This is a genomic window from Neisseria sp. CCUG17229 (assembly GCF_047839235.1).
GTDB classification, from domain to species: Bacteria; Pseudomonadota; Gammaproteobacteria; order Burkholderiales; family Neisseriaceae; genus Neisseria; species Neisseria brasiliensis.
Genome location: NZ_CP181247.1, coordinates 916807 through 1031018 on the forward strand (window position 1 = coordinate 916807; position 114212 = coordinate 1031018).

General features: G+C 48.3%; 111 protein-coding genes, 1 other RNA gene and 1 pseudogene (2 of these 113 only partly in view). 67 read left to right on the plus strand and 46 right to left on the minus strand.

The window, feature by feature from the left end:
* The 8 genes from ptsN to cls form a co-directional block, all read left to right on the plus strand.
* Positions 1-203: the final stretch of a PTS IIA-like nitrogen regulatory protein PtsN gene (ptsN, locus tag ACM67B_RS04335; RefSeq protein ID WP_416190299.1), read on the plus strand. Its footprint begins 247 nt before the window's first position; 203 of the gene's 450 nt are visible here — the last part of the coding sequence; its start codon lies off the left edge, out of view; the stop codon is at positions 201-203.
* Positions 204-205: 2 nt separating this feature from the next.
* Positions 206-1168, plus strand: a complete 963-nt coding sequence (gene hprK, locus ACM67B_RS04340; RefSeq protein WP_416190300.1) for an HPr(Ser) kinase/phosphatase — start codon at positions 206-208, stop codon at positions 1166-1168.
* Positions 1149-2003: an RNase adapter RapZ gene (rapZ, locus tag ACM67B_RS04345; protein ID WP_416190301.1), complete on the plus strand. Its 855-nt coding sequence runs from the start codon at positions 1149-1151 to the stop codon at positions 2001-2003. The genes hprK and rapZ overlap by 20 nt, the downstream gene beginning before the upstream one ends.
* A gap of 33 nt (positions 2004-2036) precedes the next feature.
* Positions 2037-2273: a protocatechuate 3,4-dioxygenase gene (locus ACM67B_RS04350; RefSeq protein WP_229436868.1), complete on the plus strand. Its 237-nt coding sequence runs from the start codon at positions 2037-2039 to the stop codon at positions 2271-2273.
* A 107-nt stretch (positions 2274-2380) separates the two neighbouring features.
* The gene (gene ylqF, locus ACM67B_RS04355) at positions 2381-3328 is read left to right on the plus strand and encodes a ribosome biogenesis GTPase YlqF (protein WP_416190302.1); all 948 of its coding nucleotides are present in this window, start codon (positions 2381-2383) and stop codon (positions 3326-3328) included.
* An 89-nt stretch (positions 3329-3417) separates the two neighbouring features.
* Positions 3418-3765, plus strand: a complete 348-nt coding sequence (locus tag ACM67B_RS04360; RefSeq protein WP_416190303.1) for a hypothetical protein — start codon at positions 3418-3420, stop codon at positions 3763-3765.
* A gap of 34 nt (positions 3766-3799) precedes the next feature.
* Complete coding sequence (scpB, locus tag ACM67B_RS04365) at positions 3800-4414, plus strand: SMC-Scp complex subunit ScpB (protein WP_416190304.1); 615 nt, start codon at positions 3800-3802, stop codon at positions 4412-4414.
* A 126-nt stretch (positions 4415-4540) separates the two neighbouring features.
* On the plus strand, positions 4541-6034 hold the full coding sequence (cls, locus tag ACM67B_RS04370) for a cardiolipin synthase (protein ID WP_416190305.1): 1494 nt from the start codon (positions 4541-4543) through the stop codon (positions 6032-6034).
* Positions 6035-6101: 67 nt separating this feature from the next.
* On the opposite strand, the gene ACM67B_RS04375 is transcribed toward cls, so the two are convergent.
* The 5 genes from ACM67B_RS04375 to ACM67B_RS04395 form a co-directional block, all read right to left on the minus strand.
* On the minus strand, positions 6102-7076 hold the full coding sequence (locus tag ACM67B_RS04375; RefSeq protein ID WP_416190306.1) for a class 1 fructose-bisphosphatase: 975 nt from the start codon (positions 7074-7076) through the stop codon (positions 6102-6104).
* Positions 7077-7137: 61 nt separating this feature from the next.
* Entirely contained in the window at positions 7138-7527 is a 390-nt protein-coding gene (locus ACM67B_RS04380; protein ID WP_095503383.1) for a hypothetical protein, read from the minus strand.
* Positions 7528-7658: 131 nt separating this feature from the next.
* Entirely contained in the window at positions 7659-8504 is an 846-nt protein-coding gene (locus tag ACM67B_RS04385) for a 23S rRNA (adenine(2030)-N(6))-methyltransferase RlmJ (protein WP_416190307.1), read from the minus strand.
* Positions 8505-8743: 239 nt separating this feature from the next.
* The gene (locus ACM67B_RS04390; RefSeq protein ID WP_416190308.1) at positions 8744-9577 is read right to left on the minus strand and encodes a neutral zinc metallopeptidase; all 834 of its coding nucleotides are present in this window, start codon (positions 9575-9577) and stop codon (positions 8744-8746) included.
* Positions 9578-9754: 177 nt separating this feature from the next.
* The gene (locus ACM67B_RS04395; protein ID WP_416190309.1) at positions 9755-10264 is read right to left on the minus strand and encodes a peptidylprolyl isomerase; all 510 of its coding nucleotides are present in this window, start codon (positions 10262-10264) and stop codon (positions 9755-9757) included.
* 136 nt (positions 10265-10400) lie between these two features.
* Here ACM67B_RS04395 and ACM67B_RS04400 point away from each other — a divergent pair, with 136 nt between their 5' ends.
* Together ACM67B_RS04400 and ACM67B_RS04405 are read left to right on the plus strand one after the other, a co-directional pair.
* Entirely contained in the window at positions 10401-10757 is a 357-nt protein-coding gene (locus ACM67B_RS04400; RefSeq protein ID WP_416190310.1) for a helix-turn-helix domain-containing protein, read from the plus strand.
* Between the two features lie 23 nt (positions 10758-10780).
* Entirely contained in the window at positions 10781-11542 is a 762-nt protein-coding gene (locus ACM67B_RS04405; protein ID WP_416190311.1) for an IS3 family transposase, read from the plus strand.
* Positions 11543-11624: 82 nt separating this feature from the next.
* Here the strand turns inward: ACM67B_RS04405 and ACM67B_RS04410 are convergent, their stop codons facing one another.
* From ACM67B_RS04410 to ACM67B_RS04435, 6 genes are all read right to left on the minus strand, one after another.
* A complete protein-coding gene (locus ACM67B_RS04410; protein ID WP_416190312.1) occupies positions 11625-13040 on the minus strand; it encodes an SLC13 family permease in 1416 nt (471 codons plus the stop codon).
* A 458-nt stretch (positions 13041-13498) separates the two neighbouring features.
* Entirely contained in the window at positions 13499-15157 is a 1659-nt protein-coding gene (gene recN / locus ACM67B_RS04415; RefSeq protein WP_416190313.1) for a DNA repair protein RecN, read from the minus strand.
* Positions 15158-15384: 227 nt separating this feature from the next.
* On the minus strand, positions 15385-16770 hold the full coding sequence (locus ACM67B_RS04420) for a GntP family permease (protein ID WP_416190314.1): 1386 nt from the start codon (positions 16768-16770) through the stop codon (positions 15385-15387).
* Between the two features lie 131 nt (positions 16771-16901).
* Positions 16902-18230: a glucarate dehydratase gene (gene gudD, locus ACM67B_RS04425; protein WP_416190315.1), complete on the minus strand. Its 1329-nt coding sequence runs from the start codon at positions 18228-18230 to the stop codon at positions 16902-16904.
* 350 nt (positions 18231-18580) lie between these two features.
* Positions 18581-19918, minus strand: a complete 1338-nt coding sequence (locus ACM67B_RS04430) for an enolase C-terminal domain-like protein (RefSeq protein ID WP_416190316.1) — start codon at positions 19916-19918, stop codon at positions 18581-18583.
* Between the two features lie 74 nt (positions 19919-19992).
* Entirely contained in the window at positions 19993-21366 is a 1374-nt protein-coding gene (locus tag ACM67B_RS04435; protein ID WP_416190317.1) for an MFS transporter, read from the minus strand.
* Between the two features lie 344 nt (positions 21367-21710).
* Between ACM67B_RS04435 and garL the strand changes: the two genes are divergently transcribed.
* The 3 genes and pseudogenes from garL to ACM67B_RS04450 all read left to right on the plus strand — a co-directional run.
* Positions 21711-22481, plus strand: coding sequence for a 2-dehydro-3-deoxyglucarate aldolase (gene garL, locus ACM67B_RS04440; RefSeq protein ID WP_416190318.1), 771 nt, complete (start codon positions 21711-21713; stop codon positions 22479-22481).
* 96 nt (positions 22482-22577) lie between these two features.
* Positions 22578-23468, plus strand: a complete 891-nt coding sequence (gene garR / locus ACM67B_RS04445) for a 2-hydroxy-3-oxopropionate reductase (RefSeq protein WP_416190319.1) — start codon at positions 22578-22580, stop codon at positions 23466-23468.
* 349 nt (positions 23469-23817) lie between these two features.
* Positions 23818-24009, plus strand: a pseudogene (locus tag ACM67B_RS04450) (IS30 family transposase); the annotation flags it as partial.
* Positions 24010-24123: 114 nt separating this feature from the next.
* On the opposite strand, the gene ACM67B_RS04455 reads toward ACM67B_RS04450, so the two are convergent.
* The 3 genes from ACM67B_RS04455 to ACM67B_RS04465 are packed head-to-tail and all read right to left on the minus strand — an operon-like array spanning position 24124 to position 27119.
* Positions 24124-25002: an ABC transporter permease subunit gene (locus ACM67B_RS04455; protein ID WP_416190320.1), complete on the minus strand. Its 879-nt coding sequence runs from the start codon at positions 25000-25002 to the stop codon at positions 24124-24126.
* The gene (locus ACM67B_RS04460) at positions 25002-25979 is read right to left on the minus strand and encodes an ABC transporter permease subunit (RefSeq protein WP_416190321.1); all 978 of its coding nucleotides are present in this window, start codon (positions 25977-25979) and stop codon (positions 25002-25004) included. The genes ACM67B_RS04455 and ACM67B_RS04460 overlap by 1 nt, the downstream gene beginning before the upstream one ends.
* Before the next feature lie 15 nt (positions 25980-25994).
* Positions 25995-27119: an ABC transporter ATP-binding protein gene (locus ACM67B_RS04465; RefSeq protein ID WP_416190322.1), complete on the minus strand. Its 1125-nt coding sequence runs from the start codon at positions 27117-27119 to the stop codon at positions 25995-25997.
* Positions 27120-27609: 490 nt separating this feature from the next.
* Here ACM67B_RS04465 and radC point away from each other — a divergent pair, with 490 nt between their 5' ends.
* Positions 27610-28287 carry a RadC family protein gene (radC, locus tag ACM67B_RS04470; protein WP_416190323.1) on the plus strand — a complete coding sequence of 226 codons (678 nt, stop codon included), beginning with the start codon at positions 27610-27612 and terminating at the stop codon, positions 28285-28287.
* 55 nt (positions 28288-28342) lie between these two features.
* Here radC and ACM67B_RS04475 read toward each other — a convergent pair whose 3' ends face one another.
* Positions 28343-28846, minus strand: coding sequence for a DUF1841 family protein (locus tag ACM67B_RS04475; protein ID WP_416190324.1), 504 nt, complete (start codon positions 28844-28846; stop codon positions 28343-28345).
* 205 nt (positions 28847-29051) lie between these two features.
* Between ACM67B_RS04475 and ssrA the strand changes: the two genes are divergently transcribed.
* Both ssrA and ACM67B_RS04485 read left to right on the plus strand, forming a co-directional pair.
* Positions 29052-29415, plus strand: a transfer-messenger RNA (tmRNA) gene (gene ssrA, locus ACM67B_RS04480).
* Between the two features lie 430 nt (positions 29416-29845).
* Positions 29846-31558: a proline--tRNA ligase gene (locus tag ACM67B_RS04485; protein WP_416190325.1), complete on the plus strand. Its 1713-nt coding sequence runs from the start codon at positions 29846-29848 to the stop codon at positions 31556-31558.
* Positions 31559-31694: 136 nt separating this feature from the next.
* Here ACM67B_RS04485 and ACM67B_RS04490 read toward each other — a convergent pair whose 3' ends face one another.
* Positions 31695-33170, minus strand: coding sequence for a S41 family peptidase (locus ACM67B_RS04490; RefSeq protein WP_416190326.1), 1476 nt, complete (start codon positions 33168-33170; stop codon positions 31695-31697).
* A gap of 387 nt (positions 33171-33557) precedes the next feature.
* A complete protein-coding gene (locus ACM67B_RS04495) occupies positions 33558-35408 on the minus strand; it encodes a peptidoglycan DD-metalloendopeptidase family protein (RefSeq protein WP_416190327.1) in 1851 nt (616 codons plus the stop codon).
* Positions 35409-35566: 158 nt separating this feature from the next.
* Between ACM67B_RS04495 and ACM67B_RS04500 the strand changes: the two genes are divergently transcribed.
* From ACM67B_RS04500 to ACM67B_RS04515, 4 genes are all read left to right on the plus strand, one after another.
* A complete protein-coding gene (locus ACM67B_RS04500) occupies positions 35567-36127 on the plus strand; it encodes a CreA family protein (protein WP_416190328.1) in 561 nt (186 codons plus the stop codon).
* Between the two features lie 12 nt (positions 36128-36139).
* Complete coding sequence (locus ACM67B_RS04505) at positions 36140-36688, plus strand: YqgE/AlgH family protein (RefSeq protein ID WP_416190329.1); 549 nt, start codon at positions 36140-36142, stop codon at positions 36686-36688.
* On the plus strand, positions 36681-37148 hold the full coding sequence (gene ruvX / locus ACM67B_RS04510) for a Holliday junction resolvase RuvX (RefSeq protein WP_416190330.1): 468 nt from the start codon (positions 36681-36683) through the stop codon (positions 37146-37148). Before ACM67B_RS04505 ends, ruvX begins: the two co-directional genes overlap by 8 nt.
* A 158-nt stretch (positions 37149-37306) precedes the next feature.
* On the plus strand, positions 37307-37729 hold the full coding sequence (locus tag ACM67B_RS04515) for a YidB family protein (RefSeq protein WP_416190331.1): 423 nt from the start codon (positions 37307-37309) through the stop codon (positions 37727-37729).
* Positions 37730-37819: 90 nt separating this feature from the next.
* Here the strand turns inward: ACM67B_RS04515 and ACM67B_RS04520 are convergent, their stop codons facing one another.
* Positions 37820-38404 carry a YqaA family protein gene (locus ACM67B_RS04520; protein WP_095503148.1) on the minus strand — a complete coding sequence of 195 codons (585 nt, stop codon included), beginning with the start codon at positions 38402-38404 and terminating at the stop codon, positions 37820-37822.
* A 190-nt stretch (positions 38405-38594) separates the two neighbouring features.
* Between ACM67B_RS04520 and hda the strand changes: the two genes are divergently transcribed.
* From hda to kdsA, 5 genes are all read left to right on the plus strand, one after another.
* Positions 38595-39263, plus strand: coding sequence for a DnaA regulatory inactivator Hda (gene hda / locus ACM67B_RS04525; protein WP_095503147.1), 669 nt, complete (start codon positions 38595-38597; stop codon positions 39261-39263).
* Entirely contained in the window at positions 39260-39928 is a 669-nt protein-coding gene (locus tag ACM67B_RS04530; protein ID WP_416190332.1) for an HAD family hydrolase, read from the plus strand. The genes hda and ACM67B_RS04530 overlap by 4 nt, the downstream gene beginning before the upstream one ends.
* 12 nt (positions 39929-39940) lie before the next feature.
* Positions 39941-40264 carry a divalent-cation tolerance protein CutA gene (cutA, locus tag ACM67B_RS04535; protein WP_416190333.1) on the plus strand — a complete coding sequence of 108 codons (324 nt, stop codon included), beginning with the start codon at positions 39941-39943 and terminating at the stop codon, positions 40262-40264.
* 91 nt (positions 40265-40355) lie between these two features.
* Positions 40356-40739 (plus strand): aspartate 1-decarboxylase, encoded by a 384-nt coding sequence (gene panD / locus ACM67B_RS04540; RefSeq protein WP_416190334.1) that lies wholly within the window; start codon positions 40356-40358, stop codon positions 40737-40739.
* A gap of 112 nt (positions 40740-40851) precedes the next feature.
* Positions 40852-41694, plus strand: coding sequence for a 3-deoxy-8-phosphooctulonate synthase (gene kdsA, locus ACM67B_RS04545; protein ID WP_416190335.1), 843 nt, complete (start codon positions 40852-40854; stop codon positions 41692-41694).
* Between the two features lie 83 nt (positions 41695-41777).
* Here kdsA and ACM67B_RS04550 read toward each other — a convergent pair whose 3' ends face one another.
* The 3 genes from ACM67B_RS04550 to ACM67B_RS04560 all read right to left on the minus strand — a co-directional run bounded on the left by ACM67B_RS04550 (position 41778) and on the right by ACM67B_RS04560 (position 45370).
* Positions 41778-43235, minus strand: a complete 1458-nt coding sequence (locus ACM67B_RS04550; protein WP_416190336.1) for an alpha-amylase — start codon at positions 43233-43235, stop codon at positions 41778-41780.
* Between the two features lie 247 nt (positions 43236-43482).
* On the minus strand, positions 43483-45069 hold the full coding sequence (locus ACM67B_RS04555; protein ID WP_416190337.1) for a YdgA family protein: 1587 nt from the start codon (positions 45067-45069) through the stop codon (positions 43483-43485).
* Positions 45070-45169: 100 nt separating this feature from the next.
* Entirely contained in the window at positions 45170-45370 is a 201-nt protein-coding gene (locus ACM67B_RS04560; protein WP_416190338.1) for a protein MIGRI, read from the minus strand.
* 130 nt (positions 45371-45500) lie between these two features.
* Here ACM67B_RS04560 and metX point away from each other — a divergent pair, with 130 nt between their 5' ends.
* Both metX and metW read left to right on the plus strand, forming a co-directional pair.
* Entirely contained in the window at positions 45501-46640 is a 1140-nt protein-coding gene (gene metX / locus ACM67B_RS04565) for a homoserine O-succinyltransferase MetX (protein ID WP_416190339.1), read from the plus strand.
* Positions 46637-47218 carry a methionine biosynthesis protein MetW gene (metW, locus tag ACM67B_RS04570; RefSeq protein ID WP_123804861.1) on the plus strand — a complete coding sequence of 194 codons (582 nt, stop codon included), beginning with the start codon at positions 46637-46639 and terminating at the stop codon, positions 47216-47218. The genes metX and metW overlap by 4 nt, the downstream gene beginning before the upstream one ends.
* Before the next feature lie 957 nt (positions 47219-48175).
* Here metW and ACM67B_RS04575 read toward each other — a convergent pair.
* From ACM67B_RS04575 to typA, 3 genes are all read right to left on the minus strand, one after another.
* The gene (locus tag ACM67B_RS04575) at positions 48176-48655 is read right to left on the minus strand and encodes an acyl-CoA thioesterase (RefSeq protein WP_416190340.1); all 480 of its coding nucleotides are present in this window, start codon (positions 48653-48655) and stop codon (positions 48176-48178) included.
* A gap of 79 nt (positions 48656-48734) precedes the next feature.
* On the minus strand, positions 48735-49817 hold the full coding sequence (corA, locus tag ACM67B_RS04580; protein ID WP_416190341.1) for a magnesium/cobalt transporter CorA: 1083 nt from the start codon (positions 49815-49817) through the stop codon (positions 48735-48737).
* A gap of 76 nt (positions 49818-49893) precedes the next feature.
* A complete protein-coding gene (typA, locus tag ACM67B_RS04585) occupies positions 49894-51705 on the minus strand; it encodes a translational GTPase TypA (protein ID WP_416190342.1) in 1812 nt (603 codons plus the stop codon).
* 433 nt (positions 51706-52138) lie between these two features.
* Here typA and bfr (ACM67B_RS04590) point away from each other — a divergent pair, with 433 nt between their 5' ends.
* Complete coding sequence (bfr, locus tag ACM67B_RS04590) at positions 52139-52603, plus strand: bacterioferritin (RefSeq protein ID WP_100564371.1); 465 nt, start codon at positions 52139-52141, stop codon at positions 52601-52603.
* Positions 52604-52622: 19 nt separating this feature from the next.
* Positions 52623-53096 (plus strand): bacterioferritin, encoded by a 474-nt coding sequence (gene bfr, locus ACM67B_RS04595; protein WP_095503133.1) that lies wholly within the window; start codon positions 52623-52625, stop codon positions 53094-53096.
* 147 nt (positions 53097-53243) lie between these two features.
* Here bfr (ACM67B_RS04595) and ACM67B_RS04600 read toward each other — a convergent pair whose 3' ends face one another.
* Entirely contained in the window at positions 53244-54185 is a 942-nt protein-coding gene (locus ACM67B_RS04600) for a bile acid:sodium symporter family protein (protein WP_416190343.1), read from the minus strand.
* Between the two features lie 219 nt (positions 54186-54404).
* Positions 54405-55319 (minus strand): NAD(P)H-hydrate dehydratase, encoded by a 915-nt coding sequence (locus ACM67B_RS04605; RefSeq protein WP_416190344.1) that lies wholly within the window; start codon positions 55317-55319, stop codon positions 54405-54407.
* Positions 55320-55395: 76 nt separating this feature from the next.
* On the opposite strand from ACM67B_RS04605, the gene ACM67B_RS04610 reads away from it, so the two are divergent.
* The gene (locus ACM67B_RS04610) at positions 55396-56055 is read left to right on the plus strand and encodes a cytochrome b/b6 domain-containing protein (protein WP_416190345.1); all 660 of its coding nucleotides are present in this window, start codon (positions 55396-55398) and stop codon (positions 56053-56055) included.
* Between the two features lie 58 nt (positions 56056-56113).
* Here ACM67B_RS04610 and tadA read toward each other — a convergent pair whose 3' ends face one another.
* A complete protein-coding gene (tadA, locus tag ACM67B_RS04615) occupies positions 56114-56833 on the minus strand; it encodes a tRNA adenosine(34) deaminase TadA (protein ID WP_416190346.1) in 720 nt (239 codons plus the stop codon).
* A 10-nt stretch (positions 56834-56843) separates the two neighbouring features.
* Positions 56844-57785: a tRNA (adenosine(37)-N6)-dimethylallyltransferase MiaA gene (gene miaA, locus ACM67B_RS04620; RefSeq protein WP_416190347.1), complete on the minus strand. Its 942-nt coding sequence runs from the start codon at positions 57783-57785 to the stop codon at positions 56844-56846.
* Positions 57786-57902: 117 nt separating this feature from the next.
* On the opposite strand from miaA, the gene ACM67B_RS04625 reads away from it, so the two are divergent.
* Together ACM67B_RS04625 and ACM67B_RS04630 are read left to right on the plus strand one after the other, a co-directional pair.
* On the plus strand, positions 57903-58259 hold the full coding sequence (locus ACM67B_RS04625) for a helix-turn-helix domain-containing protein (protein ID WP_416189294.1): 357 nt from the start codon (positions 57903-57905) through the stop codon (positions 58257-58259).
* A 23-nt stretch (positions 58260-58282) separates the two neighbouring features.
* A complete protein-coding gene (locus ACM67B_RS04630; protein ID WP_416188878.1) occupies positions 58283-59056 on the plus strand; it encodes an IS3 family transposase in 774 nt (257 codons plus the stop codon).
* A gap of 137 nt (positions 59057-59193) precedes the next feature.
* On the opposite strand, the gene ACM67B_RS04635 is transcribed toward ACM67B_RS04630, so the two are convergent.
* From ACM67B_RS04635 to ACM67B_RS04645, 3 genes are all read right to left on the minus strand, one after another.
* Positions 59194-59529, minus strand: coding sequence for a hypothetical protein (locus ACM67B_RS04635; protein ID WP_416190348.1), 336 nt, complete (start codon positions 59527-59529; stop codon positions 59194-59196).
* A gap of 173 nt (positions 59530-59702) precedes the next feature.
* The gene (gene aroA / locus ACM67B_RS04640) at positions 59703-61001 is read right to left on the minus strand and encodes a 3-phosphoshikimate 1-carboxyvinyltransferase (RefSeq protein ID WP_416190349.1); all 1299 of its coding nucleotides are present in this window, start codon (positions 60999-61001) and stop codon (positions 59703-59705) included.
* A 277-nt stretch (positions 61002-61278) separates the two neighbouring features.
* On the minus strand, positions 61279-62409 hold the full coding sequence (locus ACM67B_RS04645; protein WP_416190350.1) for an aminotransferase class V-fold PLP-dependent enzyme: 1131 nt from the start codon (positions 62407-62409) through the stop codon (positions 61279-61281).
* A gap of 476 nt (positions 62410-62885) precedes the next feature.
* On the opposite strand from ACM67B_RS04645, the gene ACM67B_RS04650 reads away from it, so the two are divergent.
* Both ACM67B_RS04650 and ACM67B_RS04655 read left to right on the plus strand, forming a co-directional pair.
* Positions 62886-63242 carry a helix-turn-helix domain-containing protein gene (locus ACM67B_RS04650; protein WP_416188879.1) on the plus strand — a complete coding sequence of 119 codons (357 nt, stop codon included), beginning with the start codon at positions 62886-62888 and terminating at the stop codon, positions 63240-63242.
* A gap of 23 nt (positions 63243-63265) precedes the next feature.
* On the plus strand, positions 63266-64039 hold the full coding sequence (locus tag ACM67B_RS04655; RefSeq protein WP_416188878.1) for an IS3 family transposase: 774 nt from the start codon (positions 63266-63268) through the stop codon (positions 64037-64039).
* Between the two features lie 61 nt (positions 64040-64100).
* Here the strand turns inward: ACM67B_RS04655 and ACM67B_RS04660 are convergent, their stop codons facing one another.
* Positions 64101-64988 carry a LysR family transcriptional regulator gene (locus ACM67B_RS04660; RefSeq protein WP_095503212.1) on the minus strand — a complete coding sequence of 296 codons (888 nt, stop codon included), beginning with the start codon at positions 64986-64988 and terminating at the stop codon, positions 64101-64103.
* A 249-nt stretch (positions 64989-65237) separates the two neighbouring features.
* Here ACM67B_RS04660 and ACM67B_RS04665 point away from each other — a divergent pair, with 249 nt between their 5' ends.
* Positions 65238-66701: a DUF3360 family protein gene (locus ACM67B_RS04665; protein ID WP_416190351.1), complete on the plus strand. Its 1464-nt coding sequence runs from the start codon at positions 65238-65240 to the stop codon at positions 66699-66701.
* A 65-nt stretch (positions 66702-66766) separates the two neighbouring features.
* Here ACM67B_RS04665 and ACM67B_RS04670 read toward each other — a convergent pair whose 3' ends face one another.
* The 3 genes from ACM67B_RS04670 to purM all read right to left on the minus strand — a co-directional run bounded on the left by ACM67B_RS04670 (position 66767) and on the right by purM (position 69405).
* On the minus strand, positions 66767-67669 hold the full coding sequence (locus ACM67B_RS04670; RefSeq protein WP_416190352.1) for an alpha/beta hydrolase fold domain-containing protein: 903 nt from the start codon (positions 67667-67669) through the stop codon (positions 66767-66769).
* A 44-nt stretch (positions 67670-67713) separates the two neighbouring features.
* Entirely contained in the window at positions 67714-68304 is a 591-nt protein-coding gene (locus tag ACM67B_RS04675) for an HD domain-containing protein (RefSeq protein WP_416190353.1), read from the minus strand.
* A gap of 66 nt (positions 68305-68370) precedes the next feature.
* Positions 68371-69405: a phosphoribosylformylglycinamidine cyclo-ligase gene (purM, locus tag ACM67B_RS04680; RefSeq protein ID WP_416190354.1), complete on the minus strand. Its 1035-nt coding sequence runs from the start codon at positions 69403-69405 to the stop codon at positions 68371-68373.
* Between the two features lie 210 nt (positions 69406-69615).
* Here purM and ACM67B_RS04685 point away from each other — a divergent pair, with 210 nt between their 5' ends.
* The 5 genes from ACM67B_RS04685 to recR all read left to right on the plus strand — a co-directional run bounded on the left by ACM67B_RS04685 (position 69616) and on the right by recR (position 74513).
* Complete coding sequence (locus ACM67B_RS04685) at positions 69616-70686, plus strand: AI-2E family transporter (RefSeq protein ID WP_416190355.1); 1071 nt, start codon at positions 69616-69618, stop codon at positions 70684-70686.
* A 106-nt stretch (positions 70687-70792) separates the two neighbouring features.
* Positions 70793-71509 (plus strand): S-methyl-5'-thioinosine phosphorylase, encoded by a 717-nt coding sequence (locus tag ACM67B_RS04690; protein ID WP_416190356.1) that lies wholly within the window; start codon positions 70793-70795, stop codon positions 71507-71509.
* A 95-nt stretch (positions 71510-71604) separates the two neighbouring features.
* Positions 71605-72189, plus strand: coding sequence for a molybdopterin adenylyltransferase (gene mog, locus ACM67B_RS04695; RefSeq protein WP_100563357.1), 585 nt, complete (start codon positions 71605-71607; stop codon positions 72187-72189).
* 109 nt (positions 72190-72298) lie between these two features.
* On the plus strand, positions 72299-73828 hold the full coding sequence (locus ACM67B_RS04700; RefSeq protein WP_416190357.1) for a SurA N-terminal domain-containing protein: 1530 nt from the start codon (positions 72299-72301) through the stop codon (positions 73826-73828).
* 79 nt (positions 73829-73907) lie between these two features.
* Positions 73908-74513: a recombination mediator RecR gene (gene recR / locus ACM67B_RS04705; RefSeq protein WP_416190358.1), complete on the plus strand. Its 606-nt coding sequence runs from the start codon at positions 73908-73910 to the stop codon at positions 74511-74513.
* A gap of 69 nt (positions 74514-74582) precedes the next feature.
* On the opposite strand, the gene ACM67B_RS04710 is transcribed toward recR, so the two are convergent.
* Complete coding sequence (locus ACM67B_RS04710; protein ID WP_095503192.1) at positions 74583-74870, minus strand: hypothetical protein; 288 nt, start codon at positions 74868-74870, stop codon at positions 74583-74585.
* 217 nt (positions 74871-75087) lie between these two features.
* On the opposite strand from ACM67B_RS04710, the gene ACM67B_RS04715 reads away from it, so the two are divergent.
* From ACM67B_RS04715 to ACM67B_RS04730, 4 genes are all read left to right on the plus strand, one after another.
* Positions 75088-76338, plus strand: a complete 1251-nt coding sequence (locus ACM67B_RS04715; protein ID WP_416190359.1) for a lipoprotein-releasing ABC transporter permease subunit — start codon at positions 75088-75090, stop codon at positions 76336-76338.
* Positions 76331-77011, plus strand: a complete 681-nt coding sequence (lolD, locus tag ACM67B_RS04720; protein ID WP_416190360.1) for a lipoprotein-releasing ABC transporter ATP-binding protein LolD — start codon at positions 76331-76333, stop codon at positions 77009-77011. The genes ACM67B_RS04715 and lolD overlap by 8 nt, the downstream gene beginning before the upstream one ends.
* A 236-nt stretch (positions 77012-77247) precedes the next feature.
* Complete coding sequence (gene recD / locus ACM67B_RS04725) at positions 77248-78987, plus strand: exodeoxyribonuclease V subunit alpha (RefSeq protein ID WP_416190361.1); 1740 nt, start codon at positions 77248-77250, stop codon at positions 78985-78987.
* A gap of 384 nt (positions 78988-79371) precedes the next feature.
* Complete coding sequence (locus tag ACM67B_RS04730) at positions 79372-80508, plus strand: hypothetical protein (RefSeq protein ID WP_416190362.1); 1137 nt, start codon at positions 79372-79374, stop codon at positions 80506-80508.
* Between the two features lie 436 nt (positions 80509-80944).
* Here the strand turns inward: ACM67B_RS04730 and ACM67B_RS04735 are convergent, their stop codons facing one another.
* A complete protein-coding gene (locus ACM67B_RS04735; RefSeq protein ID WP_416190363.1) occupies positions 80945-81346 on the minus strand; it encodes an RNA-binding S4 domain-containing protein in 402 nt (133 codons plus the stop codon).
* A 220-nt stretch (positions 81347-81566) separates the two neighbouring features.
* On the opposite strand from ACM67B_RS04735, the gene ACM67B_RS04740 reads away from it, so the two are divergent.
* The 4 genes from ACM67B_RS04740 to ACM67B_RS04755 all read left to right on the plus strand — a co-directional run bounded on the left by ACM67B_RS04740 (position 81567) and on the right by ACM67B_RS04755 (position 85550).
* Positions 81567-82526: an acetyl-CoA carboxylase carboxyltransferase subunit alpha gene (locus tag ACM67B_RS04740; protein ID WP_095503186.1), complete on the plus strand. Its 960-nt coding sequence runs from the start codon at positions 81567-81569 to the stop codon at positions 82524-82526.
* An 89-nt stretch (positions 82527-82615) separates the two neighbouring features.
* Positions 82616-83947 carry a tRNA lysidine(34) synthetase TilS gene (gene tilS, locus ACM67B_RS04745; protein ID WP_416190364.1) on the plus strand — a complete coding sequence of 444 codons (1332 nt, stop codon included), beginning with the start codon at positions 82616-82618 and terminating at the stop codon, positions 83945-83947.
* 116 nt (positions 83948-84063) lie between these two features.
* Positions 84064-84849 (plus strand): TrmH family RNA methyltransferase, encoded by a 786-nt coding sequence (locus ACM67B_RS04750; RefSeq protein ID WP_416190365.1) that lies wholly within the window; start codon positions 84064-84066, stop codon positions 84847-84849.
* 38 nt (positions 84850-84887) lie between these two features.
* Positions 84888-85550 carry a UPF0149 family protein gene (locus ACM67B_RS04755; RefSeq protein WP_416190366.1) on the plus strand — a complete coding sequence of 221 codons (663 nt, stop codon included), beginning with the start codon at positions 84888-84890 and terminating at the stop codon, positions 85548-85550.
* Between the two features lie 104 nt (positions 85551-85654).
* Here ACM67B_RS04755 and ACM67B_RS04760 read toward each other — a convergent pair whose 3' ends face one another.
* Together ACM67B_RS04760 and ACM67B_RS04765 are read right to left on the minus strand one after the other, a co-directional pair.
* Positions 85655-85993, minus strand: a complete 339-nt coding sequence (locus ACM67B_RS04760) for a hypothetical protein (protein ID WP_416190367.1) — start codon at positions 85991-85993, stop codon at positions 85655-85657.
* A gap of 144 nt (positions 85994-86137) precedes the next feature.
* Positions 86138-87289, minus strand: coding sequence for an FAD-dependent monooxygenase (locus ACM67B_RS04765; RefSeq protein ID WP_416190368.1), 1152 nt, complete (start codon positions 87287-87289; stop codon positions 86138-86140).
* Positions 87290-87429: 140 nt separating this feature from the next.
* Between ACM67B_RS04765 and surE the strand changes: the two genes are divergently transcribed.
* The 13 genes from surE to yfaE all read left to right on the plus strand — a co-directional run bounded on the left by surE (position 87430) and on the right by yfaE (position 102906).
* Positions 87430-88197, plus strand: coding sequence for a 5'/3'-nucleotidase SurE (gene surE / locus ACM67B_RS04770; RefSeq protein WP_416190369.1), 768 nt, complete (start codon positions 87430-87432; stop codon positions 88195-88197).
* A 214-nt stretch (positions 88198-88411) separates the two neighbouring features.
* The gene (locus ACM67B_RS04775; RefSeq protein ID WP_416190370.1) at positions 88412-89329 is read left to right on the plus strand and encodes a peptidoglycan DD-metalloendopeptidase family protein; all 918 of its coding nucleotides are present in this window, start codon (positions 88412-88414) and stop codon (positions 89327-89329) included.
* Positions 89330-89495: 166 nt separating this feature from the next.
* On the plus strand, positions 89496-90110 hold the full coding sequence (locus ACM67B_RS04780; RefSeq protein ID WP_416190371.1) for a TetR/AcrR family transcriptional regulator: 615 nt from the start codon (positions 89496-89498) through the stop codon (positions 90108-90110).
* Between the two features lie 214 nt (positions 90111-90324).
* Positions 90325-90972: a TetR/AcrR family transcriptional regulator gene (locus ACM67B_RS04785; protein WP_416190372.1), complete on the plus strand. Its 648-nt coding sequence runs from the start codon at positions 90325-90327 to the stop codon at positions 90970-90972.
* Positions 90969-92021: an HlyD family secretion protein gene (locus ACM67B_RS04790; protein WP_416190373.1), complete on the plus strand. Its 1053-nt coding sequence runs from the start codon at positions 90969-90971 to the stop codon at positions 92019-92021. The genes ACM67B_RS04785 and ACM67B_RS04790 overlap by 4 nt, the downstream gene beginning before the upstream one ends.
* A gap of 66 nt (positions 92022-92087) precedes the next feature.
* Positions 92088-95189 carry an ATP-binding cassette domain-containing protein gene (locus ACM67B_RS04795; RefSeq protein ID WP_416190374.1) on the plus strand — a complete coding sequence of 1034 codons (3102 nt, stop codon included), beginning with the start codon at positions 92088-92090 and terminating at the stop codon, positions 95187-95189.
* Positions 95189-96301: an ABC transporter permease gene (locus tag ACM67B_RS04800; protein WP_416190519.1), complete on the plus strand. Its 1113-nt coding sequence runs from the start codon at positions 95189-95191 to the stop codon at positions 96299-96301. The genes ACM67B_RS04795 and ACM67B_RS04800 overlap by 1 nt, the downstream gene beginning before the upstream one ends.
* A 98-nt stretch (positions 96302-96399) precedes the next feature.
* On the plus strand, positions 96400-97869 hold the full coding sequence (locus ACM67B_RS04805; protein WP_416190375.1) for an efflux transporter outer membrane subunit: 1470 nt from the start codon (positions 96400-96402) through the stop codon (positions 97867-97869).
* A 445-nt stretch (positions 97870-98314) separates the two neighbouring features.
* Positions 98315-100594, plus strand: a complete 2280-nt coding sequence (nrdA, locus tag ACM67B_RS04810; RefSeq protein WP_416190376.1) for a class 1a ribonucleoside-diphosphate reductase subunit alpha — start codon at positions 98315-98317, stop codon at positions 100592-100594.
* Positions 100595-100666: 72 nt separating this feature from the next.
* Entirely contained in the window at positions 100667-101086 is a 420-nt protein-coding gene (locus ACM67B_RS04815; RefSeq protein WP_416190377.1) for a putative toxin-antitoxin system toxin component, PIN family, read from the plus strand.
* The gene (locus ACM67B_RS04820; protein ID WP_416190378.1) at positions 101083-101295 is read left to right on the plus strand and encodes a toxin-antitoxin system HicB family antitoxin; all 213 of its coding nucleotides are present in this window, start codon (positions 101083-101085) and stop codon (positions 101293-101295) included. The genes ACM67B_RS04815 and ACM67B_RS04820 overlap by 4 nt, the downstream gene beginning before the upstream one ends.
* Positions 101296-101404: 109 nt before the next feature.
* Positions 101405-102538 (plus strand): class Ia ribonucleoside-diphosphate reductase subunit beta, encoded by a 1134-nt coding sequence (gene nrdB, locus ACM67B_RS04825; protein ID WP_416190379.1) that lies wholly within the window; start codon positions 101405-101407, stop codon positions 102536-102538.
* Between the two features lie 62 nt (positions 102539-102600).
* Positions 102601-102906 carry a class I ribonucleotide reductase maintenance protein YfaE gene (gene yfaE / locus ACM67B_RS04830; protein WP_416190380.1) on the plus strand — a complete coding sequence of 102 codons (306 nt, stop codon included), beginning with the start codon at positions 102601-102603 and terminating at the stop codon, positions 102904-102906.
* A 45-nt stretch (positions 102907-102951) separates the two neighbouring features.
* Here yfaE and ACM67B_RS04835 read toward each other — a convergent pair whose 3' ends face one another.
* The 6 genes from ACM67B_RS04835 to dnaB all read right to left on the minus strand — a co-directional run bounded on the left by ACM67B_RS04835 (position 102952) and on the right by dnaB (position 107656).
* On the minus strand, positions 102952-103365 hold the full coding sequence (locus ACM67B_RS04835) for a type IV pilin protein (RefSeq protein WP_416190381.1): 414 nt from the start codon (positions 103363-103365) through the stop codon (positions 102952-102954).
* A gap of 1 nt (position 103366) precedes the next feature.
* Complete coding sequence (locus tag ACM67B_RS04840; protein ID WP_416190382.1) at positions 103367-103966, minus strand: PilX N-terminal domain-containing pilus assembly protein; 600 nt, start codon at positions 103964-103966, stop codon at positions 103367-103369.
* Complete coding sequence (locus tag ACM67B_RS04845; protein WP_416190383.1) at positions 103945-104853, minus strand: PilW family protein; 909 nt, start codon at positions 104851-104853, stop codon at positions 103945-103947. The genes ACM67B_RS04840 and ACM67B_RS04845 overlap by 22 nt, the downstream gene beginning before the upstream one ends.
* 1 nt (position 104854) lies before the next feature.
* Positions 104855-105487 (minus strand): type IV pilus modification protein PilV, encoded by a 633-nt coding sequence (gene pilV / locus ACM67B_RS04850; protein WP_416190384.1) that lies wholly within the window; start codon positions 105485-105487, stop codon positions 104855-104857.
* Between the two features lie 2 nt (positions 105488-105489).
* Complete coding sequence (locus ACM67B_RS04855) at positions 105490-106152, minus strand: GspH/FimT family pseudopilin (protein ID WP_416190385.1); 663 nt, start codon at positions 106150-106152, stop codon at positions 105490-105492.
* 97 nt (positions 106153-106249) lie between these two features.
* Positions 106250-107656: a replicative DNA helicase gene (dnaB, locus tag ACM67B_RS04860; protein ID WP_416190386.1), complete on the minus strand. Its 1407-nt coding sequence runs from the start codon at positions 107654-107656 to the stop codon at positions 106250-106252.
* Positions 107657-107825: 169 nt separating this feature from the next.
* Here dnaB and ACM67B_RS04865 point away from each other — a divergent pair, with 169 nt between their 5' ends.
* Entirely contained in the window at positions 107826-108407 is a 582-nt protein-coding gene (locus ACM67B_RS04865) for a superoxide dismutase (RefSeq protein ID WP_416190387.1), read from the plus strand.
* Between the two features lie 201 nt (positions 108408-108608).
* Here the strand turns inward: ACM67B_RS04865 and ACM67B_RS04870 are convergent, their stop codons facing one another.
* Positions 108609-109922, minus strand: a complete 1314-nt coding sequence (locus ACM67B_RS04870; RefSeq protein WP_416190388.1) for a replication-associated recombination protein A — start codon at positions 109920-109922, stop codon at positions 108609-108611.
* Positions 109923-110131: 209 nt separating this feature from the next.
* Between ACM67B_RS04870 and ACM67B_RS04875 the strand changes: the two genes are divergently transcribed.
* The 5 genes from ACM67B_RS04875 to ACM67B_RS04895 all read left to right on the plus strand — a co-directional run.
* Positions 110132-110509 carry a hypothetical protein gene (locus tag ACM67B_RS04875; protein ID WP_416190389.1) on the plus strand — a complete coding sequence of 126 codons (378 nt, stop codon included), beginning with the start codon at positions 110132-110134 and terminating at the stop codon, positions 110507-110509.
* Positions 110510-110582: 73 nt separating this feature from the next.
* Complete coding sequence (gene thrC / locus ACM67B_RS04880; protein WP_416190390.1) at positions 110583-111992, plus strand: threonine synthase; 1410 nt, start codon at positions 110583-110585, stop codon at positions 111990-111992.
* 118 nt (positions 111993-112110) lie between these two features.
* Positions 112111-112890, plus strand: a complete 780-nt coding sequence (locus ACM67B_RS04885; protein WP_100562965.1) for a ferredoxin--NADP reductase — start codon at positions 112111-112113, stop codon at positions 112888-112890.
* A gap of 83 nt (positions 112891-112973) precedes the next feature.
* The gene (aroD, locus tag ACM67B_RS04890; protein WP_416190391.1) at positions 112974-113723 is read left to right on the plus strand and encodes a type I 3-dehydroquinate dehydratase; all 750 of its coding nucleotides are present in this window, start codon (positions 112974-112976) and stop codon (positions 113721-113723) included.
* Positions 113724-113789: 66 nt separating this feature from the next.
* Positions 113790-114212, plus strand: the 5' portion of a protein-coding gene (locus ACM67B_RS04895) for a GNAT family N-acetyltransferase (RefSeq protein ID WP_416190392.1). It continues 18 nt past the right edge of the window; 423 of the gene's 441 nt are visible here — the first part of the coding sequence; it begins with the start codon at positions 113790-113792; its stop codon lies off the right edge, out of view.

A 114212-nucleotide genomic window follows, 5' to 3' on the forward strand; every position in this document is an offset into this window, starting at 1 on the left:
CCAAAGAGCCGATTTCTTTTGACGCGCCCGATGGCAAGCCGGTTTCGCTGGTGTTTGTTTTGCTGGTGCCGGAAAACGCTACCGGTGAGCATTTGGAAGTCTTGTCGAAACTGGCCGGCAAGTTTTCCCAAAAAGCCGTGCGTGAAGCCTTGATGACGGCTTCGAATGCCGAAGAAGTGCAAAAATTATTAACTGAAGAGTAACTATGCCGAGTATATCCGTCCGCCGTCTGTATTCCGATAATCAGCACAAGCTGCAATTGGCTTGGGCCGCAGGTAATTCAGGCGCGGATAACCGCATCGGTGTTGAGGCCGACAAGCCCGTTTTGGCGCTGGTCGGCCATTTGAATTTTATCCACCCCAATCAGATTCAAGTGGTCGGTGTGGCGGAAGCCGAATACCTGAGTCGCTTGGAATCAGGCGAACTCAATTACGATTTCGGCGAATTATTCGATATTCCGATGGCCTTGGTGATTGTGGCCAACGGCTTGCCCGTGTCGTCTAAACTGCGTGATTATTGCCACACCAACAGCATTCCGCTGCTGACATCCAAATTGGAAAGCCCGTATTTGATGGACGTGTTGCGGATTTATCTGCAACGCACGTTGGCCACATCGGTCACCAAACACGGCGTATTTTTGGATGTATTTGAAGTTGGCGTATTGATTACCGGCCATTCCGGCTTGGGCAAAAGTGAGTTGGCTTTGGAGCTGATTTCACGCGGCCACAGCTTGATTGCTGATGATGCTGTCGAATTATTCCGTACCGGGCCTGAAGTGTTGGAAGGCCGCTGCCCGCCGATGTTGCGTGATTTTTTAGAAGTACGCGGCTTGGGCGTGTTGAATATCCGTCATATTTTCGGTGAAACCTCAATTCGCCCGAAAAAAGTTCTGCAATTAATTATTAACCTTATTCCCGCTGACGACGAATACATGAAGCAGCTTGATCGCTTGAGTATCCGTACTGAAACCGAATCTATTCTCAACGTCAATGTCCGCTCGGTCATGCTGCCTGTAGCAGTTGGCCGCAACTTGTCGGTATTGGTTGAAGCTGCTGTGCGCAATTATATTTTGCAGTTGCGCGGAAAAGACAGCACGCGGGAATTTTTAGAACGCCATCAAACACTGCTGAAAGAGAACGAGCAAAGCCATGAAAATAGTATTAATTAGCGGCCTTTCCGGTTCGGGGAAATCTGTTGCCCTCAAACAGCTGGAAGACTTAGGTTATTACTGTGTTGACAATTTGCCTCTAGAGTTGCTGCCTTCATTGGTGTTGTATCATGTTACGCGTGATGAAGTAGACAGCTTGGGCGTGAGCGTTGATATCCGTTCCAAAATCGACATCGATCAAGCCGAAGAGAAAATCCAATATTTACGCGAACAAGGCCATCAGGTTGAAGTGTTGTTTATCGAGGCGGAGGAGAGTGTATTGGTGCGCCGCTTTTCCGAAACCCGCCGCGGTCACCCATTATCCGGCCACAATTTAACTTTGCTTGAAAGCCTGCGTGAAGAACGCGCATGGTTGTTTCCGTTGCGCCAGATGGCCTATTGCATTGATACATCGAAAATGAACGCCCAGCAATTGCGTTATGCGGTGCAACAATGGCTCAACATTGAGCGTCACGGTTTGTTGGTGATTTTGGAATCGTTCGGTTTCAAATATGGTGTGCCGAACAATGCTGATTTTATGTTCGATATGCGCAGTCTGCCCAATCCTTATTATGATCCGGAATTGCGCCCGTTTAATGGTATGGATAAAGAAATTCAAGAGTATCTTGACCAGCAGCCGCTGGCGCAAGAAATGGTCAACGACATCGATCAGTTCATTAACCGCTGGTTGCCGCGTATGCAGCAGGAAAGTCGCAGCTATGTGACGATTGGCATCGGCTGTACCGGTGGCCAACACCGTTCTGTGTATGTGGTGGAGAAACTGGCCGAGCGTCTGGCTGGAAAATACGAATTAATGGTGCGCCACCGCCAAGCGCAAAACCTTGCCGGCCATTGATTTTCAGACGGCCTCAATATAAAGGACACAATCATGACTGCAAAAATCATGTTCCCATTATGCGTTGCGTTAGTGTTGGCAGCCTGTAACACCACCGTCAGTCCATACCGTTGGCATCAAACCGGTATGAGCGAAAGCGATGTTGCCCGCCAACAGCGTATCTGTATTTCACAAGCCAATCATGATGCCAAGCAAGGCAAGCAACCGAAATCGTTGGAACAATGTATGGATGAAGCCGGCTATTACCGCTACATTACCGGTAATATGTAAGTATGAAACATACCAAAGGCCGTCTGAAAAGGTTAAAATCCTTTTTCAGACGGCCTTTCATGCTGAATCAGCCACCTTAAACAATACCTTATTATAGAAAGTACAACATGGCAATCCAATGGTTCCCCGGCCACATGAACAAGGCCAAAAAAGCCATCGGTGACCGCATCAAATCCGTCGATATGGTCATCGAAATGCTTGATGCGCGTTTGCCCGCTTCAAGTGAAAATCCTTTATTGGCGCAACTGTCGCGCGGTAAGCCCAAGCTTAAAATTTTAAATAAACAAGATCTTGCCGACCCGGGGCGCACACAAGTTTGGCTCAGTCACTACAACAGCCAAACCGACACCCAAGCCATCGCACTCGATTCATCTGAAAAAGGTGCGCATGCCAAAATTACCCAAGCCTGCCGCAAAATGATGCCCAACCGCGGTGGCCTCGACAAACCGTTGCGCGTATTGATTTGCGGCATTCCCAATGTCGGCAAGTCCACCTTAATCAACGGCATGATCGGCAAAAAATCAGCCAAAACCGGCAACGAACCCGGCATCACCAAAGCCGAACAGAGATTGTTTCTCGCCGATGATTTTTGGTTATACGATACCCCCGGTATGTTGTGGCCGAAAATCATCGTTGAAGAATCCGGCTACAACTTGGCCGCCAGTGGCGCCGTTGGCCGTAATGCCTTGGATGAAGAAGAAGTCGCGCTCGAATTGCTAGACTACCTCCGCCGCCACTATCTGCCGCTTTTGCAAGAACGCTACCAGGCCGATAAAGACCCAAGCAGCCATTGGGACGATGTGGCATGGTTTGAATGGATTGCTAAAAAACGCGGTTCCTTACTTGGCGGCGGCCGCATCAATTACCAAAAAGCGGCGGAAAATATCCTGACCGATTTCCGTGACGGCCAAATTGGCCGCATTACCTTGGAAACGCCAAACCAATGGGAAGCATGGCTGAAAAAAGCCCGCCAAAAAGAAGCTGAGCTCAAGGCGATGCGCGAAGCGAGAAAAGCAGAGCGCAAAGGGCATAAGCCGCAGGAAAATGGTGAATGAAATTCAGATGACCTTGAATTGATCAAGGTTGTCTGAAAGAAGTAGGATAGAGATGTAAAGCCACCGCTTGAATTAAATAAGGAATGTCCATGTATTTAAAATATCTGGCTTTTTTATGTACTCCGCTGCTTTTTTCCGCATGTGCTGTTTCAGACGTCCGGTCATCTCAGACGGAGCGCATCTTGGTATATAAATCTGATGGTTCGCGACAATGCGGCAGTGGCAGTGGCGTGAGCGTACAGGAAATGCTGCGAGAATTAGATGGCATCAAGGTTTATACGGCACGTGCAGATGTGTTGCATGGTGTGGTATTTCCGGCGGTTTGTGGCGGCGGTACACCAAATATCAATGTTTATATGATTGATGAGAAAAATCTGAATAAAGCGCAGCAGCGCGGATTTCATCTGTTGCAAAATAAAGGTTTTGGCGTATTTTGACGGTTGAGGCCGTCCGAAAAGATTGACGATTAACATGAACGAAAGAATTTCTCCCGATGCACTGATTGAAGCGGCTTTGCTCACACAAGTCGAGCCTTTAAGCGAAAAAGCGATGCGCGAATTGTGTGTGCCGCCGTTGTCGCAGGATAAGTTGATTGATGTGTTGTCGAATTTGAAAACACGCTGGCAAAACCGTGCGCTGCAATTGGTGCACACACATGAAGGCTGGCGCTTTCAGATTGCGCAGGCGGCGTTTGAGCGATTGGGCAGTTTGCAAGAGCAGCGTGCACCGCGCTATTCACGTGCGGTGATGGAAACGCTGGCGATTATTGCCTACCAGCAGCCGGTGACGCGTGGCGATATTGAAGGCATTCGCGGTGTGGCGGTATCGCAAAATGTGATGCAGACTTTGCAGGATAGGGGATGGATTGAAGTCATCGGGCATCGTGATTCAGTCGGCAAACCATCGCTTTGGGCCACTACAGTGCGTTTTTTAAGTGATTTAAATATAGGCAGCTTGGAGGATTTGCCGCCATTAACTGAATTAGGTGAGTTGATACTGCCGGATATAATGGATATACCGCCCATCGGTGATGAAGATGACAAGCAAACAGAATCTGTCGAAGAGGTAAGGCTGCTCTTGAACTAAGGTCTAGTAATTTAAGACAGATTGAATAATATCGTGACGTGCAGGTAACAGCAGTCAGCATTCTGCTGACTGTGGTCGTATAGGATTGGCGTATAATCCCTTATTCTGATTTTCCTGATTTGCAGCATGACTTTTTTAAAAGACATTACTTGGACGGAAATTTTTGTCGTCATCCACACTACCGCAGCTTTGGCTTGTATGCTGCGCGTGTTGTACAAACAGAAAAACATTGGCTCGACGTTTGCTTGGCTGATTATTTTGTTTCTGTTTCCCGTGTTCGGCACCATCGCCTACATCTTAATTGGCGAACCGCGCTTAGGCACAGCGCGCGCCAAACGTAGCGGCGAGATGAACCGCTTTTACGGCCAATTTGCCGACAAATACCTACATGACATCCATCTCGATATCAGCGGTAAAATGAAACCGCATCTGCACGGCATCAGCCAAGTAGCAGCGCACACCACCGGCTTGGGCGCAACGCAAAGCAATGCCATGACCTTGCTTTCCACCACCGACACCATCATCGACACCATGATTGCCGACATCGAACAAGCAGAAACATCGGTGATGATGGCGTTTTATATTATCGATGCGCAGGGGCGGATTGAGAAATTACTGGAAGCGTTGATGAAGGCGGCGCAGCGTGGCGTTGATTGCGCGATTTTAGCCGACGGCGTGGGCAGTCGTGATTTTTTAAACAGCTATTGGGTCGGGCGTTTACGTCAGGCCGGTGTGGAAATCGAATGTGCCTTGCCGGTGGGCTTGCTCAAAACCTTATTCACCCGCACCGATTTACGCAACCACCGTAAAATTTTAGTGGTTGACGGCAAAATCGGCTACACCGGCAGCTTTAATTTAGTTGACCCCAGCTATTTCAAACAAGATTCCGGTGTGGGCGAGTGGATTGATGTGATGATGCGCTGCACCGGACCGATGGTGTTGGAAATGGCGGCGGTGTTTTTTGCTGATTTGGCGGTGGAAGATGATGAAAATCTGCAAGGTATTCAGCAATACTTGAAGCAGCATGAAGACCGCATCCCGCAAATGCTGCCTGAAAAAATGAAGCAGGGTAATGTCATCGCGCAAGTGATTCCGTCTGCTCCGGAGCAAAGCAGCCATGTGATTTACGAAACCATTGTCAGCGCGATTTATGCTGCTACTTATCAAATCACCATCACCACGCCGTATTTTGTGCCCGACGAACCGCTGCTGCTGGCATTGACTTCTGCCGCCAAACGCGGTGTGGACGTGACGCTGATTGTACCCGCCAAGGTCGATTCGACCATGGTACATTATGCTTCACGCGCTTATTATCCGATGCTGCTCGAATCGGGCGTGAAACTGGCTTTGTTCGACGGCGGTTTGTTGCATGCCAAAACCATGACGATTGACGACGATTACGCGCTGTTTGGCACGGTCAACATGGATATGCGCAGTTTCTTCCTGAATCTGGAAATCAGCTTGGCGATTTACGACCACGGTATGACGCAGAAAATTTATGATTTGCAGCAAAGCTATCTGACCGACAGTCAATATATTTCTGCTGATGAATGGCAGCAACGCTCTAAATGGTGGATTTTGGTGGAAAACGTGGTGCGTTTGATGAGTCCATTGCTTTAATATTAAAGGCCGCCTGAAATTTCAGACGGCCTTTTTTCTAGTGATTTAAATAAAATCGGTTTAACTATCAAGCTTTATGCAATTCATTAACGCGTTCTACTTCTTCTCGGCTGCCCATGATGACTGACACACGTTGATGCAGGCCGGTTGGCTGGATGCTGAGAATGTCTTCCAATGCATTGCTGGCCATGCCGCCGCTTTGGGCGAAGACCAGGCTCAACGGGTTGGCTTCATACATTAGGCGCAGTTTGCCCGGTTTGCTCGGGTCGCGTTTGTCCTGCGGATACATAAACACGCCGCCGCGCATTAAGATGCGGTGGATTTCAGCGACCATGCTGGCAACCCAGCGCATATTGTAGTTTTTGCCGCGCGCACCGGTTTCACCGGCCAAAAGCTCGTCGATGTATTGTTGCATAGGTGCGAACCAGTGGCGTTGGTTCGACATATTGATGGCAAATTCTTTGGTGGCTGCCGGAATCTGCGGATTTTCTTGGGTCAACACAAATTCGTTTTGCTCATTCAGGGTGAACACGAATACGCCGTGTTTCAAGGTAAACACCAATTGCGTTTGCGGGCCGTATAACACATAGCCGCTGCCGACTTGGTCTTGGCCTTTTTGCAGGAAAGATTCGGTGTTCAACGTGCCTTCAGGTTTGGCCAAAATCGAGAAAATGGTACCAACGGAAATGTTCACATCGATATTGGACGAACCATCAAGCGGGTCGAACAAGATCAAATAGCCGCCGTTTTCGTTGCAAGCGACAAAGGTGTCTTCTTCTTCGCTCGCCAAACCGGCGACATTTGGGTTGCTTTTTAATACATCAATCAATACATCATTGGCAATGACATCGAGTTTTTTCTGGTCTTCGCCTTGCACGTTACCCGTTCCGGCCATGCCCAATACACCGGCCAATGCGCCCAAGCGGACTTTATCGCTGATGTCTTCACAGGCAGAAACAACGGATTGCAACACACTGCCCAATTCGGCAGGTACGTTGTTTTGTTGCAGGTGTTGTGGTAAAAATTGCGCTAAAGTAGTCATGTCACACTCTTTTCTTCAATAAAAGTCATGGAATTTTGATTTCAGACGGCCTACCCCAGTTTTATTGCGCTGGCGTAATTTCCGAAGCCACGGCTGATGCCGCTTCAGGTTGGCTGATGCTTTCTTCCGCACACGCCATGGCAGCGCTGCTGAGTTTGTCGGTGAGTTCGGGGCTGATTTTACCGGCGAGCATATCGGTTAAGTCTTGCGTGGAAACGCTGTCGAACATTTTACCGGCCGTGCAGTCGCAGATTTGGCGAACTTTTTCTGCCGATACGAATTGCTGGTCTTGCGGAACCCGGTTGACGCATTGCTCGGAAACCACGGTGATAAAGCCATTGCGCATTTGTTCGTTGACGGCTTGGGAAATGGGATCGTTTTCCGCGCCGCTGCATGAGCTTAACAAGAATGGGGTAAGGGATAACGCAAGCAAATAAAGGCGTGGGCGCATGATGTAAGGCCGTCTGAAAAGATGTAGTTAATTGTAATGGAAAACGCGGGTGTAGGCTATCTTTAACGATTAGTGGGACATATAAAAGCTAGGTCGTCTGAATCGTTCAGACGGCCTAAAGAGGATAGGATTTATTTAATTTGATAATCCAACACAAATTTTGCCCCTTGATCTTGCGCCAAAATATCGGTGAGCGCAGGCAGGTTGTTTTGCAGTTGTTCGGCCAAAAGATAGGGTGGGTTGATGATAAACATACCACTGCCGTGCATGCCGAAGCCGTCGGCGTGTGGGGTGTGGACGTGTAATTCGGCGTGCAGGTAATTTTGCGGCGACAGCTTTTGTAATTGCTCCGGCAATTTGCGGCTTTCTTCGCGGCTTAAGCATGGATACCACACCATGTAGCAGCCGGATTCAAAGCGTTTTTGTGCGTCTTTTAATGTTTGCACCACGCGCTGGTAATCCTGTTTTTCTTCATACGGCGGATCAATTAGCACCACGGCGCGGCGGGTAGGTGGTGGCAGCAGGGCAATCAAACCTTGGTAGCCGTCGCTTTGGCTGATGATGCCGCGGCGGCCTAAGCGAGCTTCACGCATATTGTTTTGCAGATGCTGAAAATCGCTCGGATGCAGTTCAAACAGACGCAGCTTGTCGCTTTCACGCGTGAGCGCTTGTGCCAGCCAAGGAGAACCGCAATAGAGGTTTGCTTGCGGTAGGATTTGTTTCAGACGGCCTGTGAATTCGGCCAACTCGCTGGGCAGGTTTTGTGCTTGGTTGAGCAGGGCAATGCCTTGTTTATATTCGCCGACTTTTTGTGCTTCACTGCTGCCCAAATCGTATAAACCCGCGCCGCTGTGGGTGTCGATATACCAATAGGGTTTGTCTTTGTGGTTGAAATATTCTAAGGCGAGAAACAGGGTGAAATGTTTGAGCATATCGGCATGGTTGCCGGCATGAAAGGCGTGGCGATAGCTGAGCATGATGGCCGTCTGAAAAATGAATAAGAGAAAAGATTATAGCAAACTTGGTGCGGCAGATTTCAATAAAACCGAGACCTTTGCAAAATGCCTATCTTTGGCAAATTTCTTCGTTGTGCGCTGCTCGAAAGCTTGCCTATCTTTATGATGCGCTGCTACAACTTTGAACTGCACTCAAATTTAGGGTTTTGCAAAAGTATCAAGCCATCTGAACAATTCAGACGGCTTTTTTAAACTCAAAATTAATTGGTGGCGAAGGTATTGCATTGGTTGATGTCGCCGCTGTCGATACCGCGTTTCAACCATGCCATGCGCTCGGCAGATGAGCCGTGGGTGAAGCTGTCGTGAACCACATAGCCTTGCGATTTTTTCTGCAGGCGGTCGTCGCCCACAGATTCGGCAGCCAGCATGGCTTCTTGCACGTCATTGGTGTCGAGCAGGTTTTGATTGATGGAATCGCGCGCCCAAATGCCGGCAAAGCAGTCGGCCTGTAATTCGAGTTTCACTGACAAGGCATTGGCTTGGGTTTTGCTTGCACCGCGTTGCGCTTGGGTTACTTGCGGCAAAATGCCCAACAGGTTTTGCACATGGTGGCCGACTTCGTGGGCAATCACGTAGGAAAAGGCAGCATCGCCGGACGCACCCAGTTTGGTGCGCATGTCTTCATAAAACGACAAATCCAAGTAAACGGTTTGGTCGCCCGGACAATAAAAAGGTCCCATGGCCGCCTGACCGGTGCCGCAAGCGGTGGATGTGCCGCCGGTGTAGAGCACCATTTTGGCCGGACGGTATTGCTGGCCATGTTGGGCAAAAATTTTGCTCCAAGTTTGTTCGGTATCGGCCAAAACTACGCGTGAGAGCTCGTTTAATTGGCTTTCCAATTTGCTGTCGAGCGTAGATTGCTGGCTCATGCCCGCGCTTGGCGTGCCAACTAGGCCGGATAAATCGATACCGTAATAAGCGCCGACCAGCAATACGATGATGCCGATGATGCCGGGCGTTTTACCACCGCCCCCTCCGCTCCTGCCCCGACGGTCTTCTACATTTGAGCTTTGTCTGCGTCCTTGCCATTTCATGTGTCGATTCCTTGTTGGGTCATGGTTCTTGCTGTTTATTATACGTGACAATAGAAAATTCTGTTAGCGTGAAAATGGTCAGATGATGATTTAAATTTTATGCGAAATCATATGCTTGTTATGCAGTCAATAAAAATGCCGTCTGAAAGGTTTCAGACGGCATAAATGAATTAACGATTAAACTGCTTCAGCTTTAGTGATGATGACCGCTTCTGTCGGCACATCGTCATGGTAGCCGTGGCGTTTGGTAGATACGCCTTCAATCGCGTCCACGACATCAAAGCCTTCAATCACTTTACCGAATACGGCATAGCCCCATTCTTGCACCACATTGCGGCCGTGCATTTCTTTTGAACGGTGGTTTAAGAATGCATTGTCGGCGGTGTTGATGAAGAATTGCGCGCTGGCAGAGTGTGGGTCAGAAGTACGCGCCATGGCGATGGTGTATTTGTCGTTAGACAAACCGTTGCCTGCTTCGTTTTGAATCGGCTCGCGGGTGTTTTTCTCGCTCATGTTTTCATCCATGCCACCGCCTTGAATCATAAAGCCTTTAATGACGCGGTGGAAAATCACGCCGTCGTAGAAGCCGTCTTTGACGTATTGTTCGAAGTTGGCCGCGGTTACAGGTGCTTTGTCAAAATCCAATTCGATTTTAATGTCGCCTTTGTTGGTGTGTAGAATAATCATGGGTTTCCTTTCGTTAAATATCTTTGAAAAAATGGAGTGTACCAGAGAAAATTCAAGGCCGTCTGAAAGAATTATGAACTGCACCCCAAAAGTTGGACACTTCCCCCCCCCAACTTTAGAAAGGTGCAGTTTTCTTATGTCCAAATATACACTAGACTTCAAATACCGAGCCGTACTCCATTACCATCAAGTGCACAGCCAACAGCGCACCGCAGAGCATTTCAACGTCTCCCGCACACACCTGCGCCGTTGGATTGCCGCCTACCGTCAAGGCGGTATAGCCGCACTTCAGCACCCACAGGCTACGCTTATGAAGACTACGCAGACCAAACGCAACAATCCCTTTATCGTCGACAAACCCGACCATGAAAAAACTCAGGCAGAGCTGATTGAAGAGTTACGCTACATGAGGGCGGAGATCGACTACCTAAAGCACATGAAAGCCCTCAACGAAAAGAACGCCACCAAAGTTGCGAAACCGTTCAAACGCTGAGGGCGAAGCACCTGCTGAAATACTTGTTGCACAGTGCCGGCATACCCAAAAGCAGTTTCTACTACCACATCGGTAAATCCGATCCCGATATAGAAGCCAAAGCGGCGGTGAGTGAAGTCTATCACCAACACAAAGGTCGCTACGGCCAACGGCGGATTGGCGCTGTATTGTCGTGGAATAAAAAGAAAGCGAGACTATTGGGGCTAAAAGCCAAAGTACGCAACAAAAAAGCCTATCGTCCGCAAGTTATAGGAGAAACGTCGAAAAACATCCTTAAGCGTGCATTCACTGCTGATAAAGCGGGAGATAAATGGTTGACCGATGTGACCGAGTTTAAATGTACCGACGGCAAACTGTACTTATCGCCGATATTGGATGTATTCAATCGTGAGATTGTGGCTTATGAGCTCAGTAGAAAGTCGGACAGCAAGATGGTGATGCAGATGCTGGATAAGGCATTCGGCCGTCTGAAAGGGCAGACCCCGCTGCTGCATTCTGACCAAGGTGTGCTTTACCGAACTCAGGCTTATCGGGAAAAGCTGGCGGAGAAAGGCATTGTGCAGAGCATGTCGCGCAAAGGGAATTGCTGGGACAATGCACCGATGGAGAGTTTCTTCGGGACATTAAAAGTGGAAAGCTTCTATCAGGAAGGTGTGTTATCGGTGGCAGAGTTGACCAAAGTGATAGATGATTACATACATTACTATAATCATGAACGTATTAGTTTGAATTTAAAAAAGCTGAGTCCTGTGGCTTACAGGACCCAGCTTGAACAGGCTGTTTGAGAAAGATTTTTAATTTGTCCAAGAATTGGGGGACAGTTCAATTATTTTCAAACGGCCTTGAATCAGAGAATCAAGCGATTGTTTACATCAATACGAAGTATGCCCAGAAAGCCACTAAGAATACACACATGATGTTGAGCAAGATGCCGACATTCATCATTTGTTTCTGACGAATCATGCCGGTACCGAACACAATCGCATTTGGCGGCGTGGCCACCGGCAGCATAAATGCACACGAAGCACCGATGCCGATGACGAATACCAATACTTGCTCCGGCAAGCCCATTTGTGCGGCGATGGTGGCAAAAATCGGTACCAATAGCGCGGCAGAGGCGGTGTTACTGGTAAATTCGGTCAGGAAGATGATGAATGCGGCCACCACCAAAATCACCAACAAGGGATGTGCACCCGAGAACGTAGTTGCCACTTGTTGGCCCAAAGCCAGTGAAGCGCCGGATTGTTGCAGCAATGCACTCAGGCTGATACCGCCACCGAAGAGCATCAAGACACCCCAGTCGGTATTACGGGCAACTTCTTTCCATTGCGCTACGCCAAATACCACCACAGCAATCGCAGCCATCAAGGCAATCACCGTATCCGGATTGGCGATCCCGAATGCAGCTTTGATTTTCGAACTGAAAATCCATGCACAGGCGGTTGCCAAGAAAATCAACAGGGCGATGACACGGTGCAAGGTCCACGGAATTACTTCGGCTTTGACTTCAACGCGATCATTTAAATTTGGTTTCAGAATGATAAACAAAGCCAGCAGCATCAGTGGCAAAATCAGCAGCATCATCGGCAGACCAAGCTTCATCCACTCAACAAAGTCTAAGTCCAATGCTTTAGCAGCAATCATGTTTGGCGGGGAACCAACTACGGTACCCAGGCCGCCGATACTGGCGCAATAGGCGATACCCAGCAGCACGAAGACGAAGGTTTTGCGGTCTTTTTCTTTATCTAAGTGATCCATCATACCCATTGCCAATGGCAGCATCATCGCGGCGGTGGCGGTGTTGCTGATCCACATAGATAAGAATGCGGTTACACCAAACATCATTAGGACGGCGGCTTTCATATTGCCGCGAGAGAGCATCAGCAGGCTGACGGCAATTTTTCGGTCAAGACGCTGCATGTGCATGGCGGTTGCCAAGGCAAAGCCACCGAAGAAAATATAAATGGTCGGGTCGGCAAAACCGGCCATGGCTTTTTTGATGTCCATTTCCGGGAATGCCAAAATCGCACCGGCCACTGGGACCATCAGCGCGGTAATGGTGATGTGTACCGCTTCGGTAAACCATAAAATCGCGACAAAAAGCAGTAAAGCCAAGCCTTTGTTGGCATTGGTTTCATAAGGCAGAATGTGGTAAATACCGTAGCAGAGGACTGCGGCTGCAAGCGTGATAATCAGGCCTTTAAAGTCGGTAATCGGCTTTTGCGCACTGAGCAGCTCAACGTTTTCCGCGTGTTCGGACTTGTCTTTTGCATGTAAATCCATACTGCGTTCCTTTGTGAGAGTGAATTGAAAAAGACAGGATTTTGGGAAGATTATTTTATTATCAATCACTTAATTTAATTTGTTCAGATCAAGATAATAGTAATAATTGAATAGAAGTATATTTGTAATTGAAGATAGTGTAAACATAATGTAAAAAAATTTTACTATTATTTTAATTAATTCTAAATTTTGTTTATAAAACAAATGGGTGATTGATACGAAAATTTTAGCTTTTCGAATCATACAGATTGCAGAAAAAGCAAGAAAAGGAAAGGCACAGCTGAATTTTGTGACGAAAAAACAGTTTTGTTAAAAAGGCAATGATGAAGATGGATTTTTATTTGAAACAATTATAATAATGCCCATTATGATGAGATGTCTCATCATAATGGGCATTATTGCGAATTCAATTAATAACTTTTAAGTATATTTGGAAAAATCAGTTTATTTGGAATTGGTTAAGCAACAAGGGTGAGTAGCTCGGCGGCATGGTGGCGTGTCGTATCGGTGATGATTTCACCGCCCAACATACGGGCCACTTCTTCCACGCGTTCTGGTTCGTTTAACACGCGGATTTCGCTGACGGTTTGTTCGCCTTCGCTGTGTTTGCGTACTTGCCAATGATGTTCACCACATGAGGCCACTTGGGGTAAATGGGTAACGGCCAAGACTTGATGTTGTTTGCCCAAAGCGCGCAAGGCTTTGCCCACTATTTCTGCCACGCCGCCGCCAATGCCGGTATCGACTTCGTCAAAAATCAAGGTCGGTACATGGGTGTATTGGCTGGATACGACTTGGATGGCCAAGCTGATACGCGCCAATTCGCCGCCCGAAGCAACTTTGTTTAATGGACGCGATACGCTGCCTTTGTTGGCAGCTACTTGGAATTGCACTTGCTCCAAGCCATGGGCAGTTGGTGATGATGGCAGCAAAACGATGTCGAAACGTGCGCCTTTCATTGCCAAGTGTTGCATATGCTCGGTGGTTTCGGCGCTCAATCGGCCGGCAGCTTGATGGCGCATGGCGGATAGTGTGTGCGCAGCTTCTTGGTATTCGGAAAATTGTTGCGCAACGGCTGCTTCTAAAGCTTCCAAATCGGCAGCAGCGTGTAAGCTTTCCAACTGGCTGGCGATTTCGGCTAATTTATCCGGTAGGGCTTCCGGCTCGATGCGGTATTTGCGCGCCATGCTCATGAGTTCGGCCATGCGGCGTTCTTGTTCGGCCAATTCATCAGGATCGATATCGGTGCGACCGGCTACATCGCGCATATTGGCACTGATTTCTCCTAATTCGGCTTCGATGCTGGCGAGCATATTCAGGCTTTCGGCAAAGCGCGGTTCGATGTTTTGCAGGTTGCCGAGCAATTTTTGGCATTGGTAGATTTGGCGCTGAATGCCGTTGTCGCCGTCGATGTTTTCGCCGATTTGTTCGGCTATTTGCAATAATTCGGCAGAGTGCGCCAAGCTGTCGTGGCTTTGACTAAGAGTTTCCCATTCGCCGGCTTGCAGGTTGAACTGGGTTAATTCGTTAAACTGCCATTCCAAACGTTCGCGCTCGATGGCGATATTTTCGGATTGCTCTTGCGCTTCTTGCAGCGATTTTTTGGCAGCAACCCAGCTTTGGTATTGTTGGCGCACACTTTCTGCCTGCTCCAATGCACCGGCGAAGGCATCCAAAAGCTGGCGCTGGGCGGATTCTTGGTTTAGGGAATGATGGGCATTTTGGCCGTGGATATCGATTAATTGCTCGCCGATGGTTTTGAGCTGCGCCAAAGTAGCAGCTTGGTTGTTGATGTAGCTGCGGCTTTTGCCTTTGGCGTCGATGATGCGGCGGATGTTGAGTTCTTCCGCATCATCTTCCAGCAAGCCTTGTTCGAGCAATTGGGCTTGCAATTGCGGCAGGCTGCCAATATCAAATAAGGCGGAAAGTTGCGCTTCTTTGGCACCGTTGCGCACTTGGCTGTAATCAGCTTTGTCGCCTAAAAGCAGGCCGAGCGCGTCGAGCGTGATGGATTTACCGGCACCGGTCTCGCCAGTCAGCACAGTAAAGCCGTTTTGGAAATCTAAGTTTAGGTTTTCAACAATCACGAAATCGCGTAAAGAGAGTGCCAGCAACATGATGGTATTCCTTAGTATGATAAAGGCTGTCTGAAAAGAATAATTTAAACGGTTTTCTTTAGATGGGTTTATTTTAACTAAGATTTTTCGTAATTGGAATAAGATTTTATATATTTTATTGCTGATTTTGTTGAATTTATTTTTAAAGTGTTGAATTTTATGGTTTTATTTGTTGTAAAAAAGGCCGTCTGAAATTCAGACGGCCTTTGATGTATAGAAGAACTAGATTAAGACATGAAAGCGTTGAATACCAAAACCAGCGCCAAACATGCACCTGAACCAATGAAGGAAATCATGGTTTTGGCCATAAATTGGTCTTTGACTTCTTTCAAACCATACAGGCCGTTAAATACCCAGAAACCACTGTCGTTAAAGTAGCTGAACGATACGGCACCAGCACAAGTGGACATGGCAACCAAAGTTGGGTTCAAGCCTAATTGTGGTACCAAAGGCGCGGTCAGGGTGGCGGCGGTAATCAGTGCCACAGTCGCGCTACCCAAAGAGATACGCATCAAAGCGGCAATCACGAATGGAATCAAAATACCCGGAATACCGACATTCAATACAGCTTCACCCAAGGCGTTACCGATACCGGCATCGCGTACAACATAACCCAAAGCACCACCCGCACCAGTAATAAACAGAATCATACCGGTAGATTTCACGCCATCTTCAATCGCTTTATTGATTTCTTGTTTGCTCAAGCTGCGCCCCAAGCCATACAAGGCAATCAGCAGACCGATAATCAGAGCCATAATCGGATGGCCGACGATTTTGAAGAATGAGGCAAAGGCGTTTTCCATTTTCAGGAAGCTGACGGTGGTGTTACCTAAAATCAGAATCAATGGAATGATAATCGGGGCAAATGACAGACCAGCACCCGGCAGGTTTTTGTCTTTGTAGATTTGCTCCATGTTTTCAATCGAGCGGATGTATTCTTCTTTAAATTCTTTGCGGTCGAATTCACCTTCATCGTTCGGAATCATGTAGATTTTTTTGCCGAGCCATTTACAGTATAAAGTCGATACGATCAGGGTTGGAATGGTGAGCAAAATACCCCACAGAATCATCACACCCATGTCGATTTCCAAAATACCGGCAACAGCCAGCGGACCCGGAGTAGGTGGAATGAAAACGTGTGCCAATTGCAAGCCGGTGGCCATGGCCAAGCCCAAACCGATCACACTCTTACCGGTCATGCGGGACAAAGATTTGGCCAACGGGGTCAGAATAATCAGGCCGGAGTCGGCGAATACCGGAATCGCCACCACATAACCGGTTAAGGCCAATGCCCATTCTTCCTTGGCTTTACCAATCAATTTAATGATGGAAAACGCCATTTGCTCAGCGGCACCGGAACGCTCCAACACGGCACCCACCATCACACCCAAACCGATGATGATACCGGTGCTGCCCAGCGTGCTGCCGAAGCCGCTGGTGATGGATTTAATCACATCGGCAAACGGCAGGCCGCCGATGATACCGGTGGTTAATGAAGCTAAAATCAAAGCGACAAAAACGTGAATACGCGTTTTCATGGCCAAGAACAACAGAAGGGCGATACCCACAGCCAAGCCCAAGAGCATTTGGCCGCTGCTTACAGTGGCTTCCATAGTTTTTCCTTTATGTATAAAAGTAGCAAATGTAGATGATTGCTTATTAATCTGTCGGACAAGCTTACTAAAGATGCAGACCGTTTTTCAGACGGTCTGCATCATCGACCCGTCAAACAGGTGTTGTTGTTTTAGCGTACCAAGCAAGGTTTCTTGTTGTCGAATTCCCAGCCCGGAATCAGGTATTGCATGGCCATTGCGTCGTTACGCGCGCCTAAACCCATGTTTTTGTACAATTCATGCGCTTTGGCCACTTGGTCCATATCCAACTCCACCCCCAAGCCCGGTTTTTTCGGCACTTCTACCAAACCGCCTTTGATTTGCAATGGCTCTTTGGTTAAGCGTTGGTTGCCTTCCTGCCAAATCCAGTGGGTATCGATGGCGGTGATGTCGCCCGGTGCTGCCGCAGCAACGTGGGTGAACATCGCCAAAGAAACATCAAAGTGGTTGTTAGAGTGTGAACCCCAAGTCAAGCCCCACTCGTGACACATTTGTGCGACGCGAACCGAACCTTGCATGGTCCAGAAGTGTGGGTCGGCCAACGGAATATCTACGGATTGCAGCGAGATGGTGTGACCCATTTGACGCCAGTCGGTGGCAATCATGTTGGTGGCAGTCGGCAAACCGGTTGCGCGGCGGAATTCAGCCATCACTTCACGGCCTGAGTAGCCTTGTTCGGCACCGCAAGGGTCTTCCGCATAAGCCAATACGCCTTTCAATTCTTTACCGATTTGGATGGCTTGTTCCAAAGACCACGCGCCGTTCGGGTCGAGGGTAACGCGTGCTTCAGGGAAACGTTTGGCCAAGGCTTTGATGGATTCAGCTTCTTCAAAACCATCCAATACACCGCCTTTCAGTTTGAAATCGTTGAAGCCGTATTTTTCATAAGCCGCTTCAGCCAAGCGCACCACAGAATCAGGGGTCATGGCCACTTCATGGCGCACACGGTACCAATCGCAAGGGTCGTTTTCTTGGTTTTGGTAGGGCAGGTCGGTTTTTTTGCGGTCGCCGATGAAGAACAAATAGCCCAGCATTTCGACTGCATCGCGTTGTTGGCCGTCGCCCAGTAAAGAAGCCACGGTAACATTCAGGAATTTGCCCAACAAATCCAACATGGCTGCTTCGATAGCGGTCACCACGTGGATGGTGGTGCGTAAGTCAAACGTTTGCAAACCACGGCCGCCAGCATCGCGGTCGGCAAAATTGTTGCGCACAGCATTCATCACATTTTTGTATTCGCCTAAGGTTTTACCAATGACCAAAGGTTTCGCATCTTCTAAAGTTTGACGGATTTTTTCACCGCCCGGCACTTCGCCGACACCGGTGTTGCCGCTGTTGTCTTTCAAAATCACGATATTACGGGTGAAATAAGGCGCGTGCGCACCGCTCAGGTTCAACAGCATGCTGTCGTGGCCGGCTACAGGAATCACGGTCATTTCGGTAATTACTGGGGTAGACATAGTACAACTCCTTAAACGAATGGGTTTAAAATCAGGGGTTTCAGACGGCCTTTCAGTGATTAGGCTGTCTGAAAGAAATGCTGTGTCATTCAATTTATCTATGGCTATTATAGGCAAATACATTGGGCGGGGAACTGGCCGAATTCATCAATCTAGTTTGATGTAGTCGGCAATTTTTTGTGCAAATCTACAAAATTTGACAAAAAGAAAAAGAAGTTCTTTACGAAACGTTAACGAACGGTCGTGAAGTGAGACAGAAGTTTCAGACGGCCTAAAATAGAGCAAGGCCTTCTGAAACTAAAGAAATGATTTAGAAAATAAACGGATGATTAAAAAGAATATTAAATCGTTTAGCGCACCATGGCCGGACGCTTGCGGTCGAATGTCCAGCCCGGATAGTAGAACTGCATCGGAATGCCGTCGTTGCGTGCGCCGCTTGGCAATTGTTGATGCAATTTGTGCGCGGCTTCGACTTTGGCCATATCCAATTCCACGCCCAAACCGGGTTTGCCGTTGAGCTTGATTTTACCGTTGACGATTTCCAATGGCTCTTTGGTCAACGTCATGTCGCCTTCCTGCCAAATCCAGTGGGTATCGAGTGCGGTCGGGTTGCCGGGTGCGGCTGCGCCGACGTGGGTGAACATGGCCAAAGAAATGTCAAAGTGGTTGTTGGAGTGGCAGCCCCAAGTCAAACCCCATTCGTTACACAATTGTGCTACGCGGCTGGCGCCGGTGAGCGTCCAGAAGTGCGGGTCAGCCAGCGGAATATCTACGGCTTGCAACATAATCGAATGCCCCATCTCGCGCCAGTTGGTTGCAATCATGTTGGTAGCGGTCGGAATACCGGTGGCGCGGCGGAATTCGGCCATCACTTCGCGGCCTGAATAGCCTTGTTCGGCGCCGCATGGATCTTCGGCGTAGGTGAGAATGTGATCCATGCCTTTACACAATTGAATGGCTTCTTCCAATGACCATGCGCCATTCGGATCAAGCGTAATGCGGGCATCGGGGAAATGCTTTTTCAATGAGGTCACGGTTTCGATTTCTGTGGCACCTTCAAACACGCCGCCTTTCATTTTGAAATCTTTGAAGCCGTAGCGGTCTTTGGCGGCTGCGGCCAATTCGACGACAGATTGCGTATCCATCGCTTTACGGCGGCGGATGTCATACCACTCATGAGCGCCGCTGCGTGGCTGTTGGTAAGGCAAATCGGTGATTTTGTCGTCGCCGATGTAAAACAGATAGCCCAATACCGTCACTTCATCACGCTGCTGGCCGCCTGCCAATAATTCAGCGACCGGCACATTCAAAAACTGCCCCATCAAATCGAGCAGTGCGGCTTCGAGTGCAGCCACGGCGTTGACGCGCAATTCAAAAGTCCATGCGCCTTTGCCAAAGGTTTCGTAATCGTCGTTAAGATAGCCGTTGTGCATGTCGTTGACGATGCGGTTCAGAATGGAAATCGGGCGGCCTTCAACATGCGGAATCGCTTCTTTAAGCGCATTTAAAATGGTTTCGCCTCCCGGTGCTTCACCCACACCGGTGTGTCCGGCGCTGTCGGTTAAAATCACCAGATTGCGGGTGAAGTAGGGTGAGTGTGCGCCGCCGACATTCATCAACATGCTGTCGTGGCCGGCCACCGGAATCACTTGCATACGGGTAATGCTGGGTACGGATTGGGTATTCATGTTTACATTCCTTATAGACTAAATAGAAAGATTTTTTTCAGACGGCCTATTGTTTGTTTGAGGCCGTCTGAACGTTATGCGGCTGCTTTTTCTTCTAGCGGTTTCAATTCCATGCGTTTGATTGGGCCCACGATAAATAAGAAGCTGAATGCCGCAAGGAAGGCGTGTAAGGCAACGAAGATGAGGGCATATTCAAAGCGGCCTGTGCTTTGCACGATGTAGCCGATGACGATTGGTGACACAATGCCCGACAAATTACCGCACATATTAAATAAGCCACCGGCCAAGCCCATGATTTCTTTTGGCGCAGTATCGGCGATCACTGCCCAACCCAGCGCCCCTACGCCTTTGCCAAAGAAGGCCATCGACATAAACAACACCACTAGGTAAATCGAATCGACATAATTGCAAAACACCATGCTCATAGAAAACAACATGCCGAGCACAATCGGGGTTTTACGGGCAAGCGCCAGATTGCCGGTTTTGTTCATCAATTTATCCGACATCACACCGCCGAGAATACCGCCGACAAAACCGCAGATGGCCGGAATCGCGGCAATAAAGCCCACTGATTTCAAATCCAAGCCGCGTTCAGTCGCCAAATACACCGGAAACCAAGTAATAAAAAAGAAGGTTAAGCAGTTGATGCAATATTGGCCAAGGTAGATGCCGATCATCATGCGGTTAGCGAGCAATTGCTTGATGTAGCCCAATTTCGGACTTTCCGATGCTTTTTTATTATTGGCATTGTGTTCATCCATGTGCACCAAACCGCCGCCTGCTTCGATATAGTCGATTTCGGCCTGATTGGCATGCGGGTGGTCTTTCGGTGCATAAATCACTTTTAGCCAAACAAAGCTGACGATAATGCCGATAACCCCCATGAAGATGAATACCGACTGCCAACCGATTTCTACCGTAAGCCAGCCCATAATCGGCGCAAAAATCACAGTGGCAAAATATTGGGCAGAGTTGTAAATCGAGACCGCCGTTGCGCGTTCTTTGGTTGGGAACCAAGCAGCAGCGATGCGGCTGTTGCCCGGGAAAGAAGGTGATTCGCCAATACCGACCAAAAAGCGCAATGAAAACAGAATAATCAGCGCCCACATGCCGCTAAACATGCCGACACCAGCTTGCAGCAAAGTAAAAAGCGACCAGAAGAAAATACTGTAGAAATAGACCTTTTTCGAGCCGAATTTATCCAACAGCCAGCCTCCGGGCAGTTGGCCTAAAACATACGCCCAAGAAAATGCTGAAAACACCCAGCCCATACCCGCCGCATCAATGCCCATGGCTTCGGCCATCGGTTTGCCGGCAATAGAAAGGGTAGCGCGGTCGCCATAGTTGATTGCGGTCACCAAAAACAGCAGAACCACAATGCCCCAGCGCACCCGAGTCGGCTTCATTTCTGCGCCGGAAGGGTTGCTGCTTGAATGAATGCCATTCATAAGCTTCTCCTTAATATTAATAGAAAGAATATAAAGATATATTTTTCAAATACTTAATTATTTTATCTGTCGTTATTTTGAAAATAATCGGGCAATTGCCTAAATTTTTTTTGCTGTATTGGCCGGTTTTTAGGCGGCAGTACGAAGTATTTACTCAGTCTTTATTTATAATAAGCTTGGCAAAGCCGCTTGCGAGAAAGGCGTATTCAGCATAATCAACAAAACCTGACCTGCCGATGCACATAATTTTGCCAAACCAGCTGCTGTTTTTTAGGCATTTGCACGATGATAAAACAGGCGAAAAATTTTAGACTGTTTCAAATCTCAAAATAAGGAGCCATAGCATGAATGAGAAATATTTTCCTAACCCATTACGCCAGCGTTTACTGAACCATGAAAAACTAATTGGTTGCTGGAGCGCTTTGGGCAGCCCGATTACCACTGAAGTATTGGGTTTGGCTGGATTCGATTGGATTTTGTTGGATGGTGAACACGCACCGAATGATGTGTTGTCGTTTGTGCCACAACTGATGGCTTTGAAAGACAGCAATAGCATGCCGGTGGTGCGTCCGCCGCAAAATGACCCTGTGGTGATTAAGCGCCTGCTGGACATCGGTTTCTACAATATTCTTGTGCCTTATGTTGAAACAGAAGAAGACGCGATTCAGGCAGTGGCTTCTACCCGTTATCCGCCGGTGGGTATCCGCGGCGTATCGGTCGGTCATCGTAATAACGGCTATGGCTCAGTTCCGGATTACTTCAATAAAATCAACGATAATATCGGCGTATTGGTGCAGGTGGAAAGCCGCTTGGGAGTGGAAAATGTGGACGCGATTGCTGCGGTGGAAGGTATCGATTGTATCTTTGTCGGCCCGGGCGATTTGTCAGCAGCTTTGGGTTATCTCGGCCAGCCTAACCATCCGGAAGTGCAAAAAGTGATTCAGGATATTTTTGCAGCAGCCAAACGTCATGGCAAAGCTTGCGGTATTTTGGCACCGGTTGAAGAAGATGCCCGCCGCTATATTGAATGGGGCGCCACTTTTGTCGGTGTCGGCAGCGATTTGGGTGTGTTCCGCGGTGCCAGCCAAGCCTTGGCAGACAAATTTTTAAAATAAGTTTCAGACGGCATTCAATCACGAATGTCTTGTTTCAGACGGCATTTATTAGGCCGTCTGAAAACCAATGAGTAAATGCGAACAGAAAGGAAGATTATGAAAATCGGTTTTATCGGCTTAGGTATTATGGGCAAACCCATGAGCAAAAATCTGTTGAAAGCAGGTTACGAACTGGTGGTATTGGATTTTAATCAAGAAGCCGTAGCTGAAGTGGTGGCTGCAGGTGCAAAAAGCGCAGCAACGCCGAAAGAAGTGGCAGAGCAAGTGGATGTGGTGGTGACCATGTTGCCAAACTCGCCACACGTGAAAACCGTGGTGTTGGGCGAAAAGGGCGTGATTGAAGCCGCACGCGAAGGTTTGGCCGTGATTGACATGAGCTCGATTGCACCTTTGGCCAGCCGCGAAATTGCCGAAGCCTTAGCAGAAAAAGGCGTACAAATGTTGGATGCCCCTGTGAGCGGTGGCGAACCTAAAGCCATCGATGGCACATTGTCTGTGATGGTTGGCGGCAGCAAAGACGTGTTCGACAAATACTACGACGTAATGAAAGCCATGGCAGGTTCAGTGGTGTACACCGGCGACATCGGCGCGGGTAACGTGACCAAATTGGCCAACCAAGTGATCGTAGCCTTGAACATCGCCGCCATGTCTGAAGCCTTGGTATTGGCAACCAAAGCGGGTGTGGATCCGGAATTGGTTTACCAAGCGATTCGTGGCGGTTTGGCCGGCAGCACCGTATTGGATGCTAAAGCGCCTATGGTACTCGACCGCAACTTCAAACCGGGCTTCCGCATTGATTTGCACATCAAAGACTTGGCCAATGCCTTGGATACTTCACACGGCGTCGGCGCCAGCCTGCCATTGACCGCTGCGGTGATGGAAATGATGCAAGTCTTGAAACAAGACGGTCACGGTCAGTCAGACCACAGTGCATTAGCGCGCTACTATGAAAAATTGACCAATACTGAAGTTAAACGCGGTGCTTGATTCATCGTTTAATCTGAACAGGGTTGCTGAAGCAGCCCTGTTTTTTATTGGTACATATATTTTTCAAGATTTAATTCTAGTCGTTTGAAAAATAAAAATAATACATCGTTGCCAGCTTTTTATGTACTATGTGTACACAATGGTCGCTGTTGCTGTATCTTGTTTATATTTTAAACGACTATAAATTGGAGCTTTGGGATTTTAGTAGATCTCAAAATTTTTAGATAGCTATAATCGATTCCCGTTATTCGAGAGAAAGTTCGGAAGGTCGATTCCTTTTTTTGTATAAATATATGAAAGTTGTTATCTTAGATTCCCCAATTTACTTAGGAATTTGAAAGCATAAATTTCTTGGGAAAAAGGCTTGGTGGAAAATACCAACGGGCTGATCAGGCAATACTTCCCAAAGGGGACGGATTTTAGGAAACTGGGTGCTAAAAGATTAGGGGCTTAGGAGGCCCTTAACCGCCAACCGAGAAAGACATTGGACTATGAGACACCGGGTGATCTGTTTTCAGCAGCCCTTGCCAATGGCATTTGAGCGTTGCACTTGAAATGCGAATGTAAGGGCCTCTGTTTGTTTGGGACATACCTAATACACCTAATAAAAAGAGCCACTGTAAAAGTGGCTCTTTGTTTGCATTATGCAGTTAATTTATTGAATCGCTGCTTTTTCTTGGCGGTAAGCTTCGGCAGCTTCACGATCACGCTTGGTGGCTTGGCGCATCATCCAATAGTTGCCGAGGATAACCAGCGTACCAATCACAGCGATAAAGATGGTTGCCAATACGTTCATCTGCGGATCTAAGCCCAGTTTGATTTTAGAGAAAATCACTTGTGGCAAGGTTGAAGAACCCGGACCCGACAAGAACGATGTAATCACCAAGTCATCCAGCGACAAGGTAATGCCCAGCAGGAAGCCGGAAGCAATCGCAGGCGCAATCAGCGGCAAGGTAATCACGAAGAAGATTTTCAGCGGGCGTGCACCTAAGTCCATGGCCGCTTCTTCCAGCGATTGATCCAATTCAATCAAACGCGAGCGAATCACCACGGTGATGTAGGCCATACATAAGGTGGTGTGACCTAAGAAAATGGTGAAGAAGCCACGGTCGAAGTAGAGCGCTTGCAGCCATTCGCTGTTTTGCAGGAACATCTGCACCTGAATAATCAGCAGCAACATCGACAAACCGGTAATCACATCCGGCATCACCATAGGCGCGGAAACCATGCCGGCAAACAAGGTGTTGCCGCGGAAACGCTTAATGCGCGCCATGGCATAGCCGGCCAGGGTGCCGAGTATCACTGCGGCCAATGATGAAACCACAGCAATACGCAGCGACAACCACGCAGCTTCCAAAATGGTGCTGTTTTGCATTAAGGCAGAGTACCATTTGGTGGAGAAGCCGCCCCAAACCGTTACCAGCTTGGATTCATTGAATGAGTAAATCACCAACACAAACAGTGGGATATACAAAAACGCCAATGAAATAAACAGCATCAGCTTTAAGAACCAAGATAATTTTTGTTTATGCATTATTTCGATCCTTCTTCAATTTGACGGTTGTCGTAGTGCTGATACAGCGCAATTGGAATCACCAGCAGAATCACCATCACCACGGCAACGGCAGAAGCCAGCGGCCAGTTGTTTTGGTCAAAGAATGCCTGCCACAATACTTTACCGATCATCAGGTTTTCCGAGCCACCAACTAATTCCGGAATCACAAATTCACCAACTGCCGGCACGAATACCAGCATAGAGCCTGCGATGATGCCGGTTTTCGACAACGGCAGGGTAATGGTGAAGAATGATTTAATCGGTCCGGCACCTAAATCGGAAGCGGCTTCGAGCAAGCGGCCGTCGAGTTTCACCAATTGCGTGTACAAAGGCAAAATCATAAACGGCAAATAGGCGTAAACCATCACCAGATTTAAGGAGAACGCGTTGTAGAACAAATCCAGCGGCTGGCTGATGATGCCGTTTTTCATCAAGAAGTTGTTGATGATGCCGTTGTGACCCAATAAGCCCATCCAAGCGTAAACACGCAGCAGGAATGATGTCCAAAACGGCAACATAATCGCCAGCAGCAAGCCGTTACGAATCGACGGATTGGCGCGAGAAATGGCATAGGCCGTCGGATAGCCGATAAGTAGACAAATGATGGTTGTCGTCAGCGCGGTTTTAATCGAAGACCAATAAGTCAGCAGGTAAATGTTTTCGTCGTTACTATTGCTGAACGGATTGAGCAATTGACCCAACGTCGCCCAGAAATTCTGGAAAATATCCGCATAGTTTTGGAAACTGAGCAGAATATTCAGACGGCGGAAATCTTCATCGTAAGTAGTGAGCGGTGTAAACGGCGGGATCGCAATTTCCTGCTCGGCGAAGCTGATTTTCAGCACGATCGCAAACGGAATCAGAAACAGCATCAGCAGCCACAAATACGGGATACCAATCACCATGCGCTGCCCCGGCTTGCGGAACAGCTTTTTCTTTAATTGGGTTAAATTCATCGCGGTATTCCTTGTTTATCGGAACAACGGAGTAGGTTGGTTTTCAGGCCAGCTTACGTAAACGGTTTCGTCCCAAGTCGGCGGGGTAATGTTGCGCACATACCAGTAAGGCGCCGGCACTTGGCTCTTAATCACGCGGCCGTTTGGCAATTGGATGTGGTAAATGGCAAAGCTGCCCAAGTAGGCAATTTCTTTAACCGTGCCTTGCGCCCAGTTGTAATTGCCCAAGTGCTCCGGTTTGTCTTTGTACACATCGATGTCTTCCGGACGAATGCTCACCCACAAATCTTGCTCGGCAGGGCCACCCAAACCGTGGTCAATACGCACATGATTTTCCAAACCTTCGCACTGGATAATCGCGTAATCGGCATGGTCTTCCACCACTACGCCTTCGAAAATATTGGTTTCGCCGATAAATTCAGCGGTAAAGCGGCTGTTTGGATAGTCGTACACGTCACTTGGGGTACCGACTTGCTGCAATTGGCCGTCAGACATAATCGCCACGCGCGTTGCCATAGTCATGGCTTCTTCTTGGTCGTGTGTCACCATGATGCAGGTAACACCCACTTGCTCAAGCGTGTTTACCAGCTCCAATTGGGTTTGTTGGCGCAGTTTTTTATCGAGCGCACCCAATGGTTCGTCAAGCAACAAAATTTTCGGGCGTTTGGCCAAGCTGCGTGCCAAGGCGATACGCTGCTGCTGACCACCTGAAAGCTGATGCGGTTTGCGTTTGGCGAATTTGGTCATCTGAACCAAGCGCAGCATTTCTTCTACGCGCGCATCAATTTCACCTTTCGGCATTTTGTCTTGCTTTAGACCGAAAGCGATGTTTTGCTCAACTGTCATGTGCGGGAACAGGGCATAGCTTTGGAACATCATATTAATCGGGCGGTCATACGGCGCCAGTTTGGTAATATCTTGGCCATCCAGAATAATTTTGCCCTGATTCGGGATTTCCATGCCCGCTAGCATACGCAGCAGCGTCGATTTACCACTGCCCGAGCTGCCCAAAAGGGCGAAGATTTCGTGTTGATAGATATCCAAGTCGATGTTATCGACAGCGTAATTGTCACCAAACTTTTTCACCAAACCTTGGATTTGCAAATAAGGTTTGGCAGAAGACGCAGTGGTTGCGGTCATAATGGCAATACTCCAAAAATTGAAACGAGTACCGGCAAAACGGATTTTCGATGGGTGATAAAAAGCTGTTTGATTGCTGGAAGACATTTTCAGAAGGCATAAAAAAAGGCCGTCTGAAAACGCTTGCAGAGCGCACGGGCAGCGGGAAAGGGGAACAACGTTCCCAAAATTAAATAAACTGGCTGGCAGACTATTTAATTTTGAAGACGTAGAAAGATTTTGAGTGAACTTAATATTATATTAGCCTAAGTGGGTTGGGGGCAATATTAAATTTTTATTAATGGTTGATTTAAGCAGATTTGCCATGATTCCGTGGTAAAAAAGGAATAGAATAATATGATTTTAGCGGTTTGTATTCAGACGGCATTGAGCATATTTGAAAATGGATTTGGATATTTTGATGTGCTGATGAATGTAATCAGGAAGTTGAGTATTGATTGGGTTTGCTATACTGTTAAATTGTAATCAAAGTCATAGCTTAAAGGTTGGTATGAGTATCAAACAATGGCCCGAAGGGGAACGGCCTCGTGAAAAACTATTGGCGCGGGGTGCAGCAGCATTGAGCGATGCTGAGTTGCTGGCGATTTTGCTCAGGGTCGGCACGCGCGGCATGAGTGCAGTGGATTTGGCGCGTTATCTGCTGCAACAATTCGGCAGCTTGGGTAAGCTGATGAATGCGGATGCGCGTGCATTGGCGGCACATAAAGGCATGGGCTTGGCCAGCTTCACCCAGTTTGCCGTGGTAAAGGAAATCGGAAGGCGAATTTTAAGCGAAGAGTTGCAGCAAAATATGACGCTTGATAATCCGCAAGCTGCCGGTGATTATTTGCGGCTCAACTTAGGGCATGAAAAAGTCGAAGTCAGCTTGGCTTTGTTGCTTAACCGTCAAAATCAACTAATTTCTGTGCGCGAATTGTCGCGTGGCACGGTGGCAGAAAACACGGTTTATATCCGAGAAATCGTCAAACTGGCGCTTGAAGAATACGCCGATAGCTTGATTATCGCCCACAATCACCCGGGCGGGCACGCAAGGCCGTCTGAAGCGGATATTCAGTTCACCAAAAGGTTGGCTCAGGCATTGAATTTGGTGGATATTTCGCTGCTGGATCATTTTGTGGTGACAGCGCGGGAAGCTTATTCTATGCGGCAGGCGGGGTTGATGGATTAACATGAAACAAGGCCGTCTGAAAGCCAATCAACTTTCAGACGGCCTCATCATTCTGTTACTCACGCTCACTGATTTTATCGGACAAACCCACGTCATGCGGATTCAACCGCGCGTGCTCTTCCTGCCCCAAGCCGACTAGTTTACGCAAACGTGTCATATAGGCATTCACATCCAAACCGCGACCATAGCGCTGCGCTTCCCACAAGGTTTCCGCCAGCGCGTCCATCATCTCATGCTCGGCGCGAACCCAGTCATCATGATAACGCGCGCACAATTGCGCATGTATCGCCCGAATGCCCGGCGGCTGATCGATGGCCGCTTGTTCCTGCAAAGACAAATGCAGCGACATATGTAAAAAAGGATTGCTTTCCCCATCTTCCGGCAGCCAGTTTTTATCTAAATAATTGTCGATGTCAGCCAAATAATGTTCATATTCCGGATGCGCTTCAATGATGCGCAAAGCCTTTTGCTGCAAGCCATCTAGTTGCAGCGGCGTGAAGCGGTGTTGCCAAACATGGGCAAAGAAACGACGCACATCGTGTGTGTTGACATCATACATAGTGGTTATCCTGTTCAGACGGCCTTGCGTTATTGCTATTTGAAACAAATATATCAATAGGCCGTCTGAAAATTAAGTAGGCGTTGCGAAATAATCGAGAGAGTGTAGCCCTTTTTTATCCGGCTTGCCACAAACAATCGTTTCAGACGGCCTGATAAAGATTGGCAAAACCGCATACACTGCGTATAATAAACCTTTCCTATCTGGGGGCGATCTTGGTTTCGACGGGGGTTGCGAAGCAGATGCGGGCATACCGGGGTCTCAGATTCCCGTAAAACACTGAATTTAAATAGTCGCAAACGACGAAACTTACGCTTTAGCCGCTTAAGGCTAGCCGTTGCAGCAGTTGGCCGATGGGCTGTGTAGGGTCAAACCTACGGCAACGTCATTTTACATTGGCTGGTTTTCCGTCGGGTTACTTGGCGGAAAATAAGATTTAAGGTAACTGGCTTCCCAAGAGCCTGTCTGTCGGCGCAAGGGGAGCAAGATTTTAAGTAGGCAAGACTAAGTATGTAGAACGCTTTGTAGAGGACTTTCGGACGGGGGTTCAATTCCCCCCGCCTCCACCAGATTCTCTAAACGCCATGTTGCTAAACATGGCGTTTTTTATTTTGTATTAGCTGAGAAAAAATCTTGACAAACGCATGTATATGATTGCAATTTGACAGTCATTCGAATGACAAAAGCTTATATTGCAGAAGCGTGAAAATCTATACACAAACTCTGTGGATAACCTTGTGGGTAAACTTTGAATAAACAAAAAAAACGTTTTAGCGACAATCATGCTGTTAAGTTGCTTAAAAATTAATCAATTTAAATTCAATAAAATCAATAAGTTATGTATTTTTTGATATTCTAGGTCGTCTGAAAATAAAATTTCTAAGTAAAACAAAGCGCTGCAAAGGTGTGTACAAATTTCCGTTGACAACTGAAAAATTATTAAATTTTTGTCAATCGCGTTACAATAGCCGTTTATTTTGAACACTCGAACCAGACATCATGAAAGCCAGTCAATTTTTTATCTCTACTTTAAAAGAAGCACCTGCGGAAGCTTCGCTTGCCAGCCATCAATTAATGCTGCGTGCCGGTTTGATTAAATCGGTGGCGTCGGGTTTGTATACTTGGATGCCGATGGGCTTACGCGTGTTGCGTAAGGTGGAAAACGTGGTGCGCGAGGAAATGAATCGTGCCGGCAGTGTGGAATTGCTGATGCCGGTGGTGCAGCCTGCTGAATTGTGGCAGGAATCTGGCCGCTGGGAGTTTTACGGTAAGGAATTGCTGCGCTTGAAAGACCGTAAAGATGCTGATTTCTGTATGGGGCCGACTTGTGAAGAAGTGATTACGGATATTGTGCGCAAGGAAATCAGCAGCTACAAGCAATTGCCGAAGAATTTTTACCATATCCAAACCAAATTCCGTGATGAAATCCGCCCGCGTTTCGGTGTGATGCGCGCGCGTGAGTTTGTGATGAAAGATGCGTATTCGTTCCATGCGGATTTTGAATCTTTACAGGCGACTTATCAGGATATGTATGATGCTTATTGCCGTGTATTCAACCGTTTAGGCTTGGATTTCCGGCCTGTTGCAGCGGATACGGGCAGCATCGGCGGTACCGGTTCGCATGAATTCCAAGTGCTGGCGGAAAGTGGTGAAGACGTGATTGCCTATAGCGATGCGTCTGATTACGCGGCGAATATTGAATTGGCGCCAACGCTGCCTTTGAGTGGTGAGCGTGCGGCAGCGCAAGCGACATTGGATAAGGTTCATACGCCGAATGTGAAAACCATTGCGGCCTTGGTGGAATTTTTAAATATTCCGATTGAGCAAACGCTGAAATCGATCGTGGTTGAAGGCGAAGAAGAAGGCGAAATCGTGTTGCTGCTGTTGCGCGGCGATCATGAGTTCAACGACATTAAAGCGGAAAAATTGACCGGTGTGAAATCTCCTTTGAGTATGGCGGCTCCGGAAGCGATTTTGGCGCAATTCGGTGCCAATGGCGGTTCTCTGGGGCCTGTTGGCTTCAAGGGCAAGATTTATGCCGATTTTGCCACTGAAAAAGGTGCGGATTGGGTGATTGGTGCCAATGAAGACGACTACCACTACACCGGCTTTAACTTCGGCCGCGATTCGGCAGAGCCTGAATTTGTCGATTTGCGTAATGTGGTGGAGGGCGATGCCAGCCCTGATGGACAAGGCCGTCTGAAACTGGCGCGGGGTATTGAAGTGGGGCATGTGTTCCAATTACGCGATAAATATTCTAAAGCCTTGAATGCCACTTTCTTGGACAACAATGGCAAATCGCAAATCATGGAAATGGGCTGCTACGGCATCGGCGTGACGCGTGTGGTGGCAGCGGCCATTGAGCAAAACCATGACGAACGCGGCATCATTTGGACGTCGGCTATGGCTCCATTTGAGGTGGTGATTGTGCCGATGAACTATAAAAAATCCGAAGCAGTGCGTGAAGCAGCTGACCGTATTTATGTCGAACTGCAAGCGCAGGGTGTGGATGTGTTGCTGGACGATCGCGATGAGCGCGCCGGTGTGTTGTTGAACGATTCTGAATTGTTGGGCATTCCGCACCGTATCGTGATTGGCGACCGTGGTTTGAAAGAAGGCAATGTAGAATATGCACAACGCCGTGATACCGAATCGCAAAGCATTGCGACTGGTGATGTGGTGGCTCAAGTTGTAGCTGCGCTGAAAGCTTAAGTATTTATTGTAATTTATATTAACAGGCCGTCTGAAGCGAATAGTTTCAGACGGCCTTTATTGGTTGATACGAAAGATAGCAAAAAACAGGGCAGAAAACATTCTGCCCTGTTTGATGTTAAATTCAGATTAAGGATTATTCCTTATCTTCTTTTTTATCATCTTTTTTCGGTGCCGGTTTTTTCGCTGCCAAACCTAAGGATTTTTGCCATTCGGTCGGGTTTTTCACCAAATCCAAAGCTTTGCGTAATTGGTCATCTTTGGCCGGATTCGGTGTGCGGCGGGCGATGATGTCTTCTTCTTTTTCCTTGTCGGTTTTCGGTTTGGCTTCTTGCTTCAGGGCTTCTTCAACCGTTTCAGGGATTTCGTTGCTGCTGTTGACGTCGGCGCCGCCCAAAGGATTACCGATATGGCCGATTAAGTCGGCTTCGCGGCTTTCATAGGCGCGGTCTTTGTCTTTCACTTCCACGTCCGGCACAATGCCTTGCGCTTGAATCGAGCGGTCGTTTGGCGTGTAGTACAAAGCAGTCGTCAATTTAACCGCGCTGCCATTGGACAACGGAATCACGGTTTGCACTGAACCTTTACCAAAACTTTGTGTGCCCACGACTACGGCGCGTTTGTGGTCTTGCAGCGCACCGGCCACAATTTCCGAAGCGGAAGCAGAGCCTGAGTTAATCAATACCGTCATCGGAATAGTTTTTAATTCGGCAGGTAAGCCATCAAGCGGGTCTTTGCCGCTGGATAAGATGTAATCTTCAGGCGTGGCTTTTAATACCATACCGGCTTTGCCGTCGCGGCCTTTGGTGCTGACCACATTCACATCATTCGGCAGGAAAGCAGCCGATACGCCAACTGCACCGTTAAGCAGGCCGCCGGGGTCGTCACGTAGGTCTAAAATCAAGCCTTTTAATGGCGCGCCGTTTTGCTTGGTTAAATCTTTTGCAGCATCGTTGACACCGGCAATGGTGCGCTCTTGGAACTGGGTCACGCGGATGTAACCGTAGCCCGGTTCGAGCAGGTGATGGCGTACGCTTTTCACTTTGATGATGGCGCGGGTCAGATTCACCACAATGGGTTTGTCGGCATTTTTACGCGACAGGGTCAGGGTGATTTTGGTGCCCGGTTTGCCGCGCATTTTTTTCACGGCTTCGCTCACGGTCAGACCGCGGGTTGACGTATTGTCGATTTTGACGATGAAGTCGCCACTTTTCACACCGGCACGCTCGGCCGGTGTATCTTCAATCGGGGCAACTACTTTGATGAAGCCGTCTTCTTGGCCGATTTCCATACCCAAGCCGCCAAATTCGCCGCTGGTGTTTTCTTTCAGGTCGGAATAGCCTTTTTTATCCATGTATTCAGAATGCGGGTCAAGATCGGCAACCATGCCTTTCATCGCGCCTTCGAATAATTCTTCATCGGATTTGTCTTGGTAATAATTGGCTTTGATTTGGCCGTAAACTTCAGCCATGGTGCGGATGGATTTCACCGGCAAAGATTCGTCTTTAGCGCTTTTTTCGGCGGCAATGCTTTGAACGCTGAGGCTGAGTGCCACGCCGCTGAATGCGCCCAAGGTGTAAAGTGCAACTTTTTTCAAAGTGGATTTCGACATTATTGTTAACTTTCTTTGTGTGCTTTGTGAGGCCGTCTGAAAAATTAGGCTATTTTCAGACGGCCTAAGTCATCGTTCGTGGAACTTTAGGCGATTTGGCCCGATGAAACAACCGTTTTAGGGTAAAAAAATGCTAGCAACTGTTTGTTTGACACGAAATCATGCTTTTTTATCATGCGATTCAATGTTCAGGCGGCCTGAGACCTTTGTAAAATCTTCAGATTTGAGTACAGTTCGAAGTTAGATCAGCACAGAAAGCGAAGATATATCAATTAGATAGGCAATCTTTCAAGCAGCGCATAACGAAGAAATGTGCCAAAGATGAAGATTTTGCAAAGGTCTCAGCCTTAATATGCTTTGAATCTGCATATTAAGGCCGTCTGAACATCAATTAATCCAAGAGAGTGGATTCATGTTTTGGCCGTTGTAGCGGATTTCCAAATACAGGCCTTCTTCGCCACTTGGCAGGGTGCCGCTGGTACCGATTTTATGGCCTTGGCCGACGCTGTATCCTTTCACCACGCCGATTTCGCTCAAGCCTGAATATACGCTGACGTATTTGTCGCCATGATCGACCACGACCACATTGCCGTAGCCTTCTAGTTCGCTGGCATATACCACATTACCGGCGGCAATGCTGTTCACCGCAGCAGGTGGCGTGGTGTAGAACACGCCTTTCCACATTTCGCCGCTTTCACGCTGATGGCCGAACAAGCCCGAGAGCATACCGTTGACCGGTTTTTTCAGACGGCCTTGCATACGGCTGAAGCTGTTTGGATTGCTGATGGTGACAAAGCTGCCTGATTTCGGTGCTTGCAGCTTCATGTCTTCATCGGTGAGATTCGACATAGCGGCACGTTCTTTCGCAGCTTGCTCTTCTTTGGCTTTGGCAGCTTGGCGGGCTTTTTCGGCAGCGGCCAAACGCGCTTCCGCTGCTTTTTTACGCGCTTCGGCTTCTTTTTTGCGCTGCTCGGCTTTTTGTTTGTCCAAATCTTTAATCAGATTGTTCAAACGCTGCTCGTTGTCTTTTTGGGTCACTGATTTTTTTGCGTCTTTGGCCATCGCGGCATTTTGGCGGCGGCTTTCGACTTGCTCAGGGGTATTTTTTGCGCCTTGTTTTTTCAACGCTGCTTGCGCATTGGCCTGCAGGCGTTTCAGACGGCTTAATTCATTGTTGATTTTGTTTTCTTGCGCGGCCAATTCTTTTTGTTGCTTGGCTAAGTCCGCCATCACTTTTTCATTAGATGCATTGATGTAGCGGGTATAACGCAGGAAACGCGTTTTCTGGCCTGGCTCGGCATTTTTTAAGAATAGGGCAACGGCATTCGGTTGGCTGTTTTTATAATTTCCGGAAACAAAACGCGAGATCTGAGCACGAGTGTTGCCCACTTCGGCTTTGAGGCGGGTTAAATCTTTATCCAATTGTTGCAATTTGTTCCATGCATCGCGCTGCTGGCGGTTGATGTTGGATAAGCTGTTGCGGGTTTGTTGCAGCTTTTTCAAATCAGCATTCACGCGCACCAAGAAATCGGCCGTGCGTTTGTTCAAAGCTTGCTTGGAGTTCAAATCATTAGTGGCGGCGCTGACGGTGGCGCGTAATTCGTCGCTGTCTTTGCTTGGTGCGGCAGCGGCTTTTTTATCATTGGCCGCATTGGCTTTAGCGACTGGTTTGGCTGTTTCTTTTTTATCAGCTGCTTTTTTTACCGGCTCTTTTTTAGCAGATTCTTTTTTAGCCGTTTCTTGCTTGGCAGGCTGCTTGGCCGCTTCTTTTTTATTGTCTTTTTTTGCTGCCGTTTCAGGTTTGGCGGCGGCTTTTTTGTTGGTTTGCTTGCTGTTGCTTTCTTTTTCTTTGGTTGATTCTTTAGTGTTTTTCGCGGCAGCTTTTTTCACTGGCTGTTCTTTGTTTTGGGCGGCTGCTTTTTTATTGTCTGCTGCTTTGGTGTTGCTTTTTTTGCTGTCGGCTTTATCGTCTTTTTTGGCAACGGCTTTGGCTTTTTCAGCCGGTTTGCTGTTTGCTTTTTCTTTGGTTTTAGTAGATGCAGTTTTGCCGCTGTCTTTTTTATCTTTGGCAGCGGTTTTTTTATCGGTGGCTTTGGCTGCTTCTTTTGGGGCGGTTGCTTTTTTGGTTTGGGTGTTTTTCTTCGTGGCAGCGGCTTTTTCTTTGGCCGAGTCGTTGGCTGAGAATGAAGGAGCGGCGAAACAGAGCAATAAGGCGAGTAAAAGAGGTTTGTAACGCATGATGTATTTTCTTAAAGTCATTAAAAGCAACAAGGCTCGATTATACTGAATTGTCAGTCTGTCTGAAAATCTTATTTAAACGCGTTTCACAAATGCTTGCAATCTTATTAAACGGTCTTATATAGTATCCGTAAATTTTATGGATAAAAAAAGCAGCGATGTTGAGAAAATTAGCGTTGGCCGCGATTGCAGCGGCATTGTTGGCCGCTTGCGGCGGCAGCGATTCGGATAAAATCGGTAAGGCCAGCACGGTATTTCATATGCTGGGCAAAAATGACCGCATTGAAGTAGAAGCGTTTGACGACCCTGATGTGCAGGGCGTGGCGTGTTACATTTCTTATGCCAAAAAAGGCGGTTTGAAAGAAACCGTCAATTTGGAAGAAGACGCTAGCGATGCTTCAGTGTCGTGTGTGCAGTCGGCCAATATCATTCGCTACAATGAAGCAGCAGTTACCAAGCCGAAGCAGGTGTTCAAACGCAGTGCCAGCGTGGCTTTCAAAAGCCAGCAGATTATCCGTTATTACGACCCGAAGCGTAAGGCTTTCGCCTATTTGGTGTACAGCGATAAAATTGTACAAGGTTCGCCGAAAAATTCTTTGAGCGCGATTTCATGCTTCGACGGGCAGCGCGTAGATGAAAAAGAAATCACCGGTTTGGCCAATAAAGAAGTATATGGTGCGTGTATTGTCGAAGTAGCGGCACCGGCACAACCTAAATAATCAAGAGAATATATGAATTTAGCAAACTATTTTTTGGTGGCCATGCCCAATATGGATGACCCGTTTTTCCAAGACAGCGTGATTTATCTTTGCGAGCATGACGAAGAAGGCGCATTGGGCATCATTATCAATAAGCCATCGCCGATTACGATGGACATGATTTTTGCCGTGAGCAACCGCAATATCCCGTTGCGCATGCAGCACGAAAGCGTGATGATGGGCGGGCCGGTGCAGGTTGACCGCGGCTATGTGGTGCATACGCCTTTGGGCAATTGGCAAAGCACGCTGGCGGTAACCGATAACGTGGCGCTGACCTCTTCGCGTGACATTATCGAAAATTTGTCCGAACCCGGTGCGGTAGATAAGGCTTTGGTGAGCATTGGTTATTCCAGCTGGGGCAAAGGGCAGTTGGAACGCGAATTGGCCGATAATGTGTGGCTGACCGTACCTGCCGATGAGCATATTTTGTTTGATGTGCCGTATGAACACCGCTATGCGGCTGTGTTTGAAAAGCTCGGCATTCAGCCTGACCGTTTGATTACAGGGGCAGGGCATGCATAAAGCACTCAAAGGTACGACGCTGGCGTTTGACTTTGGCGAAGCGCGCATAGGCGTAGCGCAGGGCGATGCCGAATTGGGCATGAGCCATCCGCTGGCAACTGTCACCGGCAACAGCAACGATGCCAAGTTTGAAGCCATCGCCAAGCTGGTGAAAGAATGGCAGCCGCGTCAATTGGTGGTCGGCCTGCCCACGCATACCGACGGCACAGAGCATGACTTAACACGCTTGAGCCGCAAGTTTGGCCGCCGTTTGCAGGGGCGGTTTAATCTACCGGTGTATTGGGTGGATGAACGCATGTCGTCGCTGTATGCCGAAAGTTTGCTGGCTGAAGCGCAGGTGTTTGGCCGCAAACAGAAATCGGTGTTGGACCAAGTGGCCGCGCAAGCCATTTTGCAGGGCTTTTTTGAAGGCGGTGCAGCGGAATATTTTAATGGTCGGGAAGCGGAAGACAGTAAATAAAAAGGCTTTTGATTGAGGCTGTCTGAAATAAACCGATTGTGCTGTGCAACATCTTTTCAGAAGGCCTGCGTATATTTGTGTTAAGAAAACAGGTAAACGCGCCAATGTTTGCTACACTCAAGTCGTTTCACAACAACACATCATTTAAAGGATACATCATGGCTTTAATGGATACTTTGTTGAACGTGGCAACCCAAGCCCTGAACAACAATAACAACGGCACCAGCCAAAACCCGCTGATCGATATGGCGATGGATTTGGTGCAACAGCAAGGTGGCGTGGGCAACTTGATTAACCAATTGCAACAAGGTGGCTTAGGCGAGGCATTGGGTAGCTGGGTTTCTACTTCTCAAGACAATGCGCCGGTTTCAGGCAACGAATTGCAAAGCGCCTTGGGCAGCGACGTGATTGGTCAAGTGGCACAAAAATTCGGTATGGACGGCCAGCAAGCCAGCGATTTGTTGGCGCAAGTGTTGCCAAATTTGGTCGACAGCGCCACGCCAAACGGTAATCCACAAGAAGCCGATGGTTTCGGTTTGGACGACATTGCGTCATTGGTGTTGAAAAACTTCATCAAATAAGCGCTAAAATGAAAAAACCTTGGATAAATCTTATCCAAGGTTTTTTAATCGATTAAAGGCAGTCTGAATATTCAGACTGCCTTTAATTACTTAATGGGTAAAGCTATACACCGCATAACCAATTACCGCCAAGGCTACCGTGCCCCAGCCCAGCATTTCGATGTAGTGGCGGATTTTATCCGCATATTTTTCACCGCCCCAAGCCGATAATCTGGCCACCAAGAAGAAGCGGGCAAAGCGGGAAATGGCGGCGGATAATACAAACGGCAAAAACGCCATGTTCATCACGCCGGCGCAAATGGTGAAGACTTTAAACGGAATTGGCGAGAAACCTGCCAAAAACACTACCACCACGCCCCACGTTTCAAACCAAAGCTGCGCCTGATCGAATTTGGCCTGCAAGCCCCAACTTTGAATATAGCCCGATACCCAATCAAAAGCGAAATAGCCGACGGCATAGCCAATCATGCCGCCCAAAACTGATGCCAGCGTGGTATATACTGCAAAGCGCAAGGCTTTTTTCGGCTCCGCCATCGACATCGGAATCAACATCACATCCGGCGGCACAGGGAAGAAAATGGCTTCGATAAAGCTGACAAAACTCAACCAAAACGGCGCAAAACGGTGTTTTGACCATTGCAGCGTTTTGTCGTAAACGGTTTCAAAAATTTTCATTAAAGGGCTTTCAAACAAGAAAAACGGCGGCCATGCACAAAGCCTCCGTCAAAATCAGCGAGCATTTTAAACCAAATGCAGGCTTAGACAAGAAAATTTTGCTTAAGTTTGCAGGCCGTCTGAAACCTTGATACAAGCCGCCAAAACAACGTAAAATAACTCCGATTCCCATACAGGCCAAAATATTTCCGTGAACCAGCTTATTTTCGATTTTGCCGCACACGATTACCCCAGCTTCGATAAATTTCTCGGCACCGAAAATGCCGAGCTGGTGTACGTTTTGCGGCATAAACATGGCCAGTTTATCTATGTTTGGGGTGAGCAGGGCGCAGGCAAAAGCCATTTGCTGCAAGCATGGATTGCCCAAGCCTTGGAAGCCGGTAAAAATGCCGTGTACATCGATGCTGCCGTTCACCCCTTAACTGAAAAAGCCTTTGATGCCGACTATTTGGCCATCGACCAAGTTGAGCGGCTGAATAATGAAGAACAAGCCCTGCTGTTTGCCATTTTCAACCGCTTTCGCAACAGCGGCAAAGGCTTTCTACTGCTTGGTTCCGAATACACCCCGCAACAATTGGTGATTCGTGAAGATTTACGTACCCGCATGGCTTATTGCTTGGTTTACGAAGTGAAACCCTTAACCGACCAAGAAAAAATCGATGCCCTAGCCAGCATGGCCGCCGCGCGACAAGTCACCATCGACACCGAAATCTTCGAATACCTCTTAAACCATTGGCGGCGTGACATGGACAGCCTCGTGCAAATGCTCGACACGCTCGACCATTACGCTGTGATGATGGGCAAACGCATCACCTTACCGCTTTTGCGCCAACTTTTAAAACAACAGGAAACAGAATGAAAAACCTCGCCATCTTCGACCTCGACAACACCTTAATCAACACCGATTCCGACCACACATGGCCGCAATACCTGATGAAAAAAGGCTTGGTCGATGTCGAATACACCGAAGCGCAAAACGAAAAATTCTACCAAGATTACCGCAATGGCTGCTTGAATATCGATGAATTTCTCAAATTCCATCTTGCTCCGTTGAAAGAATACAGCATGGAACAATTGGCTGAAATGCATCGCGAATTTATGGCCGAATTCATCACGCCGAACATCACGCCGATGCAGCGTATGCTGGTGGACAGCCACAAAAATGCCGACGACGAATTATTGGTGATTTCGTCCACCAACGAGTTCATCATTACCCCGGTTTGTCACGCATTCGGCATTGAAAACGTCATCGGCACCCAGCTTGAAATCGGTGCAGACGGCCGCTACACCGGCAATTACCACGGCACACCAAGCCTGAAAGAAGGCAAAATCACCCGCCTGAACGAATGGCTGGCCGAGCGTGGCGAAACCTTAGATAGCTACAACAAAGTGTATTTCTACAGCGATTCCAAAAACGACTTGCCGTTGCTGCGCCATGTGAACGAGCCGGTGGCAGTGAATCCTGATGCCGAATTGTTGGCCGAAGCGCAAGAAAAAGGCTGGCCGGTGTTGAATTTTAAATAAAGGCCGTCTGAAATGCCCACATTCAAGCCTGTTATCATTACCACCACGACTGCCACGCGAGAAGAAGCAGAGAAAATCGGCATGGCTTTATTGCAAAACCAAATTGCCGCGTGCGTGCAGTATGAAGCCATCCGCAGCCATTATGTGTGGCAGGGAGAAGTGTGTTGCGATGAAGAAATCCGCGTGGTGATTAAATCTTCGCGTTGTCATTATAAAGCGGTGGAAAAGCTGATTTTGGCGAACCATAGCTACGATTGCCCACAAATTGTGATGCAGACGGTATCGCGCGGTTTATCGGCATATTTGCGCTGGATGAAGACGCAAATGGGGTTATAATAGCGGTTTATTTTTCAGACGGCCTAAATTAATGCTTGAGGCCGTCTGAAATGCTGTAAACCCAAATTGATTGAGAAAGAAAAACAAACCCATGTTCCGTACCATACTCGGCGGCAAGATTCACCGCGCCACCGTAACCGAAGCCGATTTAAACTATGTCGGCAGCATCACCGTTGACCAAGATTTGCTGGATGCTGCCGGTATTTGTGTTAACGAAAAAGTCGCTATCGTCAACAACAACAATGGCGAACGCCTTGAAACCTATACCATTCCCGGCGAACGCGGCAGCGGCGTGGTGTGCTTAAATGGCGCAGCGGCGCGTTTGGTGCAAAAGGGCGACATCGTGATTATTATGTCGTATGTGATGTTGTCTGAACCGGAAGTCGCCAACCATGAGCCAAAAGTGGTGCTGGTGGACGAGCACAATAAAATCCGCGATGTGATTTCGTATGAGCCGCCGCATACGGTGTTGTAATGCAAAAGGCCGTCTGAACGGTTGAAACTTTCAGACGGCCTTTCAATATTCAGTAGTTTTTAAATAGTGACGAGCGCCGTGATGTTCAGACGGCCTAGTAAAGGATTCAGCCATGAATGTTCAAATCAATCAAATTCAAGTCGGCAACGATTTGCCGTTTACCCTGTTTGGCGGCATCAATGTGTTGGAAGACATGGATTCCACGCTCAAAGCCTGCGCGCATTACGTTAAAGTAACCGATAAATTGGGCATTCCGTATGTGTTTAAAGCATCGTTTGACAAGGCCAACCGCTCGTCGATTCATTCCTTCCGCGGCGTGGGCTTAGACGAAGGCTTGAAGATTTTTGAAGCGGTGAAGCGTGAATTTAATGTGCCGGTGATTACCGATGTGCATGAGCCTTACCAATGCGCGCCTGTAGCGGAAGTGTGCGATGTGATTCAGTTGCCGGCATTTTTGGCGCGCCAAACCGATTTGGTGGTGGCGATGGCAAAAACAGGCAATGTCATCAACATCAAAAAGCCGCAATTCTTAAGCCCGTCGCAGATGAAAAACATCATCGAAAAATTTAAAGAAGCCGGTAACGACCAATTGATTTTGTGTGAACGTGGCAGCAATTTCGGCTACGACAATCTGGTGGTCGATATGCTTGGTTTCGGCGTGATGAAGAAAACCTGTGAACAAACGCCGATTATTTTTGACGTAACCCACTCGCTGCAAACGCGTGACTCTGGTGCCGCCGCTTCCGGTGGCCGTCGTTCGCAAGTGGTTGATTTGGCTTTGGCTGGTATGGCAACCCGTTTGGCCGGTTTGTTTTTGGAATCACACGAAAATCCCGACCAAGCCCGTTGCGACGGCCCGAGTGCATTACCGTTGGCACAATTGGAAGATTTCTTGCTGCGCGTGAAAGCAGTTGATGAAACGGTGAAATCATTTCCGCCGCTGGTGATTGATTAAGATTTTATGTGATTAAGTGAAAGGCCGTCTGAAAGTTAATATTTCAGACGGCCTTTTGATTTAAAGCGAAGGCTGGCTAATCATCACATCTGTTTCACCGCCCATACCGATATGCTGCCGCTGCGCACAGGGAACACTGCCCAGCCTTCGTCATCAATCTCAATTTCCGCATCGTGATGGCCAAGGTAATCGACAAAGGTTTTACCGGCATTGAGCACGCCGACGTGCATTCTTTTTTCTGCTTCGGCGCTGTTGCTGATGATGGCGGCTAAGCCGTTAGGATATTCTTCATTGCCTAAGCGCGTCCAGCCGATGCAGTTGGGGTTGTCTAAATAATCGATTTGTTCGCCATAGGCGTGATCTGCGCGCAAATAAAGTAATTTGTCGATGACCTCGCGGAAAGAAGCTTGGCCAAATTCGCCATCAATGCCGTAATAATCGCCGTAAAACACGCAGGGCAGACCGCGCTCACGCAGCAAGATAATGCCGTAAGCCATGGGTTTGAACCAATCATCCACGGTGGATTGCAGCGATTGGCCGCGCTGGGTGTCGTGGTTATCGACAAAGGTAACAGTTGAAGTCGGAATATGTTCGACCAAGCTGCCTTGAAAAATCTGCGTTAAATCATAGTCTTCACCGGCTTGGGCGGCATTGAAGAAATTCATATGTAAGCCAACATCGACCAAATCAAAGGTAAAATCGGTGCCGTTGAGATATTCGTCTTTAGTGCCGAAATCGCCGTGCCAATATTCGCCAAACACGTAAAATTCATCGCCATAAAGTTCTTTGGCGTATTGAATCAGCTCGCGCATGAAGTTTTGATCGATGTGTTTGATGGCGTCTAAGCGCAAGCCGGTCACACCGGTGGTATCGACAAACCATTTCAGCCAGTCGCGCACGTGTGCGGACACATCAGGATGCTTGTAATCGATGTCGGTAAACATTAAATAGTCGTAATTGCCATACTCGGAATCGACCGATTCGTTATCCGCCCAGCCTTTGTTTTCACCTAAAATCATGAAAACGCCGGTTTCTTCATTCTTGGCATCGTAATCGGTGCCGCTGAAATGGTGCCAGTGCCATTGGAAATCGCTGTATTGATTGTTGCGGCCGGGAAAGGTGAAATGCGTCCAGCCTTCGATTTCGTAAGGTTCCGAAATCGGCTGTTGGCGGTCGTCGGGATTCATTTTCAATACGGCAAAGGTCTCTTTTTCGTCACCACCGGCTTTGTGGTTCAACACCACGTCGGCAATCGGGCGGATGCCTTTTTCTTTTAAAGCGGCGATGGCGTGAAGATATTCGTCTTTGGTGCCGTATTTGGTGCGGATAGCGCCTTTTTGGTCGAATTCGCCCAAGTCGTATAAATCATAAATGCCGTAGCCGACATCGTTGGTGCCGGTGGCTTTGCAGGCGGGCGGCAGCCAGACTTTGCTGATGCCGATGTCGGCCAAATGTTGGCTGTCTTCGGCCAAGCGTTGCCAGTGTTTGCCGTCATCGGGCAAATACCATTCGAAATATTGCATGATGGTTTGATTTTTCATGGGCGACCTCTGATTGAAAGTTTGTTTCGTTGTTATTTTGTTTTGAACAGTTTGAATGTAGCACCAATTTTGGTAAAGCGCCAAACTTATTTTTGAATAGTTCGTTAAATTTAATGATTAGGCATGTTGGGCATCGGTATTCATCACTAATGCTTTGATTTTTTATCATCAGTAAAAGATTAAGTGATGCAACAGGCCGTCTGAAAACGTGTGTTTCAGACGGCCTGTTTAGATGGTAATAAAAGACTTAAGGAGCAGCAGAGGCAGCCGATGCTGCTTCATTTTCAAATGCTTCATCGGGCAACATATCACTCTCATCGAACGCTGCTTCCGGCTCGGTTTCCAATACTTTGCCGTTGAGCTTCAGTTCGCTGTTTTGCAGATTGAGATGCGTTTTGACATGGTTATCCTGCAAGGTCAGGTATTGGTCGCGCGCCATGCTTTGGATGGTGCTGTCGACCATTAAACGCAAGGTTTCGTTGATGTCGTCAATGGTGGCGTGGCCGGCGGCCTCGTCTTCAGGATTGACGCTGAAAATGCTGCGCGCTTGGTTGATGGCCATTTGCTCCAGCAATTTTTGCGGCACTTGCAGGTTGAAATCAGCTTCGGTTTTTTTCAGCATATCGGTCAGATTATCCAAATCTTTTTGCACCAAATCTTTAAAGGCCAATGTGCCGGAAGCATCGACATTGCCTTGCGGCATGGTGAATTTAAACGTCTTCACGTTTAACACTGGATTTTGGGTAAACAAACCTGAGGCATCGGTCTTGGCCGTCTGAATCAATTCGTTTTGAATCTGCTCTTCACTCATTTCCTTATCGGCAATTTGTGCCAGTTTAGATTTAAGTGCCAACAAACCTTGTGCATCCAAATGCTCGGCGGCAACATTGATGTCGAGCGGGCCGTAGTGGTCTTTGCCGTAGGTCAGGGTATCGAATTGGAAACGGCCTTCGCTGTTGATGAATTTGTCCACTTCATTGGTTTGGGTTTCAAATTTCAACTTAGCCACTTCAATGGTAGAAGGTGCAATCGTGCCGGTCGGGTTGATAAACGCGCCGATTTGCAGATTGGTCACCAGATTTACCAATTCGTTTAATTTGACATTGTAATCAATGCCTTCTTTCCATTGCAGTAGGAATTTATCCAGCGTGATGCTGCTTTTGCCTAAGGAAAGTTTGTTGAGGCCGTCAGAAGTTTCCGATTTGAAATGTAGGTTTTCTAGGGAAATATCGCCTTTGTCGGCCAATTTCACTTGCAATGAAGGCGCGGCATAATCGTGCGCATAGCCGACAAAGTCGTTTTCATAATCGGTTTGACCGCTCAAGCCTTGCCAAATCAGCTTGATGCCGGACAATTCTTCATAGTCGAATTCCGGAATGCTGAGTTTCATCACGCCGTTGCCGTTGAAATAAACGGTGTTGGTCATGCTGACCGGTGTCTTGTCGCCGAAGAATCGCGCCAATACTTTAGCTGCTTCAGGATGGTATTGGAATTCGGTTTCTACTTTGGCACGCGTGCCAAAGCCGCCGGCAAAAGGGCCGTGGGTAACGTGGTTGACCACGGTAATCGGCTCTTTTAACACGGTTTTCAGATTGTCAGGCAGGTATTTTTGCGTGTTTTGCAGCAAGGTTGGCTTCAAGCGGATGACGGTGGTTTCGGTGGAAGTAAACCAGCCGCGGTCGTAGTCGTGTGATTCAACCGTGAGAAAGCCCGATTCTTGCAGTAATTTTTGCTGCGAAGTCAGGCTTTTTTCAGCTTGAATGCCCAGATAATAAGGTGTGCCGAGAGCCGCGGCGATAATCACAGCAGCGGTCGGGAGAAGAAACTTTTTCATTGCTTCAAACAATCAGTTCGACAGATTTAAAGCACAAAGCATAGCATTTTTTAGTGGATTTGTCTTGAGTAAAGGCTGTTCAGACGGCCTTTTACATCAATTAATAACTGTTCGGGATATGTTTGAAATACAGCATAATCAAATACCAAATCAGCGTCGCCACCGAAGCGCCTACCAATACCCACGCGCTGATTTGCGCCATTTCACGCATGGCACGTTTCTGCTTGCGGTTGAACAGGCGGTTGATAATCAGGGCAATGATGGCAAAAAGGAAAAAGATTCGCAGCAGGCGGCCGATCATAGGGTGGCTCTTTGGTGGTTTTTAAATAAGGCCGTCTGAAAGAAGGCAGTAAAGGAATTTTATGGTCAAGATATGTCAAAATGTTGGCTAAACGTTATAATACATTTTTTGCATGACCCTTGGAATAATCATGAATAAAAATGGATCGGTGGGCATTGTCACACCCCGAAAAATGGCATTTGAAACGCCCTTGGTGCTGGCAAACGGCCAGACTTTGCCGCGTTTTGATTTGATGATTGAGACCTATGGCGAATTGAATGCGGAAAAATCCAACGCGGTATTGATTTGCCATGCTTTATCGGGCAACCATCATGTTGCCGGCTACCATACGCCCGAAGACAAATATCCCGGTTGGTGGGACAGCATGGTCGGCCCCGGTAAGCCGATTGATACCGAGCGTTTTTTTGTGGTCGGGCTGAACAATTTGGGCGGCTGCCACGGCACGACAGGGCCGTTGTCGCAAAATCCGGCTACCGGGCAAGATTACGGTGCCGATTTTCCGGTGGTGACGGTGAAAGACTGGGTGAAATCGCAGGCAATGTTGGCGGATGCCTTGGGCATTGAGCAATGGGCAGCGGTTGTCGGCGGCAGTTTGGGTGGTATGCAGGCCTTGCAATGGACGATTGATTTTCCCGAACGCGTGCGCCATGCTTTGGTGATTGCTTCTGCGCCAAAACTTTCCACACAGAATATTGCGTTTAATGATGTCGCCCGCCAAGCGATTTTAACCGACCCTGATTTCAATGAAGGGCATTATGCACGCGAGCAAAAAATCCCGACCCGCGGCCTGCGCATCGCCCGCATGATGGGGCATATTACTTATTTGGCCGAAGAAGGTTTGGGCAAAAAGTTTGGTCGCGAGTTGCATTCAGACGGCTATCAATATGGCTACGGCGTGGAATTTGAAGTCGAATCGTATCTGCGTTATCAAGGCGATAAATTTGCCGGCCGCTTTGATGCCAACACTTATTTATTGATGACCAAAGCATTGGATTATTTCGATCCGGCGGCCGATTTTAATAACAATCTCAGTAAAGCGCTGCAAAATGTGCAGGCCAAATTTTTTGTGGCCAGCTTCAGCACCGACTGGCGTTTTGCGCCCGAGCGATCGAAAGAATTGGTTAAAGCGCTGATTGCCGCGCGTAAATCGGTGCAGTATATCGAAGTGCAGTCCAACCACGGCCACGATGCTTTTTTGATGGAAGACGATGCCTATATCCGCGCTGTTGCTGCTTATATGAACAATGTTGCCAAGGAGATTCAATCATGAATTTACGCGATGATTTACAATTGATTTATGATTGGATTCCAGAAGGCAGCCGCGTATTGGATTTGGGTTGCGGCGACGGTGAATTGCTGGCCGCTTTGGTGGCACATAAAAATTGCAGCGGCTACGGCATTGAAATCGACACCGACAGCATCATCGCCGCCATGGCGCGCGGTGTGAACGTGATTCAGGCTGATTTGGAGCGCGGCTTGGAAGAGTTCGGCGACAATTCGTTTGATGTGATTGTGTTGAGCCAAACCATTCAGGCTATGCAGAATACCGAATTGATTTTGCAAAGCTTGATGCGCGTATCCAAGCAGGCCATTGTCAGCTTTCCGAATTTCGGCTATTGGCGCAACCGCATCCAAATTGCGTTGGGTGGCCATATGCCGGTGTCGGAACGCATGCCGTATCATTGGTACAATACGCCGAATATCCATTGGTGTACGCTTAAAGATTTTGATTTGCTGTGTGCGAAAAACAAAATTCGCGTGCAGGAACGCGCAGTGATGGCCGGTAGCAAGCAGGTGAAATATTTGCCGAATTTGTTGGGCAGCTTGGCGTTTTACCGCGTGGGTTGAGATGAATATCAGGCCGTCTGAAAACATGGTTTTCAGACGGCCTGATGATTTCTATATTGAATTATCGGATTGAATTTAATCATAGTAATTGATACCCCGAGACTTTTGCAAAACTCACTTTAAACCAAGAAAACTATGCCCGTCATTCCCGCGCAGGCGGAGAATCTGGAATATTAAATTACTGAAATAGTTAAATATTCCTGAAACTGATAGGCCTGGATTTTCGCCTACGCGCACTGCTGTCCGGAATAAATTTTGACTTCCAGACGAAGGCGATTTTTGGAGAACCCAACAAAATAAGTGCCGTCATTATCGGGCTTGACCCGATAATCCAGACCTTCAAGAATCAGAATCTTATGCCGAATCACAAGAAGTTTTTCGCTCCCAAGCTGAAAAATCAAGCGCGTTATAGGAAAAATTACCCAATCTGAACAGTCTCAGACCTTTGCAAAACTGATGAATCATTAATAAAAACCAAAATGCCGTCATTCCCGCGCAGGCGGGAATCCATCTCAACGTTTAAGAACCCTATTTTATTCAATAGTTTGCTATGCTGAAAGATGGATTCCCGCCTGCGCGGGAATGACGTCGGTTTGATGTGTGCTGGCTTTTGAAGGAGTTTTGCAAAGTTCTCAACCTGGATTATCGGGTCAAGCCCGATAATGACGGACATAGGTTGTTTTAGAATAGGTTGTTTTAGAGATTTTGAGTTTTTCAAAGTTACAATCCGCTAAATACCTTGTGTCGCAAAACTTAGAATGAAGATAATAAATTTATTCCGGACAGCAGTGCGCCTGTACGGGAGTGACGGCTTAAAGATTACCAAGAATTTATGAGTTAGCAAAAGCCTCAATCTTTGAGTGATTTTGAATTTTGTAAAAAAGCTTGGTATTCTGAATCACGATAAAAAATGCCGTCTGAAAAGTTTCAGACGGCATTGTTAACTTGGTCTAAGCATTAAGATTCGCAAGAAATCTTGCTGCTTTGCAGGCTCATTTCTTTGCGTTTTTTGGCTTTTTCCCAGCGGCAGCGTTGCAATTCGGTTTTTACTTCCAATTGCGGAATTTCAACCGTTTTGCCGTTTTCCACTGCAACCATGGTGAAATAGCAGCTGTTGGTGTGGCGGATGGCACCGGTGCGGATGTTTTGTGCTTCGACGCAGATGCCGATTTCCATGGACGTGCGGCCGGTGTAGTTGACGCTGGCGTAGAATGTAACCAGTTCGCCGATGTGAATTGGCTCTTTAAACAACACGCGGTCGCAGGAAAGGGTGACGCAATAGTAGCCGCTGTAACGGCTGGCGCATGAATAGGCCACTTGGTCGAGCAAGCGCAGTAAGTCGCCGCCGTGGACGTTGCCGCTGAAGTTGGCGGTGTCGGGCATCATCAGCTCGGACATGATCAATTCGTGTGATGCTTGGCGTTGGGTATTTTCCATATGGATGACTTGTGTTTGTTATAGGTTTAATGATTATAGTAAATTAAAAGATATAATCCAATTTAATTTATAAATTTGGCTATAACCATTTTCTACGGAAGAAGAAAATCAGCAGGCCGGTGATGATGGTTGCCATTAAACCGAGCACGGCGTAATAGCCGTAATGCCAATGCAATTCCGGCATATTGTCGAAGTTCATGCCGTAAATGCCGGTGAGTACGGTTAAGGGCATAAACATGATGGTGATGACGGTTAATACGCGCATTTGCTGGTTCAGGCGGTTGGATTGGAATGACAAATACACGTCCATCATGCCGACTACCATATCGCGCGAGGCCTCCAGTGTTTCGATTAATTGCAGGTTGTGGTCGTACACGTCGCGCAGGTAAACGGTGGATTCGCCTTCGAAAATATCGTAGTCGCCACGCACGGCAAGCTGGTAAAACACGTCACGCATGGGCAGTAAAGTGCGGCGCAGGCGTACAGCATCGCGTTTGAGGCGATGGATGCGGCTTAACAGTGTGTCGTCGTTTTCATTTTTGAACAGGGCTTTGTCGATGGCTTCGACGCGGTTATCGTAATCTTCCAAGACGATGAAGTAGTCATCAACAATGCGGTCGAGCAGATAATAAGCCAAAAATGCGGCGTTTTTGTCCAAAACATGATGCGGGTTGTGTCGCATAATCTGACGGAATTGGCTGAACAAACCCAACGGCTTTTGTTGGAAAGACAGCACAAAATCCTTACCGATGACCAGATACACTTGGTCGGAATGCAGCTTGGTGGCGCCGTAATTGTATACTTGAGCGGCGATGAAGATATAGTGGCCGTAATCTTCGATTTTCGGGCGCTGCTTGCGGCTGAGAATGTCTTCAATCACCAATTCGTGAATGCCGTAAGGTTCGAGAGCGTGTTTGAGCAGCTCGATATTGTTGATACCGACAAAGTGCAGCCAATTGGTTTGTCCGGCTTCGGCTGGGGTGATTTTGGGCAGCTTTTTGCCTTTGGCCAAATAATCATGTTGCGCAAAGCTGTTGGCAGAATATAAGGTTTGGTGAATGGCGGCTCTGGGTGCGTTGCTGGTGTTGCTGCGTGGCGCGGTTTGTTCGACATTGGTGTCGATGTGTTCGCCATCGGCAGTTTGAGAGGAATGATTAATCATATTAGACAAATTAAAAAAGGCCGTCTGAAAAATGCATTATAGCTTTTCAGACGGCCTTTGTATGATTAAACCGAAATTAATCTGCTTTTTTGAAGTGACGGCGGCGCTCTTGTTCGCTCAAGTGGCGTTTACGCAAGCGGATGGATTGCGGCGTAATTTCAACCAATTCATCATCATCGATAAATTCTACCGCGCCTTCCAAAGTCAGCTTGATTGGCGTGGTCAAACGCACGGCTTCGTCGGTGCCGCTGGCGCGAACGTTGGTGAGTTTTTTACCTTTTAATGGGTTCACAACCAAATCGTTATCGCGGCTATGGATACCGATAATCATGCCTTCGTAGATTTTTTCGCCCGGAGACACAAACATACGGCCGCGGTCTTCCAAGTTCCACAAAGCATAAGCCACGGCTTCGCCTTGCTCTTGCGAAATCAACACGCCGTTATGACGACCCGGCATGTCGGCTTTCACCGGTGCGTAGTCATCAAAAACGTGGCTCATCAAGCCGGTGCCGCGGGTCATGGTCATGAATTCGCCTTGGAAACCGATCAAACCGCGCGCCGGAATGTGGTATTCCAAGCGGGTACGGCCGTTGCCGTCGCTTTCCATATTGGTCAGTTCACCACGGCGGCGACCCAGTTCTTCCATGACCGCGCCTTGGTTGTCGTCAGGTACGTCAACAGTCAGGTTTTCATACGGCTCGCATTTTTCACCGTTGATTTCACGGTACACCACACGCGGTTTGCCGACGGCCAATTCGTAGCCTTCGCGGCGCATGTTTTCCAACAAAATGGTCAAGTGCAATTCACCACGGCCTGAAACGCGGAAAATATCCGCATCATCGGTGTCTTCCACGCGCAGAGCCACGTTGGTCAGCAATTCTTTTTGCAAGCGGTCGCGGATTTGGCGCGAAGTCACGAATTTGCCTTCAGTGCCGGCCAATGGAGAAGTGTTCACCATAAAGTCCATGGTCAGGGTTGGTTCGTCAACGCTGAGCATAGGCAAGCCTTTAGGGTTGTCTTTTTCGGTAATGGTCACACCGATACCGATGTCTTCGATACCAGAAATAATCACGATGTCACCGGCTTCGCCTTCTTCCAACGGCACGCGTTCCAAGCCTTTAAAGCCGAGCAATTGGTTAATACGGCCTTGAGCGACTTGGGTGTCGTGGTTCATCACGGCAACGACTTGGCCCGGTTTGATGCGGCCGTTCAAAATGCGGCCAATGCCTAAGCGGCCGGTGTAGTTGTCGTAGTCGAGTTGAGAAATTTGCAATTGCAGCGTTTCATCGGCGCTGCCGTTTGGTGCCGGAGTGTGTTTCAAAATGGTTTCAAACAGCACGCGCATGTCGTTTTCGGTGCCATCTTCTTCCAAGCGGGCAAAGCCGCTTAAGCCGGAAGCGTACACAATCGGGAAGTCGAGTTGCTCGTCAGTCGCACCCAATGCATCGAAGAGTTCGAATGTTTGGTCGATTACCCAGCTTGGGCGCGCGCTTGGTTTGTCGATTTTGTTGATCACAACGATCGGTTTCAAACCCAAAGCCAAAGCTTTTTTGGTTACAAAGCGGGTTTGCGGCATAGGGCCTTCTTGCGCATCAACCAACAACACCACGCAATCAACCATGCCCAATACGCGTTCTACTTCACCGCCAAAGTCGGCGTGTCCCGGGGTATCGACGATGTTGATGTGGTAGCCTTCGTATTCGATGGCGGTATTTTTGGCCAAGATGGTGATGCCGCGTTCTTTTTCGATGTCGCCGCTGTCCATCACGCGCTCGTCAACCTGCTGGTTGTCGCGGAAGGTGCCTGATTGGCGTAATAATTGGTCAACTAATGTGGTTTTGCCGTGGTCGACGTGTGCGATGATGGCAATATTGCGAATTTGTTTCATGGCTTGAATCGTGCCTTAATAAGATTTTTAAGATAACTCGGCATTATAACACGATAAAATTAAAGCCGTCGGATTGAGGCGGATATTTTTCACGCTTGGGAGAGGAAGTGTTGTAGGAGATTGCCTAAAAGCAGTTGAGAATAATTCATAATTAAATTTGATGGGTTTTGTTGCTTTGTTTGCTTTTATTTATGGTTAAAGAATGTAAATATATGATTGCGTTGTAACAGATTCTTAATACCAATGGCAATAAAAAGCGATAAAAATCAGCCAATTGATTTTTTCAGACGGCCTTTTTACTTTAAGATATTTTTGATAATTGTTTGTATTTTAAATAGAAAAATTGTATTGGGCTGCAATCTTTACTACAATACACTCAATCCCAAAACCAACACATTTGCCCGAAGCGGCATTTCAAGAAAGAGGAAACACCATGCAAGGCAATCCACAAGTAATCGACTATATGAACGAATTGCTGGCCGGCGAATTGGCTGCCCGTGATCAATATTTTATCCACTCGCGTCTGTATTCAGAATGGGGCTACACCAAATTGTTCGAACGTCTGAATCACGAGATGGAAGAAGAAACCCAACACGCTGAAGACTTCATCCGCCGTATTTTGATGTTGGGCGGCACCCCGAAAATGGTTCCTGCCGCAATCAATATCGGTACCGACGTAAAAAGCTGCCTGCAAGCAGATTTGAACACCGAATACGAAGTACGCGATGCGTTGAAAAAAGGCATCAAATTGTGTGAAGAAGTTCAAGACTACGTGACCCGCGACTTGATGATTCAGCAATTGAAAGACACCGAAGAAGATCACGCCCACTGGCTGGAGCAACAATTGCGCCTGATCGAATTGATCGGTGAAGGCAATTATTATCAAAGCCAAATGTAATTGAACGAGGAGGCTATTTATGAAAGGCGACCGTTTAGTTATCCGTGAGCTGAATAAAAACTTAGGCTTGCTTTTGGTAACCATCAACCAATATTTCTTACATGCCCGCATTTTGAAAAACTGGGGCTTTGAGGATTTGGGCAAACATTTCTACAAACAATCCATCATCGAAATGAAAGCAGCCGATGATTTGATTGAGCGTATTTTGTTTTTGGAAGGTTTACCGAATCTGCAAGAATTGGGCAAATTGCTGATTGGCGAGAGCACCGAAGAAATCATCGCTTGTGATTTGACCAAAGAAAACGAAAAACACGAAGCCTTGGCCGCTGCCATTGCCTTGTGTGAAGAAAAACAAGATTACGTCAGCCGCGACTTGTTGGAAAAACAAAAAGACACCAACGAAGAGCAAATCGACTGGCTCGAAACCCAGCAGGAATTGATTGCCAAAATTGGTTTGGCAAACTACCTGCAAACCGGGGCGCAAGAGGACTAAAACACAAACCACTACCCTATATAGCGGTTCTCTTAACCCAATCAACGGCATATCTGAAAAGATATGCCGTTTTCTTTATGGTTTAGTAATCAAAAGGCCGTCTGAAAGCTTATTATTTCAGACGGCCTTGTTTTAACTTAGTAAGAATTAAGCGTTTTTATCCGCTTTACTGGCCCAATAAGAAGCCAGCAGCGAACCGGAAATATTGTGCCACACGCTAAACAGCGCGCTTGGCACAGCTACTACCGGCGCGGCAGCAAAGTGTGCCGCCGCCAAAGCCGCGCCCAAGCCGGAATTTTGCATGCCCACTTCGATGGATAAGGTTTTTTGTGCATCATAAGGCAGTTTGCAGAATTTGCCTGCCAAAAAGCCCAGCAGATAACCGATGCCGTTGTGCAACACCACTACACCGAAAATCAACAAGCCGCTTTCGACAATTTTGCCTTTGCTGGCGCCGACTACTGCACCAATAATCAGCGCAATCGCAATCACCGAAATCAACGGCAATACGCCGACGGCTTTTTCGGTTTGGGTTTTAAACAGCGTATGCGCAATCACACCCAACACAATCGGCAGCAATACCATTTTCAGAATCGATACAAACATCGCCGTGGCATTGATGTCGAGCAATTCGTTGGCCAGTAGCATAAAAATCATCGGTGTAAAAATCGGTGCCAGCAAAGTGGAAATCGAAGTCACCGCTACCGATAAGGCCACATTACCGCGTGCGAGATAAGTCATCACGTTAGACGATGTACCGCCCGGGCAGCAGCCGACCAAAATCACCCCCACGGCCACTTCAGGCGGCAGGCTAAATAATCGGGTGAGCAGATAAGCCACCAGAGGCATAATCACAAATTGCGCCACCACACCGATAATCACGGCTTTGGGGTGTTGGGTGATGATTTTGAAATCTGATGGGCTGAGCGTCAAACCCATGCCGAACATCACCACGCCGAGTAAAATTGGCACATATTGCAGCACCCATTTGAAGGTTTCAGGGGAAACAAACGCGATGATGGCGCACAAGGCTGCCCAAAAAGCAAAGGTTTTGCCGATAAAATGGCTGATTTGAGTAAGTTTATTCATGATTGTTGACAATAAAATAAAAATCGCAAGCATACACGCCTTGGCGGCAGAATGCAAAATAGGCCGAGACCTTTGCAAAATCCCTACCTTTGGCACATTCCTTCGTTGTGCGCTGCTACAACTTTGAACTGTACTCAAATCAAGGGTTTTACAAAGGTATCGGGCCGTCTGAAAACGAGTTTTCTATTTTCAGACGGCCTGTTATTCAACATTTAATCATTAGGCATGCCAAAGCTTGACCGGATTCATCGTTTGATTAGCGAGCCAATTGCGTAGCCAGCGCGCAGCCGGTGCAATCTCAGCGGCCAGCATACCGATTTCGCCGATTTGGCTGTCGCGCAATACATCCGCTGCGGCTCCGTGTAACCACACACCGGCTTGCACGGCTTCTTGTATCTCAATCCCTTGCGCCAACAAGCTGCCGATGATGCCGCTCAACACATCGCCGCTGCCAGCTGTGGCTAATCCGGCATTGCCGCTGAAGTTAGTGTAAACCTGCCCATCGGGTGTGGCGACCAAGGATTGATGGCCTTTCAATACGGTGACGGCATTGAATGTTTGGCTGATGGCTTTTGCAGATTCCATGCGGTTGGCTTGAATATCGGCGGTAGTGGCTTGCAATAATCGCGCGGCTTCGGCTGGGTGTGGTGTCAGCACCAATCGGCCGTGTTGTTTGGCTGATTCGTGATTGGTTGTCGAGCGGGCGAGTAAGGTGAGCGCGTCGGCATCGAGCAATAAAGGCTGGTTTTGGGTGTGTTGTAACGCCCATGTGATGATGTGTTCTGATTCTTTCTGCAAACCCAAACCGCAGCCAATTACCCATGCGCTGATGTCTATTCGTTGGCAGAGTTGCTCTGCCGTGGCCAGCATGATTTCAGGCCGCTCGGGAATCACGGCAAAGGGCAAACCGGTTTGGTTAAATCCTGCCCAAACCTTGCCGCAACCTTGATACATCGCCGCTGTGGCGGCCAATACAACGGCGCCGCTCATGCCTGTCGCGCCGCCGATAATGGCTAAAGTGCCGTAAGTGCCTTTGTGGGATTCGGCTTCACGCGGGCGGAATACCTGCGAAAATTGCGCGGCCGTCTGAAAAATTTGTTCCGGGTTAAGAATGTGATAAGGTGGATAAATCATGATGATACCGTCGGCAAATTTGGTTAAAATAGGGCAAACACAAACTTATTTCCATCTTATAAGAAAGAACACGACAATGAAACAGAAAATCAAAGTTTGGGATTTGCCTACGCGCATTTTTCACTGGACGCTGGTGCTGGCGATTGCCTTTATGTGGTACAGCGGCCAAACCGGCGGTAACTTACTGGCTTGGCATTTGCGCTGCGGCCTGTTGATTTTGGCTCTGGTGGTGTTTCGTGTGTGTTGGGGCTTGTGGGGCAGCGATACGGCCAAGTTCAGCCAGTTTGTGCGTGGGCCGAAACAGATTATCCGATACCTTAAAGGTGAAATCACTGAAAACGAGCAGCCCGGCCACAATCCATTGGGCGCATTGATGGTATTGGCTTTGTTGAGCGCGGTGTTGGTACAAGTGACAACTGGCTTGTTTTCACCCGACGATAACACCTTTATTTACAACGGCTATTTAAACAGCTTGGTGAGCAGCAGCACCGGCGCGACCATGCGCAAAATCCACTTTGGTTTTTTCAATCTGCTCCTGATTTTGGCGGCGGTGCACATCATCACCATTTTGGCGTATAAGTTTTTGAAAAAACACAATTTGATTACGCCGATGATTACCGGCTATAAGGAATTGGAAGGCAAGCTGCCGTTGCTGAAATTTGCCAGTTCCGGCAAATTCATCGCGGCTTTGGCGGTGGCGGTGATTGTGGTGGCAATTGTGGCGAATATCGGTTAAGTCGATGTTTCATTAATTAAAGGCCGTCTGAAAGATTTTCTTTCAGACGGCCTTTGGTTTAATTGCGTCTTTTCTGAAAAAAATCCTGCAACAGATTTCGGCATTCATCAGCCATCACGCCGCCTAAAACGGCGGTGTGCTTGTTGAGCAAGCTGTTCTCAAACAAATTCAACACGCTGCCCGCAGCGCCGGTTTTAGGTTCGGATGCGCCGAAAATCACCCGTTTCACCCGCGCTTGAATCAGGGCGGACGCGCACATGGCGCAGGGTTCAAGCGTGATGTAGACATCGCAGCCGTCAAGGCGGTAATTGCCCAATGCCGCGCCTGCTTGCGCCAACGCACGGATTTCGGCGTGGTGGCTGATGTTGTGGTCGTGCACGCAAGTGTTGTGGGCAGCGGCGATGATTTGGCCGTTGTGCACCACTACCGCGCCGACGGGAATCTCACCCATTTGGGCAGACTGCTCAGCTTGCTGCAACGCCGCCTGCATAAATTCTGCCATTTCAGACGGCGTGGGGAACACGGCCACGGTCGGGTGCTGCTTGATGCGTTCGCTTAATGCCACTTTTTGTGTGTCGCTCAAATCGGCAGCGGCAATGCCTAACAGCAGGGCTTCGAGTTGCCATAAAGTACTTTGGGTGACGGTGCCGCCGGCGGCTTTGAGCAGTAAAAACGCTTTGGCCGAACCAATTTCACGCAAATCGGCTAAGGTTTCGATGCCCAAGCAATTCAGCATGGCTAAGGTTTTTGGGGCGATGGGCGGAGTGCTTAACTTCATTTCAGACGGCCTATTGTTCAAAATGCTGGCGCACCAAATTCAAGGCCGTCTGAACATAATCGTCTTCGCCATAAGGATCAAGCGCGTGGGCAAACGGGATTTTGCGCAGCCAAGTGAGCTGGCGTTTGGCCAGTTGGCGCGTGGCGATGATGCCTTTTTCGACAAAAGTGTCGTAATCAGTCAGGCCGTCGAGATAATCCCATGCTTGGCGGTAGCCGACGCAGCGCATGGCGGTGGAATCGGGCGTTAATTCGGGATAGCGGCTTTTGAGCATCTGCATTTCGTCTAAAAAACCTTGTGCCAACATCTGTTCGAAGCGCTTACCGATTTGCGCGTGTAATAAAGCGCGGTTTTCGGGAATCAGGGCAATGGTGCACAAATCCAGCGGCGGCGTGTGGGCGGATTGTTCGGCAAAATGTCGGCTCAAGGGTTTGCCGGTGAGCATGAACACTTCCAATGCACGTTCGATGCGTTGGCTGTCGTTGGCTTTCAGACGGCTTGCGGTTTCGGGGTCAACTTCCTGCAAACGCTGATACAAATGCGTCAAACCATACTCAGCTTTATCGGCGTGAAGCTGGGCGCGGACAGCAGCATCGGCTTCGGGCAAATCGTTCAAACCTTCGGTCAGCGCGTGGAGATACATCATGGTGCCGCCGACAATCAAGGGCAGCTTGCCGCGCGCATGAATCTCGTTGACCAAGCGCACGCAATCGTCGACAAATTCTGCCGCGCTGTAGCTTTCCAGCGGCGAAATGATGTTGATCAGATGATGCGGTACGGCGGCGCGTTCTTCAGCGGTGGGCTTAGCGCTGCCGATGTCCATGTCGCGGTACACCAGCGCCGAATCCAAGCTGATGATTTCCACCGGCAGGCTTTCGGCGATTTTGAGCGCGAGGCCGGTTTTGCCGCTGGCTGTCGGGCCGAGAATGGCAAAGGCTTTGGGCGTGTTCATAAAAACGATTCAAATAATATAGAACGGTAAATTATAACAAAAAGGCCGCCTGAACGTTTTGAACTGCACCCCAAAAGTTGGACACTTCCCCCCAACTTAAAAAGGTGCAGTTTTCTTATGTCCAAATATACACTAGACTTCAAATACCGAGCCGTACTCCATTACCATCAAGTGCACAGCCAACAGCGTACCGCAGACCATTTCAACGTCTCACGCACCCACCTGCGCCGTTGGATTGCCGCCTACCGTCAAGGCGGTATAGCCGCACTTCAGCACCCACAGGCTACGCTTATGAAGACTACGCAGACCAAACGCAACAATCCCTTTATCGTCGACAAACCCGACCATGAAAAAACTCAGGCAGAGCTGATTGAAGAGTTATGCTACATGAGGGCGGAGATCGACTACCTAAAGCACATGAAAGCCCTCAACGAAAAGAACGCCACCAAAGTTGCGAAACCGTTCAAACGCTGAGGGCGAAGCACCCGCTGAAATACTTGTTGCACAGTGCCGGCATACCCAAAAGCAGTTTCTACTACCACATCGGTAAATCCGATCCCGATATGGAAGCCAAAGCGGCGGTGAGTGAAGTTTATCACCAACACAAAGGTCGCTACGGCCAACGGCGGATTGGAGCTGTATTATCGTGGAATAAAAAGAAAGTGCAGCGTATTATGGGATTATTGGGTTTGAAAGCCAAAGTGCGCAACAAAAAATCCTATCGTCCGCAAGTTATAGGAGAGACGTCGAAAAACATCCTTAAGCGTGCATTCACTGCTGATAAAGCGGGAGATAAATGGTTGACCGATGTGACCGAGTTTAAATGCACCGACGGCAAACTGTACTTATCGCCGATATTGGATGTATTCAATCGTGAGATTGTGGCTTATGAGCTCAGTAGAAAGCCGGACAGCAAGATGGTCATGCAGATGCTGGATAAGGCATTCGGCCGTCTGAAAGGGCAGACCCCGCTGCTGCATTCTGACCAAGGTGTGCTTTACCGAACTCAGGCTTATCGGGAAAAGCTGGCGGAGAAAGGCATTGTGCAGAGCATGTCGCGCAAAGGGAATTGCTGGGACAATGCACCGATGGAGAGTTTCTTCGGGACATTAAAAGTGGAAAGCTTCTATCAGGAAGGTGTGTTATCGGTGGCAGAGTTGACCAAAGTGATAGATGATTACATACGTTACTACAATTATGAACGTATTAGTTTGAATTTAAAAAAGCTGAGTCCTGTGGCTTACAGGACCCAGCTTGAACAGGCTGTTTGAGAAAGATTTTTAATTTGTCCAAGAATTGGGGGACAGTTCATTTTGAAGTTTCAGACGGCCTTGGAAGTGTGAAAGAGAGAAATTTTATTGTTTCTAATACATAAAAGACTACATATTTATGTAGTCTTTTTTATAGCTTATTTCATTTCATTCGCCGCCTGTTGAGCCTTAAGCTTTTGTTCATACTCCAAACGTGCTTGCTCACGCGCTTTCGCGCGAATTGCTTCAATTCGTGCTTGACGACCTTCGTTATAAGCCTGATTCAACGCTTTTTGACGACCTTCGTTATAAGCTTTTTCATAAGCTTTTTCATAAGCTTTGTCATAAGAATTTTGAATAATCGCTTGGTTTTTTGCTGCCAATTTTGCACCATGCGCACATGCATCAGCAAAAACGCCGCAATCATTGCTTGCAAAAGAGGTCGCTGAAACAAACAATGCGACCAGAGGCAACAGAATATGTTTGGTTTTCATACAACCTCCTTTATTTAAAAGTAAAATTAAAACATAAATTTCTCTGTACTTTATTTTACCATAAAATCAAGACAACAATATCAGAGCATATTTGTTCATTCTTTAATGTATGGTAAATAAGAAAAGGCCGTCTGAACGTTTTGAAGTTTCAGATGGCCTTGGCATATTAAACCTTACAACGCTTCGGTAATTTCACCGAACACATCAAAATAAGTCGGGAAGGTTTTATGCGTGCATTTCGGATCGTTGATGACAACAGGCACGCCCAGCAGCGACACCAGCGAGAAACACATGGCGACGCGGTGGTCGTCGTAGGTGTCGATGGCGGCATCGGCGTTTAATTGTGCCGGCGGTGTGATGTGGATGGCTTCCGGTTCTTCCACTACTTCCGCGCCGAGTTTGCGCAATTCGTTGGCCATTGCGGCAATGCGATCGGTTTCTTTAACACGCCATGAGCCGATGTTGCGTAGGGTGCAAGGCTTGCCGCTGGCTAAGGCTATCACGGCCAAGGTCATCGCCGCATCGGGGATGTGGTTGGCATCCAAATCAAAGGCTTCTACCGCCTGATTTTCCGCGCGTGAGATTTCGATAAAATTATCGCCCCACACTACATCGGCGCCGATTTTTTCCAGTTCGCGCGCAAAAGCCACGTCGCCCTGAATGCTGTTCAAGCCAATGCCGGTCACGCGAATCGGCGCGCCGGAAATCAGGCCTGCACCCAAGAAATAAGACGCGCTTGAGGCATCGCCTTCGACGTGCAGCACGTCCGGCGCATGGTAGCGGGCATTGGCGGGGATTTTGAATACACGGTAATCGTCGTTTTCAACGTGAACGCCAAATTGTGCCATCAGTTTCAAGGTGATGTCGATATAAGGCTTGGAAATCAGTTCGCCGACCATGTGGATTTCAAACGCTTCGCCGGTGAGCGGCAGCGCCATCAACAGCGCAGTCAAAAATTGGCTGGATACGTTGCCTTTAATCGGAATCACGCGCGTGCCATTGTCGGTGAAGGCGTTGATTTGCAGCGGCGGATAATGCTCGTTGCCCAAATATTGAATGTCGGCACCGGCAATGCGCAGCGCATCGACCAAATCGCCAATCGGGCGTTCGTGCATGCGCGGCACGCCGTGTAAATGGTAATTGCCGCCCAAAACGGCTAAAGCAGCGGTTAAGGGGCGGAATGCGGTGCCGGCATTACCCAAAAACAAATCGGCTTCGCGATTAGGGAACGCGCCGCCTGTGCCGTGTACTTTCAGACGGCCTGTTTCTAAGCATTCAATTTTTACGCCCAGTTTGTCTAAGGCTTCAAGCATGCGGTCGGTGTCGTCGGATTTCAGCAGTGAGCGGATTTCGCAGACATTGTCAGACAACGCGGCCAGCAGCAACGTGCGGTTGCTGATGCTTTTTGAGCCGGGCAGGGCAACAGTGGATGGTTTGAGGCGGGAAGCGGGTAAGCGGATGGATTCAGTCATGATGTTGAGAATGAAAATAGTGGGCTAACAGAATAAACGCATTATACACAGTTCGCCTTGATTACGGATAAGCAGTCTGCAAGGCTGATGTGGATTTGCGCTATTTTAATGAAGCTGAATCAATGTTCAGACGGCCTTGTGTTAGAAAATAGATCAATCGCGCATAAAAATGGCGCAACTTGGATAAATAAAAATATAAATGATTGGGTGTGGTCAGGATTGAAAAAGGCCGTCTGAAAGAAGTTGGCTTTCAGACGGCTTGCTATTAACAAGGCGTTTAACCTACTTTGGCTAAGGCATTGGCAAATGAGGCAACGGTGCGGTCGATGTTTTGCAGTTTGTCCAAGCCGAACAAGCCTAAGCGGAAGGTTTGGAAATCGCTGCGCTCGCCCACTTGCAGCGGCACACCAGAAGCGATTTGCAGGCCTTGTGCGATAAAGGCTTTGCCGTTTTGAATGTCGGGATTGTCGGTATAGGCCACCACCACGCCCGGTGCTTCAAAGCCTTCGGCAGCCACGCTCGGGTAGCCTCGTTCGGCCAATAAGCGGCGGACTTTGTTGCCCAATTCGGTTTGGCGGTCGCGTAGGGTTTCAAAACCGATGGCTTCGGCTTCGCGGATGACTTCGCTCAAGCGGAACAAGCCGTCGGTCGGCATGGTGGCGTGATAAGCATGGCCGCCGTTTTCAAAGGCTTCCATGATTTGCAGCCATTTTTTCAAATCGACGGCAAAGCTGTCGGATTGGGTTTCTTGTGCTTTTTGGTAGGCGGTTTCGTTCAGCATCACCAAACCGGCACACGGCGAGCCGCTCCAGCCTTTTTGTGGTGCGGAAATCAACACGTCGATGCCCAGCTTTTCCATATCCAGCCACATGCAGCCGGAAGCAATGCAGTCAATCACCAGCAAGCCGCCGACTTCATGCGTGGCTTCGGCTAAACGGGCGATGTAGTCGTCGGGCAGGATAATGCCGGATGCGGTTTCAACGTGCGGCGCGAACACCACAGCCGGACGGTATTCAGCGATTTCGGCGCACACTTCGTCAATCGGCGCAGGTGCAAAAGGCGCTTGGTATTCGTCGGCTTGGCGGGCGGTCAAGACTTTGGTGTCGTCGGTGATGCGGCCTTGCTCAATGATTTGCGTCCAGCGGTAGCTGAAAAAGCCGTTGCGCACAATCAGGCATTTTTGGTCGCGGGCAAACTGGCGTGCCACGGCTTCCATGCCGGTGGTGCCGCTGCCGGGAATCACGGCAACGTGCTGGGCGTGGTAAACAGATTTTAAGGTGGCGGAAATATAGCGTAAGGCCGTCTGAAATTTTTGCGACATGTGGTTTAAAGCGCGGTCGGTATAAACCACCGAATATTCCAGCAGGCCGTCTGAATCAATTTCTGGGCGAGGCAATGGGGCGGACATGGCGTTTCTCCTTGAGTTGTAGTTGGATGTTGTGCGGAAATCATATCATTTAAAAAAGGCAAATAAAAGGCTGACTTTAGGTTGTAAATTAAGTCAGGCCGTCTGAATTTGATTTTCAGGCGGCCTTTAAACAAAATAGTAAAGCGAAAGTGAATCAATTTGATTGGTTTTGAATGTTTTAAGATTTTGAAATTATTGTGCATTTAAACAAATTATCAGAAAAACTAATCGAAATTATCAAAAAAGAAAATTAGCCAAATAAAGCGCTTGCGTTTTTAATGGCGTCAACGACAGGCACTTGCCGATAGTGTCAGACGAGGTTTCGGGTTAACAACTTGCGTGTGTCGCAAACTTAAGCGGTATGGCTTTGAAGACGGTCATACCGCTCTTTTTTTGTTCATTATAGGCCGTCTGAATCTGAACTGCACCCCAAAAGTTGGACACTTCCCCCCAACTTAAAAAGGTGCAGTTTTCTTATGTCCAAATATACACTAGACTTCAAATACCGAGCCGTACTCCATTACCATCAAGTGCACAGCCAACAGCGTACCGCAGACCATTTCAACGTCTCACGCACCCACCTGCGCCGTTGGATTGCCGCCTACCGTCAAGGCGGTATAGCCGCACTTCAGCACCCACAGGCTACGCTTATGAAGACTACGCAGACCAAACGCAACAATCCCTTTATCGTCGACAAACCCGACCATGAAAAAACTCAGGCAGAGCTGATTGAAGAGTTACGCTACATGAGGGCGGAGATCGACTACCTAAAGCACATGAAAGCCCTCAACGAAAAGAACGCCACCAAAGTTGCGAAACCGTTCAAACGCTGAGGGCGAAGCACCTGCTGAAATACTTGTTGCACAGTGCCGGCATACCCAAAAGCAGTTTCTACTACCACATCGGTAAATCCGATCCCGATATGGAAGCCAAAGCGGCGGTGAGTGAAGTTTATCACCAACACAAAGGTCGCTACGGCCAACGGCGGATTGGAGCTGTATTATCGTGGAATAAAAAGAAAGTGCAGCGTATTATGGGATTATTGGGTTTGAAAGCCAAAGTGCGCAACAAAAAATCCTATCGTCCGCAAGTTATAGGAGAGACGTCGAAAAACATCCTTAAGCGTGCATTCACTGCTGATAAAGCGGGAGATAAATGGTTGACCGATGTGACCGAGTTTAAATGCACCGACGGCAAACTGTACTTATCGCCGATATTGGATGTATTCAATCGTGAGATTGTGGCTTATGAGCTCAGTAGAAAGCCGGACAGCAAGATGGTCATGCAGATGCTGGATAAGGCATTCGGCCGTCTGAAAGGGCAGACCCCGCTGCTGCATTCTGACCAAGGTGTGCTTTACCGAACTCAGGCTTATCGGGAAAAGCTGGCGGAGAAAGGCATTGTGCAGAGCATGTCGCGCAAAGGGAATTGCTGGGACAATGCACCGATGGAGAGTTTCTTCGGGACATTAAAAGTGGAAAGCTTCTATCAGGAAGGTGTGTTATCGGTGGCAGAGTTGACCAAAGTGATAGATGATTACATACGTTACTACAATTATGAACGTATTAGTTTGAATTTAAAAAAGCTGAGTCCTGTGGCTTACAGGACCCAGCTTGAACAGGCTGTTTGAGAAAGATTTTTAATTTGTCCAAGAATTGGGGGACAGTTCAATCCTTTCAGACGGCCTTGTTTTAATTCGGCTTAATCTGCCAAATTTCTTCTACGCTTTGCTTCAACAGCTGCAAATCGGGATTGTCTTCATATTCGCTGGCGTAAATAAAATGCATAGGCATGGTTTGGCGGTATTCTTCCAATACCGACAGCGGACGGCCGTCGCGAATGGCGGCATCGGCTTTGTTGCTCGGCACCATCGCCACGCCTATGCCGTTAATCACCAAATCCAAAATAGCTTGCGGATAATCGCATAAGATTTGGCGCTTGGGCGACAGGCGGTTGGCGCGCCAGAATTGTTGCAGATGCTTGCTGCTGCCGGATACGCCCGACATTTCGATCCAAGTGTAATTTTCCAAGCTTTTCGGATTGGCGCGAATGGCGGCTTCTTCGCCTTGCGGGCAAATCAGTGAGTAAGACAGGTTTTGCAGAAACAGGCTGCAAATGCCGCGCTGGTTGATGTTGCCCAAGAAAAATCCGCCGTGTAGGGTTTTATTTTGAATGCGTGAGAGAATTTCGCCGCTCATGCCGTATTGGATGTGCAGGCGGGTATTGGGCGCATTTTGGTTGATAAGGGCAGTCAGGTTGGCGAGTTTGGTGGAATCAATTGGGTGGATGATGCCGAGCTGGGTTTCTTCAGTGAAATCTTGCGCCAGCGTTTTGGCGAATTGCTCGAGCTTGTGTTTGTGTTGCAGCAGGGCTTCGGCTTCGGGTAGAAACACTTCGCCGGCGCGGGTGAGCGTCATGCCGTTGCTGGTGCGGTTGAACAGCGGGGTGCCTAAATCATTTTCAATGGCCTTGATTTGGGCGGAAACGGCAGGTTGCGAGAGAAAAAGACGTTCGGCCGCTTGGGTCAGGTTGCCTTGATGCGCGACGGTCACAAAGGATTTTAATTGATTAATGTCCATTTTTTCGGCTTGATTTTGTTTTCTTATAATCGATTTTTAACATAATTTTGCCTTTTCTGAAAGTCAAAACAGGCTATCAAATCAAGGCTTTCAGTAAACATCATCAATAAATCGGATAGCAGCTATCAGAAAATAAGATTTGTTTCCTTGTTCAGACGGCCTTTTAATAGGCAGCGGTTTGCTGTTGGAGGAGAATGAAATACGGCAAACCGTGACACACGAATTTATAAAAAAAATAGGAAGTAAATAATGGACACGCAAGAAAAAAGCTATGCCGAGCTGCATCAACCCAGCTCGGCCTTCGAATCGCGCGATGCGTATTTGAACCATGAATTGCAAATCATGCAGCCTAAGCGTTGGCGGCCGAATCTGCCGTTTCGCGATTACCGCTTTGAGTGGGAGGACATGATTCCGGCAATTGCGGCGACCATCGGTAAAGTGGTGATGGTGGGCGCAGTGGCGGCGGCTTTCGCAGGCCCTTTGGGTTTGCCGGAAGATTTCATTTTGGAAAACGTGCGCTATGAATTGCTGATTGCGGCGGCGTTTATTTTGATTTTGTCGGGCTTTTTGCTGCCCGGTGCCAACTTACCCGGCACGCACGGCCCTTTGATTCCACTGATTCCGATTGTGGTGGCGGCAGGCGGCCATCCGTTGGCTTTCGGTATTTCGATTGCAGTATTGGGCTTGCTGATGGCGATATTCAAAGGCGGCTCGCTGATGGCCAAGCTCACGAGTAATGGTGTGTGCGGCGGTTTGCTCTTGTATCTCGGGTTTATTGGTACCACGGGGCAGGTGAAAAAGCTCTTTGATTGGGCGGGCACCTTTGGCAAACCGCACATTGCCTTTATCGTGATTATGGGCACGATTTTGATGTATGCCTTGTTGGAGCATTGGAAAAAACGCTGGCTGGCAGTGCCGCTCGGTTGCGTGTTGGCTGGTTTTACAGCATTTATCTTGGGCGCGCCGTTTGCTTTTGAGACAGGGCCGGGTTTGCCGCCAATGAGCCCTGCGTATTGGTGGGGTGAAAACAGCGGCTGGATGCTGGGCTTGCCGGACATGAACAGCTTCTTGGTGGTGTTCCCGTTTGCTGTGTTGGCGGTGGCGATGTGGTCGCCAGACTTTTTGGGTCACCAAGTGTTCCAAAAATTGAGCTACCCTGAAAAAACCGAAAAAATGCACATGAACATCGACGACACGATGGTGAGTTGCTCGATGCGCCAAGCAGTCGGATCGGTATTGGGTGGTGCCAACTTCACTTCATCGTGGGGTACTTATATTGTGCCCGCTTCGATTGCCAAGCGTCCGATTCCGGCCGGCGCGATTTTGACCGCGTTTCTGTGTATCATCACCGCTTTGTGGGGCTATCCGATGGACTTGGCGATTTGGCAGCCGGTGTTGAGCGTGGCTTTGGTGGTGGGCGTGTATGTGCCGCTGCTGGAGGCGGGCATGGAAATGACGCGCAAGGGCAAGACCACGCAGTCTGCTGCGATTGTGGTGTTCTCTTCGGCGCTGGTGAATCCGGTGTTTGGCTGGTCGCTGACCATGCTGTTGGATAACTTGGGCTTAATCGGCGACAAGAAACGCAGTATCGAATTAGGCTTTGCCGGCCGTGTGCTGGTGCCGGTGATTGGTTTTACCGTGTTGTGTTTGGCAATGGGTGCTGTGGGCATGCTGCCGGGCATTCCAGCCTTCCTGCCACAGTTTAGAACGTAAAAACCATCCATAAAAAATGCCGTCTGAACATTCTTCAGACGGCATTTTTTATAGCTGAAACAACATCACAAATGCTGCTTGAGAAAATTCAAAACGCGGCGGTTGTTGGCATCGTTATGAAATTCCGGTGCCATGTGGCCTAAACCTTCAATCAATACCCATTCGCTTGGCACATTTACGCTTTGCAAGGCCAAATGCATTTTCAGCGACTGGGTGTGCGGCACGGCGCAATCGCTGTCGCCGTGGAACAACAGCGCCGGTGGCATATGGGCATGCACTTGATGAATCGGGCTGGCGGCATCGGCCGCGCGATTGAAAGCGGCGCTGTCAACCGCTTCACCGACCAATACGCCTTCACGCGTGTTTTCAGACGGCATGGCTTTGTTGTCGCTGCAATTTTTGGCCATGCGTTCCATTTTCACATTGCGCAAATCGGATACGCCGTAAAAGCTGACCAATGCGCGGATTTTATCACGGCCATGCGCAGCGGCGGTAAGCTGCGCCAAATGCGCGCCTGCGGAATCGCCCATTACTGCAATGCGCTTAGTGTTGAAGCCGTATTGTTTGGCGTGGCGGCTTAAATAATCTATGGCTTGATTGACATCTTGTGTTTGCGCAGGGAAACGTGCTTCACCGCTTAAACGGTAATTGACCGACGCCACGGCATAGCCTTCGTTGAGCAAGGCTTTAATCAAACGATGCACGCCGGTTTTGGCTTGGAAGGCGGCAAAATCTTTATCGCCTACTTTCCAGCCACCACCGTGAATATACACAATCAGCGGCGCATTTTTTGTGCGTTTGCTTGGCAGATAAATATCCAGCGCATGGGCTTTGCCGCTGCTACTACTTTGCACATAGGCAATATCGGTATAAGCAGGGCGGTTCGCTTCGGCGGCATCAAATGATACGGCTGCGGTTGCCATTAAAGGCAGGGCGCATAAAGCGGCAAAAAGTTGAGTCAGTTTCATGATGTTTCTCCTTTATTTTTCAGACGGCCTTTTAGCAAATAAGTTTATTTATTTAAGGTGCCAAACCAGCCTTGACGCTGGTGTTCAGCCAATTGCTGGTGGATATATTGCCATAATTCGGGGAACACCGACTCAATCGGCTGACGAATGCGCTTGACCACTTGCTCGTAGCTGACGCTGTTTTCAACCCAGCTTTGGCCGTTGCTCGCCAGATTGAGCAAGGGCGGCATGGCGCGGTCGAGTGCATTGGCAAATTGGGCGGTGGCGGTTTGATTGTGTTCGAATTCCAGCCATAAATCCAGAAATTCCTGCTCGGTTGCGGTATGGTTGAGCAAACCGAATATGCGTTTTACCGCTGCCAATTCTTTTTCTTTTTCCGCCTGCCAATCAATATTGGCGTAGATGATGGTGTCGCCGATGTCGATTTCGCCGATGTCGTGAAGCAGCAGCATTTTGACGGCGCGGCTAATATCGACTTCAGGCTGGGCAAAGCGCTGCATGGCCAGAGCCAATAGGGCGATTTGCCAACTGTGTTCGGCGGCATTTTCATTGCGGCTTTGACCAACGGGCTTGTTGGCGCGGGTGACGTTTTTGAGTTTATCGACTTCTAAAATAAACTGAATAATGTGTTGCATGGTGTTTCCGATAGAGCAAGGCCGTCTGAAAAATGGTTTTCAGACGGCCTTTGATTGGCTTAAAAGTTAAGCGACTTGGGTTTGGTGTTCGTCGCCATTGCGCTCGCGAATTTCGCCCAAGCGGTAAACGGTTTCACCTTGTTCGTGCAAGAAAGCGGCTACTGCTTCGGCATCTTCTTTGGCGATAATCACAACCATGCCGATGCCGCAGTTGAAGGTGCGATACATTTCCTGCTGCTCGACATTACCGGCTTGTTGCAGCCATTGGAACAATTTCGGCAATTCCCATGCTTTGGCATCGATTTGGGCAACGGTGTTTTCCGGCAAAACGCGTGGTACGTTTTCAGTAATGCCGCCGCCAGTGATGTGCGCCATGCCTTTGATGGTGAATTGTTGCAAAGCGGCCAAAATTGGTTTCACATACAGACGGGTTGGGGCGATGATGGCTTCGCGCAGGGTTTTGCCGTTGTCGAACTCGGCATCCAAATCGGGATTATCACGCTCGATGATTTTGCGTACCAATGAATAGCCGTTGGAATGTGCACCATTTGATGCCAAGCCCAACACTACATCACCGGCCACAATTGAGCGGCCGTTAATCACGCGGTCTTTTTCGACCACGCCAACCGCAAAACCGGCCAAGTCGTATTCGCCTTCCGGATACATGCCCGGCATTTCGGCGGTTTCGCCGCCAATCAATGCGCAGCCGGATTCTTCACAGCCTTGGGCGATGCCTTTAATCACGTCGGTAGCGCGCGCCACATCGAGTTTACCGCAGGCAAAATAATCCAAGAAAAACAGCGGCTCGGCGCCTTGCACCAAAATATCGTTCACGCTCATGGCCACCAAGTCGATGCCCACGGTGTCGTGTTTGTCCCAATCGAAAGCCAATTTCAGCTTGGTGCCGACACCGTCGGTACCACTGACCAAAACCGGATTTTGGTATTTTTTGCTGATTTCGACCAATGCGCCGAAACCGCCCAAATCACCCAGCACTTCAGGGCGCATGGTTCGTTTGGCAAAGGGTTTGATGTTTTCAACCAGTTGGTCGCCTGCGTCGATATCGACACCGGCATCACGGTAGCTTAATGAAGTGCTCATGCGGGTAATTCCTCGTATAAGGGATGGGACGAAATAATTGCGCGCTATTTTACCTTATTTTGCGCAATTTGGCGTGATTATGTCGGCAAATTTTTGCTGATTTTGTAAACAATCGGCAAGCGGCTTTTGTTCAACGCATTTCCTTATTCTGCATTCAGACGGCCTCTGCTATACTTTAAGCCGTCTGAATGTTTATGAACGGTTTAACCCATGTATCAAAAGAAACCGCGCGGCCATAAGCCGTGGATTATCATGACCGTGGTGTTGGTCTTGCTGGTATGGCTGCTTTATGCGCTCGGCAATATTCTGACGCCGTTTATTGTGGCGGCGGTGTTGGCTTATGTGCTCAATCCGATGGTGGAATGGCTGCAGCGCAAGCGTTTTAAGCGCGGTATCGCTTCCATGATTGTGATGATTTTTGCATTGGCTGTGCTACTCGCCTTGCTGCTGATTATTGTGCCAATGTTAATCGGTCAGTTTAATAATTTAATCGGGCGTTTGCCGCAGATTGTCGATTTCCTGCAAAATACACTGTTGCCGTGGGCGGATCGGGTTGGTGGCGATTTTATTGATATCGATACCGAATCGCTAATTGCTTGGGTGCAGTCAAACACAGGCGAATTGAGCAATACGCTTAAATCGGTGATGCCGACTTTAATGAAGCAAAGCAGCAATGTGGTGATCGGCTTGACCAATTTAATGCTGCTGCCGTTTTTGCTGTATTACTTTTTGCTCGACTGGAAACGCTGGTCTTACGGCATCAGCGCCTTAGTGCCGCGCCGATTTATCGACAGCTACACCCGTATCACCAATAATATGGATCGCGTGCTCGGCGAATTTTTACGCGGTCAGCTGATGGTGATGTTGATTATGGGCTTGGTGTATGGTATCGGCTTGATGTTGGTCGGTTTGGACTCTGGCTTTGCCATCGGTATGATTGCCGGTATTTTGGTGTTTGTGCCTTATCTGGGCGCGTTTACCGGCTTGCTGTTGGCGACAATTGCGGCGGTGTTGCAGTTTGGTTCGTGGCCGGGCTTGCTGATGGTGTGGGGCGTGTTTGGTGTGGGACAATTCTTAGAAAGCTTCTTTATCACGCCGCAAATTGTTGGCGACCGTATTGGTTTGTCGCCATTCTGGGTGATTTTTTCATTGATGGCATTTGGCCAATTAATGGGGTTTGTTGGCATGTTAATCGGCTTGCCGTTGGCCGCGATTACGCTGGTGTTGGTGCGTGAAGGCGTGACTAATTATTTCGACAGCCATTTTTACAAACATAAATAAACACGAGTTAGTCAGGCCGTCTGAAAGTGATTTCAGACGGCCTTTTGTTGCATTTTTTATCGATAACCGTTAAGCTAAATCCGCTTGATATTCAAAGGAGAACATTATGCTGGCAGTAATCGGCGGAAGCGGCTTTACCAAGCTGCCCCAATTGAGCATAACCGATCGCCGAATTGTGCGCACGCCTTATGGTTTGACCAGCAGCCCTTTGCTGTTTGGCAAGCTCGGCAGCCAAGACATTGTGTTTTTGGCGCGGCACGGTTTTGGTCACACCATCGCCCCGCATGAAATCAATTATCGCGCCAATATTTGGGCGTTGCATTCTATTGGTGCGAAAGACATCATTTCCGTAGCTTCCGTGATCAGCATTAATGAAGCCTTGGAAAGCGGCAGCTTAGTGATACCGCATGATTTAATCGACTACACCCATGGCCGTGGCGCCACTTTTTTTGAAGGGCAGGAGCAACCGGTTGTCCACACCGATTTCACCTCGCCTTATACCCAAAGCCTACAAGCAAAAATGATTGCACACGCGCAAGCCCATGATACGCCGGTTTACCGCAAAGCCGTGTATGGCTGTTTGCAGGGGCCACGCTGGCCGACCCGTGCCGAAATTAACCGCTACCGTCAAGACGGTGTCGATGTGTTGGGCATGACTGGTATGCCCGAAGCCATTTTGGCGCGCGAATTAGACATGAATTATGCCCATTTTTGCGGCATCATCGGCATGAGCTGCATTGGTGAGGGCGCGAGTCAAGATGGTTGCGTGATCGAATCGCACCAATCTATTGAAAAAATCCGCCGTTTACTGGTTGATTTGTAAATCAGTTTTAGGCCGTCTGAACATTTATCATTGATTTAATCCGCAGGCCGTCTGAATGCTTCAGACGGCCTGCTTCAAGTAAAAGAGAACAACACATGAGCGAATCTACTTTAGCCACCATCACCATCGGTTTGGTGTCCACCAGCGACCGCGCCAGCAGCGGTGTGTATGCCGATGAAGGCATTCCTGCACTGAAGGATTGGCTGCAAAGCGCGGTAAAAAATCCGATTGATTTTGTCGAAGCCTTGATTCCTGATGAGCAAAGCGAAATCGAACAGGCTCTGAAAAACATGGCCGATGCGCATCAATGCGATGTCGTGTTCACCACCGGCGGCACCGGCCCAGCGCCAAGGGATGTCACCCCCGAAGCCACCTTAAATGTGGTTGAAAAAGAAATGCCCGGTTTCGGCGAGCAAATGCGCCAAATTAGCTTATATTATGTACCGACTGCTATTTTATCGCGCCAAACCGCCGGTATTCGTGGCAAAACCTTAATCGTCAATCTGCCTGGCCGCCCGAAAGCCATCGCCGAAACGCTGGGCGGGGTGCGCGATGAACAGGGTGAAATTAAAGTGCATGGCTTATTCAGCGCAATTCCGTATTGCGTGGATTTAATCGGTGGTGCATTTATCGAAACCGATGCCGCAGTGAGCAAAGCGTTCCGCCCGAAACAGAAATAATCAGAAAAGTCTCTCAAAACGCCGTCTGAAAAGCATGAATTGAAGTGCAGGTTCACGAAAAAAACGTTACAATACACGTTTGCCATCCACATATCTTTATTGAGTTGTTATGTTCCATTCCGTTGAAAAATATAAGTTGCCCGCCCAGATTTTATTGGGTTTGATTGCGTTGACCTTTGTCGGTTTCGGTGTGAGCACGGTTGCTGCGCCGGGCTCGGATTATATTGTTAAAGTCGGTGATCAGAAGGTGAGCGATCACGCTTTGAACGTGGCCATGCAAAATGCGCAGGCGGCCGGCGGCAATGAATCACGCGATGCGGTGTTTCAATCTTTGCTGCAACGCGCCTATCTGACCCAAGGTGCGAAAATGATGGGCATTGCGGTGTCGCAGGAACAAATCAAACAAATCATTGTGGATGACCCAAGTTTTCACGATGCCAGCGGTAAATTCAGTCAAGCGATGCTGACGCAGTATCTTGACCAGCGACGCATGAGCGAAGACCAGTTTGTCGATGAAATCCGCGAACAATTTGAATTGCAAAACCTGCTGAACTTGGTACAAAACGGCACCATCGTCAGCGATGCACAAGCGGCTCAATTGGTGAACCTGACCCAAGCTACACGCACGGTGCGTTCGGTGACCTTTAGTCCGGAAATGTTTGCCGGACAAATCAAGGTTGACGATAAAGCGGTGCAAGGCTTTTACGATGCCAATAAAAAAGATTATGTGATTCCGCAAGCGGCCAAGATCGAATATGTGGCTTTGGATGCCAATGAGTTGGCGGCTAAACAAAGCGTGAGCGAAGAAGAAGTGCGCAAAGCATTTGATGAGCAAGCCGCAGCGGCTCCGGCCGATAATAAGCCGGTTTTCGAGCAGGAAAAAGCCCGCATTGAAAACGAATTGAAGCTGAAAAAAGTCTCTGGTGAATTCAATAAGCTCAAAGAACAATTGGCTGAAGAAACATTCAATAATCCGAATAGCTTGACCGAGGTAGCCAAAAAACTGAACCTGAAAGTTGAAGCGCCTGATGAATGGCTGACCCAAGCCAACGGCAAGGCGGCCGGTATGCCGGATGAGCTGATTGCGGCGATTTTTAGCGAAGATGTTTTGCAGAAAAAACACAATTCCGAGCCGATTACCGTTGCGCCGGATGTGGTGTGGGTAGTTCGCGCCAAAGAAGTGCGTGAAGAGAAAACCGCACCATTTGAAGAAGTGAAAGAAGAAGTGCGCTCGGCTTATTTGCTGACCGAAGCGCGTAAAATGGCCGAGAAAAAAGCCGATGAAGCTTTGGCTGATTTGAAATCAGGGCAGAAAACAGCAGTGGAATGGTCGCCGGTTTCTGATTTGAATGCCCAGCAAGCGCGTCAATCTATGCCGCCTGAAGCCTATGCGGAATTGTTGAAAGCGCGTCCGGCTGAAGGCAAACCGGCTTATGTGAAGCTCGAAGGCTTGCCGGCTCCGGTGATTTTGGAAGTGCAGGCCATCAAGTCGCCTGAAAATGTCAACGAGCAATTGCCGGCAGCCAAGCAGGCTGTGGTGCAGCAGCAAACTGCCAATGTGTTTGACCAATTGTTGCAATACCTGAACAAAAAAATCAAACAAGAGCAAGGTGCTCAAAAAGTGAATCCGACAGAATAATGGATGGATTCAGACGGCCGGTACTCCGGCCGTTTGGTTTATTAAGATTCATGGAAAGCGGCGAGGCCGTCTGAACAATATGAGTAAACAACCCGATGCATTCGGCCGATTGATTAATGCCTTGAAAGTGCTGCCCAATGTCGGTCCCAAATCTGCCCAGCGCATGGCGCATCAACTGTTGCAACATAAGCGCGAAGAAGCGCAAGAGTTGGTTGATGCCCTGCAACATGCGCTGAAACAAGTACACCATTGCCGCTTGTGCAACACGTTTACCGAAAACGAGATTTGTGACATTTGTGCCGATGAAAGTCGCGACAAAAGCCGCTTGATGATTGTGCATATGCCGGCGGATGTATCCAACATGGAAACCGCGCATTGCCACGACGGCTTGTATTTTGTATTGATGGGGCAGATTAGTCCGGCGCAAAACATGGATATTTCGGCAATTGCTTTGGATAAGCTGGTCGAGCGTTTGCAACAGAGTGAAATCGATGAAATCATCATTGCTACTAACTTTACTGCTGAAGGCGATGCCACGGCTTATGTGTTGTCGGAATTATTTAAAAACTTGCCTTATAAAATCAGCCGTTTGTCACGCGGCATTCCGTTAGGTGGGGAATTGGAATATGTCGATGCGGGTACGTTAGCGCAGGCAGTGTATGAGCGGCGTATGGTGAAAGAATAGAAGATAAAAATATTAAAAATATGCAAAAGGCCGTCTGAATTTTCAGACGGCCTTTGATATAGGAATAGATTATTTGCAGTTTACGCCCTGAATTTTTGGCGCATCGCCTTCGCCTACTTTAAAGGTACATTTGGTGCTTCCGCTGCCGGATACGACAACATTACCGCCTGAGCGGGTGAGGCTGACCGGTTCTTTCACGCCCATGCCCAATGCAGTGGCGGCCAATTGCTGCACGTGTGTGTCAGAGTAAGGGGTGTTGTTGGAAGCAATTTTAACTTCTTTAGCCGCATACGCATTTACGCTGAACGCTAAAGCAGCAGCGGCTACGGATAAAGCTAAGAGTTTTGTGGTTTTCATTGGATATTCGTCCTTATTGATGGTACGAAGCAGGTACCGTTGAGCCTAGAATAAAGCCGATTCGCTGCAAATGCAAATTTTTCGGCGGATTTTACCGAAATTGTGGTTTACAAGGTCAGTCTTTACAGTTGTTTTTTATGCCGTAGGCGTTTCAGACGGCCTGCACGTTTTACGGTACAATACCGCTTTTATTGTCAAACGAAGGCACTTGAAATAAATGGCTTCTTTAGAATCTTGGATTGGCCTGCGTTATCTGCGGGCAAAAAAACGCAACGGATTCATGTCGTTCATCACCATGATTTCGATTGCGGGCATCGCATTGGGCGTGACCGCGCTGATTGTGGTGCTGTCGGTGATGAATGGCTTTCAAAAAGAAATCCGCGGGCAGTTGTTAAACGTCGCACCGCATGCCGAAATCGGTTATTTCGACAATGGCAACGGTGCCGAATGGCAGGATTTGCGCCGTTATATTAAAGACAAAAAAGAAGTCTTGGCCAGCGCGCCTTATGTATCCGACCAAGCCTTGTTGGCCAATTCGGGTGAAGTGCGCGGTGTACAGATTCGCGGTATTTTGCCGTCTGAAGAAAAAAACGTGGTCGATTACGGCAAAGACATGCCGGTCGGCAGTTTTGACGATTTGAAACCGGGCAGCTTCGATATTATTCTGGGCGAAGGTTTGGCACAGGCGTTGGGTGCGGAGCCGGGAGGAAAAGTGACGGTGATTACGCCTGAAGGCAACGTCACGCCGGCAGGTGTGGTGCCGCGTTTGAAGCAGTTTAACGTAGTCGGCATTGTCAAAACCGGTGTGTATGAAGTCGATAACTCACTGGCGATGACACATATTCAAGATGCGCAGGTATTGTATCGCTTGGGCGACGGTGTGGGCGGTTTGCGCCTGAAGCTGGCCGATCCGCAAAATGCGCCTGACTTTATCGCCAACCTGATTCCGGCTGCCGAGCAGCAAGATGTTTGGGTGCGCGATTGGACGTTTAGCAACCGCAGCTATTTTGAAGCGGTTGAGTTGGAAAAACGCATGATGTTCATCATCTTAACGCTGATTATTGCTGTGGCGGCGTTTAATTTGGTGTCGTCATTGGTGATGGCGGTAACTGAGAAACAGGCCGATATTGCGATTTTGCGTACCTTGGGTTTGTCTCCTGCCGGTGTGATGAAGATTTTTATGGTGCAGGGTGCGTTTGCCGGCTTTTTTGGTACCTTAATCGGTGTGGTGTGCGGCGTGTTGCTGGGCTGGAATGTCGGCAAAATCGTGGCATTCTTTGAAAAACTGTTCGGCGTGCATTTGATTAATTCGCAGATTTATTTCATCGATTACCTGCCAAGCGATGTCAACATGAAAGATGTAGCCGTGATCGCTTGTATTTCTTTGGCTTTGGCCTTTATCGCCACGCTGTATCCAAGCTGGCGCGCGGCGAAAACCCAACCTGCGGAGGCTTTGCGCTATGAATAATATCGTGTTGAAATGTGAAAACGTCGGCAAAAGCTACAATGACGGCGCGCTGAACGTGCAGGTATTAAACAGCTTGAATTTGGAAGTGGCGCAAGGCCAGAGTGTCAGCATTATTGGTTCGTCAGGTAGCGGCAAATCAACGCTTTTACACATTTTGGGTGGCTTGGATATGCCGTCTGAAGGCCGTGTAACCTTGATGGGGCAGGACTTGGGGCAAATGAGCCAAAAGCAGTTGGGTTTGTTACGTAATCAATATTTAGGCTTTGTGTATCAATTTCACCATCTTCTACCTGAATTTTCTGCTTTGGAAAACGTGATGATGCCTTTGCTCATCGGCAAAAAGCCGAAAGCCGAAGCTGAAGCACAGGCGGCGGTGATGTTGGAAAAAGTAGGGTTGAAACAGCGTATGCTGCATCGCCCGAGTGAATTGTCAGGCGGGGAGCGACAACGTGCCGCCATTGCCCGTGCGCTGGTGACGCAGCCGAAATGTTTGTTGGCCGATGAGCCGACCGGTAATCTCGACCGTAAAAATGCGCAAAACGTACTCGACATGATGCTGGATTTGAAAAACGAACTCGGCACCAGCCTGATTGTGGTCACGCATGACGATGAATTGGCTGTGCGTTTCGAGCGCGTGATGACCATGCAGGACGGGCGTTTGCAAGACAAATAATCCGTATGGCAAATAGATGTAAAACGGTATAATAGGCCGTCTGAAAGTGTGATGTTAAACTTTCAGACGGCCTTTGACCTTTGTAAAACCCTATCTTTGGCACATTTTTCGTTGTGTGCTGCTCGAAAGCTTAGTCTTTTTGTGATATGTCTGCGCTTTCTGCGCTGCTACAACTTTAAACTGTACTTAAATTTAGGGCTTTGCAAAGGTCTCAGTTTATTTCGTGAGAAAACAAAATGAATGCGCCCATCGATTTGAACCAAGCAGCGGCCTTGGCTGCAACCCAGTTTTTGCAACACTACGCGCTCGAAGATGCGGTGGTGGTGACCCCTTATGTTGAAGCCTTGTTTAGCGCGCTGCAAAGCGGGCATTCGTTTATCTGGGTCAGCGATAAAGAAGCGGCAGCCTTGAAACGTGCTGTTTTGGTGGTGGGCACCGATGGTGAAACGCCGCTGGTGCTGAACGGGCGGCGTTTGTTTTTGGGCAGGCTTTGGCAGTTGGAACACGATTTAGCGGTTGAAATCAAGCGGCTGGCCACAGCCTCTGTTGATGATGTTGATTGGCTGCAGGCTTCGCAAAATCTGCAAAACTGGTTTGCCGAAAAAGGCAGCGAAGGACAGCGCGATGCCGCCGGTTTGGCTTTGCTGCAAGCGTTTATGCTGATTACCGGCGGGCCGGGTACCGGTAAAACGACCACAGTCGCCAAATTATTGGGCTTGATTTGCGACAATGCCACCAGTTTACCGCGCATTGCTTTGGCTGCCCCGACAGGCAAAGCAGCTGCGCATATGGCACGCGCGCTGCATCGTGCTTTAGATCGCTTTGACTTGCCTGAACGTATCAAGCAGCATTTGTTGCTCTTGGAAGGCCAAACCGTGCATCGCCTATTGAAGCTGCGCCCACCGCAAATGCAATCGGCCTTTCATGCGCAACAGCCTTTGCCTTTGGATGTGTTGGTGGTGGATGAAGCATCGATGCTCGATTTATCGCTGTTGTTGCAATTGCTCAAAGCCATTCCGAGCGGTTGCCGCGTAATCTTTTTGGGGGATGAATTTCAATTGCCGTCGGTTGGTGTGGGCGCAGTATTGGCCGCCTTATCGCGCGAAACCGTTTTGGATGAAGACACTCATCGCCGTTTAAGCGAATATTTGCCGCAGCATACATTTAAAGTTGCCGAACATCCGCCGGCTTTATCGCAAAACATCGCCCATTTGCAGGTTAGCCACCGTTTTGGTACGGATAGCGGCATCGGTTGCTTGGCGCGGGCAGTGGTTTCAGGTGACAGTGAAACAGCGTGGGCGCAGTTTGAACGCTTTCCGGATGAATTGCAGGTATTGCATGCCGACATGAAACACCAAGCCGAATACTTGTATCACAAGCATGAAAAATACTGGCAGGCAGTCGAGAGCGGCAATGTGGCGCTGGCATTCGGCCATGCGGCGGATGTGGTGGTGTTAACGGCTTGGCGCCAAGATGCGGAAAACTTTAATCAGGCTTATTTCCGCCATTTACAGGCTCAACAGCGTATATCGGGCGACATGCCGTGGTTTGCCGGACAAATGATTATGGTCACGCGCAATGATTATGCGTTGGATGTGTTCAATGGCGACATCGGCCTGATTATGCAGGATGGCGAATCAGCTAATGGCTTGGCGGCGTATTTTCCGTTTGCAGACAGTTTCAGAAAAATCCCAATCAGTCGGCTGCCGGCTTTTGAAACAGCATTTGCCATGACCGTGCATAAAAGCCAAGGTTCAGAATATCGGGAAGTGTGGTTGCTGCCGCCGAGTATTGATATGGCCAATGAAAGTGATGACGTGTTAAACAGCTTAAATAATGCGCTGTTGTACACAGGTATCACTCGTGCGCAGAAGCGTTTTGTGTTTTGGGGCAACAAAAAAATCTTTGAATGGGCAGTAAAAACCCAGAAAAAGCGTCAAACAGCCTTAGATGAAATAATTAATGCCTTGTTTTAAAATAAATTAAATAAAACTACATTATATTTCTTTTTTGCTGATTTATAGTAGTTTTGCATAAATTTTTAGCGAAATGCCGTTCAGGGGGTCTACCGTAAAGTTGACTTTCATCAAATTAATCGGTTTATTTTTTAATTCATGTAAAATTTTATTGACGTAATACAGTAAACTACATAGCATTGTTGTCACATTAGTTACATAATTTAATATGTTGCGTGATATAACACGGAAAATTTTTAAGCATGTAACTGAGTAACACCGATGTGGTTGGTAGCTGGTTCAACCACATTATCCATAAATTGTTGTGGCTTGTTTTATCTCAAATCCGGCCACAACAATCAAAACAAAACGGTTGTTTACTGCTTCGATAAATTGGAGATTTGCATGAAAATTCAAAAAACTTTTGCTGTTGTTTGTGCTGCTTTAGCTGCTGCGCCTTTTGCTGCGGCCAATCCCGCCGATAGCGAGCGTGATGCCGCTGCGTTATCGACCACCGGTGATTATGTGAATTCCGGCAGTATTATTCGTAAAGATGACGATAAAATCAGTATTTTTAATGATTTGCTGACTGTAAACGGCGCGTTCCGTGTGCGCGTTGACAGTGAAGATACCAGAGCCAACAACAGTCGCGTAAATCCGACTCCGGAGAATACACACAGCGAATTTAACGCTGAATTTTGGGTGCGTGCAAATCTGTATAAAGACTGGAAAGCCGTAGCGCAAATCGAGCCGAATATCGATTTGGAAACCGGTAAATTCCGTGGCGACCATGATGTGCCGGTGAACAAACTCTATGCCGAAGGTACAGTTTACAATTTTGGCGACCACAGCATCAAAGCCCGTGTGGGTAAATTTGGCGCATTCTCTTCATACGGCCGCGTTTGGGATACCGAAGTAACCGGTGCTGAATTGTTCTTTGATAACAAAGTATTGCCAACTAAAGTGAGCGCAGGCCGCCGTACAGGTTACTTTAACGACAATATCTGGGGCGTAGGCGGTCGTCGCAAACATTTTGCTTCGATTCAAAGCACTTACCCTGTGAATGAAAACATCAATGTTGGCGCAACTGTCAGCTACATGAAAGATGTGGACATTGGCGATCGTCATGATGCCAAAAATGCCGTATTCGGCGAATTGGGTACCGACATCAAATTCAATGATGATTGGCGCTGGATGGCTGCGGTCAGCAAATCCAACATCAAAGCCTACAATGATGTCGGCCAAAAAATCAAAAATGACGGCGTATTTACCGAAGTTCGCTACAAATTGGCGGATTGGGATGTGCGCAATTCGTATGACGTGTTCTTGAACTACCGCCGCGTGGGTTCGCTGTCGGGCGTGTCTTCGGTTGAAGACTACAGCAAAAACGTTCAAGGCGTTCAATTGGGTGCAACTTACATTCCTTGGAAAAACTGGAAAGTAAAAGGCTTCTACCTGCACGGTAAACAAGTTACTGCCACTGTTGGCGGCGACAAACAAGATGTGAATGTGGTGCGTGGCCAAGTAGAATATAAATTCTAATTTTTTCTTAGGATACATTAAAGAGGCCGTCTGAACATTCAGACGGCCTTACTGATATGGATTTACCAAGCAATCGTAGGTCGGATACTTGTATCCGACATTTCTAAAATGCCTTCTGAAAAATGATAAAACTTCTCAGAGGGGATAAAAAGCCCCTTGCTTTTCGCTGAGATCATCGCACTAAAATTGACCAAATGGTTTTTGCCTTCTTTTTTGTTGGTAATCAGTTCTCTACCTAGCGGCCTAAGATTTTCAAATTTTCCTGAGATATTTCATTGATAAGCCGACTAGGCTCGGGAAATTGTCATTTTCCTTACAGTGCGTTCAAGATTGTCGGATACAAGTATCCGACCTACATTTTCTAGGATGTTCAAACGCTTGTTTTTCTTATATTTAAGGCCGTCTGAAATTTCAGACGGCCTTGTTAATATTAGGTTTACCAAGTATCGCGTTTGACTTTATCTAATTGTCGGCGATCGCGTTTCGTCGGTCGGCCGTCAGGGTAGGCGGCGGTAATGCGGCTGGCCTGATCAAGCAGCTTTTGATTTTCGCGCTCGGTGGCTGTTTTGGTATCTTCTTGATAGAGCAATCTGGCTTCCGGCGCAGGGCGGCGTTGGTGGTTGAGCGCCAATACTTTGAATTTATAAGGCAGTGAATTTAAGGTCATGTCGATGGTGTCGCCAACCACGATGTATTTGCTGTTTTTCACTTTGGCACCGTTTACCTGAATGCGGCCAAGCTCGATGTGTTTTTGTGCCAGCGCACGGGTTTTGAAAAAGCGCGCGGCCCACAGCCATTTATCTAGGCGCATGGTGTGATTGTCTTGTTCGTTTTTCATAAGTGTGTCAGAAAAGATTTGAATTGATTCTGAGTTTATCATAAGATACGCCACCTGATGTATTAGTGTATCTATACTAAAAATCAATCAGGCCGTCTGAAAATCATGGGGAAGCCCTGATTTTTATCAAAATGCTGCATATTTTTTGTGCAAACTGCTGCTAAAATTGCCTGATTAGCGTATGATTGCAGCAGAATCTTATTCATGAGAGCTTCATCGTATGAAACCTGTTTTTTTAGATTTTGAACAACCTATTGCTGAGCTGACCAATAAAATCGACGAGCTGCGCTTCGTTCAAGGTGAGTCGGCTGTTGATATTTCAGACGAAATTTCCCGCCTGCAAAAGAAAAGCAATGATTTAACCAAATCTATTTTCAGCAAGCTGACACCTGCCCAGATTTCACAGGTTTCACGTCACCCTCAGCGTCCTTACACCTTAGATTACATCAACGCGATTTTTACCGATTTTGAAGAGTTGCACGGCGACCGTCATTTTGCCGACGATTATGCCATTGTGGGCGGTTTGGCACGTTTCAACGGTCAAAGCGTGGTGGTCATCGGTCACCAAAAAGGCCGTGATACCAAAGAAAAGATCCGCCGCAATTTCGGTATGCCGCGTCCTGAAGGTTACCGCAAAGCCTTACGCCTAATGCAAACTGCTGAAAAATTCGGTTTGCCGGTGATGACTTTTGTTGATACGCCGGGAGCTTATCCGGGCATTGGTGCGGAAGAGCGCGGCCAATCAGAAGCCATCGGCCGCAATTTATACGAATTAACCCGCTTGCGTGTACCAGTAATCTGCACCATTATCGGTGAAGGTGGTTCGGGCGGTGCATTGGCGATTGCCGTGGGCGATTATGTGAATATGTTGCAATACTCGACTTATTCGGTGATTTCACCGGAAGGTTGTGCATCGATTCTGTGGAAAACTGCTGAAAAAGCCGCCGATGCCGCACAAGCTTTGGGTATCACTGCCAAGCGCTTGGAAGAGTTGGACTTAATCGACCGCATTATTGACGAGCCTTTGGGGGGCGCACATCGGGATACGGAGGCAGTGATGTTGAGTGTGAAACACGTTTTGGAAGAGCAATTGCGTGATGCGCAAAGCATTCCGATGGCAGATTTATTGACTCGTCGTTTCGACCGCATCATGGCATACGGTAAATTCACCGAGAAATAATTTTTGTAATTATGATTATCATGAAAACAAGCAGGCTAGTGCCTGCTTGTTTTTGCATTGAGGCCATCTGAAAACAACGGAATTGGAAAATGGATTTATTGGCTTTATTGGCAGCAGCATTACCGCAACCAAGCAATAAATTGAGTATTGAGGTGGGCTTAAGCGGCGGATTGGATTCGGTAGTCTTGCTGCATTTACTGGCTCGTTTGCGCGAACAGAAAAATTTTAAGCTTCATGCCGTACATGTCCATCACGGTTTAAGCCCATTTGCCGATGAATGGGCAGCATTTTGCCAAACATTATGTACCCAATTGAATGTTGATTTGCGCGTCGACAAAGTGACCATTCACGCGAAAGGAAAAGGCATTGAGGCGGCGGCAAGAGCTGAACGCTACCGTGTATTTTCAGACGGCCTTTGTGATATTTTAGCCTTGGCGCATCATCAAAACGACCAAATCGAAACTTTTGTGCTCGGTGTTGCCCGTGGTGGCGGAATCCGCTCACTCGCCGCCATGCCGAAATGGCGTGATTTAAGCCCAAGCATCAAAATCTGGCGGCCGCTTTTAGATGTGCCAAGAGCTGTTTTAGAACACTATGCTGTCGAGCATGACTTAGCTTATGTGACAGACGAAAGCAACCAAGACGCCAGCTATTTGCGCAATTGGATCCGCCACGAAGCTTTGCTGCAATGGCAGCAGAAAGTGCCGAATATTCATCAGCAAATTTTGGCCAATGTACGCAGTATGCAAGATGATTTGGCTTTGTTGAACGAAATCACGCAAGATGATTATCGCTATATCCTTTCAGACGGCCTGTTTCAGGTTGGCCGGTGGCGTGGGTTGAGTGATTTGCGTCGTCGTCGCGTGTTGCATCATTTTTTTCAAGTTCACGAAATCCGTTTGCCGTCGCATAAAACTTTATCCGATATGGCCAGAGTTTTACGGGAAGCGGAATCTGCGCAATGGCAGTTTGATGATAAATCCGTCGATTTTTACCGGGATGTTTTGTATATCAGAGCCATGGCAACAGAGCATTATCCATGGGTGTCCCATGAAGGGGGGCATCGAGGCCGTCTGAAAGATATCTTGTTAGAAAATGGGTTTATTTTAAAACCACATAAATTTGGATTGAGCGAACAGGTATTAATGGATGTAGGTGTGCTTCGTAACATGACCAATAAAGATGTAATAAAGTCGATGTTTGGTCATAAATCAGTTAAAAAAATATTGCAAGAATGTTATGTTTTGCCGTCTGTCAGACAAGTTTGGCCAATTATTACACGTCCTGATAATGTATCGTTAGCAGTGGCCAATTTACAGGTTAATCAGGATTTTCAGGTTAGTAATGGATTTTTGCCTGTTTATAAGCCGTTTATAAAATATATCGGGAAGCCAAATATATTAGAAGCATTGTTAAACTAGATCAGTATGGAGCCCTTCGTTATTGAAAGAACTCAAAAAGCCTTTACATGATGTAAAGGCTTTTTTATTTTCAGACGGCCTCACCATGCCGTCTGAAAGCAGCTATAATGCATGGCATGAAACTGATTACTTCTGCCCAAAATGAGCAGCTCAAGCATTTGGCCAAGCTGCTTTCCCAATCCAAAGCGCGCCGCCAATACGGGCAAACCGTATTGGAAGGCGTGCATCTGCTGCAAAGCTATCTTGACGCGGGTGGCAAACCCGTGCAGGTTTATCTGCCTGAATCCAAAGCCAATCATCATGAAATCCGTCGCTTGGCCGAAGCCATTCCGGTCAACCTCATGACGTGGGTCAGCAACGAAGCCTTGTCCAAAATCACCAGCCTGACTGATTCTGATGATGTGATGACTTTAATCGATATGCCGCACCAACCAGCATGGCCGAAAGAGGGCGACTGCGTGGTATTGGAATGCGTGCAAGATCCCGGCAATGTCGGCACCATCATCCGCAGCGCCGCGGCTTGCGCCGTGCCGCATTTAATACTCAGCCAAGACAGCGCAGACGTGTGGTCGCCGAAAGTATTGCGTGCGGCAATGGGTGCACATTTTTTGCTGAACATCCACAGCCGCGTGCCGATGATGCAATGGCTGGCAGAATATCAAGATACGGTGTGGGCAACCGCCTTGAGTGAGCACGACAATTTTAATCTTTACGACATGAATCTGCGCCAACCGGCCGCTTGGGTATTCGGCAACGAAGGCAGCGGCGTGAGTGCGGAAGTATTGGAAAAGGTGAGCGCCAGCGTCAAGATTCCGATGCTGGGGCAAACCGAATCGCTGAATGTTGCCATGGCCGCTACTGTCTGCCTGTTTGAGCAGATGCGCCAAAGAATACACCATTAACGGTTTAGGCCGTCTGAAAATATTGAAAAGGATCCTCCATGCAAGTAAGCACTTTTGACGAAGCCTCACGCAACCGCCTGATTGAGTTGCTCGATGCCAAATCTTTAGAACACAACACCATGCGCTGCGATGAAGTACAGGGCTTTATGATGGCCTTGTTAAGCGGCCCTGATGTCTTGAATCCAAACGACTGGTTGCCGGAAGTATTGGGCGAAGAATCATTGTTTGATGCCAAAGAGCGTACCGAGGTCGAGCGTTTGGTACTCGCTTTGGCGATGGATATGCGCAGCCAATTAGCAGATAAAAAACTGCCGGATTTGTGGCTGTATGAAGATGAAGCAGGCAATCCCGATTTTTACACATGGTGCAACGCCTACCTTTATGCCTTAGATGTGGTGCCGACCGATTGGTTTGAAGCGGTCAACCAAGAAGAATTTGAAGATTTGTTCTACCCGATTATGGCATTGGGCGGCATTTATGACGAAGAAGAAAATGGTGAAGTGATTCTGCATTTGACCGATAAAGAATTGACCGAGCTGGAATCTGACCTGCCGCATGTATTGCTGGATATCTACAGCTACTGGCAAGCCGTGATTAATAAACCGCAAACCGTGCGCCGCGAAGGCGACAAAATCGGCCGCAACGATCCTTGTCCGTGTGAGAGCGGTAAAAAATACAAAGCCTGTTGCGGTAACAATTAATCTAATTTAAAAAAGAATCCGTATTGCAAAGAAGATGGCCCTGTTCAAAGTTTATGCGAACAGGGCCATTGGCTTTCATATTTATTGAAATAGCACTATGTTTGTTACAAGCAGCAGCTGCCGAAGCGTAATTTTTTACTGAATACCAATTCATGTGTTTTTTGTTTGATGACCAAAATATTGGTGGCATCTTCCAAGGCGCGGATGCTGTGTGCTTCGTTCGGCTCAAGACGCACTACCTGCAAGCCTTGCGTGTCGAGCGTGCCTTCAGAAGTGATGACTTGCGCGCGGCCGTTGAGCACCAGCAATAACACAATCGCATCGGTTTCGTAAGTCGGTATTTCATTGTTTTGCTGCAAAGAAAGCTGCACAATTTCTTGGTCGTTGTCGCTGGCAATCACGCCGCCGAGTAGGGCTTTGGGGTCGAGGGTGTATTGTTTCATGATGTTTTTCCTTTAGCGTAAATCAGCGATTAGTATAATCTTTTATTTTGTTTCGATATTAAATATACCAAGTTGTTTTGACATAAAACAAGGCCGTCTGAAAATTTTCAGACGGCCTATCAGCCACTTAATTAAACTTTAAATTTACAAACCCATTGCATGCTTGATCAGGCGGTTTTTGACAAACGGCGCGACATTGACCAAATCCAAGCCGGTGTTGCGCAGCCAAGGCAGGGCGGGCAGGGTGTTGTCGGCAAACAGGCGGAACAGGCCGTCGCAGCCGTATTGCATGGTGCGCACCGGTTCGAGGCGGTTTTGTGCGAAGCGTTTTAAAAATTGATACGCGCCGATGTCGGCCACGCCTTGACTGAGTTTTTGCAGCTCGAGCACATCGCCGAAACCTAAATTCACGCCTTGTCCGGCCAAGGGGTGAATGGTGTGCGCGGCATCACCAATCAGCAACACGCGCGGTGCAAATGTAGTTTCGGGGCGGCGCAAAATCAGGTTGAAAGAAAATGCGGGCGAGAGCGGCGAGAGTTTGCCCAGCACGCCTTCGCCTTGCGCAGTGACGGCGGCGGCCAAGTCTTCGGGGCTGAGCGCGGTGAGTTTTTCCGGCTCTGCGGTGCTCCATACCACGGAAATCTTGTGGTCGGGCAGCGGCAGATAAGCCAGCACTTCGCCGTTTTTAAACCATTGAAACGCCGTGCCGTGGTGGTCTTTTTCGGTGATGAAGTTGGCAACGACACCATGATGGCCGTAAGGATTTTCACGAACTTGAATGCCGGCTTGTGTGCGCACCCAAGAATTGGCACCGTCGGCACCGATGATCAGCTTGGCCTGCACTGTGTCGCCATTTTCCAAGCGCACAGAGGCCGTCTGAATATCGGTTTCGAGTTCGACCGCTTTTTGCGTGATCACCGGAATATCCAGCGCACGGATTTGCTGCCACAATCCGGCCAAGAGCCAGCGGTTTTCTGCAATGGCAGTAAGGCGCAGTGCAGGAATGTCAGCGGCTTTGAATTCGATTCGCCCGTCATTGTCGCCGCGTACATCCATAGTAGTCACCGGCTGAATGCGGCTTTCAGACGGCCACGCATCCAGCGATTGCAGCAAAGCCTGATTGGCCGGGCTGATGGCAAAAATGCGCGCGTCCCAGCCGGTTTCCAAGCGGCTTAAATCAGTTTCGGCAGGGCGGATTTCCAGCAGGGCGACATCGCGGCCTTGGCGTTTGAGCGCCACAGCCGCCGCTGCGCCGACCAAGCCGCCGCCTATAATCAGAATTTCGTGTTCAATCATGGCATGGTTTTCTAAAACGAATATGGTGCAGATTATAGCCTGTTTCAGACGGCCTTACTAACACACAAGGTCGTCTGAAACATAGACAAATTGCAAACCGTGCATTTACAATCGCATTCATCATCATTCGGGGATTACGCATGAATATTTTAATTTGCAACGACGATGGTTATCTTGCGCCGGGCATCGCGATTTTGGCGCGGGTGGCGGCGGAATTTGCCAATGTGCGTGTGGTGGCGCCGGAACGTGACCGCAGTGGCGTGAGCAATTCGTTAACGCTCGACCGGCCTTTGCGTATCCGCCAAGCGGAAAACGGCTTTTATTATGTGAGCGGCACACCGACCGACTGCATCCATCTTGGCTTGCACGCGCTGCCTGAGTTTCAGCCTGATTTGGTGCTTTCGGGTATCAATAATGGTGCCAATATGGGCGATGACACGCTGTATTCGGGCACGGTCGCTGCGGCAACGGAAGCCTATTTAATGGGCATTCCGGCGGTGGCGATTTCGTTAAACGATTTCAGCGGCCGCTATTGGGAAACCGCCGAAAAAGCCGCATGGCTGCTGCTTGAGCATCTGCTGAAAAATCCGCCGCAACGCCCCATGCTGTGGAACATCAACATCCCGGCTGTCTCGCCTGAAGACATTCAAGGCATTAAAATCACGCGTTTGGGGCGGCGTCACCACGCGCAAAGTATTGTACCGACGACTAATCCGCGCGGCGAGCCAGTATATTGGATTGGCCCGGTCGGCGATATTTCCGATCGCGAACAAGGTACGGATTTTGGCGAGTGTGAAGCCGGTTTCATCACGGTAACGCCGCTGCAAATCGATTTGACATCGCATGAAGCGCTCAGCGGCGTGCGTGCATTTTGGCAAAATGCGCCGCATAAGCCGGCTTCAAAATAAGCGTGAGTAATCGGTTTACTTTTGCTAAAGTAAAAATTTTCAGACGGCCTCAAGCATAAATCAGCCTAAAAACAGAGAAGTAGCTTGAGTAAAAACAGCTGCATTGTTCAGATTGGTTTGCCATTTTACCCATACAACACTTGAGAATGGGGCGTATTTTGATTATGATATGCCCCAACTGAAATAGAAACCCCCAAAAACGAAGGTTATCCATATGTTGAAAAAAACCGCATTCTGTGCCGGCTCGGCCGCTTTGGTATTATTTTTAAGCGCATGTGCCAGCCAGCAACCTGCACCTGTTGTCGCCGGTACCCCTTCCACCGGCTCGACTTCAACAGCAACCAATCCATACGGTGCCAATCCATACGATCCGAATGCGGCTTCTCCCGTAGCTAATGATGCACCCTATGTTCCGCCGACCACAACCACGGCGCCAACGGTTTCTACGCCTGTATATACCGGTTCTACCGGTGGTACTTATGTGCCTTCTTATGCTCCGGTTGATGTGAATGCCACAACGCATACCGTAGTGCGTGGCGATACGGTTTACAATATTTCCAAACGTTATAATATCGATCAAAACGATTTGCGTTCATGGAATAATTTGACTGATAACACCATCAATGTAGGCCAGGTTTTACGCGTGAAGCCGGCAGGCTATGTTGCGCCGGCAGCACCAGCTACGACTACTGCTGCCACCAAACCGGCCACATCAGTGTCTTCTCCGGCCACTACTGCCACTGTATCAACCGGTGCAACCCGCACTGTAAGCGGCATTACTTGGCAGCGTCCGACCGTGGGTAACGTGATTGCCAATTTTGGTGGCAACAATAAAGGTGTCGACATCGCGGGTAATGCCGGTCAATCTGTGGTTGCTGCTGCCGATGGTAAAGTCGTATATGCAGGCTCGGGTCTGCGCGGTTACGGTAATTTAGTGATTGTGCAGCATAATTCTACTTTCCTGACTGCTTACGGCCATAACCAAAGCCTGATGGTCAACGAAGGTCAAACCGTGAAACGTGGTCAGATTATTGCCAAAATGGGCAGCACTGATGCACCGCGCAACCAATTGCACTTTGAAGTGCGTCAAAACGGTAAGCCGGTTAATCCGACGACATACGTTCCGTTCTAAATCAACTGATTTTATTGAATTTACATAAAGCCGTCTGAGTCATGCATCTACATGATTCAGACGGCTTTTTTTAAAATTCTCTTGCATGTATTAGGCTATCGGGGGTATAGTATTTTCTCATTGGACGAATGTCCAATCAAAACAAAATAATCACAAGGAGAATATCATGAACAGTGTCACCACCATGCAATTGGTGCGTGCCGGCATCAAGCTCTATCCGACCCACGGATATGAGGGCTTAACTGCTGAAGTCATCTCCAAGCACCTCAATATCTCCCCGCAAACATACGAATCCATGTTTCCTGATAAAGATGATTTCATCAAAATCATGTTGCAGGAATTCAATGCCTGTTCATTGGGTAGATTATCATTCGATTTTGCACCGCAAATGCCGCCAATCGAGCGATTGCGCCAAATCGTTTGGCGTTTGGCAGTCGCTTTGCGCTGCAATTTGGATTGGACGCATCGCATGCTGTTGGATAGCTACTTGGGTGTCAAAATCATCAGAAGAGCCTTGAAAATCCAAAATGAACTCATTGCTTTAGGATTGATGAAGCTGTTGCGTGAATGCTATCAAGATCAGGAAGTTTCCGAATTGGAATTGCAAAACCGCTATGAGTTTTTAAAAGGTGCGGTATTCCTGCCACTCATTATCACGCATCGTGATGAAAAAATGGGCGTATTGTCGGAAGACATCAGCAGCAATGTGCCCAACCTGATGACTGATACGCATATTCAGCAGCGGATCAATTGGGCGTTTAAAGTATTATTTAATGATTGAAGCCATAGGCCGTCTGAAGGTGCATGGTTTTCAGACGGCATATTTGGCTTCTTGCAAAAAAGCATGGATTTGAACCAAGCTCTATGCAAATCTTAAGAGTAAAAACACAATATCATATTAATGGATGATAAGTATTTTTATTCTAAAAATTTTCTTGATAGGGAAAAATTTTTTTATCATAATTGGACAACTGTCCAATGAAAAGGAAGATGCCATGTCTGAACAAAATGCACATGACAAATTCATTGCTGCCGGCAGCAAACTCTATCCCGAATTAGGCTATTACAAACTTTCTGTGCGCGTGTTGGCGGCCGAAGCAGGCTTGAGCTCGGGCATGTTTCATCATCTTTTTACCAATAAAGATGCCTTTATTCTCGAATTGCTCAATTATCATAATAACTACATTTCCGCCAATCTGGACATGGCGGCGCTCTCCGATAATCCCTTTGAAAAGTTGCGCACCATGGCGCAGGTTTTGGCCGAAGATATACGCAATAATTTGCAGTTGATTCACCGCATGTTTGCCGATAGCGCTAACGGCGTTGATGTCATTAATCATTTTATCCGCACCACTAGCGCCAAACGCATGGAATTATTCAGAAAAGTGTTGGAAGAATGCGGCAAGCTGGACAACAGCGTTCCGGCAACCGATGTACAACGCTTGGGCTATTTCAGCGCAGCCGTAAATGCACCGATGATCATTGGTTCACGCTTTGGGCAAATGGATTTGCTACCCGATACCATTAAAGATCAAGTGCCGGATATTCTCACCAATGAAGCCATTAGCGAACGCATCGACTGGTGTTTGAATGCCATGTTTCCCCATCACGCAAAATTTACCGATAAACAGGAAAAATCATGAAAAAAATCATCACGATTGCCGTGGTTGCGGCATTAGCTGCCGGCGGTTTTTACTATTGGCAGCAACAACAAAGCGGCAAATTGCCGGAAAATATTGCCCAATCCAACGGCCGTTTAGAATTAAACCGCATTGATGTCGCCAGTTTGTATGGCGGTCGTGTGGAAAAAATGAATGTGACCGAAGGCGACGATGTGAAAGCAGGCGATGTGTTAGCAGAATTATCGTCAGATACCAGCTCCAGCCGCTTGGCAGAAGCGCAGGCAGCAGCTCGCCGTCAGCAAGAAGCGGTCACGCGTGCGCAAGCGGCCAAAGCGCAAACCCAGCAATCGGTTGCCCGCGCGCAAGCCAATGTTGATTCCGCCCGCCAGCAGCAGCGCGTAGCGAAACTGGAATTGGACAACGCTCGCAAATTATTGGCTGATCAGTTGGTTTCGCGTTCAGAAGTGACCAAACGCCAAGCCGATTACGAACGTGCTGTTGCAGCAGTCAAAGCTGCCGAAGCAGCCCGCGATGAAGCGCAAGCCGTGGTAGCGCAAAGTGGTGCGCAGATTGCCGAAGCGCGTGCCGGTGTGGAACAAGCCGAAGCGCAAGTGAAATCTGCCACATCTGCCAATGACGATATGAACATCCGTGCCCCGATTAACGGTCGTGTGGAATACAAAATTGCCGAAGTCGGCAACGTGATTGCGGCAGGCAACAAAATCGTCAGCCTGTTGGATCCGACCGATGTGTCGATGAATATTTTCCTGCCGACCGACAGCATGAGCCGTCTGAAAGTCGGTGACGAAGCGCGCATCAAACTCGATGGCATCGAGGCCGTGTTTCCGGCCACTATCCAATTTATTGCCACCGATGCGCAATTCACCCCGAAATCAGTGGAAACCGAAAGCGAGCGCGCCAAGCTGATGTTTAAAGTGAAATTGCAAGTGCCGTCTGAAACCGCCACACGTTACAACCGCTTGTTAAAAGGCGGTTTGACCGGCAACGGCTTTGTGAAAACGCAAGAAGGCGAATGGCCGTCTGAATTGGCGGTGAAGCTGCCGCAATAAGCTTTCCATATTTTTAGACGGCCTTGAAGCAACACAGGCAGTCTGAACCACACGAGTGAAATCATCATGACAACAACCGCCGTTTCCCTTTCCGCTGTTTCCCACCGCTACGGCAAAGTGCAGGCGCTGGATAAGGTATCGCTTGAAATCGAGCGCGGCCAGACCGTGGGCTTAATCGGCCCCGATGGTGTGGGCAAATCGACTTTATTGTCGCTGATTGCCGGTGTGCGCGTGATTCAGGATGGCAGTGTGTCGGTGTTGGGTGGCGACATGGCCGACAAAGAGACGCGGCGGGAATTGTCGCACCGCATTGCCTATATGCCGCAAGGTTTGGGGCAGAACCTTTACCGCACCTTATCCGTATATGAAAACATCGATTTCCACGCGCGTTTATTCGGCTTGAAATCGCAGGAGCGGGAAGAACGGATTGCGCGTTTGGTAGCGGCAACGGGCTTGGATCCGTTTATCGACCGTGCGGCGGGCAAACTTTCCGGCGGCATGAAGCAGAAATTAAGCCTGTGTTGCGCCTTGGTGCATAATCCTGATTTGTTGATTTTGGACGAACCGACCACCGGTGTCGATCCCTTGTCACGCCGCCAATTCTGGACGCTGGTTAACGATTTGCGCCAAGAAAACCAGGGCATGACCGTGATTGTTGCCACTGCTTATGTAGAAGAAGCGCAGCAATTTGCGCAGCTTTTGGCGATGGACGATGGCAAACTGTTGGCCAACCAATCCACGCAATCGGTTTTAGAAGAGTATGACACCGAAGTGCTGGAAGAAGCTTATATCAAAATGTTGCCGGAAGAAAAGCAGACCGAAGGCATTTTGAATATCACACCGTTTACGCCCGATCCCGATTTGCCGCCGGCGATTGAAGCGCATGGCTTGACCAAGCGTTTTGGCAATTTTACCGCCGTTGATCAGGTCAGCTTTACCATTTCCCAAGGCGAGATTTTCGGCTTTTTGGGCAGCAACGGTTGTGGCAAATCCACCACCATGAAAATGCTCACCGGCTTGCTGGAAGCCACCGAAGGCACGGCTGAATTGTTGGGTAAACCGATTGATGCGGGCGGCACCGATGTGAAAATGCGCGTGGGTTATATGTCGCAAGCGTTTTCGCTGTATGAAGAGTTGAGCGTGCGCCAGAATTTGGATTTGCATGCCAAGCTTTATCAATTGGGCGACAAAGGCAAATCGGCGGTAGAGGATGCATTGCATCAATTTCAATTAGATGAAGTGGCCGATACTGCACCTTCATCGCTGCCTTTGGGTATTCGCCAGCGCCTGCAATTGGCTGCGGCATGTCTGCATCACCCCGAAGTGTTGATTTTGGACGAACCGACTTCAGGCGTTGACCCGGCTGCGCGCGATATGTTTTGGCGCCATCTGCTTAAGCTCTCGCGCGAAGACAAAATCACCATTTTCGTCTCCACACACTTTATGAACGAAGCCGAGCGCTGTGACCGCATTTCTTTTATGCACAAAGGTCGCGTGTTGGCCGTGGGCACGCCGGAAGAATTGACCCAAGCGCAAAATGCACCAGATTTGGAAGAAGCGTTTGTGCAGTATTTGATTGAAGCGGAAGGCGAAACAGAATCCGGTGAAAAAACAAGCGAGCCCAGCCAATCTGCGCCTGCTGTTTCAGACGGCCAGCCATCAACCGCATCACCACAGCCAACTTCTCCCAACCCGACAACCAACGGCGAAACCGCCGCACAACTGGCTGCCCGCGTGATTCAGGCCGACAGACAGCAAGATAGGCCGTCTGAAAACAAACAAGCCGAATCCGCTTCAGACGGCCTTGTTAGCTATTCTGTGCAAAATACGCCATCGCATGCAGAAAACAGCACACAGAATACGTTTAATCCAAACCAACAATCGGTTGTGCAAAATGATGACTTTGCTTCTACGGAATATATCTCGATGCCGTCTGAAAGCCAAGCAGCGGATAAGCAGCCGGTTGATATACGTTCAGACGGACTGAATACGCAAATGCCGTCTGAAAACACCAATCACAAGCGCGATACCGAATCATTGAAATATTGGCTGGCTACAGTGTTCACTTTCGCACGGCGCGAAACCAAAGAATTAATCCGCGACAAAATTCGCTTGGTATTTGCCGTGTTCGGGCCGGTGATTATGCTGGCGGCGATGGCATGGGGTGTGTCTTTTGACGTGCAAAACCTAAGATTTGCTGTGTACGACCGTGACCAAACCAGTGAAAGCCGTGAATTGGTGGAATATTTTTCCGGTTCGCGTTATTTCATCGAGCAGCCGCCTTTGCAAAACGAAGCTGACATTCAGGCGGCCTTACAAAGCTCGCAAGCGGTGATGGTGATGGATATTCCGCACGGCTTCGGGCGCGATGTAGCGCGTGGTTTGTCGCCGGAAGTGGCTTTTTATATCGATGGTGCCATGCCGTTTAATGCGTCGAATATTCAAGGCTATGCGGCCAGTTTGGTCGGTGCATATAGTCGCGCCAAAATTGAAGCACAAGGCTTACCGATTAATCTGAATCCGCCGGCGGTGGTGGAACCGCGCATGCTGTATAACCAAGATTTCAATAGCATCAATGCGATTGCGCCGGGTGTGGTGATGCTGGTTTTGATTATGGTGCCGGCGATGATGGCCGCGGTGGGCGTAGTGCGTGAAAAAGAGATTGGTTCGATTGCCAACTTTTATGCATCGCCCGCCAGTGTGTCGCAATATTTAATCGGCAAGCAGCTGCCTTATATCGCTGTCGGCCTGATTAACTTCGCTGCTTTGGCGCTGATGCTGGTGTTTTGGTTTGGCGTGCCATTGAAAGGCTCGTTGTCGGGCATATTAATCGGCACGGTATTGATTGTGACCGCGTCAACCGCCATGGGCTTGGTGATTTCCAGCTTTGTGCGCTCGCAATTGGCAGCGATTTTTGCAGCGGCGATCATCACGATTATCCCGACGGTCAATTATTCCGGCTTTCTGTATTCGCTTTCTGCGATGAGTGGAGCTTCGGTCATGTTCGGTAAAATCATGCCTGCATCTTGGTATCGCAATATTACCGTCGGTAGTTTTACCAAAGGCTTAAATACGGCCGATTACACCACTGAATATGCAGCAATTGCGGCCTTTGCGGCAGCGATGTTGATTTTGGCGTGTATGCTTCTGAAAAAACAGGAGAAATGATGAGAACCTTACGAAACATTGTCACGCTGATGTTTAAGGAATTTCGCAGCCTGTTGACCGATCCGGTATTGCTGGTATTGATTGGGTTTATGTTCACCGGCGAAATCATCAGCTCGGCGCAAATCAGCACCGATGTAAAAAATGCCACCGTCGGCATCATCGATCAAGACCGCTCAACCTTATCGCTGCGCATCCGTGATGCTATTTTGCCGCCGTATTTCCGCGCGCCAATAGATGTAAAACGTGAAGATGCCGATGAGCTGATGGATAAAAACAGTTTGATTTTTGTGTTGGAAATTCCTCCGAATTTTGAACGCGATGTTCAGGCTGGGCGCAGCCCGTCGGTTCAGCTTCTCACTGATGCGACCATGATGACGCAGGCCGGTTTGGGCTCGTCTTATCTGACCCAGATTATCAACCGCGAAATTCAGGAGTTTGTCGGCACGCCTTCGATGCCGGTGGTTTCACCGGTGATGAATATCCAGTTCAACCCCAATGGCGACAGCGTGTGGTTTCTGCCGATTATGCAGGAAGGCAATAATGCGGCTTTACTGATTCTGATTTTGGTCGGCGCGGCAGTGATTCGCGAGCGCGAACGCGGCACCATTGAGCATCTGTTGGTGATGCCGGTGAATAGTTTTGAATTGATGATGTCGAAGATTTTGGCCAACAGTTTGGTGATTCTGGTGGTGGAATTGCTGTCGGTATGGCTGATTGTGCATCACATGCTGGATGTGCCGATTAATGGTTCAATCGTGCTGTATGCGGCGGGCTTGTGGCTGTTTCTGTTCTGTGTGGCGTCGTTGGGCGTGATGCTCGCGACCGTTGCCCCGAGTATGGCGCAATTTGGCTTGCTGATTATTCCGATTCATATGGTCACGCTGCTGTTTTCCGGTTCGACTTCTGCACGCAGCAATATGCCTGAAGCGGCGCAAATGATTAGCGAATATTGGCCGCAAACGCAGTTTGCCAATTTTTCGCAAAACGTGGTGTTTCGCGGCGCGGGCTTGGATATTGTATGGCCGCAAATGCTCGCCTTAACGCTGCTGGGCTTGGCCTTTTTGGGTTACGCATTGCTGCGCTTTAGAAAAATGCTTGAGCAGCAGGGATAATGTTTTCAGACGGCCTGAAAGACAGAAAAAGGCCGTCTGAAAGAAAATCAAATTAACAGTCAAAACGAAAATCAGGCCGTCTGAAAAAAGGACAATCCATGAAATCCATTCAAATATCCGCTTTATGCGCCGCTGTATTGCTGGCCTTAACCGCTTGTCAAAGTACGCAGATTCCGCTTCATTCCGAAATTAGTGTGCCGCAATCGTTTAGCGAAAGCGAAGCGGCAAAAGGCAGCGAACAAATCGCCCAATGGTGGCAGCATTGGCAAGATCCGGTGTTGAGCCGCTTGATTGAGCAGGGCTTGGCGCAGGGCTATGATGTCAAAATTGCGGTTAGCCGTTTGAACGAAGCACGCGCCTCCAGTCGGGCTGCCATCGCTGATTTGGGGCCGCAAGTCGGTTTGAGCGGACAGGGCGGGATCGTGCGCGGCGAAGCCGATAATCCGCTCTCGGGCGTGGCCGCACAAATCCCGCAGGCAGGTGCATTGGGCAATGATAAGATGGATATTAAAGGCGACCAGTTGATGGGCGGTGTATCCGCTTCGTGGGAGCCGGATATTTTCGGCCAGAAACGCAGCGATGCCGATGCTGCCTATTATGCCGCTTTGGGGCAGCAAGAGCAGGTGTATGGCGCGCAAATGTTGGTGGCTGGTGATATTGCCGAAAATTATTTTAAAGCGAGCGCAGTACAAGGCCGCCTGAAAGTGGCGGATGCGAGCATTAACACGCTCAAACGCTTGCAGCAATATGTGCAGGGGCGTTTCAAAGCCGGCCATGTCAGCGGCTACGAAGTGAATGAAGTCGGCGTGCAGCTCACCGCCGCCGAAGCCAAACGCGCCACGCTGCAAGCCGAATATGATGCCTATGTGCGCAGCATTGCCGTGTTGACGGGGAATGTGCCGCAAAGCTTTGACTTGCCGCAATCAGGTGTAGACGTGTTAGCCAAGCAACCGGCCGCACCAAGCGGACAAACCCCGCAAGGCATGCTGGAGCGCCGCCCCGATTTACGCGCCTACACCGCGCAAGTGAATGCGTATGCGGCTAAGTTGGCCAGCGCCAAAGCCGATTTATTGCCGCGTTTCAGCATTAATTTCATGGGACAAGGTGCGCGCATTGGCATTGACGGCAGCGATGCCCTGAAAGGTTGGGCAAACTTGTTAAGCGTGGGCATTCAAATGCCGATTTTCACCAATGGCCGCATTAAAGCCAATATTGCCGCCGCCGATGCCCGCCTTCAGACGGCCTTGCTGCAATACGACCAGCAGCTTCTGACCGCATTAGGTGAAGTAGACAGCGCCTATCAAAGCGTGCAGGCCATGCAGCGGCAAACCGCGCTGATGCAAACCGCCCATCGCCAAGCTGAACAACATGCACAGGACACAGAAAAACTGTTCCGCAACGATTACAAAACCTTAGACCATGCCTTGCGCGCGCATTTGAACGAAAACCAAATGCAGGAAAACCTGATTCAGGCGCAGCTTGCCCGTGCGCAAATGCTGGTGTCGCTTTATAAGGCTTTAGGCGGTGGTTGGTCGGATAGCATAAATTCATCGGAATCTGGTATGTGATATAGATAAATAAAGGCTGTCTGAAACGGATTGGATCACGCCAATTGATTTTCAGACGGCCTTTTTGGCAGCGTGCCATGTTTGTCACATATTTTCAAGTTTACAAAATTTAACAAAATAAAAACCTGTTCAAAAAACGGACAAAAAATAAATTTGGCTGTTTGCAGGTAGTTATGCAACAAAATCAAAATTATCTGATTTGATAAGCCTCTAGCTATTTTTCTATTGAATGATGTATTCGGCTGTTTCCATGCCGAGGCTTGAATTTTCAGCATTATGGTTGTCAAGAGGGTAAAAATGTAAAAATCAGTAGAGCGTTTGAATCTTGTAAACAATCCAAAAAATTAAGGTTTGTCAAGACTAGCTTCGCTGCTTGAAATACATTATATTGTGTGCTTTGAGATTGTTCTCTACTGTATCTTGTGTTTTAGCTAGGACTTTGATAATGAATGCAACCCCTCACCTTCAAGTAACCAAGCGCGACGGCCGCTTGGAGCCGATTGATTTAGAAAAAATTCACCGTGTCGTCACTTGGGCAGCAGAGGGTTTGAATAATGTATCGGTGTCGCAAGTTGAGCTGAAATCGCATATTCAGTTTTACAACGGCATCCGCACCGATGATATTCACGAAACCATCATCAAGGCCGCTGCCGACCTGATTTCACAAGATTCGCCTGACTATCAATATCTGGCCGCACGTTTGGCCATTTTTCATCTGCGTAAAATCGCTTACGGCGAATTTGAACCGCCGCATCTGTTCGATCATGTGACCAAGCTCACCGAAGCGGGTAAATACGACCGCCATATCCTTGAAGACTACACGCGCGAGGAATTTGATGAACTGAATGCCTACATCGACCATTGCCGTGACATGAGCTTTTCATACGCTGCGGTGAAGCAGTTGGAAGGCAAATATTTGGTGCAAAACCGTGTGACCCGCCAAATCTATGAAACACCACAGTTTCTGTATATTTTGGTGGCGATGTGTCTGTTCAGCAAATATCCCAAAGCCACACGCTTGGATTATGTAAAGCGTTTCTACGATGCCGTTTCTACCTTTAAAGTATCGTTACCAACGCCGATTATGAGCGGTGTGCGCACGCCAACCCGCCAATTCTCAAGCTGCGTATTGATTGAATGCGACGACAGCTTGGATTCCATCAATGCCACCACCAGCGCGATTGTGAAATATGTATCACAACGCGCAGGCATCGGTATTAATGCCGGCCGCATTCGCGGTTTGGGCAGCGGAATCCGTGGCGGTGAAGCGCAACATACCGGCTGTATTCCGTTTTTCAAAATGTTCCAAGCGGCAGTGAAATCCTGCTCGCAAGGCGGTGTGCGCGGTGGTGCGGCTACTTTGTTCTATCCGATGTGGCACATTGAGGTTGAAAACCTGCTGGTGTTGAAAAACAACCGCGGCGTAGAAGAAAACCGCGTGCGCCATTTGGATTACGGCGTGCAAATCAATAAATTGATGTACACCCGCCTAATTAAAGGCGGTAGCATTACCTTGTTCTCGCCAAACGAAGTGCCGGGCTTGTATGACGCATTTTTTGCTGATCAGAGTGAGTTTGAGCGTTTGTATACCCAATACGAGCAAGATCCGAATATCCGCAAACGCAGCGTACCGGCCACTGATTTGTTTTCATCATTGATGCAAGAGCGCGCAGGTACAGGCCGCATCTACATTCAAAACGTCGATCACTGCAACACCCACAGCCCGTTTGATCCAAGCGTGGCACCGGTGCGCCAGTCTAACTTGTGCTTGGAAATTGCCTTACCGACCAAACCATTAGACAACATCAGCGATGAAAACGGCGAAATCGCCTTGTGTACCTTGTCTGCTTTCAACTTAGGTGCATTGAACGATTTGGACGAATTCGAAGAAATGGCCGATTTGACCGTGCGTGCCTTGGATGCCTTGCTGGATTACCAGGACTATCCGGTGAAAGCTGCTTATCACGCGACCATGAACCGTCGCACTTTGGGCATCGGCGTGATTAACTACGCGTATTACTTGGCCAAAAACGGAGTGAAATACAGCGACGATTCTGCCATCGGCCTGACCCACCGCACCTTTGAAGCGATGCAATATTACTTGCTGAAAGCATCGGTGAATCTGGCCAAAGAATATGGCGCTTGCCCATTGTTTAATGAAACCGTTTATTCACAAGGCAAACTGCCGATTGACACCTACAAAAAAGATTTGGACGCCATCTGCCAAGAGCCGCTGCATTACGATTGGGAAGGCTTGCGCGCCGATATCGTCAAATACGGTTTGCGTAACTCAACCCTGACTGCCCTGATGCCGTCTGAAACCAGCTCGCAAATCGCCAATGCCACCAACGGCATCGAGCCACCGCGCGGTTTGGTGACGGTAAAAGCATCGAAAGACGGCATCTTGAAGCAAGTCGTACCGGAATTTGAAAACCTGAAAAATGCCTACGAAACCCTGTGGCAAATGCCGAGCAATGACGGCTATCTGAAATTGGTGGGCGTGATGCAGAAATTTGTCGACCAAGCAATTTCAGCGAATACCAGCTACGACCCGGGCAAATTCGAAGGCGGCAAAGTTTCCATGAAACAAATGCTGAAAGACCTGCTCACCGCCTACAAATATGGCGTGAAAACCCTGTATTACCACAACACGCGTGATGGTGCGGATGATACGCAGGCGGATTTGCAGGATGACGGCTGCGTGGGCGGGGCTTGTAAGATTTGAGTATTGAGCTTGTTTAATGCTTGAAATAAAGCTTTAATTTACAAAGTGGCATCATATACGCTATCATATTTTATGAAACTTGTTTTAGACACCAACATTCTTGTCGCTGCCTGCATGGGGTCGTATGCGGCCAACCGCTTGTTAGCTGCTTGTTTGGAAGGTCGGTATATTCCTGTTGTGGGCGCAGCATTGTTGGCCGAATATGAAGATGTGGTTAACCGAAACGACGTATTTAAAGGCTGCCGTCTGAATCAAGATGAGCGTAATGAATTATTGGATGCTTTGTTGAGTGTGAGTGAGTGGACGCAAATCTATTATCTTTGGAGGCCTAATTTGCAGGATGAAGCGGATAACCATGTTTTGGAATTGGCTGTTGCGGCACAAGCGGATTATTTGATCACACGCAATCTGAAAGATTTTGGCCGCGCTGAATTGATGTTTCCTCATATTCAAATCTGTACCCCCGAAACTTTTTTGGAGAGAAACCTATGAGTGCTTTGACCGTTCGTTTTTCCGATGAAAAACACAGCCGCTTGAAACTCTTGGCTGCCGCGCGTGGTGTCAGTGTGAATAAATTGTTAGATGAGGCCACAACGGTGATGTTGGCTGAATTTGATGCTGAAACCCGTTTTAAAACACGAGCAGCGCGGGGTGATACCCAGCGTGGTTTGCAATTACTGGATAAGGCATTATCCAAGTAACGCCCGCAAAATTACTTTTCAGACGGCCTATTTTATAGGCCGTCTGAAAATCTAAAATTTTCAATATTCTGAATTCTAAGAGCTTATTATGTCTTGCGACCATTTAACCATGTCATACAGTACATTCACCAAAACACCGAACGATGCGTTAAAAGAGCCAATGTTTTTCGGCCAATCGGTGAACGTAGCGCGTTACGACCAGCAAAAATACGAAATTTTTGAAAAACTGATTGAAAAACAATTGTCTTTCTTTTGGCGTCCGGAAGAAATCGACGTGTCGCGCGACCGTATCGACTATTCCAATCTGCCGGAACACGAAAAACACATTTTCATCAGTAATTTGAAATACCAAACGCTACTGGATTCGATTCAAGGCCGCAGCCCGAATGTGGCGCTGTTGCCGTTGGTGTCGATTCCGGAGTTGGAAACGTGGATTGAAACATGGTCGTTTTCAGAAACCATCCACTCGCGCAGCTACACCCACATCATCCGCAATATCGTCAATGATCCGTCGGTTGTGTTTGATGATATCGTGCAAAATGAATACATCATCGCGCGTGCGGAAGACATTGCCTGCTATTATGATGAATTGATTGAATACACCCAGTATTACAATCTGTTCGGCGAAGGCACGCACAATGTTAAAGGCGAAATGGTTGAAGTTTCGTTGCGCGAGTTGAAGAAAAAGCTGTATTTGTGTTTGATGTGCGTGAACGTATTGGAAGCGATTCGTTTCTATGTCTCGTTTGCCTGCTCGTTTGCCTTTGCCGAGCGTGAATTGATGGAAGGCAACGCCAAGATCATCAAGCTGATTGCGCGTGATGAAGCTTTGCACTTAACCAGTACGCAACACATGCTGAACCTGATGCGTGCCGGTGTCGATGATCCGGAGATGGCGGAAATTGCTGCCGAGCTGGAAAACGATTGCTTTGAATTGTTCAAAAAAGCGGCCGAACAAGAAAAAGAATGGGCGGCGTATCTGTTTAAAGATGGTTCGATGATTGGCTTGAACAAAGAAATTTTGGGTCAATACGTCGAATACATCACCAATCTGCGTATGCAGGCGGTGGGTTTGAAGCCGGCATTTGACGGCGCGAGCCAAAACCCGATTCCGTGGATTAACGCGTGGCTGTCGTCCGACAATGTGCAGGTCGCACCGCAGGAAGTGGAAATTTCTTCTTACTTGATTGGCCAAATTGACTCGGAAGTTAACGCTGACGATTTGGGCGATTTCGAGCTGTAACACTTCACTTACAAAAGGCCGTCGGATTGAGTATTTTCTTTCAGACGGCCTTTTATCAAACTATGGCCATTATTAGCACACACGATAAAATTTTTGAGCTGCAAAACGGCGAAACCTTGCTGGAGGGGCTGGAGCGCACCGGCCACGAGGTCGAATACCAATGCCGCAGCGGCTATTGCGGTTCATGCCGCCTGAAACTCATCAGCGGCAAGGTCGGCTATGATGATTTTCCTCTGGCCTTTATCACACCCGGCGAAATCCTTCCGTGTTGCTGTCGGGTCACGGAAGACATCACGCTCGATTGCCACAACAAAATCCGCGAGCCTGATTTGTTTGATGTGGATTTGTTTGACAAGGAATCAAGATAAAGCGGTGGTGTGTGTTTTTTGAAAAGCCAGCATCATGCTCAATGTTTAGATTGGCTCGCAATCGGACAAATTAATTTTTAGGCATTTTTTAGTATTGCCTAAGCTGTCAACCCAAATAGATGTTGAATAGCTAGTTTGTTCTTTAGGTTGCGCTGAAATTCGGTAGGCCCGACTATCCTGTTGATACATTTCTACATGAAATTCATATTTTTCGGTGATTGTTTGATCAATGCCATAGTGGTGAATATGCTCCAGTTCGGTAGGGATATCAAGCAATGGATTCTGAGCCAGTTTGATTTTAAGCTGAGTATGAATATTCATTAATGCAGTATGTGCCTTTGCCAGATAAGCTTGTTCTGTATAGCGGTGATAAAAAGGCAGAGCAAGAGTGAACATGAAGCCAAGCACTATAATGGCAATCATTAACTCAATTAAAGTAAATCCTTGATTGTTTCTCATATTATCCATCTGTAACATATGATTGAAGGATGACGACGGTGTTGTTGTTCTTACCCCATGCTTTAGCTGTCACGCGATAAATCATATTGCCATGGTCAAGATTGGTTCCGATATATTCAATAATATATCGGGGCCTTTTACTGACATGTTCAGCACGAATGTCTTTTACTTCATAACCATTGATATCTATATACAATTGCTTGTCTTGAGTTCTTTCCCATGCATGGCCGGCTGCACTTTCTATTTCAACGATATGACTGTTTTCTACCGGTACAACGGCTTCAGGAGTTGCGCAGAGTCCTTTCGTTTCTTTGGTGCCTATTGTGCCTATTGTGCCAGTACAGTTAGCCCCAAAAGTAACTTTTTTGCCGTTAAATTCTAAAATCTTGTGCTCACCTTTTCGTAAGGCAGCTTCAGCTAAACTGAATGCCAGTTTCCTGTCAGCTTCATTGGTGCTGATTCGTTGTTCAGTGTTATAAGATTGAGCTGCTGTCACAATCAAAAGAGCAATAATGACCATCATTATTAATGTAATAAATAGTGTAAAGCCTTGCTGGGAAGGGCGAGCAGAGGAATAATCTAAATGGCATGATTTGAACATGTATTGCCTCCTCTTACCGAAGCTTCAATATGATAAACAGCGGTATGATCAATGTTTAACTGAATTTGGATTAGAGCAGGTGTGGTTCCATTGTTTAAAGTTGCATCGGCAGAGTTGCTGGTTCTTAAGTTGCTTTCACGCGTAAAAGTTTCGCGATTGGCAGCGGAAGCTGTCGGATTGGTACAGTGCTCAGAGTGATCTATGTAGAGATAATTCATGCTGATTGATTGAATATCTCCTACTAAAAGCTGCGGCTCTCCCCAGCTGCCGGTTTCATGGTCAAGTTGAAATCGATACAGACCTGTCTGGTCGTTAAAAGAACCGACGGCATAAGCAGAAACAACATGTTGAAGCGTTGAAATCGTGCCATTTTTATCATTTCCCGTAATTTTTAAAGCTGATTTTGCTGTAGCTGAATCCCTAATACTGCTATTTTTCGCAATACTAGAACAGCTGCTGGCGAGATTGGCTTTGTCTCCGAGTGCATCTATACCGTATTGGAAGATTAATCCAGCACCCGTTTGAGAGAAGCCTGAGTAGCCAATTTTATCTTCTGAAAGAGGAATCATTTTATTATTAATAATGTTGTTGCCTAGAGAAAAAGGGGCAGCAGAATCGTCGCTTATGACAGAGCTGGCCGGATAGTCAGCCATATTGAAACAGCCGAAGCTGCCGGCCATTTGTGCATCGCGACTCAGTAAAGTCGCGGTACTGCGTAAATCTTGTTGAATGTTTAAACGGGAAGAGGCCGCATGATGTAGGTGTCGGCCGGCAAAATAAGTGGATGAAACCGCCATCAAAACGATCATACTTAATGCGCTGGCGACTAAAAACTCAATCAGAGTGAAACCTTTTATGTCAGGTAGATGCGTAAATGTAGGGCGCATATTATTCCGTAACCCGTGACTGGTGGGTATAAATAATAAAATTTTCTGAACTTTTTAGATCATTATGGTTTTGCTCCTCTTCGGCATCCATTAGCCATAGTACTTTAACTGTAACATCGCCCAGACCACTGCATTGTGCATCGAATGAGCCTTTGTAAGTAGGCTCGTTACCGGAATGGTCTTGGCAAATGGCAAAGTGGACCCGGGCATCAGGGAGTGCTGTTGATAATGCATCTGAAAAAGTGGTAATTTGTGCAGCAGCCAGTTCGTATTTGGTCATGGATTCATTATTTTTATAGGTACCTTTAACATCTTTATCATTGCTAGTGAAATAATGATCATAAGACTTAAGTATGCGCCTTGTTTCGATATCTGAATGATCCGTTTCTACCGAAAGCATAGGGTTGATCAGCATACCTTCAATCAGATTTTGTGTTATTTGAGAAACCATTGTTTGTGTTTCGCTTTCACGAACACTTAAAACGGCACGCAATTGTACAGAAAGTAAAGCAAGTATACCGATAGTCAGCACAAAGATAGAAATTAACACTTCAACCAAAGTCAAACCCTGCTGAAGCTTTTTCAGATTACTCTGTTGCTTGTGAGGATTGGATAGTATCTTGGTATTCATCATGTTTATTTTTCAGAATATTGGCAGATGTTTCTTGAATCAGACCGGCCACAAATCTCGACGCGTCCGTTGCCATCAATAAAAAGCACGCTGAACCGCGCCTTTTTATCATCGTCACGTTTTGCATGGGCATCGGTTAAGATAATCTGAGTGTAACCGCTAGGCGTGGGAAAACCATCGGTAGCAGATGGTAATTTATTCCAACGTACAAAATGGCCGTTAGGCAGAAAAGTCCAATGGGTGACATCATCTGCAGTTTTGCTGCCGTTAAAAGAGTAGGTGTAATAGCTATGGTTTACCCGATCGTTGTCTTTGCTGTTTAAGACGATTGCGCGTAGTTGAATATCATTGGCGCGTTCATATTGATTGTTTTTATCAGTATCGGCAAAGGCCATTAAGCCTTGGTTACCGTAATTGGCATTACAGCTGCCATTAGATTTGCCGTCTTTTTTAATTTGAACCGGACAAACATAAACTGGAAGGTTCAGACGAACTGCCTCGCTGCGGGCAAAGCGCAGAAGGCTGGCAATTTGTTCGGCATTGCCGGCTATATGGCGCGATGTAATCCATTGGCTCATATTGGGTAGGGCAATTATAGCCACCGTTGCGATAATCCCAATGACAACCAACAGTTCGATAAGTGTAACCCCTTTTTGTTTGTTATGCATGAGCGGTGGTAGTTTGGTCCGGTAAGCATGCAGCAAATCAATTGTGTTATAAGAATATTGCCTCATAAAATATAAAACGCCAGATTAAGGAAGATTTTTAGTCTTCCATTAGTGCAGATTCGGGAACGTAGGCGGCATTGTCAAACTTGGTGAATTGCCCCATCCAAGTCAGGTGGACTTTGCCTGTCGGGCCGTTACGGTGTTTGCCGATGATGCATTCTGCCAAGCCTTTAAGCGGCGATTCAGGATTGTAGTATTCATCGCGATACATAAACATAATCAAGTCGGCATCCTGCTCAATGGCGCCGGATTCGCGCAAGTCGGACATCATCGGGCGTTTGTCGGTGCGCTGCTCGACGGTACGGCTCAGCTGCGACAGCGCGATCACGGGTACTTGCAATTCTTTGGCCAAGGCTTTGAGTGAGCGGGAAATTTCGCCCAATTCAGACGCGCGGTTGTCGGAACGGCCGGAGCCGGACATCAATTGAAGGTAGTCAATCACAATCAAGCCCAGTTTACCGTTGAACTGGCGTGCTAAGCGGCGGGCGCGGGCGCGTAACTCGAGCGCGGTCAAACCCGGTGTTTCGTCGATATACATCGGTGCATTGGTGAGCTTAATCACGGCTTCGTTGAAATTGAGCCAGTGCTGGTCTTGCAAGTTGCCGGTTTTCAAAACCTGCTGATCGACGCGGCCGACGGAGCTTAATACACGCATCACCAGTTGTGCGGCGCCCATTTCCATCGAGAACACGGCAACGGGTAATTGTGCTTCAACGGCAACGTGTTCGGCAATGTTGATGGAAAATGCGGTTTTACCCATAGATGGGCGGCCGGCGACGATAATTAAATCGCCCGGTTGCAGGCCGGAGGTTTTTTTGTCCAAATCGATAAAGCCGGTGGATACGCCGGTGACTTCTTCGGGGTTTTCACGCGAATAGAGCATGTCGATTTTGGCGACCACTTCATCCAACACATCGGGCATGCTTAAAAAGCCTTGTTTGGATTTGGCGGTGCTCTCGGCGATTTGGAACACTTTGTTTTCGGCTTCATCGAGCAATTGTCCGGCATCACGACCTTGCGGATTGTAGGCGCTGCGGGCGATTTCGGTGCCGACTTCGGCTAATTGGCGCATGATGGAGCGCTCGCGCACGATTTCGGCGTAGCGGCGGATATTGGCGGCAGAAGGGGTGTTTTGCGCGAGGGTAATCAGATAATTGAAACCGCCTGCGGATTCGAGTTCGTCATTGCGCTCTAAGGCTTCCTGCACGGTAATGACGTCGGCCGGACGGCTTTCGTTGACCAGCATGGCGATGGCACGGAAAATCAGGCGGTGCTCGTGGCGGTAGAAGTCTTCACCGGTAACGACATCTGCGATTCTATCCCATGCCGCATTTTCCAAAAGCAGGCCGCCCAAAACCGATTGCTCGGCTTCCATCGAATGCGGCGGCAAGGCCAAAGCCGTGACTTCACGGTCTTCAGACGGCATGTCAAGATAATCGTTCATGGCGTTTCATCCCCAAAAAATGCTTTGAATAAGAGACTGCTATTATATCGTAGTATAAGTTTAATTGGTTTTTTAAAGCCGAGACGGGTAGAATAAGGGACGTTACCTTTTCAAGGGTAATGCACACGACCAAAAGATAATTCATATATCAATAAATAGGAGTATCAACATGGAACACAAACTGCCTGAATTGCCATACGCTTTGGACGCTCTGGAGCCACATCTGTCTAAAGAAACGCTGGAATACCACTACGGCAAACACCATCAAACCTACATTACCAATCTGAACAACCAAATCAAAGGCACTGAATTTGAAGAAATACCTTTGGAAGAAATCGTGAAAAAATCTTCAGGCGGCGTGTTTAACAACGCAGCCCAAACTTGGAACCACACTTTCTACTGGCTGGGCTTCACGCCTAAAGGCCAACAAAAACCTGCCGGCGAATTGGCTGCGGCTATTGATGCCAAATGGGGCAGCTTTGAAGCATTCCAAGAAGCATTCAACGCTTGCGCGGCCGGTACGTTTGGTTCAGGCTGGGCTTGGTTGGTGAAAACCCCTGCCGGTGAGTTGGATTTGGTATCGACTTCTAACGCAGCGACTCCGTTGACCACTGAAAACACCCCATTGCTGACTTGCGACGTGTGGGAACATGCTTACTACATCGACTACCGCAACAGCCGTCCTAACTACCTGAAAGGTTTCTGGGAAATCGTGAATTGGGATGAAGTGGCGAAACGCTTTGCTGCTTAATAGAAGATTTATCTTTAAAACAAGCCTAATTTTCCAAATTAAATAGAAAGAGTTTGGAGTATTATTCAGTCATCGGAATCTGTGTTGTACATACACAGATTCCGATTTTTATATTTATGCCGTCTGAAACAAATAGTGCGTCCGCTATCATCAATAAAATAATTTCAAGCAGTCCTTCAATACCCGTTAAAGTCTAAAATCCTAATTATTTGGGTTTGACGCTTCATCATCCAATGTCTTCAGCCAGGCCAGTTTTTCGCTAATTTTGATTTCCAAGCCGCGCGGCACGGGTTGGTAAAATTCAGGCTCGTCCAAACCGTCGGGCATATAGGTTTCACCGGCGGCATAGGCGTGCGGTTCGTTGTGGGCGTAGCGGTATTCACGGCCGTAGCCCAATTCTTTCATCAGTTTGGTCGGTGCATTGCGTAAATGCACGGGCACTTCATCGCTGGCATGGTCGCGCACAAATGCGCGCATTTGGTTGTAGGCGTTGTAGCCGGCATTCGATTTTGCCGCCGAAGCTAAATACAACACGGCTTGTGCCAAGGCCAATTCGCCTTCGGGGCTGCCGAGTCGCTCAAACGTGGTGGCGGCATCGTTGGCAATCTGAAAGGCGCGCGGGTCGGCTAGACCGATGTCTTCCCAAGCCATGCGAACGATGCGTCGAGCCAAGTAGCGCGGGTCGGCACCGCCATCGAGCATGCGGCAGAACCAATACAATGCGGCATTGGGGTGGGAGCCGCGCACGGATTTGTGTAGCGCGGAAATCTGGTTGTAGAAACTTTCGCCGCCTTTATCAAAACGGCGGATTTGCGCGCCCAAGCTTTCTGCCAGAAATGCGGCATCTAAGGTTTTCAGACGGCGTGTAGCGGCAGCTCGGAGCAGTTGTTCCAATAAATTGAGCATGCGCCGCGCATCGCCGTCGGCCGTGTTCACCAATAATTCGCGTGCTTCCGCATCGATTTCAAAATCTTGATATTCGGGCAGGGTTAGCACTTTTTCAATCAATTGCTGCAAATCTTGCGCCGATAATGATTGCAACACATACACTTGCGCGCGGCTGAGTAAGGCGGGATTGACTTCAAACGATGGGTTTTCCGTGGTCGCGCCGATAAAGGTCAATAAACCGCTTTCCACATGCGGCAAAAAAGCGTCTTGCTGCGCTTTGTTGAAACGGTGCACTTCATCGACAAACAAAATCGTCGCCCGACCTTGCTGCAAGGCAATTTCGGCTTTTTCGATGGCTTCGCGAATGTCTTTCACACCGGAAAATACTGCCGATACGGGCAGAAACTGCGCATTGAAACTTTGTGCGAGAATGCGTGCCAGCGTAGTTTTGCCCACACCAGGCGGCCCCCACAGCAGCATGGAATGCGGTTTGCTACCTTCTACCGCCACGCGCAGCGGTTTGCCTTCGCCGATTAAGTGCTGCTGACCGATGACTTCATCTAAAGAATACGGGCGCAGGCGTTCGGCGAGCGGAGCGTCGGGTTGGCGGGTAAATAAATCATTCATGGCAGATTCCGTTTCAGACGGTATTGTGGTTTTCTTGCCGGATATTATAGCGCAAGCGTTCGCATGATTCAGAGCCTTGCTGTATAATATGCCGGAAATTTAAACCGTGGCGCTGGTTAAGCAGCGAGCGGTCAAAGTAGGGCGATTGAGGCGGGATAGTCGCGCCCATTATTATTTTGATTTAAATGTTCCTTTTGGAAGGTTACAGAATGAAAAAAATCTTGGCAGCCACTATGTCGGCTTTATTGTTGGGCGCATGCGCCAGCGGCACCGGCACATCAATGAACGGCTTAGGCAGCGGCACCGGTATTGGCAGCAGCGTGGTGAAAATGGCGGTGGAAAACCAATGCCGCACCGAATTGAACAAACGCAACGAATGGCGCATGGTGGCTTTAGCCATGTCGGCTGAAAAACAAGAAGAATGGGAAAGCAAAATTTGCGGCTGTGCCAGCGAAGAAGCCCCTAATCAACTGACTGCCAACGAAATGATGCAGGTTTTGAGCCCAAGCACCCGCACGCAAGCCTTGGCGACTGTGACCGCCAAAACCGTGACTGCTTGTGTAAAACGCGTTTACACCGGTAATTAATTGTTCAGACGGCCTGAAAATGTTTCAGGCCGTCTGAAAGTTTTAATAATTCAACAAATACAGAGTAGAAAACATGAAATACATCAGCACGCGCGGTGCCACTGCGCCGAAATCGTTTAGCGAAGTATTATTGATGGGCTTGGCACCCGACGGCGGCTTGATGCTGCCCGAGCATTATCCGCAAGTGGATGAAGTGACCCTGCAAAAATGGCGCACGCTGAGCTATCCTGAGCTGGCGTTTGAAATCATCAGCCTGTTTGCTACTGATATTCCAAGCGATGATTTGCGTGATATTGTCAACCGCACCTACACTGAAGCAGCGTTCGGCACCAAAGAAATCACGCCTGTGCGCAGCCTTTCAGACGGCATCAAAATCGAAGCGTTGTCTAATGGCCCGACCTTGGCTTTTAAAGACATGGCGATGCAGTTTTTGGGTAATGCGTTTGAATATGTGTTGAACAAAGAAGGCAAGCAAGTCAATATTTTGGGCGCAACCAGCGGCGACACCGGTTCGGCGGCGGAATATGCTTTGCGCGGCAAAAAAGGCGTGAATGTATTTATGCTCTCGCCGGAAGGCAAAATGAGCGCGTTCCAACGTGCGCAAATGTTCAGCCTGCAAGACGAAAACATCCACAACATCGCCGTAGAAGGTATGTTTGATGACTGCCAAGACATCGTTAAAGCCGTGCAAAACGACGCCGAATTTAAAGCCAAATACCATGTCGGCACGGTTAACTCGATTAACTGGGGCCGCATCGTGGCGCAAGTGGTGTATTATTTCGCCGGCTATTTCAATGCCACTACCAGCAACGAGCAAAAGGTGAGCTTCTGCGTGCCGAGCGGCAATTTCGGTAACGTATGCGCCGGTCATATCGCGCGCCAAATGGGTTTACCGGTGCACCGCTTAATCGTGGCAACCAATGAAAACGATGTATTGGACGAGTTTTTCAAAACCGGCCGTTACCAACCACGCACCACCGAGCACACCCACGTGACTTCCAGCCCATCGATGGACATTTCCAAAGCGTCGAACTTCGAGCGTTTTGTGTTCGATTTGATGGATCGCGATGCCGATAAAATCCAAAGCCTGTGGGCTGAAGTGGCTTCGGGTAAAGGCTTTGATTTAAAAGACCAATTAGAAGAAATTCACGAAAAATACGGCTTTGTATCGGGCAAATCCACCCACGCTGACCGCTTGGCGACCATCCGTCAAGTGTACGAGCAAGACGGCGAACTGATTGACCCGCACACCGCCGACGGCGTAAAAGTGGCGCGTGACGTGCGCGAAGCGGGCGAAACCATTGTATGCTTGGAAACCGCTTTGGCAGCTAAGTTCGACCAAACCATTTACGAAGCAGTGGGCGATGTGACCATTCCGCGCCCTGCCGGCTTGGAAGGCTTGGAAGATTTGCCGCAACGCGTTGAAGTGGTGAAAAACGATGCCGAGCTGGTGAAAAACATCATTCGCAAAGCCTTGGATTAATCGCTCATTAGGCCGTCTGAACCTAATGGATTCAGATGGCCTGAAGCATGATTGAAAACGATTATTGTCAAAATATTAGAAAGTGCCGGCAACGGCTTTTGTTCATAGGAAAAGATTCATGTCATCAAAATTTTATACTGAAAAAGTGTTGTCAGTGCATCACTGGACCGATGCTTATTTCTCTTTCACTTGTACCCGCGACGAATCATTGCGCTTTGAAAACGGCCAATTTGTGATGATTGGCCTGATGGTTGACGGCAAGCCTTTGATGCGCGCTTACAGTGTGGCATCGGCCAACTGGGAAGAGCATTTGGAATTTTTCAGCATTAAAGTGCAAGATGGTCCTTTGACCAGTCGTTTGCAGCATTTGCAAGTGGGCGATGAAGTGTTGATCAGCAAAAAGCCGACCGGCACACTGGTGGCTGGCGACTTGAATCCGGGCAAGCATTTGTATTTGCTGAGCACCGGTACCGGCTTGGCGCCATTCTTGAGCGTGACCAAAGACCCTGAAATTTATGAGCAATTTGAAAAAGTGATTCTGGTACACGGTGTGCGCTACAAGCAAGATTTGGCCTATTACGACCATTTCACCAAAGAATTGCCGGAGCATGAATACTTGGGCGAGATGGTGAAAGAAAAATTGATTTACTATCCTGTGGTCTCACGTGAAGAATTTGAGCACCAAGGCCGCCTGACCGATTTGATGAAGAGCGGTAAATTGTTTGAAGACATCGGTTTGCCGCCGATGAATCCGCAAGACGACCGTGCCATGTTGTGCGGCAGCACCGCGATGAACAAAGACACCGCGGCCATTCTCGACAGCTTCGGCCTGACCCCGTCGCCAAAAGTTGGCCAGCGTGGCGATTACTTAATTGAGCGCGCGTTTGTCGATCAATAATCGCTGACTGCGTTTAGCCTTCATAAGGCCGTCTGAACAAATATGCTTTCAGACGGCCTTTCATGCAAAATAAAGGAGAAAAAATGAATACCGTTCAAATCAAAAACGTAACACTGGGCGCAGGCAGCCCGAAAATTGCCGTGCCGTTGGTGGCTAAAAATGCAGACGGCCTGCAACAAGCGATTGCCGGTTTGGCAGGATTGAGCTTCGATATCGTGGAATTTCGTGTCGATTTTTTAGACATCGCTGCTGATGCTGAAGCCGTGTTGGCGCAGACAAAAATAGTGCGCCAAGTCTTGCCGGATACGCCGCTGCTGTTTACCTTCCGCCGTGCAGTAGAAGGTGGCGAATGCCCGTGTAGCGACGATTATTATTTCGACTTGGTTCACCGTGCGATTGAATCGGGTTTGGTGGATATTATTGATATTGAACTGTTTGCCGGTGATGAAAAAGTGCAAGCAGCAGTGCAGGCTGCAAAGGCTAAAGGTGTGGCCGCTTTGTTGTGCAATCATGATTTTGATAAAACACCGGCAAAAGAAGAGATTACAGGCCGTCTGAAAAAAATGGAAAGCTTGGGCGCGGATATTTGTAAAATCGCGGTGATGCCACAAAGCGCTGCTGATGTGTTGACCTTGCTGGATGCTACGCAAGAAGTGTACCAAACCGCCAAGCAACCGATTGTCACCATGTCAATGGGCAAGCTCGGTGTGATCAGCCGATTGGCCGGACAAACCTTTGGCTCGGCCATGACCTTTGGTGCCGCAGCCAAAGCATCGGCGCCGGGTCAGATTGGTGCGAATGATTTGCGTCGGATTTTGGATACTTTGGCTTAAGTGATTTAAAATTGGAATAAACAGGCCGTCTGAATTTCAGACGGCCTGTTTATTGGAAAGGCAAAAATGAATTGGCATATTAAAGTATTTACCGAATTGAGCCATCTTGAATTGTGGCAGATTTATAAAAGCCGCGTCGATGTTTTCGTGGTGGAACAAAATTGCCCTTATCCTGAAGTGGATGAAAAAGATTTACGCGCTCTGCATGTGTTCGCCGAACAAGACGGCCAATTGGCTGCGTATTGCCGCATTATCGCGGAAGATGCGTTGGTGAAAATCGGCCGCGTGTTGGTGGTGTTGTCTTTTCGAGAGCTGGGATTGGGCAGGGTGTTGATGCAGCAGGCTTTGCAAGCGGTGCAGCAGCGTTTCCCTCAGCAGGAAATCCATATTCAAGCGCAGCTTTATTTGCAGCGGTTTTATGAATCTTTGGGCTTTCATAAAGTTTCGGATGAATATTTGGAAGACGGCATTCCGCATATTGATATGGTT

Excerpts from the sequence above, each read along its gene's own strand:
- ACM67B_RS04805 (WP_416190375.1), top strand. The coding sequence starts at position 96,400 with ATGAAATCCATTCAAATATCCGCTTTATGCGCCGCTGTATTGCTGGCC.
- panD (WP_416190334.1), top strand. The coding sequence starts at position 40,356 with ATGTTCCGTACCATACTCGGCGGCAAGATTCACCGCGCCACCGTAACC.
- ACM67B_RS04730 (WP_416190362.1), top strand. The coding sequence starts at position 79,372 with ATGAAAATTCAAAAAACTTTTGCTGTTGTTTGTGCTGCTTTAGCTGCT.
- ACM67B_RS04760 (WP_416190367.1), bottom strand. The coding sequence starts at position 85,993 with ATGAAACAATACACCCTCGACCCCAAAGCCCTACTCGGCGGCGTGATT.
- ACM67B_RS04435 (WP_416190317.1), bottom strand. The coding sequence starts at position 21,366 with ATGAATGGCATTCATTCAAGCAGCAACCCTTCCGGCGCAGAAATGAAG.
- kdsA (WP_416190335.1), top strand. The coding sequence starts at position 40,852 with ATGAATGTTCAAATCAATCAAATTCAAGTCGGCAACGATTTGCCGTTT.
- dnaB (WP_416190386.1), bottom strand. The coding sequence starts at position 107,656 with ATGAACGATTATCTTGACATGCCGTCTGAAGACCGTGAAGTCACGGCT.
- ACM67B_RS04350 (WP_229436868.1), top strand. The coding sequence starts at position 2,037 with ATGACTGCAAAAATCATGTTCCCATTATGCGTTGCGTTAGTGTTGGCA.
- recR (WP_416190358.1), top strand. The coding sequence starts at position 73,908 with ATGAGTAAACAACCCGATGCATTCGGCCGATTGATTAATGCCTTGAAA.
- surE (WP_416190369.1), top strand. The coding sequence starts at position 87,430 with ATGAATATTTTAATTTGCAACGACGATGGTTATCTTGCGCCGGGCATC.
- cutA (WP_416190333.1), top strand. The coding sequence starts at position 39,941 with ATGCCCACATTCAAGCCTGTTATCATTACCACCACGACTGCCACGCGA.
- ACM67B_RS04840 (WP_416190382.1), bottom strand. The coding sequence starts at position 103,966 with ATGTTCAAATCATGCCATTTAGATTATTCCTCTGCTCGCCCTTCCCAG.
- ACM67B_RS04650 (WP_416188879.1), top strand. The coding sequence starts at position 62,886 with ATGTCCAAATATACACTAGACTTCAAATACCGAGCCGTACTCCATTAC.
- ACM67B_RS04400 (WP_416190310.1), top strand. The coding sequence starts at position 10,401 with ATGTCCAAATATACACTAGACTTCAAATACCGAGCCGTACTCCATTAC.
- cls (WP_416190305.1), top strand. The coding sequence starts at position 4,541 with ATGACTTTTTTAAAAGACATTACTTGGACGGAAATTTTTGTCGTCATC.
- purM (WP_416190354.1), bottom strand. The coding sequence starts at position 69,405 with ATGAGCACTTCATTAAGCTACCGTGATGCCGGTGTCGATATCGACGCA.
- ACM67B_RS04865 (WP_416190387.1), top strand. The coding sequence starts at position 107,826 with ATGGAACACAAACTGCCTGAATTGCCATACGCTTTGGACGCTCTGGAG.
- ACM67B_RS04715 (WP_416190359.1), top strand. The coding sequence starts at position 75,088 with ATGGCTTCTTTAGAATCTTGGATTGGCCTGCGTTATCTGCGGGCAAAA.
- ACM67B_RS04795 (WP_416190374.1), top strand. The coding sequence starts at position 92,088 with ATGACAACAACCGCCGTTTCCCTTTCCGCTGTTTCCCACCGCTACGGC.
- ACM67B_RS04610 (WP_416190345.1), top strand. The coding sequence starts at position 55,396 with ATGAAACAGAAAATCAAAGTTTGGGATTTGCCTACGCGCATTTTTCAC.
- ACM67B_RS04625 (WP_416189294.1), top strand. The coding sequence starts at position 57,903 with ATGTCCAAATATACACTAGACTTCAAATACCGAGCCGTACTCCATTAC.
- ACM67B_RS04785 (WP_416190372.1), top strand. The coding sequence starts at position 90,325 with ATGTCTGAACAAAATGCACATGACAAATTCATTGCTGCCGGCAGCAAA.
- ACM67B_RS04875 (WP_416190389.1), top strand. The coding sequence starts at position 110,132 with ATGAAAAAAATCTTGGCAGCCACTATGTCGGCTTTATTGTTGGGCGCA.
- ACM67B_RS04520 (WP_095503148.1), bottom strand. The coding sequence starts at position 38,404 with ATGAAAATTTTTGAAACCGTTTACGACAAAACGCTGCAATGGTCAAAA.
- ACM67B_RS04455 (WP_416190320.1), bottom strand. The coding sequence starts at position 25,002 with ATGCATAAACAAAAATTATCTTGGTTCTTAAAGCTGATGCTGTTTATT.
- typA (WP_416190342.1), bottom strand. The coding sequence starts at position 51,705 with ATGAAACAAATTCGCAATATTGCCATCATCGCACACGTCGACCACGGC.
- garR (WP_416190319.1), top strand. The coding sequence starts at position 22,578 with ATGAAAATCGGTTTTATCGGCTTAGGTATTATGGGCAAACCCATGAGC.
- ACM67B_RS04530 (WP_416190332.1), top strand. The coding sequence starts at position 39,260 with ATGAAAAACCTCGCCATCTTCGACCTCGACAACACCTTAATCAACACC.
- ACM67B_RS04740 (WP_095503186.1), top strand. The coding sequence starts at position 81,567 with ATGAAACCTGTTTTTTTAGATTTTGAACAACCTATTGCTGAGCTGACC.
- ACM67B_RS04475 (WP_416190324.1), bottom strand. The coding sequence starts at position 28,846 with ATGTATGATGTCAACACACACGATGTGCGTCGTTTCTTTGCCCATGTT.
- ACM67B_RS04685 (WP_416190355.1), top strand. The coding sequence starts at position 69,616 with ATGTATCAAAAGAAACCGCGCGGCCATAAGCCGTGGATTATCATGACC.
- scpB (WP_416190304.1), top strand. The coding sequence starts at position 3,800 with ATGAACGAAAGAATTTCTCCCGATGCACTGATTGAAGCGGCTTTGCTC.
- hprK (WP_416190300.1), top strand. The coding sequence starts at position 206 with ATGCCGAGTATATCCGTCCGCCGTCTGTATTCCGATAATCAGCACAAG.
- ACM67B_RS04710 (WP_095503192.1), bottom strand. The coding sequence starts at position 74,870 with ATGAAAACCACAAAACTCTTAGCTTTATCCGTAGCCGCTGCTGCTTTA.
- ACM67B_RS04575 (WP_416190340.1), bottom strand. The coding sequence starts at position 48,655 with ATGGAAAATACCCAACGCCAAGCATCACACGAATTGATCATGTCCGAG.
- ACM67B_RS04375 (WP_416190306.1), bottom strand. The coding sequence starts at position 7,076 with ATGACTACTTTAGCGCAATTTTTACCACAACACCTGCAACAAAACAAC.
- ACM67B_RS04815 (WP_416190377.1), top strand. The coding sequence starts at position 100,667 with ATGAAACTTGTTTTAGACACCAACATTCTTGTCGCTGCCTGCATGGGG.
- ACM67B_RS04670 (WP_416190352.1), bottom strand. The coding sequence starts at position 67,669 with ATGAAACTGACTCAACTTTTTGCCGCTTTATGCGCCCTGCCTTTAATG.
- ACM67B_RS04780 (WP_416190371.1), top strand. The coding sequence starts at position 89,496 with ATGAACAGTGTCACCACCATGCAATTGGTGCGTGCCGGCATCAAGCTC.
- ACM67B_RS04430 (WP_416190316.1), bottom strand. The coding sequence starts at position 19,918 with ATGAATACCCAATCCGTACCCAGCATTACCCGTATGCAAGTGATTCCG.
- ACM67B_RS04505 (WP_416190329.1), top strand. The coding sequence starts at position 36,140 with ATGAATTTAGCAAACTATTTTTTGGTGGCCATGCCCAATATGGATGAC.
- ACM67B_RS04800 (WP_416190519.1), top strand. The coding sequence starts at position 95,189 with ATGAGAACCTTACGAAACATTGTCACGCTGATGTTTAAGGAATTTCGC.
- mog (WP_100563357.1), top strand. The coding sequence starts at position 71,605 with ATGAGCGAATCTACTTTAGCCACCATCACCATCGGTTTGGTGTCCACC.
- tadA (WP_416190346.1), bottom strand. The coding sequence starts at position 56,833 with ATGAAGTTAAGCACTCCGCCCATCGCCCCAAAAACCTTAGCCATGCTG.
- yfaE (WP_416190380.1), top strand. The coding sequence starts at position 102,601 with ATGGCCATTATTAGCACACACGATAAAATTTTTGAGCTGCAAAACGGC.
- ACM67B_RS04360 (WP_416190303.1), top strand. The coding sequence starts at position 3,418 with ATGTATTTAAAATATCTGGCTTTTTTATGTACTCCGCTGCTTTTTTCC.
- aroD (WP_416190391.1), top strand. The coding sequence starts at position 112,974 with ATGAATACCGTTCAAATCAAAAACGTAACACTGGGCGCAGGCAGCCCG.
- metX (WP_416190339.1), top strand. The coding sequence starts at position 45,501 with ATGAATAAAAATGGATCGGTGGGCATTGTCACACCCCGAAAAATGGCA.
- ACM67B_RS04820 (WP_416190378.1), top strand. The coding sequence starts at position 101,083 with ATGAGTGCTTTGACCGTTCGTTTTTCCGATGAAAAACACAGCCGCTTG.
- recN (WP_416190313.1), bottom strand. The coding sequence starts at position 15,157 with ATGTTGCTGGCACTCTCTTTACGCGATTTCGTGATTGTTGAAAACCTA.
- ACM67B_RS04550 (WP_416190336.1), bottom strand. The coding sequence starts at position 43,235 with ATGAAAAATCAAACCATCATGCAATATTTCGAATGGTATTTGCCCGAT.
- ACM67B_RS04395 (WP_416190309.1), bottom strand. The coding sequence starts at position 10,264 with ATGATTATTCTACACACCAACAAAGGCGACATTAAAATCGAATTGGAT.
- rapZ (WP_416190301.1), top strand. The coding sequence starts at position 1,149 with ATGAAAATAGTATTAATTAGCGGCCTTTCCGGTTCGGGGAAATCTGTT.
- ACM67B_RS04885 (WP_100562965.1), top strand. The coding sequence starts at position 112,111 with ATGTCATCAAAATTTTATACTGAAAAAGTGTTGTCAGTGCATCACTGG.
- ACM67B_RS04490 (WP_416190326.1), bottom strand. The coding sequence starts at position 33,170 with ATGTCGAAATCCACTTTGAAAAAAGTTGCACTTTACACCTTGGGCGCA.
- ACM67B_RS04675 (WP_416190353.1), bottom strand. The coding sequence starts at position 68,304 with ATGCAACACATTATTCAGTTTATTTTAGAAGTCGATAAACTCAAAAAC.
- tilS (WP_416190364.1), top strand. The coding sequence starts at position 82,616 with ATGGATTTATTGGCTTTATTGGCAGCAGCATTACCGCAACCAAGCAAT.
- nrdB (WP_416190379.1), top strand. The coding sequence starts at position 101,405 with ATGTCATACAGTACATTCACCAAAACACCGAACGATGCGTTAAAAGAG.
- ACM67B_RS04775 (WP_416190370.1), top strand. The coding sequence starts at position 88,412 with ATGTTGAAAAAAACCGCATTCTGTGCCGGCTCGGCCGCTTTGGTATTA.
- ACM67B_RS04690 (WP_416190356.1), top strand. The coding sequence starts at position 70,793 with ATGCTGGCAGTAATCGGCGGAAGCGGCTTTACCAAGCTGCCCCAATTG.
- ACM67B_RS04735 (WP_416190363.1), bottom strand. The coding sequence starts at position 81,346 with ATGAAAAACGAACAAGACAATCACACCATGCGCCTAGATAAATGGCTG.
- ACM67B_RS04665 (WP_416190351.1), top strand. The coding sequence starts at position 65,238 with ATGGACACGCAAGAAAAAAGCTATGCCGAGCTGCATCAACCCAGCTCG.
- bfr (WP_100564371.1), top strand. The coding sequence starts at position 52,139 with ATGCAAGGCAATCCACAAGTAATCGACTATATGAACGAATTGCTGGCC.
- ACM67B_RS04560 (WP_416190338.1), bottom strand. The coding sequence starts at position 45,370 with ATGATCGGCCGCCTGCTGCGAATCTTTTTCCTTTTTGCCATCATTGCC.
- ACM67B_RS04410 (WP_416190312.1), bottom strand. The coding sequence starts at position 13,040 with ATGGATTTACATGCAAAAGACAAGTCCGAACACGCGGAAAACGTTGAG.
- ACM67B_RS04660 (WP_095503212.1), bottom strand. The coding sequence starts at position 64,988 with ATGGACATTAATCAATTAAAATCCTTTGTGACCGTCGCGCATCAAGGC.
- ACM67B_RS04500 (WP_416190328.1), top strand. The coding sequence starts at position 35,567 with ATGTTGAGAAAATTAGCGTTGGCCGCGATTGCAGCGGCATTGTTGGCC.
- ruvX (WP_416190330.1), top strand. The coding sequence starts at position 36,681 with ATGCATAAAGCACTCAAAGGTACGACGCTGGCGTTTGACTTTGGCGAA.
- garL (WP_416190318.1), top strand. The coding sequence starts at position 21,711 with ATGAATGAGAAATATTTTCCTAACCCATTACGCCAGCGTTTACTGAAC.
- ACM67B_RS04495 (WP_416190327.1), bottom strand. The coding sequence starts at position 35,408 with ATGCGTTACAAACCTCTTTTACTCGCCTTATTGCTCTGTTTCGCCGCT.
- miaA (WP_416190347.1), bottom strand. The coding sequence starts at position 57,785 with ATGAACACGCCCAAAGCCTTTGCCATTCTCGGCCCGACAGCCAGCGGC.
- gudD (WP_416190315.1), bottom strand. The coding sequence starts at position 18,230 with ATGTCTACCCCAGTAATTACCGAAATGACCGTGATTCCTGTAGCCGGC.
- ACM67B_RS04390 (WP_416190308.1), bottom strand. The coding sequence starts at position 9,577 with ATGAAATGGCAAGGACGCAGACAAAGCTCAAATGTAGAAGACCGTCGG.
- ACM67B_RS04385 (WP_416190307.1), bottom strand. The coding sequence starts at position 8,504 with ATGCTCAGCTATCGCCACGCCTTTCATGCCGGCAACCATGCCGATATG.
- ACM67B_RS04765 (WP_416190368.1), bottom strand. The coding sequence starts at position 87,289 with ATGATTGAACACGAAATTCTGATTATAGGCGGCGGCTTGGTCGGCGCA.
- ACM67B_RS04635 (WP_416190348.1), bottom strand. The coding sequence starts at position 59,529 with ATGAAAACCAAACATATTCTGTTGCCTCTGGTCGCATTGTTTGTTTCA.
- ACM67B_RS04835 (WP_416190381.1), bottom strand. The coding sequence starts at position 103,365 with ATGAGAAACAATCAAGGATTTACTTTAATTGAGTTAATGATTGCCATT.
- ACM67B_RS04645 (WP_416190350.1), bottom strand. The coding sequence starts at position 62,409 with ATGTCCGCCCCATTGCCTCGCCCAGAAATTGATTCAGACGGCCTGCTG.
- ACM67B_RS04855 (WP_416190385.1), bottom strand. The coding sequence starts at position 106,152 with ATGCATAACAAACAAAAAGGGGTTACACTTATCGAACTGTTGGTTGTC.
- ACM67B_RS04380 (WP_095503383.1), bottom strand. The coding sequence starts at position 7,527 with ATGCGCCCACGCCTTTATTTGCTTGCGTTATCCCTTACCCCATTCTTG.
- ACM67B_RS04515 (WP_416190331.1), top strand. The coding sequence starts at position 37,307 with ATGGCTTTAATGGATACTTTGTTGAACGTGGCAACCCAAGCCCTGAAC.
- ACM67B_RS04600 (WP_416190343.1), bottom strand. The coding sequence starts at position 54,185 with ATGAATAAACTTACTCAAATCAGCCATTTTATCGGCAAAACCTTTGCT.
- bfr (WP_095503133.1), top strand. The coding sequence starts at position 52,623 with ATGAAAGGCGACCGTTTAGTTATCCGTGAGCTGAATAAAAACTTAGGC.
- corA (WP_416190341.1), bottom strand. The coding sequence starts at position 49,817 with ATGATTAATCATTCCTCTCAAACTGCCGATGGCGAACACATCGACACC.
- lolD (WP_416190360.1), top strand. The coding sequence starts at position 76,331 with ATGAATAATATCGTGTTGAAATGTGAAAACGTCGGCAAAAGCTACAAT.
- thrC (WP_416190390.1), top strand. The coding sequence starts at position 110,583 with ATGAAATACATCAGCACGCGCGGTGCCACTGCGCCGAAATCGTTTAGC.
- ACM67B_RS04750 (WP_416190365.1), top strand. The coding sequence starts at position 84,064 with ATGAAACTGATTACTTCTGCCCAAAATGAGCAGCTCAAGCATTTGGCC.
- ACM67B_RS04420 (WP_416190314.1), bottom strand. The coding sequence starts at position 16,770 with ATGGAAGCCACTGTAAGCAGCGGCCAAATGCTCTTGGGCTTGGCTGTG.
- ACM67B_RS04845 (WP_416190383.1), bottom strand. The coding sequence starts at position 104,853 with ATGCGCCCTACATTTACGCATCTACCTGACATAAAAGGTTTCACTCTG.
- aroA (WP_416190349.1), bottom strand. The coding sequence starts at position 61,001 with ATGACTGAATCCATCCGCTTACCCGCTTCCCGCCTCAAACCATCCACT.
- ACM67B_RS04485 (WP_416190325.1), top strand. The coding sequence starts at position 29,846 with ATGAAAGCCAGTCAATTTTTTATCTCTACTTTAAAAGAAGCACCTGCG.
- recD (WP_416190361.1), top strand. The coding sequence starts at position 77,248 with ATGAATGCGCCCATCGATTTGAACCAAGCAGCGGCCTTGGCTGCAACC.
- radC (WP_416190323.1), top strand. The coding sequence starts at position 27,610 with ATGAGTATCAAACAATGGCCCGAAGGGGAACGGCCTCGTGAAAAACTA.
- ACM67B_RS04465 (WP_416190322.1), bottom strand. The coding sequence starts at position 27,119 with ATGACCGCAACCACTGCGTCTTCTGCCAAACCTTATTTGCAAATCCAA.
- ACM67B_RS04555 (WP_416190337.1), bottom strand. The coding sequence starts at position 45,069 with ATGAAAAAGTTTCTTCTCCCGACCGCTGCTGTGATTATCGCCGCGGCT.
- nrdA (WP_416190376.1), top strand. The coding sequence starts at position 98,315 with ATGAATGCAACCCCTCACCTTCAAGTAACCAAGCGCGACGGCCGCTTG.
- ACM67B_RS04605 (WP_416190344.1), bottom strand. The coding sequence starts at position 55,319 with ATGATTTATCCACCTTATCACATTCTTAACCCGGAACAAATTTTTCAG.
- ACM67B_RS04700 (WP_416190357.1), top strand. The coding sequence starts at position 72,299 with ATGTTCCATTCCGTTGAAAAATATAAGTTGCCCGCCCAGATTTTATTG.
- metW (WP_123804861.1), top strand. The coding sequence starts at position 46,637 with ATGAATTTACGCGATGATTTACAATTGATTTATGATTGGATTCCAGAA.
- pilV (WP_416190384.1), bottom strand. The coding sequence starts at position 105,487 with ATGATGAATACCAAGATACTATCCAATCCTCACAAGCAACAGAGTAAT.
- ACM67B_RS04870 (WP_416190388.1), bottom strand. The coding sequence starts at position 109,922 with ATGAATGATTTATTTACCCGCCAACCCGACGCTCCGCTCGCCGAACGC.
- ACM67B_RS04460 (WP_416190321.1), bottom strand. The coding sequence starts at position 25,979 with ATGAATTTAACCCAATTAAAGAAAAAGCTGTTCCGCAAGCCGGGGCAG.
- ylqF (WP_416190302.1), top strand. The coding sequence starts at position 2,381 with ATGGCAATCCAATGGTTCCCCGGCCACATGAACAAGGCCAAAAAAGCC.
- ACM67B_RS04790 (WP_416190373.1), top strand. The coding sequence starts at position 90,969 with ATGAAAAAAATCATCACGATTGCCGTGGTTGCGGCATTAGCTGCCGGC.
- ACM67B_RS04755 (WP_416190366.1), top strand. The coding sequence starts at position 84,888 with ATGCAAGTAAGCACTTTTGACGAAGCCTCACGCAACCGCCTGATTGAG.